Below are 115343 nucleotides of genomic sequence, written 5' to 3' on the forward strand. Positions count from 1 at the left end.
GGCGGGGGCGGGGGCGGGTCGGGCGGCGTTCCGTGCGGGTCGGCGTGTCCGGGCTCCTCGTGGCCGGACTAGCGAGCGGGCCGCACAGGTTTCCGCGGTGAAAGCGCAAGGGAACCACGACTGTGGAGGACGAGCAGGACCAGCCCGAGGGCCACCGGGAGCGCCACCACCGTGACGGACCCGCTCCCGACGTCGATCGCGCGGACCCCGTTCACGGCGAGGGTGCTGCACGACCGCGATGCGACGCGGCTCCCCCACTTCGCGGGTGATGCGCACCCTGCGGCTCAAAGACGCCTCACAGGTTGGCTACGATCCGAGAGCGCCGGCTTCCGGCGATCGCACTCGTCCGGCTGTTGTCGGACGGCACACCCGAGGGGACAACCCGTGCCACACAGCACTGCATCATTCCGACGCGCATGCGCGATCGGCGCGACGATCGCCGCCATCGGACTGAGCACCGGCTTCGGGGCACTGTCCGCCACCGCCGCCGAGCTGCCGGAAACGTCGGCGAGCACGTCGCCCAGCTCCGACGTCACCCCCGCCGAGGGCACCTTCACCGTTGCGGACGCCGCCGAGTCCGCGCCCACGGCGACGACTCCTGCCACGCCCGTTCCGGAAGCCGCTGACGACACGGAAGCGCCCGCGGACGAGACCACCGCGCCCAGCAGCACTCCGACCGCCCCAGCGACGTCGACTCCTGCCGCGGACCCCGCCGCCACGCCAGGGGCGACCATCACCGGGGACGCGACCGTGGGCAGCACGCTGACCGCGACGGGGACGGACTTCACCGGCACGTTGTCCTACGCATGGACGAGCGACGGCACCGCCCTGCCCGTCACGACCGGGTCGTACGTCGTCACCGCTGCCGACGCGGGCAAGGTCATCACCGTCACGATCACGGGTGACGACGGCCAGACCGCGACCGCGACGACCGCCCCAGTCACCCAGACACCGTCGTTCCCCGATGCGTCCACCGAGGACGAGCCGGTCATGCTGACGACGACGGCCGGTGAGCGCTTCGCCCACACGTTCGCCGCGGACGGGTTCCCGAAGCCGACGTACTCGGCCGAGTACTACTCGCTCGACGACCCGTACGGCGACGAGCCCGGCCAGGACGAATCGAGCTACCTCCCCTACGGGCTGTCGCTCGACCACGCCACCGGCGTGCTGTCCGGCACGACCAGGTACTCGGGCACGTACGCGTTCCGCATCGACGCGACCACCGGCTCGACGACGGCCTCGCAGTTCGTGAACATCACCGTGGACGCGACGACACCACTCGGCGTGCGGGTCACGGCAGAGGACAAGGACACGTTCCTCACCGCGCACTCCACGAGCTGGGTCATCGAACGCAACGGCGCCGTCTGGACCTTCCAGAACGAGACCACCCACGACCCCGACGGCGGGTACACCGTCTTCGGCGCTGGCTTCGAGGGCGGGCAGCCGACCATCGACCAGGGCGGCACCCTGCTGGTCAGCGGCAACCTCGTCGACCGTTTCGGCAACGAGGTCGACGACGCCGACGGCTACCCGGCACCGTTCACGGTGACGTCCGACCACGCCTCCGACGTCATCGTGCCGAACACCGACCCGTGGGCAGGTGCCGAAGTGACGTTCCCGCACGCGTCGACCCACGCCCTGACCGTCGCGTCGAGCAGCTTCGCGACGGCGTTCACGGTGGACGTCCGTCCGACCGCTTCGACCGTGGTGACCCCCGCCACTCCGACGGGCGACATCGCCGCCGCAGCCCCGACCGGTCGACTGGCCTACACCGGGAGCGACGCGATGCACCTGCTGCCGTGGGCGGCGGGACTCGCGCTGACCGGCGTCGGTGTGATCACCCTGCAGGCCCGTCGACGGAAGCAGCACTGACCCACCACTGACGAAGCACCGAGGGACTCAGGACACGTGCTGGGTCCCTCGGCCCTTCGCTGCGAGACCGCCTGAACCCTTCGGAGAAGGCCCACAGGTCGCGTCCACCGCCCTTGTCCGGCTCGACCGGCGTCCATAGGCTCCCGCTGTCAGACGATCGTCTGGTATCGAGAGCGGAACGAGGACGGGCATGAACGACGACACGCAGGTCAGCATGAACCGAGTGCACTGGACCGGCGGCGTGCCCCGGAGCGCAGTGGACGCGCTGCTCCACGACGGCGGACTGGCGGTGGTCCCCACCAAGGTCGGCTACATCCTGATGACCTCGGACCGTGCGGGCCTGGAGCGGAAGTTCGACGCCAAGGAGCGCAACCGGAACAAGCCCGGCGTCGTCCTCGTGAGCTCGCTCGAGATGCTGCGCAGCATCGCGCAGCTCACCCCCGAGATCGACGCCCTGTACCAGCGGTGCTGGGACGAGGACATCCTGCTCGGCTGCATCCTGCCCTGGAGCGACCAGGGCCGGGCAGCGCTGCCGACCGACGGCTCGGACGACCTGATGATGGACACCCGCGGCACGTCCTGCTTCGTCATCAAGTTCGGCGTCCCTGGCGAGCTCGCCGCCCGCGAGCTCTGGACGGAGCACGGCAAGTTCGCCTTCGCGAGCTCCGCCAACCCGTCGGGCACCGGCAACCGCGGTGTCGTCGACGGCATCGGGGAGCGCATCGCCGAACGTGCCGACGTGATCGTCGAGGCGGACGACTACGTCGCGTCCATCCAGCCGGAGAAGAGCACCGAGACCCGCTACGAGCAGGGCGTCATGGTGTCGATGGTCGACAGCTCGGGAACCCTGATCCCGGTGCAGGACGGACAGCGGTCGATCACTCCCGCACCCACGCTCATCCGCAAGGGGCTCGACGTCGACCGGATCATGGGGCTGCTCGCCGACACGTTCACCAGCTGGGACTACCGACAGGGTGAGTACTACTGAGCCCGCACGGACGCCTCGGCACCGCCGTCTCGGCAGGAGACCCGGACACGACGCCGGGCACCAGGCGTGCGGCGAGACCAACGGCACGGAAGCGTCTGTCGCGTGAGGACGCCTCGAGCCGCATCACGGCGTTCGTGTACGGGAACATCGTGATCCTGGGCACGATCGCACCGATGGTCCCGGACACCGCCGCGAGTGGTCGGGGGCTCTGGTACGTCCTCGCCACCGCGTTCTCGACCTTCCTGGCGCACACCTTCGCCGAGTTGGTCGGCCGCCGTGCGCGGAGTGACCAACGGCTCGCCGGGGAGACCATCGGAGCCGAGCTGCGCGACTCGCTGCCCGTCCTCACCTCCGGTCTCGTCCCGGCGGCCGTCCTCGCCTACGCCTGGCTGACCGGCGCGTCCGGGCTGGTGGCCGAGATCCTCGCGATCGCGTACCTCGTGGTCCGGCTCGCCCTCCTCGGCCCCGTCGTGGCCCGGCTCCGCGGGGAGAAGCCGTCCCCGCGCACGTTCGCCGCCGGCCTCGTCCTCGCACTCGTCGGAGTCGGCATCGCCCTGGTCAAAGCCGGTCCCGGCTTCTGAGGCCGGCCGGAGCACCAGGCCGGACACCGACAGACCGGATCGGGCGGTCCAGGTGGTCCCCGGAGCGCTCTGCACCGTCACACGGGCAGATCGTCGGGGACCGCCGCGACCGCCTCGATCTCGACCAGCTGGTCGTCGTAGCCGAGCGCCGTGACCCCGAGCAGGGTGCTCGGCACGTCGTGCGCGCCGAAGGCGTCGCGGACAACATCCCACGCGGTGACGAGGTCGGCCTGTCGCGAGGACGCCACGAGCACGCGCGTGCTCACGACGTCCTGGATGGACGCACCAGCGGCACGCAACGCCTCCTGCATCGTCTCGATGCACCTGGCGGCCTGGCCCGCGTAGTCCCCGACCGCGACGGTCGACCCATCAGGGGCGAGCGGGCAGGCCCCGGCGAGGAACACGAGCCGCGTCCCGCTCGGCACGGTCGACGCGTACGCGTACTGCGCCACATCGCTCAGGACGTCGGACCGGATGAGACGGACTGCGCTGGCCATGCACGTCATCCTGCCAGCCGCGATGCTCCGGGCCCCGGGTACCTCAGGCGCAGTACTCGTACGGCAACATCGCGGTCGACCCCACCCAGATCGCTCCCACGGTGGCGCCGTCCATCCCGAGCTGGAACGTCATGTAGCGTCCGTCGGCCTGCACGCTCCACATCGAGTACGGCCCCTGGTCCTCACCGTAGGTGCCGGTGTACTGCAGGTCCGGGTACGCGGAGCGCACCTCGGTCAGGGGCGTGCCGATGCCGATCCCGGCGTCGGTCTCGGGCGAGTTCGTCGTCACCGGATCCGGCCCCAGCCCACCGATGGTCACGCCCACGACCTTGCCGTCGCGGGGGATGACGATGAGGCCGGGAGCGTCATCTCGGTTCCAGAACGTCGTCTCCGGGCTGGCCGGACACGCATCCGTGCTCCGGGTGTAGGCGGCTGCCAGGTCGTCGATCTCCCCCTCCACCTCGCCGCCCAGCGCGATCGGCCCGACCTCCTTCGTGGAGATGGTCCAGGTTGCCGGGTCCGACAGGTCGAACGCCGTTCCCGTCGCAGTCGGGGACGGCGTGGGCATCGGGGTGCCGGGGTCGGCCGTCGGGGTCGGCGTCACCGTCGCGGTCACGGTCCGGGTCGGCGTCGGAGCGGACGGCCCGGAACACGCGGTCAGCGTCGCCGCCGCGAGGAGTCCGAGGGTCACGCCGGCGGTCCGGATGGTGCTGTTCACAGGGTCTGGTTGCCGATCATCGTCTGGTCCTTCCGTGGGTGGACGTCGAACGGGTCCCCGCCCGCAGGCGGGGACCCGACCGGCGTGGGCGCGACGAAGCGGCGCCGACCGGTGACCCCCGCGCCGTTGCGATGGCCGATCCACCGTACTTCGAGCCTCCACGGGGAACGGAACCCCTCGGTCGCCATCGCAACCAGAGCGTTACACAGCTTCCGGCGCGGTGATCAGTCGGCGTCCTCGACGTCGAACACGACGACCCGCGCACTCGCCGCCCCGATGAAGTCCGCCACCGGCCGGTGCTCCGGGTGCGGCAAGTACCCGGCGAGCGCGGCACGATCACGGAAGCGGACGACGAGCATCCAGTGGAACCCGCCCTCCAGTCCCTCGGTGCTCACGCTGGTGCCGGACTGCACCGACTCGACCCCCTCGACCCGTGGCAGGTGCGCACGCGACAGGGCCGAGGCCTCGGCGGAACGGTCCGCCCCGTCCCACTCGACCAGCACGGTGTGCGTCACTCCGGACACGTGGTCCCCTTCCTCGAACGCAAGAACGCCAGGTCAGAATGCCGGCGTCCCACCGGCGATCGTGATCGTCGACCCGGACTGGTAGCTCGACTCCGGGCTGACCAGGTGCACGTAGGCGGCACCGAGCTCGGCGGGCTGACCGGGACGGCCGAACGGCGAGCTCTCGCCGAAGTGCGACACCGTCTCGGCGTCGTCGGAACCCGGCTGCAGCGGCGTCCACACCGGGCCGGGCGCGACGGAGTTGACCCGGATGCCCTTCGGCGCGAGCTGCTGCGCGACGGCCTCGGTGAAGAGCTTGATCGCACCCTTCGACACCGCGTAGTCGATCTTGTCCGGGGACGGCGTGGACGCCTGGATCGAACCGGTCGTCACGATGGTCGACCCGGGCTCCAGGTGGGGAACCGCGGCCTTGGTCAGCCAGAACAGCGAGTAGATGTTGGTCTTGAAGGTGGAGTCGAACATCGAGGTGTCGAGCGTGAGGATGTCGTCGTTGCTCTCCATGCGGCCCGCGACCATCACCAGGGTGTCGAGGCCGCCGAACTCGTCGACGCCCTTCTGCACCAGGTCCGTGCAGTACTGCTCGTCGGAGATGTCCCCGGGGAACAGCACGGCCCGACGGCCCTCGGACTCGAGCAGGTCGCGGACCTGTTCCGCGTCCTCCTGCTCATCCGGCAGGTAGGAGAGCACCAGGTCCGCGCCTTCGCGTGACAGGGCGATGGCGGCGGCACGGCCGATACCGGAGTCGGCACCGGTGACGATGCCGCGGTACCCCTTCAGGCGGCCGAGCCCGACGTAGCTGTCCTCGCCGTGGTCGGGCTTCGGTTCCATCTTCCACGCGGCGCCCGGCAGCGACTGTTCCTGCTTCGGGTACGGCGGTGCCGGGTAGAGGGTGTTCGGATCGCGCTTCTCGTACTGGCTCATGGCCCCACTGTCGTCGTCGTGCCCCGGACGGGCGCTCAGCTGGCAGCTGGCGGGCGCTGGCGACCCCGCGCCCTGAAGACGGGTGTGGACGCCACTGGAGGCGCGGTGCCAGCTGGCACCGCGCCTCCAGTGGGTCAGCTGGTTCAGACGCCGGCCGTGGTCTTGATCCAGGACGAGGCCTGCGACAGCAGGGCGTAGTTGGAGCCGGCCTTGGTGTTGGCGCCGGGGTCGGCGCTGTCGCCGGTGGAGCAGACGGCGACGACCTTGCCGTTGACGAGCAGCGGGCCGCCCGAGTCGCCGTGGTTCGAGGCACCGGTCACGCCGGTGAGGTGCTGGGCCCGACCGCTGAAGGCGTCGGTGCTCGCGCCGGTGAGCGAGACGGTGGCCTGGTACAGGCCGTCGGACTGGGTGGCGTTGGCCCGCAGGCCGTAGCCCTGGATGGTGCCGGTGCCGCTCGACTTGGCGGTCGCGGTGAGGTCGAGGGGTGCGTAGGTGGACAGCGGGTAGGCGGTCCGCAGGTGCACGAGCGCGATGTCTCCGGCGGGCGAGGTGCTGATGCGGTCGACCGAGACGGCCGTGCCGCGGTTGACGGTGGAGTTGGAGTGGTAGACCCGCATCGCGCCGATCCCGTCGATGCAGTGCCGGGCGGTGAGGACCCACGAGGCGTTGAGCTGCTCGCCGGTGCAGTTGCTGACGTACCCCGAGGGGATGGAGCCGCCGGATGCTTCGAGCTGCACGGCCCACGAGGTGGTGGGGGCCTTCTCGCCGCCGACGACCTTCGTGCTGACGGGCAGCGCGGACGCGGGCGAAGCGGCGAACACGCCGGCGGTGATGACGGCGACCGCGGCGAACGCGGCTGCGATGGACTTCTTCATGACGACTCCTCTGTCGGTGAAGCACCTACCAGTTGCGTTGTGCAACTGATGCGCCATCCTTGCCCCTTGCTCAGGGTTCGCACCAGTCCGCACTTCGACGGACGCGGGCGTCGATCGTGTCCTCGCAGGCCGGTACCGGTCGTCCGGTACGCGAACTGGCTGGGCGGTGCGCCAACGGTCTCGTCGTAGCGTCGGGTGCATGACGACGAGTGACGAGACCGCCTTCCCGGACCGGGTCGCGCGGGTCTTGGAACCGGGTCTCGACGTGCTCGACGCCGTGGACCGCGTCATCGCCGCGTGCGTCGAGGCGACCTCGGCGATCGAGGCAGGCATCGTCATCGCGGACCGGACCGGCACTCTGCAGGTCCTGGCCTCGACGAGTGAGCGCAGCAGCGAGGCCGAAGAAGCCCAGCTCGGGACGGACGAGGGCTCGTGCCTCGACTGCTACCGGACCGGCACGACCGTCGACGTGGCCGACGTGTCGACGCACGAGTCGGAGTGGCCGGCATTCGTGACGACGATGCGTGACCGTGGGCTGCAGGGCACGTTCGCCGAGCCGATCCGGTTGCGGGACCGGACGATCGGCTCGCTGTGCGTCTTCGCCGACCACACCCGCGGGCACAGCGACGAGGACGTCGTGCTGATCCAACTGCTCGCCGACGCCGCTTCGGCTGCCCTCGTGCGCCAGCGGGACCGTGGTGGCCCCGTCACGATCGAGGACCGGGTCGAGGACGCCCTCGGGGCGCGGGTGCTCGTCGAGCAGGCGAAGGGTGCGCTCGCCTACCGGCGGGGCATCCGGATGGACGAGGCGTTCCAGCTGCTGCGACGTGCTGCGGCCGACGCCGGCCGCAGCCTCCGCGCGCTGGCCGAGGACGTCGTGCACCGGGGCGCCGACCTCGGCAGCACCGGCTAGGCCCGTCGGGTCCGCGGCCCGTCCGGCTCCGTCCGCAGCACCAGGCCGTGGTGGTCGGTGGTGAGCGTCGCCGCGACCACCTCGCCGAACGCATCGCCGTCGAGCTGCACGCGCTCGGGGGTGTCGACGGTCAGCCGGAGCGTCCGCGCCCGGGTGTACCGGAGCGCACGTGACGTCGGCAGGACCCGGGCCAGGAGCCGCCCGAACCGGGTGCGCGAGAAGAACCGGTTGAGCGTCAGGGCGTACCCGACCTTCGTCCACCCGAACCACCCGGCGGGCCGGAACGCCACGGCGTCGAGGACCCCGTCGTCCGGTCGCGCCGCGGGCAGCAGCAGGATGCCGGCGGTCAGCGTGCCGCAGTTCCCGACGATGATCGTGTGCGCGCTCATGCTGCGGAGCGGGGCGTCGTCGATCCCGTAGTGCACCGGGATCTGCCGGTTGCCGATGACGGACCGGGCGATGGGGTCCGAGTAGGCCACCCACCCCAGGCGCTTCTTGACCCAGGCGTTCGTGTCCGCCGCCATGCTCGCGTCGAGGCCGATGCCGGTCATCACCAGGAACGCGTGGGACGTGGTGACGCCGGCCGGGTCGGTCAGGTCGGCCAGTCCGACGTCGATCGGGCGGTCGACCCCGGTGAAACCCGCACGGACGGACCGCTGGAGGTCGCTGAGGGGCAGGCCGAGGTTGCGCGCGAAGAGGTTGCCGGTGCCGCTCGGGAGGAGCGCCACCGGGATCCCGGTGCCGCGGAGCTCCTCGGCGACGATCCGGAGCGTGCCGTCGCCGCCGGCGACCAGGACGACGCTCGGGTGTGCCGCGCACGCCGCCCTGGCGGCCGCGCGTCCGTCGTCGTCGGCGCTGGTGGTGAGCCAGAGCGACTCGTCCCATCCGTGCGCGCGCTCCTCGGTGCGGAGCACGGCCCGGAGCCGGGCCGCGTCGATCTTGGTCGGGTTCACGACCACGGCGGCGCGCAGCGGGCCGGGTTCGTTCGGGGGCGTCGGCATGCGGTCGGTGCGGGGGTTCCTGCTGGTGGTGCGCTTCGCCAGTGGCGGACTAGTTGGTCCGGCCGGCGTTGCGAGCCTTGTTGCCGCTGCGGCGGACGGCGCCGAAGACGATCGTGCCGAGCAGCAGGACGATGCCGATGATGCCGAGCCAGAGCAGGCCCTTCAGGGCGAAGCCGACGATGGACAGGACGGCCCAGATGACGACGAGGACGATGACGGTCTTCACGGTGGTGGTTCCTTCGGTGGGGTGTGGTGCGTGCGGGTCGGGGTCGGGCGGGGTGGGCGTCGGGCGGGGCGGGGTGGCCGTGTCAGTGGATCCGGAGCTCGGTCACCATGGGGCAGACGAAGGGGTCGCGGGCGGCGAGGCCGACGCGGTTGAGGTACCGGACGACGATGCCGTACGAACGCAGCAACGTGGTCTCCGTGTAGGGCACGTCGAGGGTGTCGCAGTGGTCCCGCACCAGCAGGCGGGCCTGCTTCAATGCCGGACGCGGCATCGACGGGAACAGGTGGTGCTCGACCTGGTAGTTCAGCCCACCCATCAGGAACGACACCCACCAGCCACCACGGATGTTGCGCGAGGTCCGCACCTGGCGGGAGAAGAAGTCGACCTTCGCGTCGTGGGCGATGGTCGGCATGCCCTTGTGGTTCGGGGCGAACGAAGCACCCATCATCACGCCGAACACGGCCAGCTGCACCCCGAGGAACGCGCACGCCATCCCGAACGGCAGGAACCAGAACACCACCGTCAGGTAGATCGCGAACCGCGCCACCAGCAGGATGCCCTCGAGGACGCGCCCCCGGACATCGCTGCGCCCGCCCGTCCCGCGGAGCACCGACATGACGGCGGCCCGGTGCAGGTTGATGCCCTCGAGCGTGAGCAGCGGGAAGAACAACCAGCCCTGGTTCTGCACGAACACCCGGAGCGGCCCGTTCTTGACGGCCGCTGCGTCCTCGGGCAGGAAGCGGATCGCGTCGGGGGCGATGTCCGGGTCCTTGCCGACGGTGTTCGGGTTGCCGTGGTGCCGGGTGTGCTTGTTCATCCACCACGAGTAGCTCAGCCCCACCAGGAACGTGCCGAGCCAGCGGCCCGCGCGGTCGTTCCACTTCTGGGACTCGAACACCTGACGGTGCGCAGCCTCGTGCGACAGGAACGCGAACTGCGTGAACAGCACCCCCAGCGCACCGGCCACGATCAGCTGGAACCACGAGTCACCCAGGAACGCGAAGACGACCCAGCACGCGGCCGTGGCGACGACGAGTGCGGTGAACAGCGCCCAGTAGAAGCCCCGACGGCGACGGAGCAGCCCGGCTTCCTTCACCTGTGCCAGCAGCGCGGAGTACGACGAGGTGCCACCGGTCCGTGGTCCGGCCGGGGAACCGGTCTTCCGGAAGCCGCTGGAGAGGGGTTTCGAGCTGGTCTCCCGCTGCGGGCTGGTACCGGCGTGCTGCGTGGTCATGGGTTCCCTGGTCGTCATCGGAATGGAAGAACGTTCCGGCGGCCGGGGTCTGGGGCTGCTGGTCCAACGCTAGAGCCGTCACGCTCCCGGGTGCAAGCCACAGGTCCGCGTGTCCGCCGCTCGACTACGGTTGTCCCGCCTGCTCGACGGAAGGACCGTTCCCCACATGACCGAGGTACGCGAAGCACGACTGGTCGAGACGTTCGTGACCCTCACCGACTCTCTGGTGGCGGACTACGACGTGGTCGACGTGCTGCAGACGCTGGTCGACCGGGCCGTCGAGCTGTTCGACGCCGCCGCGGGCGCCATCCACCTGCTCGACAAGCACGACGAGCTGCGGGTCGTCGCCTCGACGAGCGAGCGCAGCAGCTTCATCGGCCTGCTCCAGCTCAACGCCGGCGAGGGGCCCTGCATCACCGCCGTGACCACCGGCCGGTTGGTGACGTCGGAGAACGCCGACGACCTGCGGCAGCACTGGCCACGGTTCGCCGAGGCGTCGCGGGCGCGTGGCTACGCGGGCGTCCACGCCATCCCGCTCCGGCTGCGGGACACCACCGTCGGGTCGTTGAACCTGTTCCGCGAGACGGAAGGGGCGCTGAACGGAGCCGATGCCCGGGCCGCCCAGGCCCTCGCCGACGTCGCGACGATCAGCCTGTTGCAGCAACGGACCCTCGAGCACGCGACCCTCACCGCGGAGCAGCTCCAGCGTGCCCTCGACAGCCGGGTCGCCATCGAGCAGGCCAAGGGGTACCTCGCACGTGCGGCAGGGGTCGACGTCGAGCAGGCGTTCGGCATGATCCGTCGCTACGCACGTGCCACCCAGCGGTCCCTGAGCCAGGTCGCCGCCGACGTGGCACGCGACGACGTCCCGCTCGCCGACCTCGTGGCCGCCGGAGCGTCCTGAGCGCCCTGAGGGTTCACACGGGCCGCCTCCGGACCCACCGTTCCTCGTCGAGCCCCGTCCCGGGGTCGGTCAGTCGCGGACCCTCCGGCACGAAGCCGTGCTTGGCGTAGAACCGGCGCGCACGGGTGTTCGCCGCGAAGACGAGCAGGTGTGCGTCCTCGTCGCCGATGGCCGCGTCGAGGAGCAGGGCGGCGACACCGGTGCCGTGCGCACCCCGGTCGACGTACAGGGTGACGAGTTGGAGCTCGGGGAGCCCGCCGGCCGGGTCCGCTCGGCGCTCGGTGCTCGCGACGCCGAGCAGGGTCCCGTCGTCGGCCCGCGCGGTGAGCACCCCGCGGGTGCGTGTCCGGATCCGCTCCGCCCAGCGCGCGGCGCGGTCGGCACCAGCCGTTCCGTCGAGGAAGGCGTCCGGCACCACCCCGCGGTACGTCTGCTCCCAGCAGCGCGCCTGGAACGCACCGATCTCGCGCGCGTCAGCCGTGGTGGCGCGCGCGATGACCGGTGCCGGACCGTGCACGGCTACTTCGTCGTCGTGAAGGTGCCCCGAGCCCGCTGGTCCGAGCCGTAGCCACGGGCGTGCACCACGTGCGTGCCCGGTGCCAGCGCCGCCACGGTCTTCGTGACCTTCAGGCGGACCTTGCCGGCGGCGTTGGCCGTCGTGCGGGTGGCCCGGCCGCCGTCGATGCTGACGGTGACCGACTCGCCGGCGCGGAAGCCCGTCGCCGAGATCGCGACCTTGGCACCCTTCCGGCTGCTCGCCGGCGTCACCGCGATCGGGGTGCTCGTCGCCTGGGCCTCGGCACACGCGTCGCCCGGGGTACCGACCGCCGGAGCGGATGCGGTCACGCGTCCGTTCACGGCGCGCACGCCGTCGTCCTCGCGGATGCGCATGGTGCCGATCGAGTCGCCGATCACCGAGCCGCCCTGGGTGTTGCTGAGCGTCATCGGGTAGTCCGCCGTCCGCGAGAACGACGGGGTGCGGTCGCCGTTCACCGACACGGCGACCGCGCGGCAGACCTCGCCCGGCTGGAACGTGACGGCCTGCATCGCCGGACGGATGCGGTTGTCCGACGCCTGGTCGAGGTCGAAGGAGACCGTCGTCGCCTGTTCGGCCGGCCGCGAGAGCACGACCGCTGCCCGGACGACCGTGCGGGTGCGCCCCTCGTCGACGAAGCGGTCGGCGATGCGGGCGGTGGGACGGTTCGTGACCACCGGGGTACCGAGGGTCGCTGCGGGCAGGAGCGAGAGGTCGCTCAGCAGCATCCCGCTGTTCTTCTGCGGGACGTCGATCGTCACCTCGCGCACCGACGCCAGGTCGATGCCGGTGAAGGTGTTGAGCGGGATGCGTGCCTGCTGCAGGATCGTCTTGCGCGGCGCTGTCCGGGTGCCGGGGAGCAGCTGACCGGCACGGCTGGTGTCCGACACGCGTCGGGTCGCCACGGCACCGGTGGCGTCGCGGAGGCTGATCGAGACGTCGGCGTTCGTCGTCGCCGTGTCGTCCGGGGTGAGCCGGAGCGACAGCGCCTGGAACCCGGTGAAGTCACCGGCCGTCGGGGCCACCGGGACGTGCACCTGTCCGCCGGTCGCCGCCTTGGTGGGCGTGACGTGCAGGGCCGGGGTCGCCGGCACCGAGGAGGCCAGGAACGCGGGCGTGTAGTCCGGGGCGTTCGACGTGATCGAGACGCACGCCGGCAGGGTCTGCTTCGCGGGCAGGTTGTCGGTGCTCGCGCAGGTCTTCGCCGTCAGGGCACCGGTGGTGGTGATCGCCGGGTTCGTCGTGTCGAACAGGGCCAGGTCGCGTCGGCTCGCGCCGGGCTGCGAGGCCGTCACCCGGATGTCTGCCGCGCCCAGGGCGGCGGGCTGCCGGTCGGTGCCGTCGAACATCGGCAGGAACTGCTGCTCACCGTCGAGCGTCAGGCGGAAGAACCCGCTGATCAGGCTCGTGCCGACGGCGTACTGCTGGTCGGACGACAGTCGGGTGGTGTGCTTCGCCTTCGCGCCGCAGACCGCGTCGGACTCGTCGTACCAGTCGTCCGACGACGCCTTCGCGTACTTGCCCGGGGTCCACGTCGTGTTGAAGAAGTTGTGGTTCGCGCCCATCACCAGGACCGAGGAGCGCAGCACGTCGTCCCCGAAGGCCGTGCGGGAGTCGTCGTAGAAGTGCTGGCCCTGCAGGTCGGACACGTCACCGTCGCAGTACGGCAGCACCACCGCCGTGTTCGTGTCCGGCAGGGTCATGCGCCCGAAGTCGGTCGGCGCCAGGGGCAGGACGGCACGGATGCCGAAGGGGCTGGTGCGCTGCATGTTGAGCAGGGCCGCTCGGACCACGCCGTCACCGCCGCGCGAGTGCCCCATCAGCCCGACGTGCTGCAGGTCGAGCTTGCCGGTCAGCAGCGGTGACAGGCGGGGTTCCTGCCCGGCGTCGGCGCGCTGGAGCAGGCTGAGGTGGTCGAGGACGAGCTGGCCGCGGGCCACCGCTCCGCCGTCGTCCGAGTAGCTGCCGTCGAGGGCGTTGATCGCGTTCGCGGAGATCGACACGACGACGTTGCCGTGGCTGGCGAGCGCGGTCGCCGCGGCGTTGTAGCCGAGGTAGCTCGGGATGTCCGTCTGGCCCTTCCCGCACGGCCACGCCCTGGGGTTCTCGGTGCCGCCGACGCAGGCCTCGTGGCGGCCGTGCAGGAACACGACGACGGGGCGCTTGCCCGGGGCGTCCTCCGGGACGAAGACCGCGGCACGCATCTCGCCCTTGCGGCCGAAGCCCTTGATCGTCTCGGCCTCGTTGCCCAGGTCGTAGTCGGCCCGGGTGACCGCGTACTGGCCCGCTGCAGCGGGGTCGTCGGTCAGGGGTGCCGGGGCCTCGCGCGGCGCCACCGTCTGCGGTGCGGTCGCCGACTGGCGGTTGCCCTGCAGGTCGGTCGCACCCGACCATCCGAGTTCGACGCTGCGGGCGTCGGCGACCGTGGGGTCGGTCGTGGTGACCGTCAGCTGCCGCTGGTCGAGGCTCGTCTGCGCCACGCCGATGTCCGTGCCGTCGACCAGCAGGACCGGTGCCGCTGCGCGGATCGGCAGGGGCTCGGCGAGGGTCAGGACGACGGTGTACCCGCCGTCGGTGGGCGTCACGGTCCAGTCGTCGCCCTGCGCGACGGGCGTGCCCGGGGTCGTGATCGTGGTCGTCCCCGTCGCGGCGGTGGGCCCGTCGCCCGGTGCTGCGGTCGCGGGCAGTGCCGCGATCGTGCCGGAGACGGCGAGCGCCCCGGCGATGAGTGTCGAACACGCGATCTGCAGCGCGATGGTGGAACGGCGTCTCGGCGAACGGTTCACGTCGGATCTCCCCTGGTGCGACGGGCATGCGCCACCGCACGCTCCGTCGCCAACAGTAGGGAGACAGCTGTTGGCACCGGATCGTCCTGGAGGATGACGTGACGGCTCAGTACCTGAGGGTCCTCACGGGTGCGACGACCGGGTCGTCCTCGACGAGCCGGGAGGCCCGTGGCACGTCGTCGACGACGCCGTCGGTCGGCATGCCCCCGCGCGGTCGGGCACGTGGACCGTTCGCGAGTCCGGCGACGGCACGCAGACGGCCCCGCGACCAGGGTCGCGGGGCCGTCGGTGGTGCGGGTGGATCAGATGCGGCCGACGGTGCGGCGGCGGCGACGCAGCAGGACCATGAGCGTGGCTCCAGCGGCGAGCAGGGCTGCGGCGATGCTCAGCGGGATGGTCGGGTCCGATCCGGTGAAGGCGAGCTGACCGGTGGGCTGGTCGGTTCCGCCGCCACCGCCGGCGCCCGCGGGGCCGGTCGGGGTGTCGGTGGGCACCACGGCCGGAGCGGTCGGGCTGGGTGTCGCGGTGGGCACCGGTGCCGGGGCACGGACCGTGATGGTGACCGTCTGGGTGTCGTCCGGGCTGGTGCCGTTGGACGCGGTGATCGTCACGGTCGAGGTACCCGGGGTGGTCGGGGTACCCGAGATGACGCCCGTGGTGCTGTTGATCGTCAGGCCGTCGGGCAGGCCCGTGGCGGTGAAGGTCGGGTTCGGGGTGCCGGTCGCGGTGACGGTGGACGAGTAGGGCACGTCCACGGTGCCGTCGGACGGGGTGCCCGAGGTGATGGTCGGCGACTCGGACGGGGTGCCCGGGGCGGGGCAACCGTTCGAGGCGGTGATCGTGTTGGTGTCGAGGGTCACCGCGCCGGTGCGGGCCAGCAGTCGGCCCTGCACGGTCGCGCCGGTGGTGGCGGTCACGGACCGCTGTGCCAGGACGGTGCCCTGGAACTGCGCGCCGGTGCCGACGGTGGCCGAGCTGCCGACCTGCCAGAAGACGTTGCACGAGCTGGCGCCACCGGTGATCGTGATCCGGCTGGCGGACCCGATGGTCAGGGTCGACGCGGCCTGGAACACCCACACGGAGTCCGCGCTGCCGGCAAGGGTCAGTGCGCCGTTGTTCGCCAGGGCGAGCGCGCCACCGGAGTACACACCCGGCGAGAGCGAGAGACCGTTCAGCTCGGTCAGACCGGTCTGGGTCGGGGAGAGCGACGCGGCGACGTTGTACGCGGTGGTGGTGTCGCGCTGGGCCTGTGCGGCTGCGGCGTCGGTCTGGTGCGTGGTTCCGTTGACGACGCCGTTCGGTGCACCGCCGAAGCCCGTGATCGAGGTGCCCGGCGACAAGCCGAGGTCGCCGTTGACCACGGAGGGGCCGGTGTTCGTGACCGCACTGGCGCCGAGGACGCCGTAGGTCGATGCGGTGCCGAGGTTGACGGGACCGTCGATGACCGTGGCGGCTGATGCTCCGCCGGCGGTGCCGAGGGTGATCAACGCTGCGACGGCCGCGGCCGAGACGACGAGGAGGGAGCCCCGTCGGCGGTGGAGAGCGTGCATGGCCGTCTCTTCCTGCTGGGAGAGGCGGGGTGACGTCGGCGACGAGCGCGCATTCTCGGAGACTCGAAGTATGCGCTTCTCCACAGCCAGGACCTAGGAATGTCTGCACATCCGGTCGAAGCCTGACAATCGGCCCGGATCCCAGCCGGATCGGGGGACGCGAGCGCATGATCACCACAGGTTGACCGGTCGCTCGCACCAGCGGCGGCCGGGTAGGGAGTTCGGGTCTCCCGTCAGCCGGTGCGGCGCCTGTCCTCGGGTTGGGCAGGTCGCCCACCCCCCCCGTGCCACACGGCGAAGGGCCCCGCGATCGAGATCGCGGGGCCCTCGCTGGTACCGGGTGTTACTTGACGACGACCGTGATGGTCGGGCTGGTGCTCGTGGTGAGCTCCGAGGTCCCGGCGAAGACGGCGTGCAGGTTGTGAGCGCCCTTCTTCAGCGGGAGCTTCGACGTGACCACGCCGTCCTGCACCGTGACGGTGGCGAGGCGCTTCGAGCCCTGGTAGATCCGGGCGGTGCCGTCGACGCTGAAGCCGGTGGCCTTCACCTGGACGGTCGCCTTGCCACCGCTGTACTTGACGGCGGTGCGCGACGGGGCCTTCTCGACGGAGACCGTCATGGCCTTCGCGGTCTTCGAGTTCGTTCCCGAGTAGACCGGGTCCGCGTTGACGAACGAGGCCGTCACCGAGTGCTTCCCGATGGCGAGCGTGCTCGGCAGCGTCATGCTGGCCGCGCCGTCCTTGACCGGGGCGGTGCCGAGGACCTTGCTGCCGTCCTTGAACGTCACCGTGCCCTGCTGGGTGCCGATGCCACCGGCGATGGTCGCGGTGACCGTGGCCGGCTTGGCGGTGCCGTAGGTCTGCTCGGCGGCCGACGCGGTGAGCGTGGTGGTCGTCGTCGGCAGCGTGGCGTGCAGGTTGAACTTGTCGACCGTCGAACCGATCGCAGCCGGGTCGGCCGTGGCCGTCGGCTGGAGGGTCACACCGCAGCTGTCCACCTTGCCGTGCTGCACCGCCGAGTTGAGCGTCGTGCAGTCGCTGGCGCGGATGTTCTCGACGGCGAGCTTGTCGTCGGTGACCGAGACCTTCACGAAGGTGCGGACGTGCTCCTGGTTCTCGACCGAGTTGGCGAAGTGCCGCTCACCCTTGGGGTCGAGCGGGTCCGCGCCGTAGCCCTGGGTGGCGTCCGGGGTGGTGAGGTCGTAGTACTTCGAGCCCGAGGCCGAGTTCGCCGTCATGTAGATGACGCCGCCGGGGCCGGAGAAGACCTCGGGAGCAGCGGGCTGCTCGTTGACGTTGGCCTTCTTGCCGTTCTTGATCGCGTAGCTGCGCGAGTAGGAGTGGTCGTGGCCCTGCAGGACGAGGTCGACACCCATGTCCGAGAACGAACGCGTGAAGTCGAACCGGCGCTGCTGGTTGTCCTTGTCGTTCGCGTGGTCGGCCGGCGAGTAGATCGAGTGGTGGTAGACCAGCGTGGTCCACTTCGCGTCGTCGCCGTAGCGGTTGATGACGTCGCGCACGTAGTTCACGTGGGCAGCGTCCGAACCGGCCGCGTAGGCGTTCGAGTTGATGTCGATGAACAGGACGCCCTTGTACATGTACCAGTAGTCGCCACCCGAGTTCGCGGTCGTGTTGCCGCCCGGGTAGAAGTCCGGCACCTTGAGGGAGTTCGGCACCTGGTTGTGCTGCTCGTAGGCCTTGCCGCCGACGTCGTGGTTGCCGATGGTCGAGGCCCACGGGTAGCGCTTCAGCACGTCGCTGCTGTCCGCGAACGCGCCCCACTCGTACTCGTTGTTGGCGTGCTCGACCTGGTCGCCACCGGAGACCAGGAGCTCGGCGTCCGGCTCGGTCGACGTGGCGTAGTCGAGCGTGTCCGCCCAGCCGGCGCCGTCGTCGTCGGTGAAGCCGGACGAACCGATCTGCGGGTCACCGAAGAACAGGAAGTCGAAGTCGCCGGAGAAGCTCTTCGTGGTGAAGGTGTACGACGCGGACCAGGCCGAGCCGTCCGCCGCACCGACGTGGTACGTGTACGAGGTGTTCGGCTCGAGGTCCGAGATCGCCGCGTGGGCGTTGATGTAGCCCGACTGGGCGGCGATGCCCGCGATGCCCTTGGTGTTCGAGTCGGTCGCGCTCGTGTCGGCGGCGGTGTTCATGGCCTCCGAGGCGTCGATCGTCTTCTTGGCGTCGGTGAAGACCCCGTCCGTCATGGACGCGGTCTTCTGGATCTCGACGGACTGCGCGACGTTCGTGGGGAAGTACCACGAGGCGATGCGCTGGCTCTCGGTCGCGCCGACGCCGAGCAGGATGTGGATCGGGCCACCGGTGGAGATGTTGGTGGTGGGGGTGTTCGTCGCCGCGGTGGCGGCGTTCGTGCCGACCATCGAGGCACCGGCGATGAGCGCGGCCCCGAGGACGGCTCCGCAGACGCGGAGGGTGGTGGTTCTGCGCCGGGTAGTGGCGCCGGACAGGAGACTCATGTGGGTCCGTTTCTCAGACGTGGGATGGTGCAGCACGGAAGACTCTGCACGCCCTGCAAAACGTCTTGGTAAACGCTGAGTGACGGTTCATCGTTGTTCAGGAACGGACGTCGAACGCCCCCGGGACGACGGGCCCGGTCAGCCCGCGGCCAGCCGCTCGACGAACCAGATCATCCCCATCACGAAGACCCCGGCGGTCACCGCGCCCGTCACCCAGAGCGACACCCGGTGCGCCTTCCGCCGCAGCAGCGAGAGCGGCGGGAACACGATGACGATGATCGCGAGCTGCACGGCCTCGATGCCGACGTTGAAGACGAGGAGCGAGACGAGCAGCTGCCACGAGAACGCCTCGTGGATGCCCAGGGCACCGGCGAACCCGAGCCCGTGGATGAGTCCGAAGGCGAAGACGACGGCCAGCCGGGTCCAGCCGGCGCGGTCGAGCGAGAAGTGTCCGTGTTCGCCGACCACCAGTTCGTCGGCCCGCGACCGGCGTCGCCAGAGCCGCCACAGGTACCAGCCGGCGACCGCGGCGATCGACAGGGCGATGAGCGGCTCGACGACGATCGCGGGTGGGCTGACCACACCGAGCGCGGCGAGGATGAACGTGATCGAGTGCGCGATCGTGAACGCGGACGCCGTGTAGACGACCTCGCGCAGGCGACGCGACCCGGCGATGAGCGCGACGAGGAACAGGATGTGGTCGATGCCGGTCAGCAGGTGTTCGGCGCCCAGGCGGAAGAACTCCCAGAAGCGCTCCCCCGCCGACTGTTCGGTGGAGAACGTGCGCTGCGAGGCGTCGAGGGTGGCCGATCCCGCGCGGTCGTCGACGTCGTACGTGACGATCGTCTTGGTGTCGCGGACGAAGGACTCGTCGTCGGGGAACAGCGTCGACGACACCACGTGTCCCGACTGCGTCTCGGACGCCTCCGGGCAGGTGAAGTCGGCGGTGACGTGGGCGTACGGCACCTCGTCCCGCAGGTCGACCGTGACCGTGGGGTCGAGGGTGCCCGTGCAGGCCCGCCCACCGGCTCCGGTCACCGTGAACCGGTCGAACACGTACTCCCCGATCGCGTCGGTGTGCGCCTCGGCGGCCGTCACCATCCCCGGGAAGTCCCCGTCGTCCCAGGCGCGCTGCCCCTGCTCGTGCAGCGCGTCGTCGTGCTCGCTCGTGGCCACCGAGACGAGCATCAGGTCGTACTCGAGCCCGAGCTCCGCCCGCACGACCGTCGGCTTCGTGGACGTCACGTCGGCGTACACGACCGAGCTGAAGCCGTGCGCCGACGCCGGTGCGGCTCCTCCGAGCACGCTGATCACGACCACCCCGAGCAGCACGAGCGCGCCGGCGACCCGTGCGGCCAGCGCGGTCGGGGAAGACGAGTGGACGGGGCGGGCGCGCAGGAGCGCGGCGGTGGTTCCGGAGGGCACGCGCAGACGATCCGGCTCACAGACGACCGGAAGGTGAACAACCGGTGACCAGCAACGGGACGGGTGTTGGACAGGTCCCCCGACCGGCCCGGAGCGGCCGTCGGGCGTGCTTGCATGGTGCCGTGATCCGCCCCGCCACCCGGACGACCTCCCTGTTGACCGCCGTCGCCCTCGCCGCGGCCGGCGCCACCCTGCTGGCCGGCTGCTCCCGGGCGTCGGACGGCACCACTGGCGGCACCGGCACCGGCACCGGCCCGACGGCGAACGCCTCGGCGCACGCGTCCGCCGGCGTCCTGGGCACCGGGTTCTCCGATCCCGACCAGCCGCCGGCACCCGAGGCCACCATCCACCCCGAACCGGGTTCGTGGTCCGGCGTGCACGCTCCCGCGGGCTACGACGTCGTGCTGCTCTCCGACGCGGGGGACGCCGCGGACGCCCCGACCCGGACCCTGCTCGACGCCGTCGACTCGTGGGCGTCGGACGAGGACGTCACCGTCACCCCGGTCTCGGCGACGGACGCCGACGACCGGATCGCCGCGGTCCTGCGCGCCGTCGACGCCGAGCCCGACCTCGTCATCACCGTCGGCAACCACATGGTCGACCCGCTCGCGGCCGTCTCGCCGACCGCGCTCCACCAGCAGTTCCTGGTCGTCGGTGCCGAGATCGCGGAGCCGACGTCGAACGTCACGGCGGCGGACTGGACGGGCGGCGGGTTCCGTGGCGAGGGCCTCGGTCCGTCGAGCCACTACGACCCCGGCACCTTCACCGAGGACCGTGCCGCTCGCGGGCTGCGCGCCGGCCTCGCCGCGGTGCTGCACGACCTGCGCGGCATCGTCGTCTGGGTGCCCTGACCCGGCCTTCCCCCGCTACGCGGTCTCCGGCTCCAGCACCCGGGCCCGCACCTGCGCCGCTGCCCCGAGGGCCACGGCATCGGCCCCGAGCGTCGACTGTGCGAGCCGGATCGTCGCCCCGCTGACGGGCGGTTCCGCGTCGATCGCCGCCGAGATGGCGGGGTGGAGCAGGTCCCACGACCGTGCGATGCCGCCGCCGATCAGGACGGTGGTGACGTCGAGGATCCCCGCGGTCAGCAGCGCGGCACGGGCGAGACCCCATCCCGCGGTGGCGAAGACGGCGGCCGCGTCGGCGTCGCCGCCGCGCGCTGCGACGGCGACGTCCCGTGCCGAGAGCGTGCGCCCGGAGCGCTCGGCGTAGCGGTCGGCGATGCCGCGGGCGCCCGCGATGGTCTCCAGGTGCCCGGTCTGCCCGCAGGTGCAGCGGGCGTCGCCGAACCCGGGGACGTGGCCGATCTCGCCGGCGGCGCCGCGCGGGCCGGCGAAGAGCCGTCCGTCGAGCACGAGGGCGCCGCCGACCCCGGTGCCGAGGGTCATGCCGAGCACGTCGGACTCCCCCACCACCGCGCCGGTCGCGATCTCGCCGAGCAGGAACGCGTTCACGTCGTTGTCCAGGGTCGCGGGCACGCCGAGCGCGTCGGTGACGGCCCGCGTCACGCCGTACCCGGCCCAGCCGGTGAACGAGTTGCCGGTGACCAGCACGGTCCCCGTGGCCCGGTCGACGACACCGGCCGCGCCCACCCCGACACCCGCAAGGGAGGCCCGGTGCGTCTCGAGCAGACCCGTCACCGCCCCGAGGGCGGCCGTCACGATCGCCGCCCCGCCCGCGTGGGCGGGCGTCGGCAGGTCGACCCGGTCGATGACCTCGAGGTCGTGCGTGGTCAGGACGACCTTGGTGTTCGTCCCGCCGATGTCGACCCCGGCCAGGACCCGGCTCACGCGGTCACCGCCGCGAGCGAGGCGAGGCGCGCGGCCCGGCGCTGTCGTTGCAGCACGGGGTCGGGCACCGGCACCGCGGCGAGCAGGCGTCGGGTGTAGTCGGTGGTGGGGTGCAGGAGCGTGGTGCCGGTGGTGCCCTGCTCCTCGACGACGCCCTGGCGCATCACCACGACACGCTCGGCGAAGTGCTGCACGACGGCCAGGTCGTGCGAGACGAACAGGCACGCGAACCCGAGGTCGTCCTGCAGCTCGCCGAGCACCTCGAGCACGGTCTCCTGCACGCTGACGTCGAGCGCCGAGGTCGGTTCGTCGGCGACGAGCAGCCGCGGCTCGAGCACCAGCGCCCGGGCCAGGGAGACCCGCTGGCGCTGCCCACCGGAGAGCTCACGCGGGGCCCGGGAGGCCAGGGTCCGCGGCAGCCGGACGGCGTCGAGCACCTCGTCGATGCGGCGACGCCGGTCGGCCGAGGACATCCCGCGACGGTGCACGGCCAGGGGCTCCGCGATGCACTCGGCCACGGACATCCGGGCGTCGAGGGACGCCACCGGGTCCTGCAGCACCACGCCGATGCCGGACCGGAGGGCACGGCGGTCGCGCCCCTTGGCCGTCCGCAGGTCCTGCCCGAACAGCGACACCGTGCCGGACGTCGGCTTGATCAGACCGAGCGCCACCCGGGCCGCGGTCGACTTGCCCGAACCGGACTCGCCGACCAGACCGACGGTCTCACCGGCGTGCACCGTGATGTCGATGCCGGCGAGCGCGTGGACGGCGCGCGCCCCGCGCCCGAACGTCACCGAGACGTCCCGCAGGTCGACCACCGGGGCCGCACCGGGCCTCCCGTCCGCCGCACCCGACGCACCCAGCTCGGAAGACGCCGGCGTCTCCGCGTCACGCCCCCGGATCTGGAGGCGTCTCGCCGACTCGGCGGCGTCGGATGCCGACGCCGGCGTCTCGAGCCGCGGCACCGCGGCGAGGAGCCGCTTGGTGTACTCGTGCTCCGGGCGGAGCAGGACGTCCTCGACCCCGCCGGTCTCGACGATCTCGCCCTGGAGCATGACCGCGACCCGGTCGGCGAAGTCCGCCACGACGCCCATGTTGTGCGTGACCAGCAGCACACCGGTGCCGGTCTCGACGGCGAGCGCGCGCAGGAGCTCGAGGATCTCGGCCTGGACGGTCACGTCGAGCGCGGTGGTCGGCTCGTCCGCGATGAGCAGCTTCGGTGCGTTCGCGATCGCCATCGCGATGACCACGCGCTGGCGCTGCCCACCGGACAGCTGGAACGGGAACGACCGGGTGCGCGACTCGGGGTCGGGGATGCCGACGCGGCGGAGCAGGTCGACGGCCTCGGCCGCGGCGGCGGACGCGGAGACGTCACGGTGGTTCCGGATCACCTCGGCGATCTGGGCGCCGACGCGGGTGAGCGGGTCGAGGGCGGTCGCGGGCTCCTGGAAGACCATCGAGACGGTCGAGCCGCGCAGTGCCCGGAGTTCGGGCTCGGCTGCCCCGACGACCTCGTGCCCGGCGACGACGGCGCTGCCCGATGCCGTCGCGTTCCCGGAGAGCAAGCCCATCGCCGCGAGAGCGACCGTCGACTTGCCGGAGCCGGACTCGCCGACCAGGGCGAGGGTCTCGCCGGGGGCGACCGACAGGGACACCCCCCGCACGGCGTCGACGGTGCCGGACTCGGTGCTGAAGGAGACGCCGAGGTCGGTCGTCCGCAGGATCGGTTCGTTGGTCATCAGCGGCCCCGCACGTCGAAGGCGTCCCGCAGTCCGTCGCCCACCGCGTTGAACGCGCAGACGACCAGGATCACGGCCAGACCCGGCGGCACGATGAGCCACCAGTGTCCGGAGTACGCGGCGGTGAGTCCCGCCGAGAGCATGCCGCCCCAGTCCGTCGCGGGCGGCTGCACGCCGAGCCCGAGGTACGAGACGTAGGCGACCAGCAGGATCGCGTCGGCGACCTGGAACGTCGCCGCGACGACGATCGTCGACACCGAGTTCGGCAGCAGGTGCTTGCCGATCGCGCGGGCGTGCGAGCCGCCGATCGCGCGCAGGGTCAGGACGTAGTCGCGGTTCTTGAGCGTCAGGGTCTCGGCACGGATCAGGCGGGACGGCACGAGCCACGACACCAGACCGAGGATGACGATGAGGCCGCCGACGCCGGGGTTCGTGATCGCCGAGATGACGAGCAGGATGAACAGCGCCGGGATCGCGATGCCGGCGTCGACGACGCGCATCATCAGGGCGTCGACCCAGCCGCCGACGTACCCGGCGACGGAGCCCCACAGGGTGCCGACGACGGTGGCCAGGACCCCGGCGGCGATGCCGACCATCAGGGAGACCTTGCCGCCGTACATCAGGCGGCCGAGGACGTCGTGGCCGACGGCGTCGGTGCCGAGCCAGTGCGCGGCGCTCGGGCCCTGGTTGGCCTGCTCGAGCATCGTGTGCGTCTGGTCGGTCGGGTACAGGAACGGGCCGACGAAGCAGAACAGCACGATGACGACGATCAGGGCGAGGCCGATCACGGCGAGGGTGTTGCTCCGGAACCGGCGGGCGGCGAGCCGGAACCCGGTGGCCGCGACGGTGACGGGGGCGCCCGGGGCTTCGGGGGCCATCTGGACGGCGGTCATGCGCGGCTCGCCTTCACTCGGGGGTCGATGAGGGACTGTGCGACGTCGGCGAGCAGGGTGCCGATGACGGTCGCGATGGAGATGACGAGCACGCAGCCGAGCAGCGTCGGGTAGTCGGAGGACTGCGCGGCGTTCCAGAACAGCAGCCCCATGCCGGGGTAGTTGAACAGCTGCTCGGTCACCAGGGCGCCGCCGAACAGCACCGGCAGGTAGTACCCGAGCATCGCCACGACCGGGGTGAGCGAGTTGCGGAAGACGTGCCGCCGCAGGATCGTCGCGGTCGAGGCGCCGCCGGCACGGGCGGTGCGGACGTAGTCCTCCTGCAGGTTCTCGAGCGTCGAGGCGCGCATGTAGCGACTGAACACCGCGATCATCGCCAGCGCTCCGGTCACCACGGGCAACACGAGTCCGGCCGGGTCCTGGAACACCTCGGCCAGGGTGTTGCCGCTCGGTGCCTGGGACGGCAGCCACGGCAGCTGCTGGCTGAACACGATGATCAGGACGAGGCCGAGGAAGAACGCCGGCGTCGAGTAGAAGACGAACGCCAGGGCGGTGGCGGCGTAGTCGACCGCACCGTTGCGGCGGGCCGCCTGGAGCATGCCGACCGGGATCGCGACGACGAGTCCGAGCACCGCGGAGATGCCGGTGAGCACGAGGGTCTTCGGCAGGCGCTCGGCGATGAGCTGCGAGACCGGCTCGTTGAGCGTGTACGAGGTGCCGAGGTCGCCGGTGAGCAGACGACCGAGGAACCGCAGGTACTGGACGGGCAGCGGCTGGTCGAGCCCCTGCGCCTGGTTGAACTGGGCGATCTGCGTGGGCGTCGCGGAGACGCCGAGCACGCCGCGGGCGGGGCCGCCGGGCAGCGCGTGCAACAGGCAGAACACCACGACGGTGACGATGAGGATCACCGCGAGCGCCTGCAGGACGCGCCTGGTGAGGTAGAGAGCTGTGGTCATGCGGGTTCCGATGGTCGGTTCTTGCGTGAGCCGGGGCGGAGGCGCGGTGCGGGTCGTGCCCGCACCGCGCCTCCAGGCCGTGGTCGCGTCAGCGACCTACTTGGTCCACTTCCACTGGGCCGGGTGGAAGTTGGCGAGCGAGTCCTGGTCGAACCCGGACAGGCCCTTCTTGACGACCGAGATCTGGTAGTCGGGGCTCGGCAGCCAGATCACCGGCAGGTCCTTCGCGACCGCTGCGCTGTAGTCCTGCACGGCGGTGGCGTCGGTCGAGGTGGTGGTCGCGTCGATCAGGTCGTCGACCTGCTTGTTCGAGTAGCTGCCGAAGTTCGCCGAACCGCCGGTCTGGAAGAGCGACTCACCGGTCGGGTAGGCCGGGAAGTACCAGCTGCCCGCGGTGCCGAAGAACGACAGGTCCCAGTCGCAGCTGGCCTCGTCCGAGGTGCAGGTGGGGGTCTGCGACAGCACGCTCGACACCGGCGCGGTCTTGATGGTGAAGTCGATGCCGGTCTTCGCGAGCGAGGACTGGATCGCGCTCATCATGTTGTCGGTCACGGTCGAACCGGACTGCGACAGCACCTGCATCGAGAACTTCGTGCCCTGCTTGACACCCTCGCCGCACTGGCTGGCCGAGGTGCCCGGGTCGGTGCAGACCATCGTGCCGCCCTGCTCCTCCCAGCCGTGGCTGGTGAGCAGGTCCTTGGCCTTCGAGGTGCTGAACGGGTACGGGTTCGACTTCTGCACGTCGGAGACGTAGTCGGACTCCTGCGCCTGCGGGACGGGGCCGTAGGTCGAGGTCGCGGTGCCGTTGAAGACGACCTTCGACAGCGACTTCTGGTCGATCGACATCTGGACGGCCTGCCGGGCGTACAGCTGCTTGAAGACGGCGCCCATGGTCGGGTTGTTGAAGTTGTACGGCATGTACGTGATGGCCCAGCCGGTCCAGGGTTCCACGGAGTAGCCCTTCGCCGTGAAGGAGGACTCCTGGTCCATGTCGGTGGCGTTGATGTAGCCGTAGTCGACCTCGCCCGAGCGGACCGCGTTCACCTCGGCGTCGGCCGTGGTGAAGGGGAGCAGGTTGACCGTGGTGATGGCGGGCTTCTGACCGCCGTCGTACTTCTTGTTGGCGACGAGGGTGACGTTGCCGGCCGTGGTGAAGGTCTTGACGCCGTAGGGGCCCGAGATCGTCTTCCACAGGGGGTCGCTGGCGTAGTCGCTGATCTTGCCGGCGGCGGTGTTCAGGTACTTCCAGACCTGCTTCGCGCCGGCGGGGGTCTCGTCGGCGTCGGTGACCTTCGCGCTCGCGCTGGTCTTGTCCCAGGCGTGCTGCGGCAGCGGGATGATGTTGCTCAGCTGGTTGGCGAGCATCCAGTCCGAGTTGTACGCCTTGTCGAACGTGATGGTGAAGTGCGTGTCGTCGACGGCCTTGAACGAGGTCCAGTTGTCGGGCGCCTTGCCCTTGGAGTACCCGCCCCACTGCGCCTTGTTGGCCTTGATCAGGTTGAACCAGAACTCGACGTCGCGGCTCGTGATCGCCTCGCCGTCGGACCAGTGCCGGTCGCCGAGGGTCATCGTGACGCTCTTGCCGTCGTCGGCGAACTTCGCGTCGGTGGCGACGGAGCCGGCCTTGTTCCACGCGATCTTGCCGGTGGAGCCGTCGTACGCGACGAGCGGTTCGTACAGCGACTGGGCGATGGAGCCGTTGTTCGTGTTGAGGTGCGCGGCGGTGCCGATCGGCAGGATCCAGTTCGGCGTGAAGTTGGCGGGGAGCGCGTAGTCGATCTCGTCGGTCGATCCCGGCGAGGCGTTGCCGCCTCCGGAACAGCCGGCGAGCAGCGCGCTCACGGCGATCGCAGCTCCGGTGAGGAGCGCCCAGCGACGGGGCTTGGACATGCGGTGTCTCCTTGTGCGAGGGACTTCGGGGAGTGGAGCACGAGGTGCCGAGCGGCACGAGGACAGTTAAGGACCAAAGCCATTGGAAAAACAAACATCTCGATGTAAAAACTGCGTTACTGCGGAACGGTGGAAAGGGTGGACCACTCGATCCGCCCCGTAGGCTCGCCGCAGAACCGGGCATCCACCCGTGTCCTGTTCCCGTTCCGCCGGCAGCCGCCGGTGTTCCGTCCGGATTGGAGAAAGTCGTGGCCGATCTCAGCGCCCGCGTCCTCGAGCTCGTCGCCTCGGGGCAGGCCGCCAGCCGGACCGAGATCGCGAAGGTGCTCGGGGCCGCCCCGTCGACCGTCTCGCACGTCGTCGGCCAGCTCCTGGAACACGGGATCCTGGCCGAGGAGGGCACCGACGTCTCCACCGGCGGCCGCCCCCGCAAGGTGCTCCGCATCGGCGGCGTCGACGAGTACGCGGTCGCCGCCGACGTCGGCGGCGGACACGCGCGCATCGGCGTGGTGCTGCCGGGAGGCGCGCTCGAGTCGGTCGCGAACGTCCCGTTCGCGCTCTCCGACGGTCCGACCGCCGGGCTCCAGCGGCTGGCCGCGTTGCTCGAGCGGCTCGCCGACGACCGTGGTCGCGAAGGGCTGCGGGGCGTCGGGCTCAGCCTGCCCGGGCCCGTCGACGTCGTCGCCGGCGTCGTCGACCTGCCGAGCCGGATGCCGGGGTGGAACGGGTTCCCCGTGGCCGCCTGGCTGAGCGAGCGGTTCGGGCTGCCGGCGATCGTCGACAACGACGCGAACTGCATGGCGGCGGGTGAGCAGACCGTGCAGGACCCGGCTCGACGCCAGACCATCACGATCAAGGCGGGCTCGGCGATCGGCGCGGGCATCGTCATCGACGGCCGGCTCTACCGCGGGTCGACCGGCGCGGCCGGGGACATCACGCACGTGCGCATCGACGCCGCCGGGGACACCCCGTGCTCGTGCGGGAACACCGGGTGCCTCGAGACCGTGGCGTCCGGCGCCGCCCTGGTCCGCATCCTGTCGAACGCCGGGGTCGACGTCGCCTCGACCGCCGACGTCGTGCGGCTCGCCTCGGACGCGCACCCCGAGGCGACCCGCGCCGTGCGGATGGCGGGCAAGTACCTGGGCGAGGTGCTCGCCGCCAACGTGAACTTCTTCAACCCGGACGCCGTGTACCTCGGCGGCATCCTGTCGACCCTCGACCCCTTCATCGCCGCCGTGCGGAGCCAGCTCTACGAGAGCTGCCACCCGCTGATGACCCAGCACCTGGCGATCGAGCCGGTGTCGCTCGGCGCCGACGCCGGCCTCGTCGGCGCCGGGCAGTTCGCCCTGCAGCGGGGCCTCGCCGCCTCGCTCGAGGAGCTCTCCGCGCCCATCCCCCAGTCCACCACCAGGAACAGGAGCGTCCGTGTCTGAGACCGGTCCCGTCACCCCCGCCGTCCCCGCCTCCCCCGCCAGCGCCGCCAGCGCCGCCGGCGCCGGTCGCCCGGTCATCGCCATCGCCGGCCTGGCCATCGAGACCTCGACGTTCACCCCGACCCGGACCCACGCCCCCGCGTTCCACCCGGACCGCGGCGACGAGGCCATCACCCGCTACCCGTTCCTGGCGACCATGGCCGACCGTGCGGACTTCCGCGGTGCGCTCATCGGGCACGCACTGCCCGGCGGGATCGTCGACCGGGCGTCGTACGACGCGCTGGCCGACGAGATCGTCGAGCGGCTGGGTGCGATGGGGCCGGTCGACGGCCTCTGGTACGACATCCACGGCGCGATGGTGGTCGAGGGGCTCGACGACGCCGAGACGGACCTGCTCGGTCGCATCCGCCAGGTCGTCGGCCCCGACGTCATCGTGTCCGCGTCGATGGACCTGCACGGCAACGTCACGCGCGAGCTCGCCCACCAGGTCGACCTCGTCACCTGCTACCGGATGGCCCCGCACGAGGACACCCTCGAGACGAAGGAGCGCGCCGTCCGCAACCTCGTCGACGTGCTGACCGAACGGCCCGTCGGTGCGCAGCGCCCCGTGAAGGCCTGGATCCCGATCCCCGTCCTGCTGCCCGGCGAGCAGACCTCGACCCGGCTCGAGCCGGCGAAGTCCCTGTACGCGCAGGTCCCGCTCGTCGAGCAGACCGAGGGGGTGCTCGACGCCGCGATCTGGGTCGGGTACGCCTGGGCCGACCAGCCCCGCGACCAGGCCGTGACCGTCGTCACCGGGTGGGACGAGGCAGCCGTCGCCGCCGGCGCCGAGCGGCTCGCAGCGGCGTTCTGGGATGCCCGCGAGGACTTCGTCTTCGTCGCACCCACCGGCACGTTCGAGGAGTGCCTCGACGCCGCGCTCGCCCCTGGCGCCGCGAAGCCGTACTTCGTCTCGGACTCGGGCGACAACCCCACGGCGGGCGGCTCCGGGGACATGACGTGGGGGCTGACGCAGGTGCTCGCCCGTCCGGAGTTCCAGGACCCGTCGGGCCCCACCGTCATCTACGCGAGCGTGCCCGGCGCGGCCGCCGTCGCCGCCGCGGTGGAAGCCGGCGTCGGTGCGACGATCACCGTGACCGCCGGTGCGACGGTCGACCACGTGCACGCGGGTCCGATCACGATGACCGGTCGGGTGCACGCGATCAAGCAGGGCGACCGGGACGCCGAGACCGAGGTCGTGCTGCAGGTCGGCAGCGTGTTCGCGATCCTGACGAAGCTGCGGAAGCCGTACCACCACGAGCACGACTTCACCGACCTCGACCTGGCGCCGCGGCAGGCGGACGTCGTCATCGTGAAGATCGGGTACCTCGAGCCGGAGCTGTTCGACATGTCCGCCGACTGGATGCTCGCGCTCACCCCGGGCGGCGTCGACCAGGACCTGCTGCGCCTCGGGCACCACAGGATCGAGCGCCCGATGTTCCCCTACGATCGAGTGTTCCCGACGGCACCGGACCTCCGCGCCCGCATCGTCCCCGCCTCCAACGAACCGCTCGGAGCCCCTGCATGAGCACCACCGCCGCACTCGAGATCGCCGTCACCTCACCGGCCGGCGCGATCACCGCGCGGGACGGCGGCGCCGACCGCGTCGAACTCTGCGTCGGTCTCGAGCTCGGCGGGCTCACCCCGTCCCAGGCCCTGGTCGAGACGACCCACGAGACCGGGATCCCGGCGCACGCGCTGGTCCGCTGCCGCCCGGGCGGGTTCGTGCACTCCCCCGACGAGGTCGAGCTCATGGTGCGCGAGGTCCGCACGGTCCTGCGCTCCGGGGCCGCCGGCGTCGTGGTCGGAGCCCTGCGCCCCGACCGGACCCTGGACGAGGACGCCCTCCGCCGCTTCGTGGACGCCGCCCGCTCGGTCAGCACCACCGCCGAGATCACCCTGCACCGGGCGATCGACCACGCGATCGACCCCGTCGCCGCCGCCGGATCGCTCGCCGCGCTCGGGTTCACCCGCGTCCTGACCTCCGGCGCCGCCCCCACCGCGGTCGCCGGTGCCGAGACGATCGCGCGCATGGTCGGGGCAGCCGGGCCCGTCCAGGTGATGGCCGGCGCCGGCGTCACCCCCGCCGACGTCCGTGCGCTGCTCGCCACCGGAGCCGCCGCGGTTCACCTGTCGGCCAAGCGCCCAGCCGCCGGCAGCACGCACGCCGGGGTGCCGATGGGCGCCGGCGACGACGGTTCCGCGCACTTCGTCACCGACGCCGAGGTCGTCACCGCCGCACGGCGCGCGCTCGACGCCTGACCCGCTCGCCGTCACACGGGAATGGCGGCCGTCGGAACCCGCTTGACGCCCCCATGACATCGTCAGCAGCGCGCCGCGGGTGGCTCAGCGTCACGTCCGTCGCACTCGGGTCATTCGTGCTCGTCCTGTCCGAGTTCCTGCCCATCGGGCTGCTCCCCGCCATCGCCGACGACCTGGACGTCGACATCGGCACCGCCGGCCTGATGGTCGTCGCCACCGGACTCGTCGGCGCCGTCGCGGCACCGGTCGTCACCGTCCTGACCTCGCGACTCGACCGCCGGGTGGTGCTCGTGTCCCTGACCGTGCTGCTCGTGGTCGCCGACGGCCTGGCCGCGATCGCGCCGTCGTTCTGGGTGCTGCTCATCGCACGCATGCTGCTCGGTGTCGGCATCGGCGGCTTCTGGGCGATCGGTGCCGGGATCGCCGGGCGACTCGTCCGGCCGGAGCTGACGATCCGTGCGACATCGCTCATCACGGCAGGCGTCTCCGTCGCGACCGTCGTGAGCCTGCCGCTCGGCGCCCTCGTGTCGTCGCTCGCCAGCTGGCGCCTCGGCTTCGTGATCGGTGGGGCGCTCGGTCTCGTCGCGCTCGTCCTGCAGCTGGCGATGCTGCCGCGGATCCCCGCGCAGCAGCGGGTGCGGTTCGCCACGCTCGGGTCGCTGCTCCTCGTGCCCCGCGCCCGGGTCGGGCTCATCGCCGCGGCCTTCGTCTTCGCGGCCCAGTTCGCCGCGTACACCTACATCGCTCCGTACCTGCAGCAGCTCGTCGGTGTCGGCCCCGACACCGTGACGATCGCGCTGCTGGTGTTCGGCGTCGCGGGCATCGTCGGCAACTTCGCCGCGGGCTTCACCCTCGACCGCAGTGTCCTCGGCACCATCGGGGCGTCGAAGTTCGTGCTCGCGGCGGCCGTCGTCCTGCTGCCGCTGCTCGCCCACTCCGTCGTGGGGGTCTTCGTGCTGCTCGTCGTGTGGGGCCTGGTATGGGGTGCGCTGCCGCTCGGGATGCAGACGTGGATGTCGACGGCGTCTCCGGCCGGGTCCGAGACCGGGCTCGCGCTGTTCGTCACGACGATCCAGCTCGCGATCGCCGCCGGTTCGGTGCTCGGTGGGGCCGCAGTGTCATCGTTCGGTCTCGCTGCCGACTTCTGGCTGGCCGGTGGGGTCGCGGTCGTCGGTGCCGTCGTGCTCGTCGCGATGGGGCTGCGGAAGTCGAGCGCCGTGCCGGTGGTCGAGCCGGTCGCGGCCGAGCCGACGCCGACCGGCCCGGTGGCCGTCGCCTGCCCCTGACCGCCGTTCCGGGGCCCGCAAAACACCGGTGTTCGTGCTCTGAACACGCGAGAACCGCGGTTCGACAGGCGAACACCGGTGTTTTGCGAGCCGGACGGCGCGGAACCGGTCCCGACGGCTGAGCACGAGCGCTCCCTGATCTCAGAATCGACGCACCAGATTTTCTGAGATCAGGCCGTATCTCAGAAAATCTGGCGCCCGTATTCTGAGATCGACACCGTCACCTGCTCCGGCGTCCGCAAGACACCGGTGTTCGCGCGCTGAACACGCGCAGACAGCGGTTCAACGGGTGAACACCGGTGTTTTGCGGAATCGCCCCCACGGGCAGGGTCAGGTCAGCGCGACGATGCGGTCGGCTGCGGCGATCACCGCCGGGTCGTGGGCCGCGTGCACGACCACGACACCGGCTGCGGCCTCGTCGGCGAGCGCCGCCACCACGAGCGCCGCCGACTCAGCATCGACCCCGGCGGTCGGTTCGTCGACCAGCAGCACCCCCGCCCGCTGCGCCAGCCCGAGCGCGACGAGCGTCCGCTGCCGCTGCCCGCCGGAGAGCTCCTCGACCGGCCGGTCGGCAAGGTCCGTGATCGCCATCCGCTCGAGCTGCGCGTCGACGACCGCTCGGTCAGCGCGTCCGAGCGGCCGCCACCACGCGCGGTGCCGCCACCGCCCCATCGTGACGGCCGCGCGGACGGTGAGCGGGAGCGTGGTCGGCGGGACGGACTGGGTCACGTAGGCGACCCCGTCGGACGGGAGGCCCGTCACCCGCCCGGCGGTCGGCCGCACGACGTCCGCGACCACGTCGAGCAGCGTCGACTTGCCGGAGCCGTTCGGCCCGGTGAGCGCGGTGACGACCCCGGCGGGGAAGACCGCGTCCACACCGTCGAGGACGGTCCGGTCGCCGAGGACGGCCATCACCCGGTCCAGGTGGACGGCAGATCGGGGATCGGCGGGGGCGGTCGGCTCGGTCGCAGGCACCTGAGCACGCTATCAGTATCGATACTCGTTTTCATGTAGCGTCTCGGACCGTGACCTGGCTGACCGATCCGTTCTCCGTCGACTTCATGGTGCGCGCCCTGGTCGGCGGCTCCCTGGCGGCGGTCCTGTGCGCCGTCGTCGGTACGTGGGTGCTGGTGCGCGGCATGGCGTTCCTGGGCGAGGCGCTCTCGCACGGCATGCTGCCCGGCGTCGCGATCGCCACCCTGACCGGGGTCCCGCCGGTGCTCGGCGCCGCGGTGAGCGCGGGCGTCATGGTGCTCGGTGTCGGAGCGCTGCGTCGTCGCGCCCGACTGTCGTACGACACCTCGATCGGCCTGCTCTTCGTCGGGATGCTCGCGCTCGGGGTGATCATCGTGTCGTCGTCGCGGTCGTTCGCCACCGACGTCACCGCGATCCTGTTCGGGGACGTCCTCGCCGTCACCCGGGCGGACGTCGGCGGCCTCGCGATCGCCGCGGCCGTCGCCCTGGCCGTCGCCGTGGCGTTCCACCGGCCGTTCACCGCGCTGGCGTTCGACACCCGCAAGGCCACGACGCTCGGCCTGCACCCGCGCCTGGCCGAGGTCGTGCTCATCGCGCTCGTCACCCTGGCGGTCGTCGCCTCGTACCGGGCGGTCGGCACCCTGCTCGTCGTGGGCCTGCTGCTCGCGCCCGCCGCCGCTGCCCGCGCGTGGACCCGGCACGTGGCCTCGACGATGCTCCTCGGCGCCGGCATCGGTGCGGCCGCCGTGCTCGTCGGGCTCCTCGTCTCCTGGCACGCCGGCACCGCCGCCGGCGCGAGCATCGCCGCGGTCGCCGTCGGCGGCGTCGTGGTCTCGCGCGCCCTGGCCGCCGTCGTCCTGCGGCGCACCCCGATCCCGACACCGGCGCGCGCGGCCGCGCCGGCAGCACCACGATCCGCCGCACCGTCTCGAGAGGGAGCATGAAGCACTCGACCACCAACCGCGCCCCCGCGCGCATCCTGTCCACCATCGGCCTCGCCACCGGCCTGGCCCTCACCGTCACCGCCTGTTCCACGGGCGCCCCGTCGGCCGACAGCTCGACCGGCACCGCCCGTCCCCACGGCTACGTGGCGGGCGCGAGTGAGTCCCAGGAACCCCAGGTGCGCCTCCTGGCCGTGTCGGCGACCGGCGCGACCGCGCTGCACGACCTGCTCACCGAGGAGACCACCGAACTCGACGACGTGGACGCACCGGAGCACTCGGCGACCGACGGCCGGTTCCTCGTGACCAGCGACGCCGACCGCACGACGATCGTCGACGGCGGGTCGTGGACCGTCGACCACGGCGACCACACGCACTACTACGCCGCCGAGCCGCGGGTGGTGGGCACGATCGACGGCGGCGGCCGGGTCGCGGTGCACTCGTCCGAGACCATGACGACAATCACCTGGCCCGACCGAGCCGAGGCGGTCGTGCTCGACCGCGAGGCACTGGGACAGGGCGAGGTCGACGAGACCGCACGGATCGACGCGCGCGTCCTGCTGCCGATGGGCGAGCATCTCGTGGCGGCCGACGGCGACCGGGTCCGCGTGCTCGACGCCGACGGCGAGGCGACGAACGCCACCGACACCGACACCCAGGCCTGCACCGACCCCGCCGGCGGGATCGTCACCCGCGCCGGCGCAGTCGTGGGCTGTGCCGACGGGGCGGTCGTGGTGGACGACGCCGGCGAGACGTCGTTCGTCGACCTGCCCGACGGTGCCGAGCGGCCGACGGCCTTCGCCGCACGTGCCGGCCGACCCACCGTCGCCGGGCTGGCGGGCACCACCGGGTTCTGGCTGCTCGACGCGCGACAGGGTTCCTGGCGCCTCGTGCCGACCGAGCGGCCCCTGCGCGCCGTGGTCGCGGTGGACGACGAGGACGAGCACGTGGTCGGCGTCGACGACTCCGGCCGGGTGGTGGTCGTGACCGCCTCGACGGGGAAGGTCGCCACGACGAAGGCACTGGTCGACGCCAGCCCCGACGACGACGCCCCGCTGCTGCAGCTCGATGCCCAGCGCGCCTACCTGGCCGACCCCGCGGACGGCACCGTGCACGAGATCGACTTCGCAGACGGGGCCCGGGTCGCCCGCACGATCGAGCTCCCCGTCGCCCCGGTCGCCTTCGCCGAGGCCGGACTGTGACGCGCACCAGGGCCATGACCGCGGGCCTCGTCACCGCAGCGCTCGCCCTCGTCGCCACGGGGTGCGCCACCGCCGGCTCCGACCGGCCCCTCGTCGCGGTGACGACGAACATCCTCGGCGACGTCGTCAGCGAAGTGGTCGGGGACCGGGCCGACGTCATGGTCCTCATGCCGCCGGGCGCCGACCCGCACTCGTTCGAGGTCTCCGCGCAGCAGGCCGCACGGCTCCGGAGCGCCGACCTGGTGGTCGAGAACGGGCTCGGGCTCGAAGAGGGGGTCGCCCGGCACGTCGCGGCGGCGGCCGAGGACGGTGTGCCGGTCTCCACCGCCGGGGACGCGTTCGACCCGCTCGAGTGGACCACCGAGGACGACAGCGGCCCCGACCCGCACTTCTGGACCGACCCGGCCCGGATGGTCGACGTCGTCGAGGCCCTCGACCAGGACCTGCGCGACGCCGGGATCGAACCGGCCGGCACGGACGCCTACCTGGACGAGCTCCGCGACCTGGACGACACGATGACGACCGCGTTCAGCACCGTGCCCGAGGAACGCCGGGCGCTCGTCACGAACCACCACGTGTTCGGGTACCTGGCCGACCACTACGGCTTCCGGGTCGTCGGGGCGGTGATCCCGAGCGGGACGACCCTGGCCTCCCCGAGCGCCGCCGACCTGCGCGACCTGGCCGACGCCATCGACGAAGCGGGCGTCCGGACGATCTTCGCCGACGCCTCGCAACCCGCACGGCTGGCCGAGGTGCTCGCGGACGAGGTCGACCTGCACGTCGAGATCCGCCCGCTCGCGACGGAGTCCCTCACCGAGGACGGCGACGCCTCCACCTACCTCGGCATGATGCGCTCGAACACCGAGGCCATCGTCGACGGCCTGTCGACTGGTAAATGAGAATGAGAATCAATACAGTGAACGGCATGACGAACACGAAGACGCTTCGGGCCGTGTGGCCCGCCGCCCTGCTCGGTGCGGCCGCCCTGGCCCTGACCGGGTGCGCCACGGACACCGACGCCGGGTCCGACACCACGGACACCCCGAAGGCCGACGGGACCCGCATCACCCTGACCTACGACGGAGGACTGCTCGTCCTCGACCAGGACCTGCAGGTGGTGGCCGACGACCCGATCGACGGCTTCACCCGGGTCAACCCGGCCGGTGACGGACGCCACGTGCTCGTCACCGTGCCCGAGGGCTTCCGGGTCCTCGACACGCAGGCCGAGCCGGCCCTGACCGACGCGGTGTTCCCCGCCGACACCGGCGGCCACGCGGTCGTCCACGGCGACCGCACCGCCCTGTTCGCCGACGGCACCGGGGACGTGACGACGTTCGACCACACCGAGCTCGACGGCGCCGACCTGCCCGAGGTCGAGACGACGAAGTCCGAGGCCGCGCACCACGGCGTCGCGATCGAGCTCAAGGACGGCACGCTCCTGACCACCATCGGCACCGAGGAGAGCCGCTCCGGCGTGCGCGCCCTGGACGCCGACGGCGAGGAGATCGCCCGGTCCGAGCAGTGCCCCGACGTGCACGGTGAGGGTGCCGTCAAGGGTGAGGTCGCGGTGTTCGGCTGCACCGACGGCGCCCTGGTCTACGACGACGGCACGTTCGAGAAGATCGACGCCCCGACCGAGTACGGCCGCACCGGCAACCTGTTCACCACCGAGGACTCGTCCGTCGCCGTCGGCGACTACAACGACGACCCCGACAGCGAGGGCTACCTGCTCGACCAGATCGCCCTGATCGACGCGGCCTCGGGGAAGTACACCGTCGCGGACATGCCCGACGGCGTCGGCTTCACCTTCCGCGACCTGGCCCGCGGCCCCGGCGACGAGGCCGTCGTGCTCGGCGACGACGGTGCCCTGCACACCTTCGACGAGACGACCGGCGAGCCGCTCGAGTCGTACCCGGTGATCGACGCGTGGGACGGCCCGGCCGAGTGGCAGGACGCCCACCCCGCCCTGAAGGTCGCCGGTGACGTCGCCTACGTCACCGAACCCGCCGAGCAGAGGATCCACGCGGTCGACCTGACCACCGGCAAGGTGATCGCCTCGAGCGACGAGCTGCCGGGCGTGCCCAACGAGATCGCGGTCGCGTAGCGACGAGCGAACAAGCGGACGAGCGAACAAGCGACGGGGTCCGGAACACGACCCCGAGACGCAACAGGAGGCCCGTGGCGATCCCGCCACGGGCCTCCTGTCCGCTGTCAGCGCGTGGACCGCGCGACGTCAGCCGCCGTGCGTCAGCCCTTGACCGGGATCGACTGCGCCTTGAGTGCCGCGATGGTCTTGGACTGCCCGGACTCGAGCGCCTCGCTCAGCGTGCCCGAGCCGGACGCGGCCTGCCCGAAGCCGTCGGAGACGTCCGAGTAGGTCTGCGTCATCGTCGGACCCCAGGTGAAGGGCTGGATGTCCTTCGCAGCGGTGGCGAACTCCTCGTAGATCTTCTGGCCACCGTAGAAGTCGAGCCCCTGGGTCAGGGCCGGCAGCTCGGCGCCGGTGGTCGAGGCCGGGTACAGGTTGGCCTCCTTGTTCAGTGCGGAGAGCGCCTCGGTCGAGGTGTTCAGCCAGACCAGGAACTTCGACGCCTCGGCCGGGTGCTTGCTGCCCGCGAAGACGACGTTCGACGAACCGCCCCAGGCGGCCGACTTGGTCTCGCCGGACTTCCACTGCGGCATCGGGGCGACGGCCCACTTGCCCGAGGTCGACGGGGCACCGCTCGAGATGGTGTTCGCACCCCAGACCGCGGAGACCCAGGTCCAGTCCTTGCCGCTGTCGTAGGCGTTGTTCCACTGGTCGGTGAAGCTCGGCAGGGTGTTCACGAGCTTCTTGTCGATCAGGTCCTGCCAGTAGTCGGCGACCTTCTTCGACGCGGCGTCGTCCAGGTTGACCTTCCAGTCCTGGCCCGAGTTCTCGAACCACTGGCCACCGGCCTGCGAGACGAGCCCGGCGAACTGGTTGACGTCGCCCTTGGCGAAGTTGGTGATGTTGCCGCCGAGCTTCTTGATCTTCACGGCGTCCTCGGCGTACTCCTCCCACGTCTTCGGGGCGTCGAGGCCGGCCTTCTCGAACAGGTCCTTGCGGTAGTACAGCGCCATCGGACCGGAGTCCTGCGGCACGGCGTAGACCGACTTCCCCTCGCCGAAGGTGACCTGGTTCCACAGGCCGTCGGAGAAGTCCTTCTTCGCGTCGCTGATGCCGGAGCACGCGCCGATGTCCTCCAGGCCGCCCTGCACGCGGAACGCCGGCAGGGTGTCGTACTCGACCTGCCCGATGTCCGGCGCCTGCTTGGCCTTCAGCTGGTTGAAGAAGTTCTGGTAGGTGCCGCTGTTGCCGTTCGCGACGATCGAGACCTTGACCTGGATGTCCGGGTTGGCCTTGTTCCAGATCGCGACGACCTTGTCCATGTTCGGCACCCAGGTCGTGAAGTCGAGGGTGACCTTGCCGCCCGAGGGCTTGCAGCTGGCGGCCGCGGTGCCGGATCCGCCGCCGTTGCTGCTGCCGCCGGTGCTGCAGCCGGCGAGGGCCACGGTGGCGGCCACGGCGATCGCGGCGACGCTGAGGAACTTCGTTGTCTTCATGCTGTTTCCGTTCGGATGTGGTGTGGGGAGAGCTGGTTCGGGAAGGGGTGCGGGTCGGGGGCTACTTCAGGCCGCCGGAGCCCAGGCCGGAGCGCCAGAAGCGCTGCAGGCTCAGGAAGGCGACGAGCAGCGGGATGATCGAGACGAACGACCCGATGAGCACGAGGGTGCGCAGGTCCGGGTACTGGTTCACGCTCGAGTTCCACGTGTAGAGACCGAGGGTGACGGGGAACAGCGACGAGTCGCGGAGCATCACGAGCGGCAGGAAGAAGTTGTTCCAGACGGCGACGAACTGGAACAGGAAGATCGTCACGAGCGCGGGCGACATGAGCCGCACGGCCACGGTGAAGAACGTGCGGACCTCGCCGGAACCGTCGATGCGGGCGGCCTCGATGATCTCGTCGGGCACGCTCGACGCCGCGAACAACCGTGACAGGTAGACGCCGAACGGGCTGACGATGCTCGGCAGGAACACCGACCAGAACGTGTCGGTCAGGTCGACCTGGCTGAAGATGAGGAACAGCGGCAGGGCCAGCGCGGTCGCCGGCACGAGCACGCCGCCGAGGAACACGTTGAACAGGACCTCGCGGCCACGGAACCGGTACTTCGCCAGGGCGTACCCGCACATCGCGGAGAGCACGGTGCCGAGCAGCCCGGCGACCCCGGCGTAGGCGATGCTGTTCAGCAGCCAGCGCAGGTAGATGCCGTCCTGCCGCGTGAACAGCTCGACGAGGTTGCCGAAGAAGTCCTGCACCGAGGTGGCGCTGAACCACAGCGAGAACGTCGAGTTGAAGTTCGCGGCGGTCTTGGTGGACGAGACCAGCAGCCAGAAGATCGGCAGCAGGAAGTAGAGGGTGAAGACCCCCATCACGATCATCGCGGCGCTGCGTGAGATGACGCTCTCACGGGGACCGCGCGCTCCGCGCTGGCGCAGACGGGAGGCCCGGTTCGGCTCGAGCGGTCGGCCGACGTCGCGGACGAGGTCACCTGGGGACGGGGCGTTGACGGTCACTGGGCGGCCTTCCGCTGGGTCAGTCGGAGGAACCCGATCGACAGGACGAACGTGGCGACGGCGAGGACGACCGAGAACGCCGCGGCGAGGTTGAAGTTCGGCACCGAGGACGTCGAGTAGACGAGCATGTTCGGTGTGAACGTCGACGAGATGGTCGAGGTGAACTGCCGGAAGACGGTCGGCTCGGTCAGCAGCTGCAGGGTGCCGATGACGGAGAACACCGCGGTGAGCACGATGGCCGGCACGACGAGCGGGATCTTGATCGACAGGGCGATCCGGAGCTGGGACGCACCGTCGAGCTTCGCCGCCTCGTACACCTCGGCGGGGATCGCGAGGAGCGACGAGTAGATGATGAGCATGTTGTAGCCGACGTAGACCCAGGTCACGACGTTGGCGACCGCCCACAGCACGGTGCTGCCGCCGAGCAGGTCGACCCGCGAGGTCACCGCGGAGAACGGCGACAGGTCGGGGGCGTAGAGGTAGCCCCACATGATCGCGGCGATGACGCCGGGCACCGCGTACGGCGCGAAGAACGCCAGGCGGAAGAACCGCTTGCCGCGCAGCAGCGGGGAGTCGAGCAGCAGGGCGAACAGGAGCGCGAGCCCGAGCATCACCGGGACCTGCACGACACCGAACAGCAGCACGCGGAGCACCGAGCTCCAGAACTCGCCGTCCTGGAACACCAGGGCGTACTGGCTCAGGCCGCCGAAGACCTGCGTCGGGGCGCCGAACGTGCCCTGCCGCTCGATCTTCTGCAGCGACTCCCACACGGCGTAGAGGATGGGGACCAGGTAGAACGCCGTGAACAGGACGGCGAACGGCAGGACGAAGATCGCGATCGCGCGGCGGTAGCGGAACCCGCCGCCCCGGCGTCGTCGGGTCGCGCTGGGCGACTGTGCGGTGGTGGTCATGAGCGGTTCCTGTCGGTGCGGATGATCTGGGTCCCGCCTGGGGCGATGGCGGTGGTGCCGGTGACGGGGCGGTCGGCGACGAGTTCGTGGCCGGCCTCGTGGTGCTCGACGGTGCGGTCGGAGTGGTTCAGCAGGAAGACCCACTCGTGGGTGTCGTCGCGGCGACGGACGACCTCGAGCCCTGGGCGGACGGCGGGGTCGGCGTGCACCCCGGCCTCGTCGAGCACGCGGTGGACGAACCCGCCCAGCGCTGCGGTGTCGAGGACCGTGGACGTGTACCAGGCGGTGCCGGCGCCGTGCTCGTTGCGGGTCACGGCGGGGCGTCCGGCGAGGGAGCCCTCGGCGTAGTCGACGACGCTCGTCGCGCCGCGCAGCTCGACCGGCTCGGACCAGACGCTGCCGGTCGTGCCGTCGGACAGCGCGATCGTGGCGTCGGCGGCGAGCGGGAGGAACTCGTCCACCCGCACGCCGAGCAGGTCGCGGAAGGCGCCCGGGTAGCCGCCGGTGCGGACCCGGTCGCGCTCGTCGACGATGCCGCTGAAGCAGCTGACGACGGCGTGCCCGCCAGCGGCGACGTGGTCGGCGATGACGGCCGCGTGCTCGTCGCGCACCAGGTAGAGCTCGGGGACGACGACGAGCGCGTACCCGTCGAGGGGTGCTCCGGGGGCGACGACGTCGACGGTCACGCCGAGGTCCCACAGCGCGGCGTGGAACGCGTGGACCTGCTCCAGGTAGCGGAGCGCGGTGCTGGGGTGGGCCTCCAGGTCGGCGGCCCACTGGTTCTCCCAGCTGAAGACGAGCGCCACGTCGGCGACCACGCGCGACCCCCGCAGTTCGCCGAGCCGCTCGACCAGGGCGCCGAGCGCGACCACGTCGTGCCACGTCGTCGACTCGGTGCCGGCGTGCGGCAGCAGCGCGGAGTGGAACTTCTCGCTGCCCTGCACGGACGCGCGCCACTGGAAGAAGCAGACCCCGTCGGCACCGCGGGCGATGTGCGCCGCGGTGTTCCGGAGCATCTCCCCCGGGGCCTTCGCGACGTTGTGCGGCTGCCAGTTCACGGCACCGGTCGAGTGCTCCATGAGCAGCCACGGGGCGCCGCCGGCCAGGCCGCGGGTGGTGTCGGCGGCGAAGGCGAGCTCGACGTGCGGCCGGGGCAGGCGGTGGTCCAGGTAGTGGTCGTTCGCGATGACGTCCATGTCGCCGGCCCACGACCAGTAGTCGAGCGCCGTGATGTGCGCGGCGACCATGAAGTTCGTCGTGACGGGCTTGTCGCTCAGCTCGCGCAGGACGGCGGCCTCGGCGCGGTGGTGGCCGAGGAGCTCGTCGGACGAGAACCGGTCGAAGTCGATGGTCTGTGCCGGGTTCGTGAACGACAGCGTCGCGCGGGGCGGCAGCACCTGCTCCCACGCCGAGTAGCGCTGGCTCCAGAACGAGGTGCCCCAGGCGGCGTTCAGCGCGTCGACCGTGCCGTACCGGGCCTGCAGCCAGCCGCGGAACGCCTGGGCGGAGACGTCGCAGTAGCAGTGCGCGTTGTGGCAGCCGAGCTCGTTCGACACGTGCCAGAGCCGCACGGCGGGGTGGTCGCCGTAGCGCTCGGCGGTGGCGCGGACCAGGGCGAGGGCGTGCTCGCGGTAGACCGGGGAGCTCGGGCAGAACGCCTGGCGGCCACCGGGCCAGCGGGTCGTGCCGTCGGCGACGACGGGCAGGACCTCGGGGTGGCGGGTGGTGAGCCACGGCGGCGTCGAGGCGGTGCCGGTGCCCAGGTCGACCCCGATGCCCGCGCCGTGCAGCAGTTCGATGACGGTGTCGAGCGCGGCGAAGTCGTACTCACCCTGCCGGGGTTCGACGTGCGACCAGCCGAAGACGTTGATCGCGACGAGGTTCACGCCGGCCTCGCGCATGAGCCGGACGTCCTCGACCCACACCTCGGGGTCCCACTGCTCGGGGTTGTAGTCGCACCCGAACGCGAGGCCCGTCGAGCCGAGGCCGAGCGCGCCGGTGGCGGTCGTCGGCAGGGTGGTGGTCGTCACGGGGATCCTCGCTGATCGGGGCGACCCGCCGCCTCGGCCGCGTGCGACCCCTTCGACGGCGAAGGCCACCCAGTGTTCTGGGAGCGCTCCCAGGCCGCACCGGGGATCAGGGCCGGAGGTTTCTGGGAGCGCTCCCAGATCAAACACCAGCGGCTGCACCCTGTCAACTGCGAGGCGTTCCGAGGGCTCCTCAGCGGCGGATATGGTTGCCCCATGTCCGAGGTCCGATCCGCTCGTCAGCGCGCCACGATCCAGGACGTCGCGGACGAAGCGGGGATGTCCCGCGGCACCGTCTCACGGGTGCTCAACGACGAGCCGTACGTGTCACCGAAGGCGCGCGAGGCCGTGCAGGACGCCGTCCGACGTGTCGGCTACGTGCGCAGTGCCGCCGCCCGCAGCTTGGTCACCCGGCGTTCCGGGGCGATCGCGCTCATCGTGCACGAACCCTCGGTCGTGGTGCTCGACGACCCCAACATCGGCAACATCCTGATCGGCACGAACGCCGTGCTGTCCGACGCCGACCAGCAGCTCGTCACGATCATGGTCGACTCCGCCCGCGACAGCGAGCGGGTGGTCGAGTACCTGCGCGGCGGCTTCGTCGACGGCGCCATCGTGCTGTCCGCCCGCGACGGCGACCCGATCACCGGGGCGATCGAGGAGATCGGCATGCCCGCGTGCTTCGTCGGACACCCGTCCGACGCCGCGAACATCTCGTACATCGGCATCGACAACCGCGACGCCGCCGAGCAGATCACCCGACGGCTGGTCGACACCGGCCGACGACGGATCGGGATGCTCGCCTCCGGGCTCGACCGCGACTCCGGCCAGGACCGCCTGGCGGGGTTCACCGCGGCCCTCGGCGAGCGCTTCGACCCCGACCTCGTCGCCCGGAACCCCCTGTTCAGCTACACCGCCGGCGCCGAGGGCATGCGCGAGCTGCTCGAGCGGGCCCCGGACATCGACGGGGTGTTCGCCGCGTCGGACGCCGTCGCCGCAGGCGCCATGGACGTCCTGCAGCGCAGCGGCCGGAGCGTGCCGTCGGACGTCGGTGTGGTCGGGTTCGACGACAGCGCCTGGGCGCTGCGGTGCGACCCGCAGCTGTCGACGGTGCGGCAGCCGGCGCGCCTGCTCGGCGAGCAGGCGGCACACCAGGTCCTCGAGCAGATCGGCGGCACCGACGACGGCCCACGCGGTCTGCTGTTGCCGACGGAGGTCGTCTGGCGCGGGTCCGCGTAGTCGGCCGCGGACGGACGGGAGGCCCGTGGCGGCGTCGCCACGGGCCTCCCGTCCGTCCGTGGGTGCGTTCCGCACCCGGCTGGGTCAGCCCTGCGGCGGCGAGTAGAGCTGCAGGTCGTTGCCCTCGCTGTCCTTGAAGGGGATGATCTTGCCCCACGGGTGCTCGCTGATCTCGCCCTGGATGTCCGCGCCGCGCTCCTTGAGCGAGGCGACCTCGTCCTCGATGCTGCCGTCCGGCTGGAACGACACGACGGCGCCGCCGTCGCTCGCCTGGCTGGCGGACTCGCGTCCGTTCAGGCCGATCATCAGACCACCGGCGTCGATCTCGCTCCAGTCGTCGGACTGGTCCTTGACGGTGAGACCGAGCGTGTCGCGGTAGAACGCGACGGCGCGCTCCATGTCGCTGACCGGGACCCAGACTGCTGCGACTCCACTTGCCATGGTGTCTCCTCTCGTCGTGGTGTGCCGTGGACGGTAGGCAGCGCGCGTGCACGCCGGTACAGGGTCGGTGTCCCCCGGCGCCGGGTCAGCCCGCCGCCGGACGCCACATGCTGATCGGGGTCGCCGCGCGGAACCCCGCGATCGGCGCGCCGTCCGCGAACCCGTGCCGTCGGTACAGCCGGCGGTTCACCGGGGTGGACGACTCCAGGTAGGCGCCCCGGGACGACCGGTCGGCGCGTTCGAGTGCGTGCCCGAGCAGCAGGCCACCGACGCCACGACCCCGCGCGGCGGCCGACACCCCGATCTCGGTGAGGTACCAGTGCGGGGTCATCGGGCGGGCGCGCTCCATGCGGCGCAGGTGCGTCACGGCGCGGAGCGCACCGCGGATCCCGAGCGTCCGGAGGAACTCGGGCACCTGTCGAACGAAGGCGCCGAAGCCGCCGGTGTGCCGACCGGGCGCCTGCCAGAACGCGGCGCCGACCACGCGGTCACCGATCGTGGCGACGTCCACCCGACGACCGGTCGTCGGCACCGAGCGGATGAGGGCCGCGAAGAGGCGGGCCAGCACGGCGGGACGGTCCTCGCCGGATCGGGGCGGTCGGAACTCGGCGAGCACCGGGTCGTCGGCGAAGGCCTCGGCCAGGACGGCTGCGGCCGCCTCGAGTTCGGCGGGTCCTGCTGCTCGGACGACGGTCTCCATGGTGACTCCTCGGGTCGAACGACTTGGCCACTTGGCCGACTTCATCTTGGCGCGCCTTCCTGCACGCGCACCGGGCACTTTCCGAGAGGATGGAGGGCAGATCGCGGGCGCTGCCGGTGCGTGAATCGGCCATCGCAGCCTTTCGCACCCCTGACCTGCAAACCGACCGTAGAAGCGCTCCGAATGTCATGTGTGCCGCACACTGCGGCGCGTACAGAAAAGAGGGCTGATCATGACCAGCAGCGCAGCAACCGCACGCACCGGCTCCGGCTCGACGTGGACCCAGCGGGGCGCGTTCGTCTTCGGTGTCGTCTTCCTGATCGTCGGCATCGCCGGGTTCATCCCCGGACTCACCATGGACATGGGCTCGATGTCCGTGGCCGGCCACGGCTCCATGGCCCTGCTCCTGGGCCTGTTCCAGGTGTCCGTCCTGCACAACATCGTGCACCTGCTCTTCGGCATCGTCGGGCTGCTCGCCGCCCGCCGTGCAGCCTCAGCGCGCCTGTACCTCGTCGCCGGCGGCATCGTCTACGCGGTGCTCTTCGTCTACGGGCTCTTCACCGCGGGCATGGCCGGTGGCGCGAACTTCGTGCCGCTGAACAGCGCAGACAACGTGCTGCACGCCTTCCTCGCCGTCGCGATGATCGTGCTCGGTTTCGTCCTGCCGCGGATCGGCACGCGCACCGCGCGCTGAACCGCAGCACACACCGGACGGGAGGCCCGTGGCGACACCGCCACGGGCCTCCCGTCCGTCGCTGCCCCCGGTCGCGCCCCCTGGCAGGCATCGCGCCCCTGTGCGTCGGGGCGCGATGCCCGAACAGGGGCGCGACGCGCGAAGGCACCGCGCTCCGCACCGTGACCGTGGCCGAACCCGACCGGCGTACTGTCCGCTGCATGCCCGCACTCATCGACACGTTCACCCTGTCCAACGGTCTGCACATCCCGAAGATCGGCTTCGGCACGTGGCAGATCCCGTCCGGCACCGACGCGTACGACGCCACGAAGACGGCCCTCGAGCTCGGCTACCGCCACATCGACACCGCCCTGGCGTACGGCAACGAGGCGAGCGTCGGCGAGGCCGTCCGCGACAGCGGCATCCCCCGCGACGAACTCTTCATCACCACGAAGCTGCCGGCCGAGATCAAGACGGCCTCGGACGCCCGCGACGCCTTCGAGGAGTCGAGCAACAACCTCGACCTCGGACACGTCGACCTGTACCTGATCCACGCGCCGTGGCCCTGGAGCGACATGGGCTCCGACCACCGCGACGGCAACGTCGAGGTCTGGAAGGTCTTCGAGGAGCTCTACGACGCCGGCCGCACCAAGAGCATCGGTGTCTCGAACTTCGCCGTCGCCGACCTCGAGGACCTGCTCGGCCGCACGGACGTCGTCCCGCACGCCAACCAGATCCGCTGGTTCATCGGCAACACCCAGGACGAGACGACCGCCTTCGACCGCGAGCACGACATCCTGACCGAGGGCTACTCGCCGCTCGCCACCGGCGGCCTGCTCGAGAACGAGCAGATCGCCGAGATCGCGGCGAAGTACGACAAGACCGTCGCCCAGGTCGCCATCCGCTACCTGCTCGAGAAGGACGTCCTGCCCCTGCCGAAGTCCACGACCCCGTCGCGCATCGCCGAGAACGCCGACGTCGACTTCGTGCTCGCCGCCGAGGACGCGGCCGCGCTCGACGCGCTCGAGGACACCGCGAGCTGACGCGGCCCCACCCCGGACGGGAGGCGCGGTGCNNNCTGGCACCGCGCCTCCCGTCGGTACACGGCCGAGTCACGGGCGAGGCGCAGCCACCGTGCGGACGCACCGTGATCTCGGCTACGAAGTTCCGGTCCTCGTACTCGAGGTCGTCGTCGGGGGCGTTCATGACCGTCACGGCGATGCCGGTGTCGAGAAGGATGTCGGTGCGGGTTCCCTGCCCTTCGTCGTCCGGGGTGGCTTGGAGCGTTTGGCGCCCCTTCACGAGGCACCTTTGCGGGACAGGTGTACGGGAACACCCCCGGTCAGGCGGCAGTAGGCAACGGAAGGCGTCGAAGGTGACAAGTGGGGTGTAGCGGCGATCCACCGGCTATCGGGCAGTCGGGAGCAATCGTCTGTGACTGCTGCGTCGACTGGTGACTTTCGCGACGGAGCTTCGAGCGAAGTCCCTCACGAGCTCGCCTACCGAGCCTGGGGATCCGCCCGACAAGCGTCCTCTCGTGTTTTTGGGTGCTAACGTTTTGCTGTTAGCACCCAACGGGTGCCCGATGACTCAGTAGGAGCAACCATGTCCGTCCAGAAGCCCACCTCGGTCCAGATCGCCGACCTCGCAGCGGAGATCGGTTACACCGACATTGCTGCTTCCCCAGAGGAGTACACCGCGATGATCTCCGGCATGGTCGGCGTCCTCGACGTCCTCAACGCCATCCCGGAGCCCGAGGTCCTCGTCAGCCGCGACACCGTCGACTGCACAGTCCCGACCGCCGACGAGGACCCGCACCACGCATGGGAGGTGCGCACCTCGATCCCGGGCGCCGAATCGGGCCTGCTGGCCGGAGTACGTCTCGGTGTGAAGGACAGCATCCTGGTCGCCGGCGTCCCCATGCGTAACGGTTCCAAGGAGCTCGAGTCCTTCGTGCCCAACGAGGACGCGACAATCGTGACCCGTGCCCTCGCGGCTGGCGCCGAGGTCATCGGCAAGACCACCAACGAGTACTTCTGCATGTCCGGCGGAAGCCACACCGCCGCGTCCGGCGTCGTGCACAACCCCCACCGCATGGGCTACTCCTCCGGCGGATCCTCCAGCGGCAGTGCTGTTGCACTCGTCACCGGCGACGCAGACATGACCTTCGGCGCCGACCAGGCCGGCTCGATCCGCATGCCCGCCTCCTGGTCCGGCGTCGTGGGCCTCAAGCCCACCTACGGCCTGGTGCCCTACACCGGCATCGGTACCCTCGACGGCTACTTCGACCACGTCGGCCCGATGACCCGCACCGTCGCTGACAACGCCCGCCTCCTCACCGTCATCGCCGGCTCCGACGGCATCGACTTCCGCCAGAAGGACATCGTCGGCGGCGACTACCTCAGCCGGATCAACGACGGCGTCAAGGGGCTCAAGATCGGCGTCCTCACCGAAGGATTCGGCACCGAGAACGCCGAGGCGATGGTCGATAAGACGGTCCGCGACACCGTCGAGGCCCTCCGCCAGCAGGGCGCGATCGTCGAAGAGGTCTCCATCCCGCTGCACTCGCTCGGGGGCGCCGTGTGGACCGCGATCGCGATCGAGGGCATGGCCGAGACGGTCCTGCGCAACCAGGGCCTCGGCTTCGGGCGCCCCGACTACTACCCGGTCGACATGATGCAGCACCTGTTCGACCACAAGAGCGACGCCGACGCGCACCCCGCGAACGTCCGTCTGTTCACTCTCGTCGGTAAGTACGTCGACCAGCAGGCCGGCCGCCTGCACTACGCCAAGGCCGTCAACCGTGCCCGCACCCTCCGCGCTGCCTACGACGCCGAGCTTGCGCGCTTCGACGTGCTGGTCACCCCGACCACCCCGCAGACCGCACGCCCGCTCCCCGACCCGAACCACGGCGCTGGCGCAGCGATCGGCGCTTCGATCGAGATGTCGACGAACACGACCCCGTTCAACATCACGCACCACCCCGCAATCAGCGTCCCGTGCGGCACCGTCGACGGGCTCCCGGTGGGCATCCAGCTGATCGGCAAGCACTTCGACGAGGCGACCCTGTTCCAGGTCGGACAGGCGATCGAGAACCTCTAACACCCCGGCGCCGGTGGGATCATGGTGTGCAGCCACGATCCCACCGGCTCTGCTGTACCCCCGACACGAAAGGCACGCGTTGACTCGTTCTGAGGAGATGCGCATCCGCATCCTCGACACCGCGCACGACCTTCTCAACGCTGAGGGCCGCGACGCCGTCACCACGCGCGCGCTCACGTCGGCCCTGCACATCCAGGCACCCACGATCTACCGGATCTTCGGCGACAAGCAAGGACTCCTCGACCAGGTCGCCCTCCACGGCTTCTCCGCACACCTCGCGACCTGGACCGGCTGGACACCCGGCGCTGACCCGATCGACTCGCTCCGTCAAGGGTGGGACATGCACATCGATTGGGGACTGCTCCACCCACAGGTGTACTCGATCGCCTACGGCGAGCCCCGTACGGGCACCTCGTCCCCAGCTGCCGATGCCATCGACGCGATCCTCCGGACGCAGATCGAGGTCGCCGCGAAGGACGGTCTCTTGGCTGTTCCCGTCTCCGACGCCGTCAACATGATCCGCGCGACCGGGGTCGGAGTGGTGTTCACCCTCCTTGCGATGCCTGACGGCTCCCGCGACATGACCTTGTCCACGCGAGCCCGCGAAGCGACACTGGCCGCGATCCTCGCCGAGCCGGCGAACCGTGACGAGCGAGATGGCGCCGCGATGCAGCTCAGACACCAGCTCGAGGACACGACCGCTCTGACAGAGAACGAGCGCGCCCTCTTCGGCGACTGGCTCGACCGCCTCGCAAAATAGGCACCAAGCGCACATGCGCTTGCTGCCTATTCGACGTGGCCGGAGCGTCATCACATGGAGTTAGCCCCGCTGTCCACCCACTTTCGGATCCACCGGATCAGTGGTTCCGTCTCGTCCCACGTTGCCCCGATCACGTCTCGAGATGCACTCAGCGGCAGTTGCCTCAGAGCGGCGAAGGACTGCAGCCGAAGCAGCTCGATCCGCGGGTGGTCCCGAGGGAACCCTCTTGGCGCTGTTCGCAGCGACGGGCCCGCGATGGTGTACCCCTTGCCCTCGAGATCGTCGAGGATCTTCTCGAGGGCAGTCGCAGCGTGTGGTTGCTCATCGATGACGGTGCGCGCGGCGCCCAGTTGTTCTCGGGTCGGGCTGTAGAGCCCCCCGCCAAGCTCGAGCCCCTCATCGGATGCCCGGAGGTACATCAAGCCAGCAACCATGGCGGCGGATGTCCGGTAGGGGCTCTTGTCCCGGGCGAAGCGGACGTCGCGATTCTGTCGCAGCACCTTGCCCGGTCCGTACTGCTGCTCCGCGTCTCCGAGGAGGAGTTCGATCGGTACGCGGACAACGCGTTCCCACTCATCCCGGTGGGCGTCAAACCACTCCCTGTTGTTGTTCTGTCGGAGTCCGGCGAAGAAGCCAGCGAGGTCGTCGTCGAAGTACGCTCCGCTCACATCTGGACCTTGGAGCCGCGACGCCAGACCGCGGCGACGTTGAGCGTGTCCGAGATGGTGGACGTCGGGTCGCCGTCGACCAGCAGCAGGTCTGCGCGGAAGCCGCCAGCGATCCGGCCGCGGTCGGTGAGGCCGAAGTGCCGAGCGGGCACGGACGTAGCGGCGGCCAATGCCTCGACCGGAGTGAGGCCAGCGCGCACGAGCATCTGCAGCTCGTGGTGAACGCTGGCCCCGTGCGCGAGGCCGCCGAGCGAGGGGTCAGGTGCCGAGGCATCGGTGCCGACGAGGATCGGGACACCGGCATCGTGCAGCGCTCGAACGGTGGCCAGGACGTCGTCGACGCTACCGGCGGGGTAGTGGTTGAACGAGCTCTGCAGGGTCACGAGCCAGTGGGGGGCGAGCTTGGAGCTGACGCGGGTATCGGTGGCGAACTCGGCGCCGGTGACCCCGATGATCGAGGAGTTCAAGACGATGCACGGGACGACGAATACCCCGGCGGAGGCGATGAGATCGATGATCTCGGGCGTGGGGGCCTGGTCGACGAACAGGTGCGCGAGACCGTCGATCCCCGCCTCGAGTGCCATGCGGGTTGCGCCGACCGTGAGCGTGTGGGCCAACGTCATCATGCCGAGGCGCTGTGCTTCGGCGACGCCAGCGTTCAACGTGGCCTGGTCGAGCATCGGCAGCCCGGGAGCGTTCGCGGCGGACCCGTCCTCGATCAGGAACTTGATGTAGTCGGACCCGGCCGCGATCAGCTCCGGGATGAACGAGACCGCTTCTTCGGGGGTGGTCGAGAGGGGCATCACGATCTCGCCGAAGCCGGGTTCACCCTCGCCGGGGAAGGCGCCCTCCGGGATGATCTCGAACGGGTGTCCGCCGGGAGGGGTGAGCCCGAAGCCGGAGGACCGAACGTCCGCGACGTCGTCGTTGGTCTCGATGTCGACTCGCTTGGGGGCCGTGAGGACCCCGCCCATCTCAAGCTCGGTGGTGACACCGAACTGCAGTGCGAGGCGAAGCGCGTCGAGGGAGGAATGCGTGTGAGAGTCGATGAGGCCCGGCAGCAGGGTCTTACCGTTCCCGTCGATCGCATCGCCGGTCGCCGTGCGCGCCTCGTCGGTCGAGGAGGCGCGAACCGAGACGATGACCGTCCCCTCGATCGTAACCGTCTGGTTCTCAAGGGTGCGTTTGCCGTCGAAGACGCGAACGTTCGAGATGGTCGTGGGGGTCATGGCAGTCCTTTTGTAGCGAGTCGCGACCACCGTTTGATCGCTAACAACTTTATGTTAGCAGCACAGGGAGGAGGTGTACGGTTCGCCATCAGCCGACGACCGATCGGCAACCGGACACGTGCGGCCGTTTCTGGAGCCCGCCAGGATCCAGGGATCTCGGTGTCTCAATAGACCCGCCCGGCGATGTGCCCGGTGATGGTTCCCTTAGTGAGACACGGGGGCTGCTGGTGGCACGCACCCCTGGTCAGGACTCGAGGGTGTTGGTCTCCGTCGCCAGTGCGGCTGCGAGGTCGGCTTCCGAGGGCAGGGCAGCGCGGACCGCGGGCGGGAGGAGGTCGTAGCTGGCGACACCGATCGGGGCCTGCTGTCCCGCGAGGGAGTATCGGACGACGGCGTCGTTCTTGTCGGCGACCAGCAGCAGGCCGACCGTGTCGGCGTGCTGGGGTCTGCGGAGCTTGTCGTCGACGAGTGCGACGTAGAAGCCGAGCTGGCCGAGGTACTCGGGCTTGAACTTCCCGGTCTTGAGCTCGATCACCACGTACCGGAGCTGCTCGACGTGGAAGAACAGCAGGTCGACGTAGAAGTCGTCCCCGTCAACGTCGAAGTGCACCTGCCGGCCGACGAATGCGAACCCTTCGCCGAGCTCGCGGAGGGTATCGATGATCCTGTCGACGAGTGCCTGCTCGAGGTGGCGTTCCTTCGCGTCACCGTCGAGGGCGAGGAAGTCCAGCACGTACGGGTCCTTCGTGATCTGCTGCGCCAGATCCGAGTCCCCCGGCGGGAGGATCTCGGCGAAGTTCGTCGGCGCCGCCTGGAGCCGGGTGTGTGCCTCGGACCGGATCTGGTGCTCGAGGACGTTCCGCGACCACCCGTGGGCGGCCGCTTGGCCGGCGTGCCATTCGCGGAGCTCGTGGTCATCGAGCCGGTCGAGGAGGACAGTGATGTGGCCCCAGGGCAGTTGTGCAACAGCCTGTTGCAGAATCTGCTCGTCCGGCCAGGCCGCTGCGAACGCGCGCATGTACGCGAGATTCCGCGGGGAGAAGCCCTTCATCTCCGGGAATTCAGCACGCAGATCCGTCGCGAGCCGGCCGATGACGTTGCTCCCCCACCCTTCATCGCCCTGGCGTTGCAGGATCGTTGCGCCGATCCCCCAGTACAGACGGATGAGTTCTGTGTTCACGCGGCGCTGCGCCGTGAATCGGGCGGCGCGCACTTGCTGCTTCAGCTCGGCAAGAGCAGCGGCATACCCGGATACGGCTGGCGACGAATCAGACATCACCGCTCGGTCTGCCCGACCAGCCGATCGGAAGAAGAACGAACGCAGCGTTCTACGGGATCAGCTATGCAAGCGTGGAGAGGATCCCCGAGCGAAAGGCGACCTCCCATGGCGCAGAAAGTCACCACGCACCTCGTCGACGACCTCACCGGCGACACCATCGAAGACGGCAAGGGCCGCACCGTGTCCTTCTCTTTCGATGGCGGCCACTACGAAATCGATCTGACCGACGACAACACCGACGCGCTCCGCGAAACGTTCTCCGACTACATCGCCGCAGCACGCAAGGTCACCAGCCGCGCTGGCCGCACCAGCGCCGGCAGCGCGCCGAAGCGTGGCAACTCGGAAGAGCTCGCGAAGATCCGCGAATGGGCGAACGCGAACGGCCACGAGGTCTCCTCCCGCGGCCGCATCAGCCAGGCCGTCCGCGACGCCTACAACGCCGCGCACTGACGCCACTCTGCCAGCGGTACAGTCGGCCACCTCGAGGGGTGGCCGGCTGTTCGCGTTCGCCCCGACATGACGTTCACAGGTCGGCACGCCGCACGAATAGTTCACTTTCGTAAAGTGTCCTGTTCATACGCGTCCTTCCTGTCGCGCTTACCCTCCGCGCTCAGACCGAGAGATGGTCTCTTGAAGGAAGGTGGTCCGGCGACCCTGCAGGCTCAACGGCTACTCCTGAACGTGATCTAAGATTCAGGTTCACCAACTGCCAAATCCCTCCCACTGCCCAGGCGTTGCGGTTCCGCGCCTTGGCTTGTCAAAACCTCCCACCCATGCTTGTGCGAGGAGCGCTGCGGACGTCAGCCTCCCGGGGAGAAGACTATGAACATCACCAAGAGGTCGCGCCGGTTGACTTCGCTCGGGGTAGCACTCGGGCTCGCCGTCGCAATCGCGGTTCCCACAATGGCTTCTGCGTCGACTGGACTCGAAGCCACACCAACGGTGAGCAACGCACCAAACACCGCCCAGTATGACGCCCAGCTCCAGGCGTTGGCCGGCACGCAGACGGAAGCGGAGATCCACCAGGTCGAGTGGTCTGGCGGCCAGGTATACCTGCTGGTCGACGGCGCAACGGGCAAGGTCACAGCGGCGTACAAGCCCAATTCACGAGTACACACCGATGCTTTGTCGTTCTCGTCACCCGGCTGCACTTCAACCAGCCTCTGCATGACAACAACCTCATCGGTGCCTTATGGCTACACCGGCACCGGGTCGCTGTCCGGCCGCTGGGGCCCATTGAAGCGCTTCGCGGCGGGCGACCGCGAGGCATACATCAACTACGGGGGACATCAGTACAGCTTTCCGCCGGACGGCTTCATCGTCTTCGGAAGCCACCCGGTGACCATCACGCGAATTCAACGCCTCTAAGTTCTCTTAGGATGGGCGCGACACCGGCTGCCCGGTCACGCGCCCATCTGTTCTGCTTGGTGAGACCATGACACGCAATGCACCGCCTCAGCTGGGCGAATCACGATGGAGTAGCGGCCAATGATTCGACGCCTACGCAACCTGTCGCTGCGCGCGCGCCTGACGCTCGGGAGCGTAGGGGTCGCCGCGCTGGTCATCGCCGCGCTGGTCATGGTGATGCGCGTTCAGGTGGACAACGTTGTCGCGAACGCAACCCGCACATTGCTTCGCGCGGACGCGAGCCCGTACGTGACGGAAGTGGAACGCTCAGCGGACCCGAGTTTCCGTGCGCCAGGAAACGGGCAGCTTGTCGCCGTCCTCGATCCGAGCGGCAAGCGTGTTCTTTCATCAATCGAACAGCATTCGCTGCTGCGGAAGCTACCCGAGATCGCGCGATTTGACGACGGCTCCTCAACGGCGATCCAGGCTGGCTCGTCGTACCGGGTCGTCGTCGATCATCCGCAAAGCGCCTCGGGGCGTTGGACCGTAATCGCCGCAAGTGACGCTCAGGGAGAGGCGCTCGTCATCGACTCGCTGACCGGCGGCGTCGTCGTCGCCGGCGTGCTGGTTCTGGCCTGTTTCGGCGGCGCGACATGGCTGTTGTCCTGCGCCGCGCTCAGGCCCGTCTCGAGGATGCGTCGCGAAGCAGAACGACTCAGCGCCGGAGAAGCCGACGCCGACCTTCCCGTTGGAGACGCTCGGGACGAACTCCAAGCTCTTGCACGCACCTTGAACGAGTTCTTGAGCAGGACGCGCGACGCTGCCGCACGCGAGCGCCAGATGGTATCCGACGCGAGCCACGAACTCCGCACCCCCCTCGCCATACTCACCACGCAACTGGAACTCGCTTCACTCGACAGGGGCGACGCCGCCGCACTCCAAGTTCACGTCAAGCAAGCGCAGCACAACGTCGCGCGACTCGCGCGACTCGCGAACGACCTCCTTACCCTCTCCCGAGCGGACGAAGCCGAACGCGTGGACTCGACGTCGCGAACGCTCACCAGTTGGGAAGAGCTCAGCGATGAAGTACTGGTAGCAGTAGACCGCCTACGAATGATCGCAGCCGCAAAAAACATCACGATCGAATTCGACATCGATCCGCAAGACGGATCCGACTCGGAAGAAAATGCAACGCAGGAACCCCACGTGTTCCGACTGGATCGCCGCGGAATGAGTCAACTCATCACCAACACTGCCAGCAACGCGATCGACGCACTCCCGGAATCTGGGACGATCACAGTCGCCTGGTCGCTGGAAGACAGCTCCGCCCGGCTGACGGTCACTGATGACGGCCCCGGTGTGCCTCCGGACTTCATCGCCGTGGCGTTCGACCGATTTACCAGGCCGGACAAGGCGCGTACAGCGCGACCGACTGACGGCCAGCCGAAACTCGGAGGATCCGGACTCGGCCTCGCGATCGTCCAAGCCACAGCCCAGCTCGCCGGAGGCACTGCTTCAATGCGTAATCTCGACCCGCGCGGACTGGAAGTCACCGTCGTGATTCCACGGATAAGCCCCGAAAAGCCCAAGATAACCAAACGAGAGCGGCGTTTTGGGCACGCAAACACCGGGAAAGCCGGCTGAAACCGTCGGCCGCACGCCACGCACCGGCGTCCTCCGCATGCCCCCCCCCCCCGGGGGGGCATGCCGGCGCCTCGCCCGTGCTGTGGTTGGAGCGCGAGGGCAGATGGCGCCTATTACGAGATCGACCTCACCGACGACAACGTCGACGCGCTCCGCGAAACGTTCTCCGACTACATCGCCGCCGCACGCAAGGCCAACGGCCGCTCCGTCCGCACTACTGCTGGCAGTGCGCCGAAGCGTGGGAACTCGGAAGAGCTCGCCAAGATCCGCGACTGGGCCAACGCGAACGGCCACGAGGTCTCCTCCCGCGGCCGCATCAGCCAAGCCGTCCGCGACGCGTACGACGCCGCACACTGACACCCCCGCGACACGGCACACGGGCACGTGCCGGCTAGGTAGGCACCTCAGCCGTGCGGTTTCCGCATCGTTCTGCGGGCGGGACGCGCTGACGACAACGCCTCCACGTGCGCTGGCTGACGAGCAGGGGTCGCGCGACCGGTGACGGCGCCCGACCCCTGCTGTGGTTGTTGCCTGTCGTTCAGTCGCAGATCCGGTGGTAAATGTACGCCGTGCAGATCTGCCGCTTCTTGTCGCAGTTCTTCGCGTGGACCGTCTCGGTCCACGTGTGACAGACGACTGGTCCAGCATGTGCCGGAGCTGCAGCAGCGGGCAGAACGACACCCACTCCCGCCAGCGCCACGACCATCCCCATGCCGGCCAGTGCCTGCTTGATCTTGCTCATCGCATGTCCCCCTGTTTGTTCGGAGCCGTTCGGCACCTCATCGTAAACGGGCGGCCATGCCCTCGCACGCGCCATTGATGGCGGGTTGTATAGGGGGGGGTGACTCGTCCGTCAGGACGCTGGTTCGACGCCGTAGGCTGAAGGGTTCCGGTTAATGGCGTGCAGCAGCCCACGAATCTTCCCGGCCCCGGCTCCGACCTCGATCGCGTACTCCCCGGGCGCATCGATGCGGCGGGCGATCGCCTGGTGATTTGTCATCGTTACACCCTTCGAGACGGTAGCCGATCGGCTATCGGGCACCGAGACCAGCGCTCCTGAGTCCGTCGACGACGCCATCCACCCCGCAGTCGGCCCGGTCTCGAAACCGACCTGGAGTGAACGGCATCAGGTCCTCGGGAGCGTGTGGCAGCGAGTTCGCTTGACGACGGTCACCTGATCGACAGATCGATCGCGACGACGCCGAGCACGAAGGTCAGGACGATGACCACGAGGCCGATCGCTGGCGTCACTACCCGTCGCCGCACCGTGGGAACACCGGACGCTCCGATGACCCAGGTCGTGATCGTGACGATGAGTGCGACCAGCGGTACGAGGAACTGCGCGGTCTCCCCGACGGCGTACGAACACTGCAACGTCGCGTCGGAAGCGCAGGGCGTGTACTGCTCCAGTTGCGCGGCGACCATCCCCGGCAGCGAGCCGATCGTCGCGAACACCTCGAGGAACACGAGGGAACAGAGCGCGAGCCCCAGTCCCCACGAACCACGCGGACGGCGCTGCCCCTCGTCGTGCACGGATGACCGCTTCATGTGGCCTGACCGTAGTGCAGGGGTGACACGGAGCACGGACTCGTAGGGTCGAGTCGTACCGACCGCACACCCGGGTGGGTCCGTGCCCCACAGCGGACCTGACGACGGGAACAGATCGTCCCTGTTGCCGGTTGCACCACACGGTGTCGCAGCCAGTGACACGAGAGGCCAGGAGGCCACCATGACCACCACCGAGACCGCCATCCTCGCCGGCGGATGCTTCTGGGGAGCGCAGCAGCTCCTCCGTCGTCGTCCCGGCATCGTCAGCACCCGCGTCGGCTACTCCGGCGGCGACGTGCCGAACGCGACGTACCGCAACCACGGCGACCACGCCGAGTCGGTCGAGATCGTCTTCGACCCGTCCCAGATCTCGTACCGGGACCTGCTGGAGTTCTTCTTCCAGATCCACGACCCGTCGACGAAGGACCGCCAGGGCAACGACATCGGTCGCAGCTACCGTTCGGCCGTCTTCTACACGACCGACGAGCAAAAGCAGGTCGCGCTCGACACCATCGCGGACGTCGATGCGTCAGGCATCTGGCCCGGCAAGGTCGTCACCGAGGTCACCGCGGCCGGCCCGTTCTGGGAGGCCGAGGACGAGCACCAGGACTACCTCGAGAAGAACCCGCACGGCTACACCTGCCACTTCGTGCGTCCGGGCTGGAAGCTCCCGCACCGCGACGAGGCGACCGCGGCCGTCTGACCTGACGAACGCGGCGGATCAGCGTGATCCGCCGAGCAGTTCCAACCAGTCCCCGGGACGGCGATCCGCCGACCCGGGGACTGTCTGCATCACGGGGTGACCGGCCGGCCATGGCTCCGCCATGCCTGTGAAGGACCACATGCGGACGGGAGGCACGGGGCGGGCCCGCACCGCGCCTCCAGGCCGTCGTCGGGTCGCGTCCAGGGCGAGGCGTGGGGCGGTCGTGCGGGTGGCCGGGCCAGGATGGTTCTGGGGCCGACAGCCGATCGGCTCGCAGAGGGAGGACACCGTGGACACAGCGCCGTACTCGCAGCCGTTGCGGGAGTACATCGAACAGCTGCGGACCGAGGGGTACAGCGTCGCGGGCGGCCAGACGGCCGACCCGGACCTGATCGACCCGCACGGCAACCCGGTGCTGACCTGGCAGGACGACTACCCGTACTCGGAACGCCTGCCGCGGGACGAGTACGAGTACCAGAAGTACCTGCTGCAGATCGAGCTGCTGAAGTGCCAGTACTGGCTCGAGGACACCGGGCAGAAGGTCGTCGTGCTGTTCGAGGGGCGTGACGCCGCGGGCAAGGGCGGCACGATCAAGCGGTTCACGGAGCACCTCAACCCCCGGACCTCGCGGGTGGTCGCGCTGAGCAAGCCGACCGAGCGCGAGCGCGGTGAGTGGTACTTCCAGCGGTACGTGCAGCACCTGCCGGCCGCCGGTGAGATGGTCCTGTTCGACCGCTCCTGGTACAACCGTGCCGGCGTCGAACGGGTGATGGGGTTCTGCGACGACGACGAGTACGAGTCCTTCATGACCCAGGTGCCGCAGTTCGAGCGGATGCTCGTCGACTCCGGCATCCACCTGACGAAGTTCTGGTTCTCGGTGACCCGGCGCGAGCAGCGGACCCGGTTCGCGATGCGGCAGCTCGACCCGGTGCGGCGGTGGAAGCTGTCCGACATCGACCTGCTGTCGCTCGACCGGTGGGAGGACTACACCGAGGCGAAGATGGCGATGTTCACCCGGACGAGCAAGCGGTACGCGCCGTGGACGATCGTGCGGTCGAACGACAAGAAGCGCGCACGGCTCAACGCGATGCGGTACTTCCTGACGCAGTTCGACTACCCGGACAAGGACGCCGACGTGATCGGCAAGCCGGACCCGCTCATCGTCCGCCGGGGCAAGCGGGACGTCGACATCGAGTGATCCCCCGCGGCGGCTGAACCGCCCGCCGACTCGGAACGTTTACACGCCGCCGCTTCCCGTCACGCACTCGAAACAGACGGGCAACGGCGCCGACACAGGGCCGCAAGACACTTGTCGCACTACCTGTCACCCGACAGGTACTCCGCGAAAGGTCTGCAGTCATGCGTTCTCCGCAAGCACCGCTCCACGCACCGCGCGCCACGTCCGACGTCGACACGCAGGGGCTCGCCCGCCTCGGCTACGAGCAGGAGCTCCACCGCGGGGTCGGCTCGTTCTCCTCCTTCGCGGCGGGCTTCTCCTTCGTCTCGATCCTCACCACGGTCTTCCAGCTGTTCGGACTCGGCTTCGGGCTGGGCGGTGCTGCGTTCTTCTGGGCGTGGCCGCTCGTCTTCGGCGGCCAGCTGCTGGTGGCGCTGAACTTCGCGCAGCTCGCGGCCCGCTGGCCGATCTCGGGCGCGATCTTCCAGTGGTCGAGCCGTCTGGCCGGAGCCCGGTTCGGGTGGTTCACCGGCTGGACGATGATCATCGGCCAGATCCTCACCGTCGCGGTGGCGGCCATCGCCGTGCAGGCCGTGCTCCCCGCGATCTGGGACGGGTTCCAGATCGTCGGCGGTCCGGGCGCCGACCCGTCCGTCGCGTCGCCGACCGGTGCTGCGAACGCGGTGGTCCTCGGGCTGGTGATGCTCGCCGTGACCACGATCGTGAACATCACGAGCGTCCGGCTGATGGCCCGCGTGACGAGCTTCGGCGTGCTCATCGAGATCGTCGGCGTGGTCGTGCTCATCGGCGCCCTGTTCCTGCTGCCGCACCGCAGTGCCTCCGTGGTGTTCACGACCGCCGGCTCGACGAGCACCGAGCCGTACGTGTGGGCGTTCCTGGCGTCCTCGCTGATGGCCGCGTACGTGATGGTCGGCTTCGACTCCGCCGGTGAGCTCGCGGAGGAGACCCACAACCCGCGCCGGACCACCCCGAAGACGATCGTCCGGGCGCTGACGGTCTCCGGCCTCGGCGGCGGGCTGCTCATCATCGGCGCCCTGGTCGCCGCGCCGAGCCTGACCGACGGCAAGCTCGCCTCGCAGGGCCTCGCCTGGGTGATCACCTCGACCCTCGGCGACGTCTTCGGGCGGCTCCTGCTCTGCACCGTCGCAGTCGCCGTCTTCGCCTGCACCCTGGCCGTGCAGACCGCCGGCGCCCGGATGGTCTACTCGATGGCCCGCGAGAAGGCGCTGCCCTTCCACCGCACCCTCGCCCGGGTCTCGCCCCGCACCGGCACCCCGATCGCCGCGTCGATCGTCGTCGGGGTCGGCGCCGGGCTGGCCCTCGCCGTCAACATCGGGCAGTCCGCGATCTTCACCGCCCTGTCGAGCCTGTGCATCGCGATGCTCTACCTGGCCTACCTCGGGGTCACCGGGCCGCTGCTGGTCCAGCGCATCACGCTCCGCCGCACGGGCCTGCCGACCGGGGTGGACGAGGACGGCAAGCCGCTGTTCACGCTCGGCCGCTGGGGCATCCCGCTCAACGCCCTGGCCGTGGCGTTCCAGATCGGCATGGCGATCAACCTCATCTGGCCCCGGCCGGAGATCTACGACCTGACCGGCACGTCGTGGTGGCTGCAGTACAGCGCCCTGCTGTTCATCGGCGGCGTGCTGCTCGTCGGCTGGGCGTGGTCGAGCTGGCGGCACCGGGTGCACGGCCCGATCACCCTTGCCGAGGTCCCCACCACCGCGGCGGTGCCCGTCCCCGCAGCCGCGGCTGCCGCGAACCCGGTGGCCGAGGCCCCGGCGTCCGCCTCCGCCTCCGTCGAAGCCTGACCCGGAAGGAACCCCATGCGCGACCTCCACCAGACCGACAGCGTGCTCGCCTCCCGGTCCGACGCACGTGCCCAGGCCGGCTCGCAGTCCGAGTACATGCCGTACCTGCCGGCGTCGTCGTCGCCGTTCGCCCCCGCGGGCGTCGACCCCGCGCAGCTCGTGTGGGCGGAGACGGTGGCACCCGGCGGGTACACGCACAAGGTGCTGGCCCGCGGGTCACGGCTGCGGTTCGACGACCCGACGGGTGACGCCTGCGCCAACGTCCTGGTGTGCAACGCGCTCGAACCGTGGGAGCGGCTCAACGTCGCCGACACCCAGAAGATCCCGTGGCAGGCGTACCTGGGCCAGGGGTCGCCGCTGCTGAGCGGGGACGGCCGGGCACTCGCGACCGTGCTCGAGGACACCTCGGAGCACCACGACGCCTTCTGCGGCACCTCGACCGACGCGTGGAACGAACGGAAGTACGGCGACGCCGCACCCGAGGGACGCTCCCCGAGCGGTCGGTCGCTCTTCGCGAAGGCCGCCGCCAAGCACGGGCTCACCAAGCGTGACCTGCCACCGAGCGTCTCGTTCTTCCAGGGCGTGCGGATCGACGACGAGGGGGCGATGACCTTCACCGGCTCGGCCGGAGCGGGCACCCACGTCACGCTCGTCGCCGAGCTGCCGCTGCTCGTGCTGGTCGCCAACGTCGCGCACCCGATCGACCCGCGACCGGACTACGTCGTCGGACCGCTCCGGGTGCACGCCTGGCGCGGGACCCCGACGACCGCGGCCGACGAACGGTTCACCGCGACGCCGGAGCTCACCCGCGCCTACCTGAACTCGATCGACTACGCGGAAGCCCGAGGCCTGTGATGACCGGTACGACGACCCACACCCGCACCTCCACCGTCCCCGTCGGGGCCGTCCACGACCCGGACGTCGCCCTCGACTGGAGCGAGTCCCTGGTGCCCGGCGCGGTGGTCCGCGACGACCGGGTCGCCCCGCTCGCACCGTGGTCCGCCGTGGTCCGTGCCGGCCAGGTGCTCACCATCGTCGACGTCGGCGGCAACCAGAGCGCCGACTGCCTGCTCTACGACGCCCACGACCCCGACGAGCGGTACAGCGTGCCGGACACCCTCGCCGCACAGGGCAACGCGTACGTCCGGACCGGCACGGTGCTGATGTCGAACGAGGGCCGTCCGCTGATGACCGTCGTCGCGAACGAGATCGACCGGCAGGACACCATCGGCGGCGCGTGCTCGAAGGAGTCGAACACCCTGCGGTACGGGCACCACACCCAGTACCAGCACGGCTGCCGCGAGAACTTCCTGGCCGAGGCCGGCCGCCACGGACTCGGTGCCCGCGACATCGTGTCGAACCTCAACTGGTTCATGAACGTGCCGGTCGAGGCCGACGGTGCCCTGGGCATCGTCGACGGCATGAGTGCCCCCGGCAAGCGGGTCGCGATCCGTGCCGAGCGGGACGTGCTCGTCGTCGTCTCGAACTGCCCGCAGATGAACAACCCCTGCAACGACTTCTCCTGCACACCACTGCGCATGATCGTGGTCCAGCCGTGACCGCCGCGCCCGACCCCACCGGAACCGCCACCGTGAACCAGACCCCCGCGCTCAGCACCGACACCGTCCTCGTCGCGAACCGCGGTGAGATCGCCCGCCGCATCATCCGCTCCGCCAAGGCACTCGGCATGCGCACCGTCGCCGTCTACTCCGACGCCGACCGCGCGGCACCCCACGTCCGCGAGGCCGACACCGCCGTCCGGCTCGGTCCCGCACCCGCCCGCGACTCGTACCTGCGCATCGACGCCGTGGTGCAGGCGGCGAAGGACACCGGCGCCGGACTCGTGCACCCCGGCTACGGGTTCCTGTCCGAGAACACCGAGTTCGCCCGCGCCTGCGAGGACGCCGGCATCCGGTTCGTCGGACCGACCGCCGACCAGATCGTCCGGTTCGGCGCGAAGCACACCGCCCGCGAGCTCGCCGCAGCCGCCGGGGTCCCGATGCTCGCCGGCACCGGGCTGCTCGCCAGCGTCGACGACGCCGTGACCGAGGCCGAGCGCATCGGGCTGCCCGTCATGCTCAAGGCCACCGGGGGTGGCGGCGGGATCGGCATGCAGGCCTGCTCGACGCTCGACGAGGTCCGCGAGGCCTACACGAGCGTCGTCCGGCTGGCGACCGCGAACTTCGGGTCGGCCGGCATCTTCCTCGAACGGCTCGTGCGGCCGGCCCGGCACGTCGAGGTCCAGCTCTTCGGCGACGGCGAGGGCCGCGTCGCGGTGATCGGCGACCGCGACTGCTCCCTGCAGCGCCGCAACCAGAAGGTCATCGAGGAGGCCCCGGCACCGGCGCTGCCCGAGCACGTCCGCGCCGAGCTGCACGCGTCCGCCCGCCGCCTGGCCGAGAGCGTCGGGTACCGCAGCGCCGGCACCGTCGAGTTCGTCTACGACCCGGTGCGCGAAGAGGCGTCGTTCCTCGAGGTGAACACCCGCCTGCAGGTCGAGCACCCGGTCACCGAGGAGGTGTTCGGCGTCGACCTCGTCGAGCTCATGCTCCGCCTGGCCCGCGACGGTGCCGCCGGCATCGACCCCGACGTGTTCGACCGCACCTGGACCCCGAACGGCCACGCCGTCGAGGCCCGCGTCTACGCCGAGGACCCCGCGAAGGGCTCGCTGCCCTCCAGCGGCCTCGTCACCCAGGCGGTGTTCCCGAGCGCGACCACCGCATCCGGCGAGCGCACCGGCATCCGGGTCGACGGCTGGGTCGAGACCGGCTCCGAGGTGTCCGCGTTCTACGACCCGATGCTCGCCAAGGTGATCGCCACCGGGGAGACCCGCGACGACGCCCTCGACCTGCTGCGCGACGGGCTCGCGACCACCCGCATCGACGGCATCGTCACGAACGCCGGGCTCCTCCGTGCGCTGACCGACGACCTCGAGCTCCGCACCGCCACGCACTCCACCTCGACGCTCGACGCGACCGAGGACCCGGACCCGCGCATCGACGTCGTCGCGCCGGGCACCATGACGATGATCCAGGACCTGCCCGGCCGGGTGGGGTACTGGCAGGTGGGCGTGCCGCCGAGCGGCCCGTTCGACGCGGCGTCCTTCGCCGAGGCGAACCGCGCGGTGGGCAACCCCGACGGCGCCCCCGCGCTCGAGGTCACCGCCACCGGCCCGACGCTCCGGTTCTCGGCCGCCTCGGTGGTCGCACTCACGGGTGCCCCGGCCCCGGTCACCCTCGACGGCGAACCCGTGGCGCTGTGGGAGCCGGTCGAGGTCGGCGCCGGCCAGACCCTGGCGATCGGCACGGCCCCCGGTCCGGGCCTCCGCACCTACCTGGCGGTCCGCGGCGGCTTCGACGTGCCGACGTACCTCGGGTCGACCGCGACCTTCACGCTCGGTGGCTTCGGTGGCCACGCCGGTCGGGCACTGCTCGCCGGCGACGTCCTGCGCCCGGGCTCCCCGGACTCGGACGCCCCGCACCCGGCGTTCCCGTCCGGTACCCGTCTGGGTCTGGTGGGCGGGCCGACCCCGGCCGACCGTCGCACCGCCCTGACCGACGCGTGGGAGATCGGCGTCACCGAAGGCCCGCACGCGGCCCCGGACTTCTTCACCCGCGCCGACCTCGACGTCTTCTACGCCACCGACTACGCCGTCCACCACAACTCGGCGCGCACCGGCATCCGGCTCATCGGCCCCCGACCCGAGTGGGCGCGGACCGACGGCGGCGAGGCCGGTCTGCACCCGTCGAACATCCACGACACCCCGTACGCGGTCGGTGCGATCGACTTCACCGGGGACACCCCGATCATCCTGGGGCCGGACGGGCCGTCGCTCGGCGGCTTCGTCTGCCCCGCCGTGGTGGCCAGCGGCGACCTGTGGAAGCTGGGCCAGCTCCGACCCGGTGACACGGTCCGGTTCGTCCCCGTCCGCGAAGCCGACGCCGCCGCGCTCGACGCACACCGGGCCTCCAGGACGGTGCCGCGCACCGGGAGCGACGGCAGCACCGGAGGCGACGGCGACGACGGCGTGATCGCCCGCCTGGACGCGACCGACGTGCGGCCGAGCGTCGCGTACCGACGCGACGGCGACGACAACGTGCTCGTCGAGTACGGCGACATGACCCTCGACATCGCGCTGCGGATGCGCGTGCACGCGCTCATGACGAAGCTGCAGGAGCACACGCCGAAGGGGATCCTCGACATCACGCCGGGCATCCGCTCGCTGCAGGTGCACACCGACGCGTCCGTGCTCAAGGCGCGCGACGTGGCGGGGCTGCTCCGCGAGCTCGAGGGCGAGATCCCGCCGACCGACCAGCTCGTCGTGCCGTCGCGCACCGTCAAGCTACCGCTGTCGTGGGACGACCCGGCCACCCGCCTGGCGATCGAGCGGTACATGAACGGCGTCCGGAACGACGCCCCGTGGACCCCGTGGAACATCGAGTTCATCCGTCGGATCAACGGGCTCGAGAGCGTCGACGACGTCTTCCGCACCGTGTTCGACGCGAGCTACCTGGTGCTCGGGCTCGGTGACGTGTACCTCGGCGCCCCGGTCGCGACGCCGCTCGACCCCCGGCACCGCCTGGTCACGACGAAGTACAACCCGGCCCGCACCTGGACCGCCGAGAACTCCGTCGGCATCGGCGGCGCGTACCTGTGCATCTACGGCATGGAGGGTCCTGGCGGCTACCAGTTCGTCGGCCGCACCGTGCAGATCTGGAACCGGTTCCGCCGGGGCGGGCTGTTCCAGGAGAACCCGTGGGCGCTGCGGTTCTTCGACCGGATCGAGTGGTACCCGGTCGGTGCCGACGAGCTGCTCGAGCTGCGGGCCGAGACGGACGCCGGGCGGGGCTCGTTCGAGACCGTCGAGGGCGAGTTCTCGATCGCGTCGTACAACCGGTTCCTCGCAGACAACGCCGGGTCCATCGCGGACTTCCGAGCGCAGCAGGCGCAGGCGTTCGGCGAGGAGAAGGAGCGGTGGCGGGCATCGGGCGAGTTCGACGTCCGTGACGAGCCGGCCGCCGTGGTGGCCGACGCCGTGACCGTGCCCGAGGGGTCGACCGCCGTGTACGCCCCGTTCACCTCGACCGTGTGGCAGGTGGACGTCCGCCCGGGTGACCGCGTGGACGAGGGGCAGAAGCTGCTGGCCGTGGAGGCGATGAAGATGGAGTCGATGGTGCACGCACCCGTTCCGGGCCACGTGCTCGAGGTCTACATCAAGCCGGGCGACCAGGTCGCACCGGGCCAGGTCCTCGCCGCGATCGGAGCGGCAGCGTGAGCGGGACCGCCGCCGCGGCCGCCACGACGTCCGCCGCGGCCCGCGTCCGCGACGCCTTCGCCCGCATCGACGCCGTCGACCGCCCCGAGGTCTGGATCACCCTGCGCGACCGCACCGACGTACTGGCCGAGGCCCTCGCCGTCGACCCGTCCCTGCCCCTGGCGGGCCTGCTGTTCGCCGTGAAGGACAACATCGACGTCGCCGGCCTGCCCACGACCGCCGCCGCCCGCTCCTACGCCCACGACCCCGCCGCCGACGCGACCGCTGTCGCCCGGCTCCGCGCCGCCGGCGCCGTGGTCGTCGGCAAGACGAACCTCGACCAGTTCGCCACCGGCCTGGTCGGCACCCGCTCGCCCTTCGGCGCGGTCCGGAACGCCTGGGACCCGACGCGGATCTCCGGCGGCTCGTCGAGCGGTTCCGCCACAGCGGTCGCCCTGGGCATCGTCGACTTCGCGCTCGGCACCGACACCGCCGGGTCCGGCCGGGTGCCCGCCGCGCTCGGCAACCTGGTCGGGGTGAAGCCGACGAAGGGGCTCGTGCCGAACACCGGGGTCGTCCCCGCCTGCCGCTCGCAGGACTGCGTCACGGTGTTCGCCCGGTCGCTCGACCTGGCGCGGACGGCGGCCGAGCTGATGGCCGGTCCGGACGGCGTCGACCCGCTCGCACGGCGCGACCTGGCCCTCGCCGACCTGCCCGCCGTCCCGCGCATCGCGGTACCGCTGCCGTCGCAGCTCGAGGGGCTCGCACCCGGCTGGGCCGAGGCGTTCGCCGCCGCCGTCGAACGGTTCCGCACGCTCGGACACCAGGTGGTCGAGGTCGACATCGCACCCCTGCTCGACGCCGCGTCGCTGCTCTACGACGGCGCGTTCGTCGCCGAGCGGTACGCGGCCGTCGGCGCCCACATCGAGGCCCACCGCGACGAGGTCGGTGCCGACCTCGACCCGTCCGTCGCCGCGATCGTGCTCGGCGGTGCACGACCGACCGCCGCGGAGCTCTTCGCCGACCAGGAACGACTCGACGCGTTCGGGGCAGCGGGTCGCGCCGCCCTCGAGGGCACGACCGCCCTGCTCACCCCGACGACGACATGGCACCCGACGCTCGAGCAGGTCGCGGCCGACCCGATCGGCGCGAACAGCCGGATGGGTCGGTACACGAACTTCGCGAACCTGCTCGACATGGCCTCGCTCGCCGTGCCCGCCGGCTTCGTCGACGGGCTGCCGTTCGGCGTGATGCTCACCGGTCCGGCGTTCAGCGACCGCCGCCTGGCGGCGTTGGCGGCCGCGTTCGCCGCCCCGACCCTCGACCTGCTGGTCGTCGGGGCGCACCTGCGCGATCAGCCGCTGAACGGACAGCTGGTCGCGTCCGGCGGATCGTTCGTCCGGGAGGCCCGCACCGCGTCCGACTACCGGCTGTACGCCCTCGACACGGTGCCGCCCAAGCCCGGGCTGGTCCGCGTGGGTCCGGTCGCGTCCGGCGCTGCTGCGCCGGGCTCCGGCATCGTCGGGGAGGTCTGGCGCCTGCCCGCCGCCGGCTTCGGCACCTTCGTCGCGGGCCTGCCGGCACCGATGGCGATCGGCACCGTGGCGCTCGACGACGGCACCGAGGTCACCGGGTTCCTGGTCGAGCCGTTCGCGGTCGAGGGCGCCGAGGACATCACCCACCACGGTGGCTGGCGCGCGTACCGGGAGCAGTCGTGACGGACGCCGGCTGCCAGGATGGGAGCATGACCCCCGACGACCGGCCTGTGCGCCCCGGCCGGCCTCGGGCCGTGCCGAACGCCGACTCCGCGATGAGCCCCCGCGACCAGATCCTCGACGCCGCCGCCGCGCTGTTCGTCGAGAACGGCATCAGCGCGACCTCGACCCGGGCGATCGCCGAACGGGTCGGGATCCGGCAGGCCTCGCTGTACTACCACTTCGCCGGCAAGGACGACATGCTCGTCGAGCTGCTCACGACCTCGGTGCGTCCGAGCCTCGAGCTGGTCCGCGGCCTCGAGCAGCTCGTGCCGGAGTCGGCCTCGGCCGCCGGTGCCCTGGCCGCGCTGGTCGTCGCCGACGTGGACACCCTCGCCCGCACGCCGCACAACATCGGCACGCTGTACCTGCTGCCCGAGGTGCAGGGCGAGCGCTACGACGGCTTCCGGGCCGAGCGCGTGGAGCTGCAGGAGGCCTACGGGCGCCTCGGCTCGCGCGCCGCCACCGCAGAGGTCGCATCCGGCGTCTCCCCGTCGCGCCTCGGTGCCGTGCTCATCCAGATCGCCGAGACCGTCATCCAGCTCCGCCGGTCCGGGCCCGTGCAGGACGCCGACCGCGACGCCCTCGTCGCGACCTGCCTGCGCGCCTGCGGCCTCGACGCCGCCGCGGTGGCCGAGGCCCGACGCGACGCCGAGTCCCTGCTGGCCGCCGTCGCGGTCTGACCCCTTCTCCCCCGACCTCCTTCTTCCCCCAGCGAGGAACACCATGACCACGATCACCCCCGCCGCACACCGTCCGCTCGCCGACGCACTGCTCCCCCGCACCGCGGTCGTCAGCACCGCCCTGGTCCTCGGTGGCGCACTGCTGACCGCCGGAGCCGCGCAGGTGTCCGTCCCGATCTGGCCCGTCCCGATCACCGGGCAGACCCTGGCCGTGCTGCTCGTCGGCAGTGCCCTCGGTGCTCGCCGCGGTGCCATGTCGATGCTCGTCTACGCGCTGCTCGGCGTCGTCGGGCTGCCGGTCTTCGCGGACGGTTCGGCCGGGGTCGGCGTGCTCGTCGGTCCCTCGGGCGGGTACATCGTCGGCTTCGTCGTCGCCGCGGCCCTGGTCGGCTGGGTCGCCGAGCGCTTCGGCGACCGCCCGCTGCGGAATGCGCTGCTGTCCTTCGCCCTGGGCACCGTCGTCACCTTCGCCGCCGGGATGGCGTGGCTCGCGGTGGCACTCGGCCTCGACCTGCAGCAGACCCTGCAGTACGGGCTGTACCCGTTCGTCCTCGGTGGCGTGGTGAAGACCCTGATCGGTGCCGGCGTGATCTCCCTCGGGTGGACCGCAGCGCTGCGCTCGGCCACCCGCCGGTGAGCACTCCGTCAGGACTCCGCCGCCGGCCGTAGGGGTTCCGTCAGGAGCCCTTCCGCGCCGTTCGAGCGCGCGAGAGCGTGTGGTCGTGACACTGACTGCGATCATGCCGACGCTCCGCGCGTCGCTCCCCGATCCGATGGACCCGTCCCTCTGGCCGGCCCACACCGTCGCGACCACCGACGACCTGCTCGTCTCGGCCATCTCGATGGTCCGGCTCGCCGACCTCACCGGCACCCCGACGGTGCACACCGCCGAGCAGTCCCCGCCCCGGTACCGGCCGCGCGGCTGGGTGGCCCGCGACGTGAGCGTCGCCGTCGCGTCGGTCACCCGCGTGCGGCGACCGCGCCCCGGCGTGGTGCTCCTGGAACTGGACGCGGTCCTGCCGACCTGCGCCGTGCTCGACCAGGTGCGCCTGATCGGACGCCGGAGCACCGCTCCCCTCTCCCCGATGTACGTCGTCACCCGCTGTGACGGTCAGGCCGACGGTCCGTTCCACCGCCTCCCGGCTCCGTTGCCCGCCGACGTCCGCGAAGGTGACCTGGTCTGCTTCCCGTGCCTGGCGACCGTCCGGCACCGCGACGTCGTCGAACCGGTCCGGGCGGAACTCGTGCCGGTGCGCGCGGAACTCGCGCCCGCCCGGACCGAACTCGCGCCGGTCGACCGATGACGACCGCGCTGCCGGTCCGCACCCGGCTGTTCGACGGCACCCACCTGTGGGGCCGGTACACGATCCGGCCCGTCGGCCGGACGCTGTGGAGCTCGCGGACCCTGGTCGTGTTCCCGCCCGGCACGAACACCGGCGAGCGCCTGCTGCTGCGCGCCTGGCACGTCTGGCCAGCCGTCGGGGCGTTCGTCGCCCTCGCCGCCCTGGTGCTCGCCGTCTCTGTCCCCGCCGTCGGCACGACCACCGCGCTGCTCGTCTACGGCGGAGGCTTCGCGGTCCTCGCCCGTGCCACCCGCGCGCTCCGCCCACGGGTGCGGTCCGTCACCGTGACGACGTTCCTGGGCGACGGCCGCCGCGAGGTCCACGGCGACGAACGCCTGCTCACCGGCTCCCTCGACGCCCTGTCGATCCTGGAGCAGGCGCTCCGGTCGGACCGCATCAGCGCCGTCGACTTCGAGCTCGTCTGGGCGGACGTGTGGAACGCCCTGGAGTCCCCGGACCCGGACCACCGCGCGCAGCGGTCATCCTGAAGCCGGTTCCCGCGCCCCGCGTTTGTATGGGTCCGGGAAGGAGTACGCGATGAAGCACATCCACTACGACGCCACCACGATCCTGGTCGGTGACGACGTCGCCGACGCCGTGATCGAGTACGCCGCGGCCCTCGCCGGAGGCGACCGGGCCGACACCGTCGACGTGCCGGCCGTGGCCGACGACGGCACCATGACCACCACGAAGATCCTGATCGGGCCCGCGAGCGAGATCGTCGTCGCGGACGCGGAAGAGGACGAACTCGAGATGGACAACCGGGAGTTCGTCGGGCGGCTGCGCGCCGCCGCGAAGACCTTCGGGCACAGCGAGCCGATCCACGCGAACACGCGGACGGACCTGGCGGACGCGGCGGAGGCTGCCGAGGAGCACTGACGCCTGGGCGTCGCGCTGCAGCTTCGAAACGGAGAGGGTCTCCTGTACGGTGGTGATTCCGGAGAGCCTCTCCGGTACTCGATGGCACAGCCTGGAGGCCCGCCATGCCCGAGCAGACCGCTCCCGCCGGGCGCGCGCCGCGTTCACTGCACTCCCCGCGTCCCGCGCGCGCTGACGCGCTGCGGAACCGGGACCACATCCTGCGGGTCGCCGAGCGCGCGTTCACCGAGCACGGCGTGACCGGCTCGCTCGACGCGATCGCCAAGCAGGCCGGCGTCGGCGCCGGCACCCTGTACCGGCACTTCCCCACGCGCGAGGCCCTGCTCGCCGAGCTCCTCGCCGCGCGCGACGAACACCTGGTGGCCCGTCGCGAAGCCCTGCGAGACGGCTCCGTCGACGCCGCCGACGCCCTGCACGGCTGGCTCGATGCGGTCACCGAGTGGGCCGGCACGTTCGACGGGCTGCCCGAACCGCTCCGTGCCGCAGCCTCGTCGGACTCGTCGCCGCTCGCCATGACCTGCCAGGGGTTCATCACCACGACCGACGAGTTCCTCCGCGCCGCGCAGCGTTCCGGTCGCGCGCGTGCCGACGTCCGCGCAAGGGACCTGTTCCTCGCCGCGTTGGCGACCAGCTGGGTCCGGGGTGCCGCGATGGCCGACGACTCGTCGTCCGCTGCCCTCTCCGCCCTGTCGCGGCGCGGGTGGGAAGCCCCCGCTCTCCCCTGACCTCCCCACTGTTGAAAGGGCACCACATGAACCGCATCGGCATCATCGGCAGCGGAGCCATCGGCACCGCGATCGCACGCCTGGCCGTCGCCGCCGACCTCGACGTCCTCATCGCGAACTCGCGCGGCCCCGAGTCGCTGCAGGACCTCGTCGCCGAGCTCGGCCCGCGCGCCCAGGCCGGCACCGTGCGACAGGCCGTCGAGTTCGGCGACGTGCCCGTCCTCGCCATCCCGCTCACCGCCTACCCGGCACTCGCACCCGACCTCGATGCCTTCGCCGGGCGGACCGTGCTGTCGACGGGCAACTACTACCCCGGTCGCGACGGGCGGATCGAGCAGCTCGACAGCCTCGCGACGACCACGGCGGAGTGCGAGCAGACGCTCCTGCCCGGCACCCGGATCGTCAAGGCGTTCAACAACATCGTCGCGCACCACATCCCGAACCTCGCCGACTCCGCGCCCCGCACCGCACTGCCGATCGCGGGCGACGACGAGCAGGCCAAGGCCGTGGTCGCCGAGCTCGTGCAGCTGCTCGGATTCGACACCGTGGACGCCGGGACCCTGGCCGAGTCGTGGCGCTTCGAGCCGGAGTCCGGGGCGTACACGGGGATCTACGCGGGGAGTGCCGAGGGGTTCGCGGCGGACTACCTGGCGGATCAGGGAGCACCGTTGCCGGCGGAGCGGCTGCGGGACGTCCTGGCGGTGTCGCACCGGGCGGATGTGGCGAACCGGCAGTTCTGAGTCGTCGCCCCTGCGCATGACCGCGTGCAGCGGCCTCGCGCACAGGGGGTGCACGCGAGGCCGTCCGCCTGCCTGATCCGATCAGGCGGTCTTGACACGCCCCCGGAGGAAGAGCGCGACGGCGACGGCGGCGGCGATGCAGATCCCGCCGTTCACCCAGATCGCGGTCGTGACGCCGGTCAGCACGGCCTCGGCCTGCGGCGCGGTGCTCGCGAGGGCCACTGCCGTGAAGACGGCACTCATGATCGGGGTGCCCATCGTGATGCCGACTTGCTGACTCATGGTCGTGAGCCCCGTCGCCATGCCCTGCTCGCTCTCCGGGAGCCCGGACGTCGCGGTGACCATGAACCCGACGATGACGACGAGGTTCGCGACTCCTCCGACGAACGTGGCCGCGAGGACCAGCCAGATCGACGATGCGTCGTCGGAGATCAGCACGAGCGTGAGCGTCGCGATCCCCTGGACGACGAAGCCCCCGACGATGGCCGCCTTGTTCCCGAACCGGCCGATGACCCGCGGACCGACGAGACCACCGAGGACCGTCCCGATGCCGAGCACGGCGAAGGACAGCCCCGCTGCCAGTGGCGTGTACCCGAGCACCTTCTGCAGGTACAGCGTCAGCAGGAAGACCAACGAGGTCTCGGTGACGAACGCGAGCATCCCGGCGATGTTGCCCCAGGACACGCTGGAGCGCCGGAGGACACCGAGCGGCACCAAGGGGAACGACGCACGCCGTTCGATGAACGCGAAGGCGATGAGCAGCACCACTGCGGCAGCGAACGACACGATGACGACCGGGTCGATCCAGGACGTCTCAGCAGCGGTGGTCAGCCCGAACACCAGGGCGAGCAGGCCGAGCGTGACCGTGATGGCGCCCGGGACGTCGAGGCGCGTCCGCTGGGCGGCTCGACTGTCCTGCAGCACCATCGGTGCCACGACGAGCACCGCGACCGCGACCGGGACGTTGATCAGGAACGCCCACCGCCAGGACAGCAGGTCGGTGAGCAGCCCGCCGAGGATCGCGCCGGTGGTGAACCCGGCGGCCATCAGCGAGCCGTTCAACCCGAGCGCCTTGTCCCGGGCGGCGCCTTCGGGGAAGGCGCTGAGCAGGAGTGCGAGGGCAGCGGGAACGACGATCGCGGTGGCGAAGCCCTGTGCGACTCGGGCGACGAGCAGGAGTTCCGGAGTCGTCGCGAGCCCGCCCGCCAACGAGCCCGAGCCGAGGAGCACCATCCCGATCAGGAACATGCGGCGACGACCTGCGATGTCGGCCACTCGACCCATCAGGAGGGTGAATCCGGCGGCGCACAGTGCGAACGCCGTCGCGATCCACTGCAGGTTCTCGATCGCGAACCCGACGTCGGCCCCGATGGTCGGCAGTGCGACGTTGAGGATCGAGAAGTCGACGGCGAGTGTGAAGCTCGCGGTGAGGAGCACGGTCAGTGCGACCCGCTGCTTCGTCGTCATCGCCCTGCCGTCGCCCGTCGTCGACGTGGTCGACGTGACGTCCGTTGCGTGTTCAGTGGTCACGGTGGCCTCTCTTCGTGCCCGGTGGATCAGGTTCGCCAGGGTTCTGACGTGTTCCAACCATCGCCACCACCCGATCCACCAGCCACACCCCGCCGTGCCTGTCACTGACAGTGACAGGACAGATCGGTCTATCCGGCAGCAGAATGAGCAGATGAACGGTCCGAACGAACTGGGGAACTTCCTTCGCGTCCGTCGCGCCGCCCTGCAGCCCGAAGACGTCGGGCTGCAGGGCTACGGTGTGCGCCGGGTTCCGGGACTCCGCCGCGAAGAGCTCGCCATGCTCGCCGGTGTCAGCCCGACCTACTACTCGAGGCTCGAGCAGGGTCTGAGCACGAACGCGTCAGAGGCGGTGATCGCTTCGATCGCCCGTGCACTCAACCTGAATGACGACGAGCGTGCACACCTCTTCAACCTCGCGCGTCCCGAGCACTCGACGCCGAAACGGCGATCTGCCGCGAAGCCGGACCACGCCCGGCCGGGCACCGTCCGGCTGATCACCTCGCTGGCATCGACGCCGGCGGTCATCATCGGCAAACGCAGTGAAGTACTCGGCTGGAACGCCCTCGGGCACCGCCTGGTCGCCGGGCACCTCGACTTCGAGAGCCCCGAGCGGATGGGTGAGCGGCCGAACATGACGCGCATGCTCTTCCTCGATGCCCACACCCGCGAGCTGTACACGCGGTGGCAGGAAGAAGCTGTCCGGGCGGTGTCGTCCCTCCGGGTCCTCGGCGGGAAGAGCCCCGAAGACACGCAGCTGACCGCGCTCGTCGGCGAATTGACCGTGAAGAGCCCGGAGTTCGGCACGCTGTGGGCGAAGCACCCCGTGGAGAACTGCGTGTCCGGCCTGAAGTCGTTCCGCCATCCGGAGGTCGGCGACTTCGACCTCAACTTCGAGGTGCTCACACCGCCGGACGACTCCGGCCACCGCGTCCTGATGTACACGCCGGACGCCGGATCAGCTGCAGCCGGTGCGCTCGAGCTGCTCGGACGCGGAGTGGAGGAACGGGTCACGAACGCTGCTCCGGCTGTGCGCTGAGCGCGCAGCGAGAAGGCCCGACCCCGCTGGGGTCGGGCCTTCTCGCTGCTCACACCGTCGGCGTCGCCACTGCCGGCTCGGGCGCCGGGAGTAACTTCCGACGAGGCCGTGCGAACCGATCCATCATGGGTTTCTCGACGAGCGCGTAGAGCGCCCAGCCGCCGAGGATCGTCAGACCGAAGAACGCCGCGATGAGCAACAGCGCCACCGGCGTCGAGAAGGTCGCGTTCTGCATCATCTGGCGGACCCAGAAGATGACGACGCCCTGACACAGGTAGAACCCGAACGACGTGTCACCGAGCCACTGCATCGGCCGAGACCGCAGGAAGGTCGGCCTACCGGCCGCGTCACCGCTGGCCGCCGTCGCGATGAGCATCGCGATGGGGACGATCGTCGCCACGTTGAACGTCCACACGAAGGGCACCACGTTGGCGAGCGCGTAGCCAGCGGCGCACGCGAGCAGTGCCTGCCACATGCGCACGGCGGGCCAGCGGTGCTCCATGACGATACGGGCGAGGAGCGATCCGAGGATGAACTCGAACAGGCGTGCCGGCGGGAAGATGTAACCGAACCAGAACTGGAACGAGGACACGGGGGTGAGCGCGGATCTCGGGCTGTCCGGCACGACCGTGAGGTTGATGATCTGCACCAGGATCATCCCGACGACCATCATCGCCGCCCAGAACCACAACCGGTTCCCCGGGATCTTCCGCAGCCCGATGATGATGAGCGGGAAGAGCATGTAGAACAACAACTCGCTGCAGAGTGTCCAGGATGGTGGGTTCACGGCGACGTTCACGGCGCCGTCAGGAGAGTACGAGTTGAGCAGGAAGAAGTTCAGGACGACTGCGTGGGCGGGCGTGATCGAAGCGGCGAACAACACCATGGCGAGCACCCACATCACCAGGTGGTTCGGGAAGATCTTCACGAGCCGGCGCCGCCAGAAGGACGTCATCCGTTCGCCGGGCTTCGCGGCCCACGCGAGCAGGAACCCGCTGAGGACGAAGAAGAACGAGACGCCGATGTAGCCCGTGGTGACGAAGATCCTCTCGGCGGTGTCCGCGACCCGCTCGTCCGCGAAGAGGTTGATCGGATCGTTCGGCGGTATCGGAGACGCGGACAGCGTGATGTGGAACCCGAAGACCAGCAGCGCGGCGAAGAACCGCAGACCGGTGAGCGACGGCAGCTTCGGTGGCCGCTTCGTGGTGGGGGCTTCGATGGTCATCGGTTCCCGTCCTTCCTCGGCGGGAGCTCGACACCGAGCTTGTGCGTGAAGTGATTGGCGGGGTCCCATCGTCGCTTCGCGCGCTGCAGCCGCGGGTAGTTGCCCTTGTAGTACAAGGTCGACCACGGCACACCCGACCGGTTGCGCTTCGGATCCGCCATGTCGTTGTCTGGGTAGTTGATGTAGCAACCGTCCATCTGATCGCCGGGAACCGGCGCACCACCGGTCTCCGGGAAGAGCCCCTCGAAGGTCTCCCGTTCCCAGCCGAGGTAGAAGGCGTCGTCCTTCTCGTCCTGCCAGAAGGTCTGCAGGCAGATCTTGAAGATCGTGTCGCGTTGCGCGTTCGCGGTGGCGTCCTCGGCGACGGCGTTCACTTGGCCCCCGAAGGAGAACACGACCATCATCGTGTCCGGGTTGGTGAAGTCGGTCCGCGTCATCTGTTTCCACATGACGCCGAGCTGTCGGTCCGTGAACCCCTTCTTGAAGTAGGCGCTCTTGTGCGCGCCGCGACTGGTCGGGTTCGTGATGGTGGGATTGTTCGTGCCGACCGTCCGAGTTGCCTGCATCCATGAGATCTGCTTGGTCTCGTAGAAGTCCGGGAGCGCAGGCAGCTCACCGCTGGGAGCGGTCATCGGCTCCGAGCTGACATCGACGCCGGCGGTGATGGCAGCGATGAACCGATGCAGCACACCAGCGGCGTCCGGCGCATCCGCGTCGATCTGGGTGAACATCCCCAGGCTGCCGTGTGCCCGGTGGTTCAGGTTGAACAGGCTCGACAGGTTCGATTCCGGCGTGCCGGGGTCCTTGTACCGTTCGTGCCAGGTGTTCCAGTTGGTCATGAGCCGTCGGAAGGCGGTCTCGTCCACCTGGTCCCAAGGGAACGACAGCGCACTCACGAGCACGCGGGACGGTGCCTTCACGAGCAGGTCCGACGGGTTCGTCCCCGTCGCGCCGGGGGATCGGAACCAGTACTTCGTGACGATACCGAAGTTCCCCCCACCACCGCCGGTGTGCGCCCACCAGAGGTCGCCGAGCGCCCCCTTGGACTCACGAGTGGCCACGTGCGTCGAGACCGTGCCGTGCTCGTCGACGGTCACGACCTCGACCGCGTGGAGGTGATCGACCACCAGGCCGTGTGCACGGGTGAGCAGGCCGTACCCACCACCGGCGATGTGGCCGCCAGCGCCGACGCTGTAACAGATGCCTCCCGGGATCGTGACACCCCATCCCTTGAAGAGCTTCTCGTACACGTTCAGCAGCCGTGCACCGGGCTCGACGGCGAACGCGCGCATCGCGGGGTCGTAGTACACGTCCGTCATCGTGGAGAGGTCGAGGATGACCTCGACCTCCGGGTTGCACACGAAGTCGGCGAAGCAGTGGCCGCCGCTGCGGACGGAGAGCTTCTTGCCGGCGCGGACTGCCGATCGGACCGCACTCTCCGCGTCCTTCGCCGAACCGATGAGCCGGATGTAGTCGGGCCGAGCGACGAATCGCACGTTGTTGCCCGTCATCATGTCCAGGTACCGGGAATCACTCGCCGTGATCGTGGCCCCTGCCACCGTGCGCGCATCGTGGTTCGTCTCGGACGCCATCGCTGCGAGCGGGTTGCCGTTCTCGAGCGCCATCATCGCCCCGGCCGCGGCTGTGCCGGCAGAGCCGAACAGGAACCCCCGTCGGCCGACCCTGTTCTTCGGGGGAGGTACTTCGGTGCTGGTCTTCGCCTGCATGGTTCAGCCTTCCTGGGGCGTGCGGTTGCGGTGGAGGGTGATCTCGGCCTTCGGCGCGACGAAGTAGTGCGGCACCGAGTACGAGATGGTGGCGAAGTCGTCGATCCCGCGGCCTTCGAAGTCACCGGCGACGATGCGGGCGATGGATTCGCTGGACACCTTCCACTTCACGAACAGCCCCTTCTCCAAGTCGACTGCCTTGTAGTAGTAGGCGCCCTGCCAGGGATCCGGCCCGCGGAGGCCGATCAGGAACTCGTCGTCGCCGTCACCGTCGAAGTCACGACACATCACCGTGTGGCCGGGGCCCTCACCGTTCTCGTTCGGGTCGCCGTAGATGTCGAGGAGGTGCCGCTGCCACGTCGACGCCGTGGCGTCGGCGGTGGTCCGCGTGTACACCGCGACCGTGTTGCCGTGGAACGGTTCGATCGCGGCGACGTACGCCAGGGGGTCGTCCCCGATCCGGCCCCCGTCGACGTCGCCGGAGCCCTTGAACGTCGTCTGCTCGAACTGGCTCGACTCACCGTCGCCGATGTGTTCCCAGGCGAACCGTCCGGTCACATCGTCGTAGTAGAGCCAAGTGACGCCTTCGTCGGACGCCATCAGGATCGTGTCCAGAGCGGAACCGGGGATGAGACCGGGTTTGCTGGCGACGCCGTGGATCATCCGGAAATCGGTGCGGCTGATCACTTCGGCGTCCCATTCCGCAGTGGGGTCGTCGGGTTGGGTGAACAGCATCACCGGGAGGACCGCGTGCACGTCCTCGACCGCGACGATCGGGAACCCGATGATCTGGACGCGGTCCGTCCGGGAGAAGTGCCCGACACGGAGGCGATGCATGCCGGTCGCCCGGCCGACGTAGTGTCGCTTCCAGTTCTCGGTGGCCGTGGCCGGGTCACCGGGGTTCTCCAGCCAGTCGATCTTGCCGCCGCCGCCGTCGGCGTGGTGGATGGTTCCGCCCGGACCGTACAGCTGGTAGCAGACGACCAGGTCGGGCAGCCCGTTGCCGGTGATGTCGCCCGTGTCGGCACCGACCGGTTCCTTGATCCGGTCGACGATGAGGTGCTTCTCCCACGTCGGGGACTTGTACCAGTAGATCTCCCCGACGGTCAGGCCGTAGCCGATGAGGTCGAGGTTGCCGTCGCCGTCGACGTCGGCTGCTTCGAGCCAGTAGCCGTCCCGGAGGAAGTCGGTGACGGTCTCCGAGTCGAACGACGGCGGGGTGAGCGCCAGGGCCGGCGACGCGGGGCGGAGTGCTTCGAGTGTCATGAGTGTGCCTTCCGGTTCAGGAGGGGATGGTGACGGGGCGTGGAGCCGCTGTGGGAGACGATGCGGAGCGGCGCCGATGCGCGCTCGCTGCCGCGATCATGAGGATGAGCGCCGTGGTGGCGAGCGCAGCGCCGACGATGATCGGCGACCGGTAGCCCAGACCAGCGGTGATCGTGAGACCGCCCAACCAGGCGCCGATGGCGTTCCCCGCGTTGAAGGCGGAGATGTTGACGCCCGATGCCAGGGTCGGGGCCGCAGAGGCGAACTCGAGGACGCGCATCTGCATCCCCGGTACGGACGCGAAGCCGACGGCACCGAGCAGGAAGAGTGCGAGGCCTGCTGCCCACGGTGTGCCCGCGACGATCGCGAAGCCGACGAGGACGACGATCAGTGCGCCGAGCAGCACGAGGAGCGTCCGGTCGAGCTGCACGTCCGCGGCGCGTCCACCGACGATGTTGCCGACGAACAGTCCGCCACCGAACAGCACGAGCATCCACGGAACCGCTGCGTCAGGGAAACCAGCGACGTCGGTGAGGATCGGTGCGACGTAGGTGAACGTGCCGAACATCGCACCGAAGCCGAAGACCGTCACGAGGATCGACAGCCACACTTGCCCGTTGCGGAACGCCGAGAGCTCTCGGCGGAACTGTCCTGCCGGTCGCTGTTCCGCGGCCCGCGTCGGGATGAACGCCAGCAGGCCGAGGAGCGCGATGATGCCGATCGCCGTGATGGTCCAGAACGTCGACCGCCAGCCGTACGACTGTCCCAGGAACGTGCCGAGCGGAACCCCGAGCACGTTGGCGATCGTGAGTCCGAGGAACATGATCGAGATCGCTCGCGCCCGTCGGTCCGCCGGGACGAGCGAGGCGGCGAGCACCGAACCGATCCCGAAGAACGCGCCGTGGCACAGGGCCGCGATGATCCGGCCCACGAGCATCACTCCGAACCCGCTCGCCACGGCGGAGACGAGGTTGCCGACGATGAAGAGCACCATCAGGGTGCACAGCACCGTCTTCGGTCGCATCGACGCCGTGACCGCCGTGACGAAGACACCGCCGAATGCGACGCTGACGGCGTAGCCGGACACGAGGTACCCCGCCTGGGGGATGGAGACGGCGAAGTCCGTCGCGACCTCGGGGAGCAATCCGAGGATGACGAACTCGGTCAGGCCGATGCCGAACCCACCGATCGCGAGCGCGACGAGACCGGCGGGCACCCTCGCCGTCGAAGGCGTGGTCATGCGAGCGAGGGCACCACGTCGGCGCCGGGGACGAAGGGCATGACGGCCGGCCCCATGCCGAAGTAGTTTGCGATGGCCGCGATGGTCCGGTCGGTCGCGCGTCCGTCACCGTACGGGTTGATCGCGTTCGACATCTCCGCGTAGGCCTCCGGGTCGTTCAGGAGGCGCTGCACCTCAGCGACGATCTGGCCACGATGCCGGCTGACGAGGCGGGACGAGCCGGTGAGGATCGACTCGCTGCGTTCCGTGACCTCACGGAGCACGAGCGTCGGCTTCCCCAGGGCGGGGCCTTCTTCCTCAGCCCCCGAGCTGTCCGACAGGATGACGTCACTCCGACGGAGCAGTCGGCAGAACGACAGGTACGGCAGCGGGTCGACGAGGTCCACGTTGTCGATGCCCGACAAGACCGGGACCAGCACCGAGCGGACCTTCGGGTTCAGGTGCAACGGCACGACGATGCGGACGTCGTCGCGGGTCGCGATGTCCGCGAGGGCCTCAGCGATCTCGAGCATCGGCTGTCCGTGGCTCTCTCGGCGGTGCGTGGTCGCGAGGATGACGCGTCGGGGATCCGTGTCGAGGTCCTCGAGACGGGGGTCGCCGTAGGAGCGGAGGTTCTGCATCCCCCAGGCGAGAGCGTCGACGATGGTGTTGCCCGTGACCGTGATCGCGCTCTCTCGGATTCCTTCTCGGATGAGGTTCGCGTGGTTCCCCGGTGTCGGCGCGAGATGGAGCGCGGCGATCTGACCGACGAGCTTGCGGTTCGCCTCCTCTGGGAACGGTGACGAGTTGTTGCCGGAGCGGAGACCCGCTTCGACGTGGATGACGGGGACCTGCGCGTGCAGTCCGGCGAGCGCGCCGGCGAGGGTCGTCGCGGTGTCTCCGTGCACGAGCACTGCGTCAAGGCCGTCGAGGTGGTTCCCCGAGCACAGACCTTCGAGGATCCGGTGCGTGACCTCGGACAGGCTCTGCCCGTCCTTCATGACCGCGAGGTCGACGTCCGGCGTGATGCCGAACTCGTCGAGCGTGCTGGTGAGCATCTCCCGGTGCTGACCGGTGGAGATGAGCACGGTGCGGAAACGCTCGTCGCCTCGGAGTGCGTGGATGAGCGGTGCGTACTTGACGGCTTCGGGGCGAGTGCCGAAGACGATGCCGATGGTCTTCATGGTGGAGCTCCTGCCTGGTTTCGGGGACGCCGGACGAACCGGTGACGAACCGGTCGGCGTCGGTGGTGGTGGGCGGTGCTGGATCAGGCCGCGTGGAACTCGAGTGCGAGCCAGAGACAGTCCGAGTCGGCTCGGTACTGGTGCCACGGGTAGGTGAAGGTGCCCTCGACGTCGACACAGAACGGGATCGGGTTCGTGGTGCCCGGACTCAGCATCTGGTCCTCGTACAGGGATCGATGGGTCTTCTCGTCGAACTTCTGCATTCGCCCGAGTCCGCTGATCTGTGTGTGCACTTCGATGAACGGATGGACGTTGTGGATGCCGCAGTCCGTGCCGGCCGGGCTGAACCACAGGTTCGCCTTGACCGTGAACCGTTCGGGCCGCGACGGAAGCGCCGGCTGGTGGAGCACCGTGCGCCGGTCGATGAGCACCGTTCCGATCACTGCTTGCGGCGACTTCAGCAGAACCGGCCCGCCCTCACCGTAGAAGTCGTGCCAGCCGATGGCGCGCGCACGCCGCTCCTGTTCATCCTCGGATGCCGCCGCGACGGCGAGGATGAGCTCGCCGGTGACGACCCCTTTGACGAGGATCGTCGAACTCAGCGGAGGAAGAGGAGCGAGCTGCGTCGTACCGGTGAATGCATCGGTCTGCGCCAGGTTCACGATCACTGTGCGTTCGGTGATCGGAAAATCGACGGCATCCCGGATGAGCGCGACCGTCGCGAGTTCGCTGTCGAAGTTCAGTTTCTCGGCGATGGTGTTTTCCATGCTGACCCCCCTGAGTCATTTGATGCCAGGCAAGGGCGCTCCTGCCGAACCCCCACTCTGAACAGGAAAAACTGCGGGATGAAGAAGCCGGTTGACTGACCGTGTGGCACTTCCTCGTCCCGCAGTGAGGCAATGACAGCAGTTGCTCAGCCAAAGCATCCACTCCCTGACAGTGACAGGCTGCTTCCGCGTTTCTCTTGACCTAGGTGAGATCTGCGCGCTAGGGACGCGCGCGTTGCACCGCCGTTCTCGCTGCACGACGAGCGCGACGTAACAAATCGATTTCCAGATGATGAAGATTGCCGGAATCTTGTTCCGCAGGATCAACACCGTGCGGCGCATCCTCATGGAGTCGCCTAACGTGAGCGAACCGATCGCAATTCTTTGGGGGAACCTTGCGGGGACGAAACCATCAGCTCCTCACCGCAGCGGCGGGCGTGGTCTGCATCGCAGTGGTCACCGGATTGTCCGCATGTGCCACGCCTGGGGCTGCCTCTGGGCCGGAGCCCGATGCGCTGAGCGCGGCGCGAGCGGAGAACATCCTCGACGCGAACGCCGATCAGGCATGGCAGCTGGTCGCGTCACGCCATCCGGGGCTCGAGCGGCCGGTGGTCGGCCGCGTTCGGACCGTCTCGCACGCCGACTGGGCCCCGACGCAGGAACGGTGCATGACCGCCGCGGGATTCCCGCAGGCGAAGGCGATGCCCGACGCGAGCCTCGCCTCCGGACAAGTCCCGGCGGAACAGTCCGAGCCGTTCGCGGTCGCCGAGTACACGTGCGGGGTCGAGTACCCCATGGCCGCGAAGTACCAGACTGCCTTCAACGAGTTACAGCTGGAGTGGCTCTACCGCTACTCCACGGGCGAGCTCACGAAGTGCCTGCAGGACCACGGCATCGCGGTGAAGCGCGGCCCGAGCGAGCAGGAGTTCGTCGACAGCGACGGGGCGTGGTCGCCGTACCGGTCGGTCGATCTGCCGCAGTCCCAGTACTACGAGCTCGTCACCGCCTGCCCGGAGATCCCGGACTCGATCTACGGCTGAGCGGCTCGGAAGAAGGGCCCCGAGACCCCGCTTGTCCGAGCTGCCCACCCAGGGAGCCGAGGAGTGCGACGACGAAGCCGACGATCTGCAGCGGCGACAGCGCCTGGCCGAGGACGACCCACCCGAGCACCGCAGCGGTCAACGGACTGAGGACGCCCAACAACGCGATCCGGGCCGACGGCAGCGCCCGTGCGCCTCGGAACCAGACGCTGTAGGCCAGGGCCCCACCGACCAGCGTGAGCCAGGCGTACCCCGCGTACCCGGCGGCGGTCGGCTGCCACGGCCCGCTGTCGACGATCGGGATGAGCGGGGCGATCACCACGCCCCCGACGATGAGTTGCCATGCGGTCGAGGTCAGGGGGCGTGTGCCCTCCGGGGTGCCCCACCGACGAGTGAGCAGGAGCCCCAACGCCATGGACACCGTTCCGAGCGCCGCCGCCGCGAGCCCGAGCACGTCGAACACGGCACCTCCGCTGAGGGAGACGAGCGCGACGCCCACCAGGGCCACGACTCCCCACGCCACGTGGGTGATCGCGGGCCGCCCCCACCGCAGCGCCAGGGTCAGGGCCACGACGACGAGCGGCTGGAGCGCACCGACGATGGCCGCCAGGCCTCCCGGCAGTCGGTCGGCCGCGACGAAGAGCAGCGGGAAGAAGCACCCGATGTTGAGCATGCCGAGCACGAACGTCCGGAGGCGCCAGCCCCGCGGTGGGACTCCCGGCCGGAGCGCGAGCAGCAGCAGACCGGCGGGGAGTGCACGCAGGACGCTCGCCGTCATCGGGTGATCAGCGGGCAGGAGCTCCGTGGTGACCACGTAGGTGGATCCCCAGACGATCGGCGCCACGGCCGCGGTGAGCGTGATGCCGGCCGACGCGGACGTGGATCGGGAGCGGTCGGTCATCTGCACACCGTGTTTCCTTCAGGCTGAACTTCTCAACGTTGAGACATTATGGCCCCGATAGGCTCGCGTCAAACAGTTCAGCGTGAAGGAGTGCTCCGATGGAGGATGCCGTCGATCGAGTCCTGGCCCAGTGGAGCCGGGAGCGACCAGACCTCGACGTCCGCGCGATGGCCGTCATCGGGCGGATCGGGCGCGCCGAAGCGATCCTCGACCGCAGGGTCGGTGCCGTCCTCGCCGAGCACGACCTGCTGCCGGGCGAGTTCGACCTCCTCGCGACCCTCCGACGTGCGGGATCACCGCACCGACTGGCCGTCGGACAGATGCTCGCCTCGACGATGGTGACCTCCGGGGCCGTCACGAACCGCTTGAACCGGCTCGTCGCGAAGGGCTTCGTCACGCGGCAGACCGACCCCGCGAACCGACGCAGCGTGCTGGTCACGTTGACCGATCACGGGCTGACGGTGGTGGACGCAGCGTTGGCCCGGCACGTCGAGAACGAACGGGAGCTCCTCGGCACGCTGAGCAGCGACGAGGAGCAGCAGCTGGCCGGGCTCCTCCGGAAGCTGCTGCTCGGCCTCGGCGACGGGGCGGACTGAGCACAGCCCGCCGTGGCCACCGGCCCCGGAGAGTCGCCTGACGCGCTCCGTCTCAGGCGGCGCCGTGGCCCCGGCCGTGGCCGTGCTTCGTCGCGTTGGCGTTGACGAGGTGCAGTTCGTTGCCGTGGCGCTCCAACACGGGCTTGTACCCGGCGGGCAGGCCGGCGACGCGGACCCTGCTGAAGCTCGAGCCCTTCGCGATCCGGTCCGCCGTGATCAGGACCACGTCGTTGGACACGGCCGTGCCCTTGGCGACGTGCACCCGCAGCGTCCCGCCGAACGACGCCGTGCCGTCGACGCGCATGGCTGGACGGGGCCCGGAGACGCTCAGCGACAGTGCAGCGTGCGAGCGCTGCGTCAGGTTGCCGCCGATTCGGATCACCCTGGTGCTGGCATCGGCGAGCGTGCCGGAGACAGTGGCCACCGACCCCTTGCCCAGGGCAGCAGCGGAGTCCGCCGTCAGCGTCCCACCGCGGACGATGGTGCCCCCGGTGTAGCGGTTCGAGCCGGCGAGGGCGAGGCTGCCGGTACCCCGCTTGGTCAGTGACCCGTTCCCGCCGATGTTGTTGCGCCAGGTGTCGGCGGCGTCCAGGCCCTTCTCGGCGGCGTTCATCGACACCGACACCGCGCTGTCGAACGCTCCGTAGCCGGACGCTGCCGAGAACAGATCGAGTCGCCCCCACCCTTCCGCATCGTCCAGCAGGGGGTAGCCCGACGGCAGCGCGGTCGTCCGGAGCACCTCTCGGATCTGGGCGTCGCTGAGGTACGGCAGGCGGGTCCGCAGGAGCGCTTCAGCACCCTTCGGCACCGTGGCCGGGGTGGTCTTTGCGCCGGTGCGCGCGAACCCGTACGTCAGACGTTTGCGGTAGTTCTTCTTGTCCGCTGCGTAGTCCGCGTACCGATCGACCGCGCTCGGGCCGGCTGCGGCGAGGACCTTCTCCGCCTGCTGGTGCGCCTGCTGCTCGAGCTGCGTGTTGGCCGGGTCGTTCAGGACGGCCGCTGCCAGCGCAGTCGCCAGGACCCGTCCGCCCATGACGTCGAGCGGCGAGTGCATCCCCGCGACGATCCGACTGTTGCCGATCTCCGAGCCGTTGGTGAGGAGCTCGGTGTACTTCTCCGGGTACGCGTACGCGAAGGCCAGAGATGCCAGGTAGCCGGCGTTGGTGTGTCCGCTGGGGAAGCCGCCGTCCGTGGCGGGCGTCGGGGACTTCTCGGGGACGAGCTGCGGCAGCACCTTGACGTCCTGGCTCTGCCGGTACGGCCGCGGGTACTGGTAGTACTTCTTCGCGTTGCTGGCAGAGGAGTAGTCGCCCCGCAGCGTGTTCACCAGCTGGACGACGTCGCCGAGCTCCGAATCGGTGTCCGCCCACGCGCCCTTCGCGTTGCCCTGGTCGGCGTACTGCTTCGTCGTGGCGTCCGCCGGGATCTCGTCGGGGATCGTCGTGCCCGCGTTCGTCGCGGTCCGCACCGCGTCGGACAGGTCACCGAAACCCGCGATGGCCGAGTAACTCTGGTTCCGTCGGTCGATCAGGTACGCCTCGTGCCCCTGCGCATCCGTCCGGGTCTGCGTGGTCCGCGCTGCCTGCGCGATGTTCGAGTCCAGGATCCGCTGCGCTGCAGCGCTGGTGGCGACCCCGTTGTCCCACGACGATCCCGGGCGCCACAGGGTGCCGAACTGCGACAGCACCCCGGTCGCGGCGTTCGTCTCCGGCGTCGTGGCGGCAGGGGTGTTCGTCTTGTAGGTGTCCACGAAGTACCCGTAGGCGCCTGGACGCGGCGCGGTCCGGGATGTCGCCGCAGATGCGCCCGCCGGAGCGATCAAGGACACGGCGCACGCCACCGCCAGGACCCCCATCACCGTGCGGGCCCGACGTCTCGGAACAGCGATCAGGAACCGGCGCATGGCGTTCTCTCCACTCGAAGCGTGGTCACACGATTCGGTGACACAGAGCAGAAGCGTGGCGCAGGCGCGTGAACCGGAAGTGGCACCTGCGTGAACCGCTGCCGTACTCGCTGCTGTTGCTCACCACGGACCCCGCCGGGTGCAACAGCGACGCCACGAGAGTGCGGCCTTCGCCTCCCCCGAGGGGCCGGTCACGTGCCTGAGACGGCTGACGAGACGGACTGGAGGCGCGGTGCGGGCTGGCACCGCGCCTCCAGTCCGTCGGTCGACCGTCACGGGCGGGAGGGGCGGGGTACCCGATCCCGCCCCTCCCGCCCGTCGATCCACCCGCGCCGTGCGGCGCAGGGCGCTCCACCAGACCCGAAACTGGTGAAGTCCTCAGCGGCGCAGGGTGTCGCGCGCCAGGACGGCGAAGTCGCGCAGGAGAGAACGGCGCTGGCGCGTCCGATGGGACCGCCATCACCCAAAGCGTTCGGTCACCGCGTCGCATCCGATGCGGTCCCGTGGGGTCGAGCTTGATGGTTTCGTGCGTGCGCCGGGCATCGAGAGTGTGAGTGGCCATGACCTCGTCAGAGGCGGCGAATCAGAGCTATTGCGCGAAGTTGTACCAGAGAATTGCGTTGCCGACAGCAGCGGCGGCAAGCATCAACGCGAGAGCATCGTGCAGCGTAAAGAACTCCCGGTGCGCCTTGATACTGCAGCGCTCCGCAATACCGGAACGCCAGTTCCCGCACAACCGCCCCGTTCTCGTGTGCTTGGACCGGCACTTCGCCACATACCCGCCGGCAGTCACCAGCGGCAACCCAACACCCGCAGCCAGCGCGACGAGGAGACCGATGCCTTCTGGCTGGCCAAGCCACTGGACAAGAGCCACGACGCCGGAGACCACAACGACGATGAACGCGAAGACCGTCGCACGAGCACGTTGGACCTGCATTCGCGGAGGAAGTTGGCCGGGGAAAGACTGATAAGACACTCGACAGAGTCTCACATAGAGTGCGAGCGCCCCTGTCCTCTCGACATACCCCCGAACAGGGTGCGACGGGATGCCGACCACGCCCGAGCACCTACGCTCACGGTGTCCGCTGGCGACGTCGCCACGTCGATCGTCTTCCCGTGGCCGGCGGCGGCGCCGTGTATCCGGTCGTGAAGGTCCTCGAGGTTGCATTGTTCCCCGTCCCCGCGGAGGCCGCGGCGTCCAGACAGGCGCACCTTCGCGGGACCCGTCAGACCATTTCAGTCTCATCCCACCCGGTGAGAAGGCCACCTCCGGTTTGGAACCTCAACGAACCAAGTGTGGACATTCGAGCGGTGAGACCTGTGAGGTCCCCGAAACGGAGCAGATGCGTTGGTCCGCTTCCGCGCGAGTAGTCCGAACCCTGATAGCGCTTCGGTGCGACGAGTTGCGCTCGCACATCAGGGTGAAGTTCGCAGAACAACGCCGCGGCCAGAGTTTGCATCTTCGACCCGAACGGAATCACAGTCAGGCGTTGCTTCCCGAACCCCTCGTTGTAAGCCTTCTCGAGCCGGTCCAGCGTCTCCATGTAGTGCAGAGTGGACGCGTCGTGGAAGTCGAACGCCGCCGGCTCCTCCGGATACGCATTAATCTGTTTCATCACCGTCAGCCGCCAGGCCAGATCCTTCGCTGGCGGTTCACCAGCAATGTAGGTCACACCGCGGTGCGGGACATCGGCATTGAAGGCGGGGTCTACCGCGTCCAGAGCAACGCGGACCCGGTTCGCGTTGAAGCCGCAGATCACCACCGCGTGCTCCGGTAACCCTTCGGCTGACTGTCCGATGTACTCAACATCTGCGCCACTGGAATCTGCGTCGTAGTCCGGACCAACCGCAATAGGCGCGGATGGCGAGACGCCCTTCAGCAGCTCGGCTCGTGCTCGAAGCTGATTGAGGATGTTCTCTGCGTCAGCCTGCGTGGGCGCGTACTCGGTCGCTTCGGTGTAGGCGACCGTCAAGTTAATCGAAATACCCTCACGGGCCAACTCGAAGAGACACCGCATCACGCGCAGAATGATCCGACCGCTTGCACCGCTTACGTCGAAGGTTAGTCTCAGGCGCCCGCCATCGTTCTCGGACCGCTCGGCGGCAGCGCGCACAGAGGGCGCAAGCTTCGACGAAAGGTCCGCGACGTCGATCGTCGTCATCCGCGTACTCAATTGCTGTAATGACACCGTCAGGTCCGTCATCTGCGCTTCGTTGTCATCACGGTTTGTTGCGAATTTCAGGACGACTGCCTCAACGACGTTCGCGCTCCCGCCTGCCAGAAGTGATGCGTACCTGGTGCTGCGTTCCTCGAATCCGTTCACCACGATCAGGAGATCGGTTACCGGAGCGACGGTGAGCGGTTCCAATTTGGGGAACGCATCGTGCATGTCAACGAGCTCGACCCTTCGGAACCTCACGAGTTGAGCCCCTCACCGTCGAACAGCGTCAGCTGCACATCCGAAGGTTGCTCCTGCGCTGGGTCAACCACCGCCCGTCGTCGCTTCTCCAACTCCGGCTCGAGAATCAGCTTCGGCTGCTCGAGCATGAGTTGGAATTGTTGGGGGCTGATCTTCACTGCATCGTTCTTGTACAGTCCGGCCCGGAATACTGGGAGGTAGATGCGTCGGAAGTGCCAGCGTAGCGTGGACAACCGTGAATGACGGCTGCGCCCCAGAGTGAGTTCAATGAACACTGAACGTCGGAGCAGTTCCTTGATCAATTCAAACTCCCCGCCGGGAAGTTCCTGCTCCATGCCGAGATTGCTTTCCACCTCGATGCGGGGAATCTCGACCGGAACAATCTGACTGTGCTCCCGGATACCCTTCCCGTCCTGCAATGCAGCTCCGACGAACGTTCCGAATTCGCGCGCGAACATGAGCAGTCGATCCCCGAGAGGACGATGATGCACTACGGCATTCAGGAGGAGGCGGCTCACTTCCTCCACCGCATTGTGCTGCGCCCGTGCCGCTATTACTTTTCGTGACGTTTTGTTGCTCTTCGAGAGGATGCGCCGATAGAGCATGAGTAGGGCGGCGATGTCCCCGCTGCACAACATTGCCAGCACGTCAAGGCCATAGTACGTTGCCTTCAGCTTCCCGCTTGCACGCAGGTTCGCATTCATCGCCTTGTGATCGAGTGAGTCCCCGATCAATTCCTGCGCAGTGCCGACCCAGCCTGCCGCCTTCAGGCGCCGGTCGAGGAGATTCTGAATGAACCTCTTATTCGGTGCACCATACCCGGCCTTGGTGTCGTCGAGGAATTCCGCACCGCAATCGATCTCGATTCGTTCGCGGTCCGGGTCGGAGGTGAGCCCTGACCAAGAGTTCACTGTTCCGTATTTCTCACTCGACACCTTGAAGTGATGGCTTGGCTGACGTCCCCAGACAATGTTGAAGACGAGTTCCTGGACAGCCTCGCTGACACGATGCGTGCTGAAGTCGTCGAGGAGAAAAGCGATCGGGTGGGCCTGAAAGAACGGCATGATCTGCACGAGGTCCGCTGTTACGTCGCCGATCAACGTGACAGGTGCCGATGGCGCGCTCTTGCGCTCGTGAAGTCGCCGCTGGCTTCGGAAGAGTTCCCGTTCAACCAGGTGCGTTGCCGACGCGAGCGGGTTCGGGTTGAATCGGACGGTCGGCGCCGCCGGAGTCAGGTGCTTCTCAATCAGCTCATAGATGCGCGCCGCTTCGTCCTTACCGAGCCCGAACACTTCCTGCGCATCGCCCCGCTGCGCAACGACGCCGAGCGTGCGAACCAATTCAAGGATATGCAGCAGATTGAAGAAGAAGACGATTTCCTCCTCCATGCCGTCGACGTCGTCGCGTGTTTGGAAGGCACTGAGCCGGGTCTGCACGTCGCTTGCGCAGCTGACGTAGATGCCACTCACGTGAAGATCTTCCATCGGTACGCGGCGGTCAACGCTCGCATGCGTCCGCAGCGCCAGCCACCGCAGCACCATGCTCTTTCCGCAGCCGCGAGGCCCAGTCAGGAGGACGGCGTCACCCGAGGTGAGCTGACTCAGCCAAGTCGTCTCCGCGAAGAGGTCCAGGAGGAGTTCGTCGTTGCGAATCTGCTCCGCGTTGATCAGTTCGAATGGCTCCTTCAACTCCTGACGTCCGCCGAGGGACAACGTTGCGTCCCGCGCGACGACACGGAGCGCTTCACGGATCTCTGCGCCGGTGCGGATGCTGCGGCCGGCATCATCGTCGGTCATCTGATTGAGCAACGGCTCCAGCAGGTGCAACAATCGCCGATCGTCGAGGCTCAGGTCTCGTCGCCGTCGAACGACGTTGTGCATGACCGCGATGTGATGCGCGATGTGGTCGACGTCCGAAAGCTTCTTCTTCGTCGCCGATGTGGGCTTCAAGCTTCCCGTATCGACCACGACAAGCTGGAAACCGGCCCCGGCGGGGTCGTGCGCTGCGACCTCTCCCGGTCGAGACGGGCGCAGCATGATGTTACGGGCGTGCAGATCATCGTGCTCGAGCTGTTCTCGCTCGAGCGCGTCCAGCACATCAGTCATCTGCAGCGCGAAGCTCATGATGGTTGCTGTGGTGATTTCGTCGGAGCGCTTCTCCACCAGGTCCTGCAACGTGAACCCGTCATCCACCCACTGCTCGACGATGACAACGAACGCTTCGGGCATGCCCTCAGCGGTGAAGGCACCGACGTCCTCGCATGTCGTAAACAGCGGCGGTTGCAGGCCGAGACGCAGCCGGAACTCGTCCTCAATCCCACGATCCGGTGATGCATAGTCCTCGGCCAGCGCGATCTTCGCCGCGTACCGGCGTCCGCGCCGGTCGACGACCTGCCACACCACCGCTTTTCGGCCGTTCGCGACACAGCTGACCGGGATAAAGGTCCGATCGGTCGTCTGCAGCACGCCACCGGAAAAAATCGACGAGTCACGCAGCAGCGCGAGCTGCTCCTCTGAGAGGTCGCCGGAACCCGGTTGAGGACTATTCACCCTCTATGTATAGCCGGTCGAGGCCCACTCCGGGGACGCTGAAGCCGGACGCGGAGACGTGAATAGGCCAGCGACGTCCTAAGCGACAGATAGCTCCAGACGGTCGATCGGCAGCTCCACCTGCCCACCATGGGTACGAATGCCAACATACGAATGCACTGTCTCCAAGAGCGTTGCAAGTTCTGCCTCAGCGCCCAGGAGCCGTCGTTCGTCCGTGGACGAGTGGCTACGCCGTGCACCTTGTAACGCCGCTGTGACAGCGCGCTTCCGTTCGATCAGCACGTTCACCAGAGTCTCAAGCGTGGAAGCGTCGAACGCGTCGGCCCGTCGAGCGAACCCCATCCGTTCCAGCACCTGAGCTTGATGCTCCGCCAGCAACGTCGCCGGCGTCGCGACGTTCGCCGACCGAGGATCCACATCGAACGACTCTCCACACGAGCAGGTGTAGGTACTCGTGCCGTGCTCCTGCCGCCAACCAGTGGCGCTCACCAACCGGTGCGAGTGCAGCGCCGACGTGATCTCTGCCTGAATCAAAGCTGCCATGACAAGTTTTCGTCTCAATCTCTCCCGGAACGAACGCTGTCGTTCTCAGATGCGGCGAACCGCCCGGCGCGTCGCTCCCCCGAGCCACGCACCAGCGTGATAGTAGAGGACCATCCTACGGCGCGACGCGTCCCGCGTCGACGAACGCCCGGTGGGTGATCGGCATGAGTTGCGCAAACTGCGTCTCCAGCTGCGTGGCGACCATGTGAATCTCGCGCTGCGGCGCGCTCGGGAACAGCGCATCTGGCGCCTGGACCCGGAGCGACAGGAACGCCATCAACGAACGAGCGTTACAGGTGGCATACATCGAGGAGTACGTCGCGACGGGAAGGACACCACGAGCGACCTCCCGGGCAACTCCAGCGTCGAGCATGCGGGCGTACGCGTCGTAGGCGACAGTCACCGACCGCCGGGTCTCGTCCACAACGACCGCGTGCTGCTCCGGACTCCCGGGAGTGAACTCGTAGTGGCCGGCTTTCCCGGTCTGCAACAATGGCCGGTCATCGTCCGGGAGGTAGAACACGGGAGCCAACCGCCGATACCGCCCAGACTCCTCGTTGTACGACCAGCCAATCCGATGCCGGTGGAACTCGCGGAAGACGAAGATCGGTGCCTGGATGTAGAACGTCAGCGAGTTGTGTTCGAAGGGAGTGCCGTGCCGGTTCCGCATGAGGTACCGGATCAGGCCTTCAGAGCGAGCCGGGTCCTCATCGAAAGCGGCTCGGGACTGCTCTCCGACGGTGGACACGCGAGCAGCCCAAACCACATCGGCATCAGACGCCTGGCTGCGGACCAGTTCCGCCGTCACATCACTGCGAAATGTTGGGGCAAGAGCCGCTTCGGACTCGTCACCGTCTGACGGGTGCACCGTTGACGGACGGTTCGGATCTCTCATCAGTGCGCGTCTTCCCGTGCTCGCTGCTGCGACTCGCTGGTTCGGTTCAGCGTACTGAGCAACCGTTCGGCGGAGCAAGACCGCCCGTCATCGTCGTTCATTCGGCTCCGTAGAGCTGCCAGCTCTCGGCGCGGAAGTCGCGCCAGCTGGTCTCCCGTCCAGCACGCGGGACCGCCCAGCGGTGCTTCCACCATTCAGCGAGTTCGTCAACCGTATTACCTGCTCTCCCACCCAAGGTGCCTGCCTCCCCGCGAAGGAATTCCTCGGAGTTCTCGGCAGTCGCTCCGAGGAACAGCTGTCGTTGCACCCCGTGCGCGCGCAAGCGCCGGCCGTCTAACCCCAATTCCAGCAGCGCGCGTTGAACAACCTCACGTCTGTTACGGAAACTCGTTCCACCCCACTGCTGGTGACGTTGCGTCGCCTTGCCATCCAGTGCCGCTGCCGCCACTTCGACCAACCGCTCATAGATGCCGCCGGTGAAATGAAAGTCGCCGGTACCAGAGGAGTACCCGACCGGACGCATCGAAAGCGAGCCGTCCTGCCGCCGAAGACGGTTGTAAACAGACGAGCGCCCCAGAGCAGACGACGTCGTCACCGCAGCGAGCTGGGCATGGCGTGAAACGCCGGAGATACGACTCGTCGCCGTCCGATACTTCTGCTCGAACACGGAACGAACATCGTTGCTGGTGGCGAGCAGCGCCATCAATTTCCCGGCAAGGATCCCCCGATACGGGGGCACCGCGCCGAGCACGAATGCGTCCATCAGGTGGATCAGGCCGTCCCGGCGCTGCTGCGCGTCCCAGCCGATGGCGCCGTCCCTGGCCCGCATTGCAAAAACCGGATCGGTCAGGCCGACCAGTCCCATCAGCCGCCCGTCGTGACCGTCGTCGACGACAAGGAAACGAAGACGGCGACCGTATCCGCTCGATACGGGAATGGACCAGTGCAGCGTAGCCCAGCGCCACAGCAGCCCGTCCTCGCTTCGGGGCGAAGTCACCTCAACCAGGCGAGGCCTGATGCGCTCTGGGACGACGCTGGCACCGTCAGCAAGACGGGCGACGAACCGATTCTCATAGCGGGCGAGCGACGGCAACGCGTGGGCGACCTTCGCTCGCACTGCTTCACGATGCAACGACCGCAATGCGGACTTGTCGTCGACGTGCGGCGCAGCGAGGCCACCGTCTACAAACTGGAACCCCTGCCGGTGAAGGTGCTCCAACACATCTCTGCGTACTTCGCGTGCGAACGCGGTCAACGGTTCCCCGCGAGAGTTCACGTCCGGGAGGCCAGACACCATCACTTGGTTCGAGGTGTCGCTGGATGCTCCGTTCGTCGCCTCGACGACGAGATGCGTCACCGGGGCGGAGGTCATCCAACGAGTATCGCAGGGGGCCACCGCGCCCGGAGCGCCGTGCGCCGTCGACGGCCAATCAGTCAACGGGAAGCGGGCCCCATCCAGAATCACGCTCCGGGATCGCACCACTTCACCCAGGGGCAACGCTGGACGCAGCGCCATCGCAGATGCCATGTAACCCCAAATGATGGGAGCTCCACCGCGGCATCCAGCGCGCCGACGGGTGGCCTCGAGCCGAGGCGCGCCCCTTGTCACACTTGCGGGCCGGGTGGGTGCTACGCCTGCAAGCCGGGCGGGCGCGGCCATCGATATCTGTTTCATCGTGTGGCCTATGCGCGGAGCACCCTCAGCCGAGGTTCCCGCTGCGCAGGGCCGCCGAAGTCATCACCGCGTGCCGTCTCGCGCCGTGGGAGGGCGCGGCTCTGCCGTAGGCTCCGATCAAAGATGAGGGGATGTCCAATGCCGAAGTGGCTGCTCGTGCCGATTCTCGCCGTCGCGAGTACCAGCGTCGCCATCGCCATGGTGGTCTCCGCGATTTGGCCGAAGTGGTCCCTGCCGGATGTGCCAACGTCAACGCTGATAGCCGTCGGTGCCGTCGCACTCCTCGCCATTTACGCCGTCGGCCAGCTCCTCAGCCGCACCCGACCGATCAGCCTGGGCTCGCGGCCTTCCCCACTAGCAGACGTCTCCTCCGCCGATGTCGACGCGCTGGCGAGGAACATGGCGGGGACCGGCGCGCAGTATCAGTTCTTCCTCAAGGCCCTCCTTCTGCCCAACGACGTGTTCTCTCGCATCAGTGAACGAGTCGAGCACGCATCACGCAGCGTGAAGACAACAGGGTCGTACTCAGTTGTCATCCCACCCCCACCGAAACCCACGCGACGGCAGCGCAAGGAGGCAGCCGCAGCACCAAGTGACTACCTGCTTCCGCTGTTCGTGCCTTCCAGGCACGAGATAACGAGCGGCCTGCGCATTGCTGATGGCGGCGGCAAGCGACTCTCAACGGTCGACTCCCGGCGGGTCGCTCTGTACATCGCGCTCTGCCTCCGCCACCTGCTTCGACCGCTCGGAAGGCGAACGCTCGAGCAGTACACGGACCCGTCCCATGGGTTGGAAAATGACCTACTCCGCACGCTCACCCGCACCGGCACCATCGAAGAGTCTGAAATCGACCGGCTCCGGACGGCTCTCGCGGCGCTCTGCGGTCGAGACGACACACTCGCGGACGTCGCGGCGAACGTTGTCGAGCTTGTGCTGCGACAGCAGGTGATCGCCGTTCCAGTTCCCCATGAAGACGTCGATGAGCGAGCGTGGCCGTGGACGCATCGGTTCACGGTGGAGTCCAGCGTCGTTGCAGTCAACGAGCTCCCCTCCCCTGGCACGCCGCGCCTTCAGCAGCGTCTCGTGCGACTACTCGACATGCTGCGACTCGGGCTCGGTGTCCCTCCCCTGAGGCTCTATCTCCTGCCGACGAACGCAGTCCGCACCCCGAGCTACCACGCGGAGCTCGCCGGTCCGGAAGGCACGTACTTCACAGACTTCAGCATCTACTCAGCGGACGCAACGAACGCCACCGGAGCCGACATCACCTACCAGGACCGTCGAGGCCAGCGACGGACGCATATCTACATCAGAAGTGTCGCGTGGGACCGAACACCCACGCTGGTCACCAGCTTCACCGAACGCGCTCCCGGAAGCTTCGCCAGCACCAGCATCACAAGCATTGTCGCCGCGATCATCCTTGGGCTGCTCAGCCACCACGAGCTTGAGCTCGCCGGCAAGGCGCTGCAACAAGCGTGGTTGCTCCCGTCCCTCCTTGCCGTGCCGGTCGCCGCCGTCGGCCTCGCCGGACTCGACGGTGGACGTGCTTCACGCCACCCGTCGCTGCTCTCGCGAGCGCTGAACCTCGGCACGGTCATGCTCTGCCTGACCGGTTTCGTCGCAGCGACACTGAACACTGGCTCGTTCACCACCCCTGATGTAGTGTGGGTCCTCCTTCGGGAAGCTATCGCCGCATTGGCGGTCGTGAGTACGCTGACGTTTGTCATGCGCCTCATCGTTGAGTTTTACTTCACGCGCAAGAGCGGCGAGAAGCGTTGAACAACCTGCAGGACATCGGAAGGAGCGACACCATGACGACGTTCTCCGTACGACGAGGTGAACCGATCAAGCAGAGCCGAGTCTGGGGACTGGGTGTGATCGTCGGCGACCGGCAAAAGACGGTCGTGCGCAACGAGGACCGCCCGCGAGTTCGCGCTGCCCTCGAGCAGGCTGCCGCATACAGCCGCCAACACGGTGAGGCCAGCAAGAAGCGATAGACGACACGCCGCTACCCCGCCTGACGGCAGTCGCATGCAACGCGGAGCATGACCTGCTGGATTGTGAGCTCACTAGGCGCCGGCCCGCTCGCAGTGCCGAAAAGATCGCGGGGCGCTGGCCCCGAGGCGCTGGCCGATTCCGGTCTTCGTCGCCTTCCGGTGCTCGGGACGCGGCCGTCGACACCGGCATCGGATCGAGGACGCTTCGGCGATGACGCGGCTCAGACGTGGCATGAGTCGTTGAGAATGCCGCACGACGTCTCGTTCGTGCAACACCGTGCGGCGAAGGCTCATTGGGCCTCGCAGCAAGGCATGCGCGGTAGAGCAGGGTCGCGTTCGCCAACCCGGTTCGGCTTCGCGCTGACCTCGACACGGACCAGCTCCGACCGCGAGTGGCTTGTCCCGGACAGGAACACGTCATGTCAGCCGATGCGGCCGCTCGTCCGTCGGAACCAGCCGACCGCAAAGTTCACGCAGGTCGCGGCACCGACCACGACAGCGACGACAGACCCGATGAATTTCCAGTCCGCTGTCGCGAGAAGACCCACTGACACTGGGGAGCTGAGGACCCCAATAGTGGCAGTGGCGACGGTCAGTCCCCACAGCCCGAGAAGCGGAATACGGAGAAGCGGGTCCGGCACCGCCGAGGAGTCCGCTCCCACGGCATCTTCGGCTGGTAGTGATGCTGTCGTGAGTACTAGCGCGGATGCTGTTTCGACCCAATCGGTGAACCAGGCTGTAGGCGGCGTTCCGTCGGAGGCAAGAAGTCGCTGGGCCCGCGCCTTCAGTAATGGCAGCAGGCGCACATCCCATGTACGCGCGGCGATCCGCTCTGATGCGCCGACCGGCTGCACCTCGAACCGGTTGCGGAGCAGTCGCTCGAGCCTGCGGGACGCCGTCATAACACGCTTTTCGAGGACCTCCGCTTCGACAGCGTCCCGCCGGCTGCGGCGGATGAGGTTCATATGAGCTCCGACTTGCAGGGTGAACTGCCACTCGAACGGCGCCCGCCGCCTCCATGCGCGCTGCTGCAACGCGACCGTGGATGCGAACCGGCTCGGCACTGGCGAGAAGCTCGGCACGGCACGGTGTACGGGCGCCGCGATGCGCCTCTGTGGAGCCGCGACGTGCGGCGAGTTACTCCGTTGTCAGAGGTGAATCATAGAGTTAGAATCTGATTCACAAGGAGGAACTGATGACCGTCAACGTCGCCAAAAGGATCGAACAACATCGCGCCGCACTCGGATGGAACCAGCGCGCAGCTGCCGGCCGTGCCGACATCTCACAGGCGACGTGGTCTCGCATCGAGAGCGGTGAGAAAGAACCAACGCTCGGACAGCTGTCCGCAATCGCCATCGCACTTGGCGTCACACTCGAGTCCCTGACCGATGCGAACCCGGTGCGGGAGCGGCTCCACCACGCTGCGCGCCTGAACAAGCGGAACCTCAGCGAAGAAGACCGCACCCAGCTCGAAGCGGCACAGGAGCGACTTCGATTCGTCATGGAGGTGAACGCGCACCTCCGTTACATCGGGGTGGGCATCCACCATGCTTGAGTGGGAAAGGCCAACCTCCCTCCGACGGGAGGACGCCACCGAGGCGGCCGGCCGCACCGCCGCTGAAGCCTTCCGCACGGAACATCAGCTCGGAGTCGCGCCCATCAAGGATGTGTCCGACCTCGTGGAGACGACGGTGAACGCTGATGTGACCATCGTCGAACTCCCCGCGTTCGTTGACGGCCTGATGCTCGTCGACGACGTCGCGAAGGCAACACTCATCGCCGTTGCCACGTCACACAACCCCGAGCGTCAACGGTTCTCCATCGCCCACGAACTTGGTCACAAAGTGTTCGGGGAGTTCACCGATCACACAGCCTCGAGCGACGACAGGGACCCTGAGGCCCGAGCACACGCGTTCGCCCGAAACCTGCTCCTCCCCGAAGCCGGGATTCCGGAGTTCTTCCAAACGACGACCGTGCGCGCGGGATCGGTCACCGAACGGGACTTGTCGAACCTTGTTGCCTTCTTCGAAGTGTCGGTCCAGGTCGCTGTTCTCCAGCTGCTTCTCACCTCATGGATCGACGAGGACACCGCGGACAGTTGGTGGCCCACCGAAGCGAGCTATCTCGCTCGACGGTACGGCTGGTCTGCGGAGCGTTCTGCCCGCGTCGTCGAATCATCCACTCAGCGTCCAGCGCGGCGAATGCTCGACAACGCCACGGAGGCATACGTAGACGATCTCCTCAGCATCGAAACGCTGGCGCACGTGGACGGCACAACCACTCCGGAACTCCTCCGAGCCGACCTCCAAGCCGCCGGCGTGCTCCGCCGTGACGTCACGCCCAGCCCGTTCGACCTCGACAGTCTTGACTGACGCAGCAACCCCGAAACCGTTCAACGCCTCCATCCTGGACACAGGCGCCAGCTTGAACTTCTTCGCAACAGGTCAAGCGGACCTGCTCATCAACGTGCTCGGGTCCCTGAGCGTGCAACTCCAGATGCCGGAAGACGTCATCCAGGAGATCCTGGACAAGGAGAGCGAAGACGCGCGGTTCCGTCGAGTGGACCGTCCGTTGAACTGGGCGCTACGTTCCGGCCACATTGAACGGCTCGACTCCCGATCAGGCATCGATCCGGACCTCGACCGGAACGTCGCCCGACTCACCGGCGTGCCCTGGGAACAACGTCAGGCTCGAGCGAAAGACCAGGGCGAACGGATGGTCATCGCACACGCCCGGACACGAGCAGGACGCGGCGAACAGATCATTGCGTTCATCGACGACAAGCCTGCGCAAGCGCTCGCTCATCGAAATGGTGTCAACTACACCGACACCCCTTCGATCCTCCGTCAGGGAGCTCGCCTCGGATTCATCGAGAACTGGGGCATCATGCGCGCCATGTACCTTCGAATGCGTCCCGAGGACGGAAGCAGGCAGCCGACGATCGACCACGGCCTACCGCGCCTGGACAACCCAGACCTTCAACGCAAACTGCGCGACCCAGCCATCTACGAAGAAGGCGCCGCCCGTCGCGCTGCACGACCCGGACCGCACACCGAAACCACCGGGTGACGTGCCGTTGCAACGGGTGCAACACGTCGGCTGACCCGTCGATGTGATCACTGCAGGCGCGACAGTCCGAAGTTCTTCTCGGAGACGCTCGCCCCAGCTACTCCTTCGGTGCGTTGTTCACCGGCCGAGCAACCGGTGCCGGCGAGATACCCGACGGCGCGGTCGGACCAGTCGGAAGCACGACACGCGCCTGCGGCGCGGCCGCACCCCGCGCCCCCTCAGACACCCGCCCCGTTCGCGCACCGAAGTGCCCTGTCGCACCAGCGCCATGGGTAAGCGAATTCGAGCCGTCGTTTTCAGCCATCTTGCTTCTCCTGCAGTTCAGTTGCTGTGTAAGAAGGTTCCAGAAACTCAACGATGTGCTCGTCGCTGATCCTCAACCACAATCCTGCCGTACCAGGCAGCGGACCAGCGAACGAACCGTCATCCTTCATCTCGTACTGGTGACTCAGGTAGAGGTCTCGGGGCTCCGGATAGGTGCTTACGTACGACCCCGGACCGAAGAACCCGCCGACGAAGCGCCCGTCCGTGAGCCGCACACGGACGAGCCGCTGCGACGGATTCGTCGCTGCCCAGTCCCACGCCGTTGGAACGGAGTCGTAGTACACCATTCGGTGGAGCCGTACAGGCATCCGCCGTCTGATCTGTTGCAGACGTCGGGTCACGCGCCCTACTTGCGCGCCCGCACCCTCGCGGAACGCTTCGTTTCGTTGAAGCCGCAACGGGCTGTAGCGAAGCGCGGCTAGGAAAGCGGGCACACAGATCGCCCCAACGAGAACAGCAAGTCCAACCGGAATTGGCGCTCCGATGACAACCTCGGAACCCGAGATCGTCACCACTGAGGTGAGCCAGGTACCGACGGCAACAAGGTAGACGGCGTCGAGTGAAACGCTAATGACAAGGGCTTGCGCGATACGCGCATCAAGAGTCAGGTCGTCGTACTGAAAGCCTCGCAGGCCGCGACGAACCAGGCCGTACACCAGCCCCGGTATGAGCATCACGACGATGACTGCAACACCGAACGCGGAAGTCGGCAAAGGCATTACGGACCCCCTCCCCCGACGACATGACGCCGAACCACCAGACTACTGGGAAGCCCAACGGCGCCGAACCCGTCCGCAGTTCAGCTGCGACGGTTACGGAGTTGCTGCAGTCCCAACATCCGTGACCTCCCGGCGTCGCCGCATCGACATGAGCATGACCGGCGGGGCAACACTCACGAAAGCCCTCTGGGAATCCCGAGGGCCTTCAGCGACAGGTTCAAGGGCCTGCCCCCTGTCAGTAGGTGGCCGAGATGGCAAACTCCGGACCACCCAGTCACGGTCATCTGATCGCGTTGCGTTCGTGGCACGGCGACGACAGGTTGGAACGTTGGGCGCGCACAGGCGCCGTCGAATGCTGACACTGCCAACGAAGGCCCCCGGGGAATCCCCGGGGGCCTTCGTTGCGGGCTTCACGAGTTCCGTGAATCTCTTCATCTAGTTCCGTGAATCGCCCTGTGGCGGTACCGGTGGGATTTGAACCCACGGTGGAGTTGCCCCCACACATGTTTTCGAGACATGATCCTTCGGCCGCTCGGACACGGTACCGGGAAAGACTTTACACGATCCGGGAGGCCCGTGATGACACCCCGGGTCGGATCGCCCTCCACAGGCGGTCACCTGCAGGGCTCTCCCCCCACCCACAGGTCCCCCTCGTCTCCGGCAAGACCGGCGGGCGTACCGTCCACGGCATGAGAACCCGCACGCTCATCGCACTCCTCACCTCCGTCGTCGGCAGCCTCGGCGTCGTCGGCGCCGCAGCCGTCGGTGCCCGCGCCGGCGTGAAGGGCCAACGGGCGGCGGCGCAACGGGTCGTCGACATGCTCCCGATCCACGCCGACTGGTGGCGGGAACGACAGCAGCACGAGGGGCAGCTGCTCTACGTTGCGATCGGTGACTCGGCAGCGCAGGGCGTCGGCGCAACCGCCCCCGGCCGCGGCTACGTGGGGCTCCTGACCCGGCGCATCCGGCACCGCTCGCACATGTCCGTGCGGGTGGTGAACCTCAGCGTCTCCGGTTCGACCACGTGGGGCGCAAAGCGTGATCAGCTGCCGAAGCTGCGGCACTACGCGCCCGACGTCTGCACGGTGTCGATCGGGGCGAACGACATCGCCGACTTCGACCCGGACAAGTTCGAGCGGAACATCCGGGCGATCTACGGCGCGGTGCCCTCGCATGCCGTGGTGGCCGAGTTGCCGTGCATGTTCGTGCCGGACCGGGAGCGCAAGGTGGCGGTGGCGAACGAGATCGTGCACCGGGTGGCCGACGAGTTCGGGCTGACGGTGGCGCCGCTGCACACCATCACGAAGCGCGTCGGTGTCCGCCGCACCTTCTTCAACAGCTACGGCGACCTGTTCCACCCGAACGACCGCGGGTACGAGGTCTGGGCGAGCGCGTTCGAGCCGGCGGTCGACGCCAGGGTCGACACCGTGGCGGCGATCCGGCACTACCTGTCCGTGCGCGAGGCCGAGAACCTCGGTCGCGAAGCCGGCGCGGTCGCGAACGCCCGCGCCGAGCAGGACACCGACGGCGCCGAAGCGCTCGACCACGCCTCACGGCAGGCTCCGGGACCGGTCGAGCGCCTGCGCCACCGGATGACGGGGTCCATCGCGGTCCCCGACGACGGCGACGAGTCGGGCGGACACGGCGGACCGGACGAGCCGGGCGACCGCGCCGGTGATGTCGGCCGTACGGCCTAGCCTCGACGACATGGCGCGCCCGCAGTCCCTCTACCGTTGCACCGAGTGCGGCTGGACCAGCATCAAGTGGGTCGGCCGGTGCGGTGAGTGCCAGACCTGGGGCACCGTCGAAGACAGCTCTGCGGCGTCGGCGAGCACCCGGGGCACGTCCGCGGTCGCCGTCACCGGCGCCCGGGCCGCACGACCGATCACCGAAGCCCGCGGCACCTCGGTGCAGCGTTGGCAGACCGGCATCGGCGAGTTCGACCGCGTCCTCGGCGGCGGCGTGGTGCCGGGTGCGGCCGTCCTGCTGAGCGGCGAGCCGGGTGTCGGGAAGTCGACCCTGCTGCTCGAGGTGGCCTCGCGAGCCGCGGCCTCGGGCAAGCGCGTCCTCTACGTCAGCGCCGAAGAGTCCGTCGACCAGGTCCGGCTCCGTGCCGAACGCACCGGGGCGATGCACGACGACCTGTACCTGGCGAGCGAAGTGGACCTCGGCGTCATCATCGGCCAGATCGACCAGGTGCAGCCCGACCTGCTCATCGCCGACTCCGTGCAGACCATCTCGTCGAGCTCGATCGACGGCATCGCGGGTGGCACGTCCCAGGTGCGCGAGGTCGCCTCGACCCTGATCCGCATCGCGAAGGACCGCGCCCTGCCCGTCCTCATCGTCGGCCACGTCACGAAGGACGGCACGATCGCCGGCCCGCGGCTGCTCGAGCACCTGGTCGACGTCGTCTGCCACTTCGAGGGCGACCGGCAGACCGCCCTGCGCTTCGTCCGGGCGCTCAAGAACCGCTTCGGCCCCACCGACGAGGTCGGGTGCTTCGACATGGGCGGCGACGGCATCCACGAGGTCCCCGACCCCAGCGGCCTGTTCATGTCGAAGAACACCACCCCGGTGTCCGGCACCTGCGTCACCGTCGCACTCGAAGGGCGTCGAGCACTGCCGGTCGAGGTGCAGGCCCTCATCGTCCCGAGTTCCGCGCCGCAGCCACGCCGGGTCGTGAACGGTGTCGATGCCTCGCGCGTGGCGATGCTGCTCGCGGTCCTCGAACGACGCGCCGGCCTGAAGCTGTCCGACGCCGATGTCTACGTGTCCACGGTGGGCGGCATGAAGCTCACCGAGCCCGGCGCCGACCTGGCGATCGCGCTGGCCCTCGCGAGCGCCGCACGAGACCGTCCGTACCCGCACACGCTCGCAGCCGTGGGCGAGATCAGCCTCGCCGGCGAGATCCGTCCGGCCACGGGCACGAAGCAGCGCGTGAACGAGGCCACCCGCCTCGGGTTCACCACGGTGCTCGGCTCGGACTCCGGGCACCTGCGCGAGGCCCTGCGGGTGGCCTTCTCGATGACGCAGTCCCCGCGGGAACGCGAGCTCGACCGCGCGTTCTGAGGCGCTACGCGCGCAAAGCGGCCAGCAGGTCCGCCGGTGCGGCCTGCATGGTGTGCGGGCCGGCGATGTCGAAGAACACGCCCTCGAGCATGTCGAGGTGGGCGGCCAGGAACTCCTCCAGCCGCGGCCCGTCGTAGACCATCACCTGCCGGATCTTCTCGTCCGGCACCATCGCCGTGTAGGCGTCCGCCGACGAGAACAGCAGCAGGATGCGCTTGTCCGACCCCTCACGGCCGAACACCCGCACCTGCATGTCCTTCTTGCCGGTGACGAGCCGGGGGACGATCACGATGTCGTGGCGGAGCGCGAACGCCACCGCGGCGACGTCCTGCTTCGCGAGGGCTTCCTCGAGCTGTTCGCTGCGGAAGCGCTGTTCCTTGTCTGCCATCAGCTCAATTCCACCAGATTTTCGACGTTCCGGGACGCACGGGTAGCCAGTCGGCCCAGAGCACGCTAGCCTGATGGAACCGCTTCGGCGGCGCTCAACGTCCGGGCGAGGTGGTTTGCCCCTCAACCCGGGCCCCAGGGTCACTGGCCGACAGGCCTGACCCCGAACCCGTCCCGCCGGCACCTGCCCGCGTGGCGCATTACCCCCGTCGACGTACGTCGGGGTCTCCGTCGGTGCATCTGCACCTTGGCGGAAGCAAGAAAGCTAAGGAAACGCCATCATGGCATCTACCGGTACCGTCAAGTGGTTCAATAACGAAAAGGGCTTCGGCTTCATCGCCCCGGACGACGGCAGCGCTGACGTCTTCGCGCACTTCTCTGCGATTGCTGGCAACGGCTACAAGTCGCTCGAGGAGAACCAGAAGGTGGAGTTCGACATCACCGAGGGCCGCAAGGGCCCGCAGGCGGAGAACATCACCGTCCTCGGCTGATCACATCAGCTTGAACAGGCCCCGTCGTCTTCGGACGACGGGGCCTGTTGCTGTTCCCGGCGCCCCTGATCGGCACGGCGCAGCCGGAAGGGAACGGACCGCGAACCGCGAACCGCGAACCGCGAACCCGCCGCCTACTGCAGGATGAACTGCACCGAGCTCTTCGACTCGAGGTTCCCGACGGCGACCTGCAGGTGGTAGCTCGCTCCCCCGGCGGTGACGGCCGGCCGTGACGAGTCGCACGTCGACGTGGACGAGCGGGTGCGGTCCCACGCGATCGCGGGGGTCGTGAGCGTCTGCCCGGACTTGATCGTGACGTCCTGGTTCGTGCCGCCGGTCTGGCAGTCCTTCGACGACCAGTACTGCTCCTGGCCCGAGCTGATCGTCAGCACCTGCTGCGCCGAACCGAGGTCCAGGTGGCAGGAGTTCGTGCCGGAGTTCTTGATCGACATCGCGATCTTCGGGTCCTCGGTGGGGCCGTACGCCGACTTGTCGAGCACCGGGGTCAGGACGATCTGGTCCTTCGTGCAGGTCGAGCCGTCGGCAGCAGCGGGCTTCGTCGCAGCAGCCGAGGCGGACGGCTTCGGCGCCGCAGACCGCGAGGACCCAGAACCGGAACCGGAACCGGCAGACCCGGCAGACGACGCACCGGCACCAGACCCGGCGCCGGCAGAGGCCGACGCGCTCGGCGCCGCCGGCGTGGCCCCGTTCCCCCGCCCGACGACGATGAGCACCACGACCAGGACGACGACCAGCAGCGCCCCGAGCACGAGCGCCCGGCGACGCCAGTAGACGACCGGCTTCTCGGGTCCGACGGGGTGACGCAACGACGACATGCGCACAGGGTAGACAACGGCGCGGGCCACGCACGGCCACCCCGCCGGGCGGCACGAGAAAGCGTCAGAGGTTCTTCAGCATGCGGGTGTTGCCGAGGGTGTTCGGCTTGACCCGGGCGAGGTCGAGGAACTCCGCAACCCCTTCGTCCGACGAGCGGACCAGTTCGGCGTAGACCTCCGGCGGGACGACGCTCTCGCCGATCTCCAGGTACCCGTGCTTCGTGAAGAAGTCGACCTCGAAGGTCAGGCAGAAGATCCGGGCGACGCCGAGTTCGCGGGCGTCGTGTTCGAGCGCCTCGAGCATCCGGTGCCCGACGCGCTTGTGGATCCACTGCTCGTCGAGGGCCAGGGTGCGGACCTCGGCGATGTCCTCCCAGAAGACGGCGAGCGCGCCGCACCCGATGGGGGTGCCGTCGGGACCCTCGGCGATCCGGAACTGCTGGATCGAGCCGTACAGGGCGACGTTCTCCTTGCCGAGCAGGATGCGCCGGTCGACGTAGGGGGCGATGAGTCGCTGGATGTGCGGGACGTCCGAGGCGAGCGCCGGACGCACGAGGATCCCGTGGTCGTCGCGCTCGTGGAACGCGTGCTTCCCGTGCTCTGTCATCCGCCCCACACTACTGGTGTCGCAGGGGGACAGCGCTGCTGAGTGCCGCCCAGGTCGATCAGCCTACCGTCCGGTACATGCCTCAGATCATCGAAACCGTCGACGTCAACGTCCCCGTCCGCCCGGCCTACGACCAGTGGACCCGCTTCGAGGAGTTCCCGCACTTCCTCGACGAGGTCGAGAAGATCGTCCAGGTGGACGACAAGACCACCGACTGGACCGTGAAGGTCGCCGGCCAGGAGCGCGAGTTCCGTGCCGTGATCACCGAGCAGCACCCCGACGAGCGTGTCGCGTGGACCGTGAAGGACGGCGACACCGACCACGCCGGTGTCGTCACCTTCCACAAGCTCTCGGACGACGAGACGCGCGTCACCGTGCAGATCGACTGGGAGCCGTCCGGCTTCCTCGAGAAGCTCGGCTCCGCCGTGGGCGTCGGCGGCCACGCCGTCAAGAAGGACCTGCAGAACTACAAGGAGCGCGTCGAGAACGCGCCGACCCAGCCGGGCTGGCGCGGCGACGTGCAGGCGTAGTCCGCACCACACGACGGACGGGAGGCGCGGNNNNAGCTGGCACCGCGCCTCCCGTTCGTCGTCCCCCGTTCGGCATCCCCCCATCGAAATGCCGACCTGACGAGCGAGCGCGAGCCTGGCAGAGTGGTGACACCGGCTGACGCGCTGGATCAGTTTTATCATGTCTGAGACAGATGTGAGAGTGGGGACACGTGATCGAGTACAACGACGACGACGCACACCGTCGGGAACTGTCGCGCAAACTGCAGCTCCTGATGGACGTCGTCGAGGCCAACTCGGGTCAGCGACCCCCGTACAAGGAGATCGCCGCCGAGATCGAGGCGCAGGGTGCGTCGATGAGCCGACCGCGCTGGGGCTACATGCTCGGCGGCAACGGTCCGGCCGTCCGTGACCAGCGACTCCTGGCGGCCCTGGCGGCCTACTTCGGCGTCCCGGCGGAGTACCTGACCGACGCCGCCGGCAACACGGACGTGCCCGAGCGGGTGCAGGCGCAGCTCGAACTCGTGCTCGAACTGCGCAAGCGCGAGGTCGTGGCGTTCGCCACCCGGCGTCTGGGTGAGTTCGCCTCGGCGGACGAGATCCGCGACTTCACCGACCACCTGCGTCGGCTCGACGAGTCGGGCGGCACCCCGTGAGCGGGTACCGCGACCGGTTCGGCGCCCTGCGCCGGCAGACCGAAGCCCGTCGTCGCGTGCAGCGTCTCGGGCTCCCCCGCCGGCTGACCCTGCCGGAACTGACCGCGCGGGCCGAGGCGGCGCTCGGCAAGCCCATCCACGTGCGCACCACCGCGCTGCCGGGCGACCTGTCCGCGCGGCTCATCCAGCGCACCGACCACGCCCTGCTCGAGACCCGCCCCGGGCTGTCCGAGCGCTCCCGGGTCGCCTGCGTGCTGCACGAGCTCGCCCACGTGTTCATGGACGACACCGGCTGCGACCACCAGGCGTACACGGGGCTGCTCACCGGCCGAACGGCGTTCACCCGTTCGCTGGACACCCCGCACGAGCAGGCCGTCGAACTCGTCGCCGACCAGCTCGCGCTGCGGATCGGGCTGCTCGACCCCGAGGGTCACCCCGGGATCTTCCGGTGATGCGATGACACTGCACGTCTGGGGATCGATCCCGGTCTGGCTCATCCTGGCGGTCCTGGTCGTCCGGCTGTTCCTCGTGCGCACCCAGTCGGCCAGCGTCACCTGGCTGATGGTCTGCTGCAGCTGTGTCGCGGTGGGGCTCACGATCAATCAGCCCGACGTCACCACGTTCCTCGCCGGCGTGACGAACGTGCCGAACATCGCCGACCTGATCGGCCGCTGCCTGATGGTGTGCGGCATGTTCGCCCTCGCGCAGTCGGTCGAGGCAGCGGCGCGCTCCGCCAAGCTCCTGTGCGCCAGCCGCATCATCGGCTGCGTGCTCGTGCTCGTCGCCCTCGTCGTGCTGTTCAGTCGCATCGACGCACCGACCCCGACGGCACAGTTCATGGTGGTCTACGGCGACCAGCTGCCGACCGCGCTGTACTCCGCCGTCGAGATGACCTACATCGCCATCGTCATCGCCCGGTCCGCCGTCGCCGTGCTGCGCGGGTTCCGGAGCGGGGACGGACTCGGCCGCCTGTACTGGCTCTTCGTCGTCGGCGCCGCCGGGCTGGTGCTGCTCGCCGGCATCGCGATCGCCCTGGACGCCGTGCACGTCGCCGGCGCCGACGGCGCGGTGGGGGTGCTGTCGAAGCTCTACACGCCGGTGTTCCTCGGCTCGATGGTCCTGCTCGCCATCGGTGCGGCCGGCGGTGTGCTGCCCGACGCCGCTCGGGAGTTCCGCGACTGGCGGGCCGCCCGACTCCGGTTCCGCGCCCTCGAGCCGGAACTCCGTCGGCTCGAGACGGCTTCGGGCAACACCGGGCTCTACTTCACGATCGTGTGGCAGCGTCGCCAGTGGCGGAGCCGGCAGCACCGGCTCTCCGTCGAGATCGAAGACCGCGCGCGCGAGGCCGGGCAGGCAGTGCCGGCCGCTGCGACGCTCACCACGGCACGACTCAGGGAGATCACATGACCGGCGCACGCATCACGGCACTCGGCACCGCAGCGGGGGCGGTCGGCACGCTCGGCCTCAGCGCCTTCGTCGCACGGCGGCTGCTGTTCCCCACGCCCTACACGGCGACCGCCACGGTCCGCAGTGCCACGGACACCGAGGTCGAGCTCACCGCCACCCGCGACACCCGCCTGCCGGGCACCTACGACCTGCAGCGGGACGGTACCCGGGTGCAGGTCGGCGCGATCACCACCGCGAGCGCCGAGGACGGGGCCAGCGGCGACGGCGACACCGTCCGACGCAGTGCGACCGGCCCCGTGCCGACCGGCGAGTGGGCCTGGGACGCCATGCGGTACGACGGACCGGACGACGTGCCCGGCACCGAGCCCGAGGCCCCCACGACCCACGTGGTCCACGTGCACGGACAGTCCCTCGGCCCGCGCCAGGTGCTGCGGGGCGTCGGGGTCTGGCGTTCGCTCGGCGCCTCGTCCGAGGTCATCGACACCACCGACCTGCCGCTCCGCTCCCTCGATGCCGGGGCCGCCGAGCGCATCGTCGCCGCCGTCCGCGCCGCCCGTGCCCGCGGTGCCCGGCGCGTCGTCCTGCAGGGCTGGTCCGCCGGAGCCCTCGCCTGCTCCGTCGCCGCCGGCCGGGTGGACGTCGACGGGATCGTCGCCGTCTCCCCGCTGCTCGACGTCGCCTCGGCACTCCGCGGCGCCGTCCGTGGTGCACGCCTGCCCGCCTTCGTCGGGACCGTCGCCGGCCGCATCGCGACCACGAACGTGCTGTCCCGTCTCGCCGGGGCCTCGACGCCCGTCACGACGACGACCTGGCAGGACTCCGCGACGCCGACGCTGCTCATCCACTCCGAGGCGGACGCCCTGGTCGCCGCCGACGACGTCGTCACGGTGGCTGCACGGTCGGGCGTCACCACCCTCGCCTTCCGCACGGCTCCGCACACGCTGGAGTGGAACGAGGACCCGGAGCGCTGGGAGCGCGCCGTCCGCGACTTCGCCGCACAGCTGCCCGACGCCGCCTGACGCGGCGGACGCCCGCCCGGTCGACCGGCACCGCCCCTGAAACGTGCAACGGCCCCGGTCTGCGAACAGACCGGGGCCGGCTGCGTCTCGACCCGTTGGGGGGAACCGGTCGAGCGCGACGCGCGAGGAGTTGGGGGGAACGTCTCGCGCGTTGCCACAACAGTACCCCCGGACGGGGGCCGATGGGCGCACGACGCGCAGATCGGCGGGTGGAGATCTGGACGCGACCCGAGAACGGACAGGAGGCCCGGTGCCAGCTGGCACCGAGCCTCCTGTTCGTGGAGTGTCAGGTCCTAGGACTCGATCTCGCCCTGGGGCGCGTCGGTCGCGGCCTCGACCGCGGCTGCACCGGCGAGGACCTCTTCGCGGCCCGGCTGACGCCCGGTCTCGAAGTGGAACGCACCGTCGACGAAGTCGACCTTCACGTGGTCACCGGCGTTGAGCTCACCCTGCAGGATGTGCTCGGACAGCTGGTCCTCGACCTCGTGCTGCATCGCGCGACGCAGGGGCCGAGCACCGAGGGACGGGTCAAACCCGACCTTGATGAGCTGCTCCTTGGCCGGCAGCGTGAGCTCGACGGTCATGTCGCGGTCGAGCAGGCGGTCGGCCAGACGCTTCACGAACAGGTCCACGATCTGCAGCAGCTCGGGCTGCGACAGCTGCGGGAACACGATCGTGTCGTCGACACGGTTCAGGAACTCGGGCTTGAAGTGCTTCTTGAGCTCCTCGTTGACCTTGCCGCGCATGCGGTCGTAGCCGACGGCCGAGTCACCCTCGACCTGGAAGCCCACCGGGCCACCGGCGATGCCCTGCGAACCGAGGTTCGTGGTCATGATGATGACGGTGTTCTTGAAGTCGACCACGCGGCCCTGACCGTCGGTGAGACGGCCTTCCTCGAGCACCTGCAGCAGCGAGTTGAAGATGTCCGGGTGGGCCTTCTCGATCTCGTCGAACAGGACCACGGAGAACGGCTTGCGGCGCACCTTCTCGGTGAGCTGGCCGCCCTCTTCGAACCCGACGAACCCGGGAGGGGCACCGAACAGGCGGGACACGGTGTGCTTCTCACCGAACTCCGACATGTCGAGGGAGATCAGCGCACCCTCGTCGTCGAACAGGAACTCGGCGAGTGCCTTGGCCAGCTCGGTCTTCCCGACGCCCGTGGGGCCGGCGAAGATGAACGAGCCGGAGGGACGGTTCGGGTCCTTCAGGCCGGCACGGGTGCGGCGGATGGTCTTGGACAGGGCCGAGATGGCCTCTTCCTGACCGATGACGCGCTCGTGCAGTGCCTTCTCCATGAAGACGAGACGCGAGGTCTCCTCTTCGGTGAGCTTGAACACCGGGATGCCCGTGGCCTGCGCCAGGACCTCGGCGATGATGCCCTCGTCGACGGTGCCGGACGCGGCCACGTCACCGGCACGCCACTGCTTCTCGAGGCGGAGACGCTCGCCGAGGAGCTTCTTCTCCTCGTCGCGCAGGCTCGCGGCCTTCTCGAAGTCCTGCTCCTCGATGGCGGCTTCCTTCGACCCGCGGACCGTCGAGATCTTCTCGTCGAACTCGCGGAGCTCCGGCGGCGCCGACAGGATCGACAGACGCAGGCGGGCGCCGGCCTCGTCGATCAGGTCGATGGCCTTGTCGGGCAGGAAGCGGTCCTGCACGTAGCGGTCCGCCAGGTTCGCCGCGGCGACGATCGCACCGTCGGTGATGGACACCTTGTGGAACGCCTCGTACTTGTCGCGCAGACCCTTGAGGATGTTGATCGCGTGGGGCAGCGACGGCTCGTTGACCTGCACCGGCTGGAAGCGACGCTCGAGTGCGGCGTCCTTCTCGAAGTGCTTGCGGTACTCGTCGAGCGTGGTGGCGCCGATGGTCTGGAGCTCACCGCGGGCCAGCAGCGGCTTGAGGATCGACGCGGCGTCGATCGCGCCCTCGGCTGCACCGGCACCGACGAGCGTGTGGATCTCGTCGATGAAGACGATGATGTCGCCGCGGGTGCGGATCTCCTTCGTGACCTTCTTCAGACGCTCCTCGAAGTCACCGCGGTAGCGGGACCCGGCGATGAGCGACCCGAGGTCGAGCGAGTAGAGCTGCTTGTCCTTCAGCGTCTCGGGCACGTCGCCCTTGACGATCGCCTGGGCGAGGCCCTCGACGACAGCGGTCTTGCCGACGCCGGGCTCACCGATCAGGACGGGGTTGTTCTTGGAGCGGCGGGAGAGGATCTGCATGACCCGCTCCATCTCCTTCTCGCGCCCGATGACGGGGTCGAGCTTGCCGTCACGCGCGGCCTGGGTGAGGTTCCGACCGAACTGGTCGAGGACCTGCGAACCCTGCTGCGCGTTCTGCTGCTGCTCGCCGCCGACGGCGACCGCTTCCTTGCCCTGGTAGCCGGACAGGAGCTGGATGACCTGCTGGCGCACCCGGTTCAGGTCGGCGCCGAGCTTCACGAGGACCTGGGCTGCGACACCCTCGCCCTCGCGGATCAGGCCGAGCAGGATGTGCTCCGTGCCGATGTAGTTGTGGCCGAGCTGCAGCGCCTCGCGCAGGGACAGCTCGAGCACCTTCTTGGCGCGCGGCGTGAACGGGATGTGCCCGGTCGGCTGCTGCTGGCCCTGCCCGATGATGTCCTGGACCTGCTCGCGCACGGCGTCGAGCGAGATGCCCAGCGACTCCAGCGCCTTGGCAGCGACGCCCTCGCCCTCGTGGATGAGGCCGAGGAGGATGTGCTCGGTGCCGATGTAGTTGTGGTTGAGCATCTTCGCTTCTTCTTGAGCGAGGACGACAACACGACGGGCCCGGTCGGTGAATCTCTCGAACATGTGCTCTCCCTTGGCCCCTGATGAGCGGAGCCGACGCTGTGCCGGTCTCGTGTGAGTCCGGCCAAGTACTTCGAGAGTAACCAGCGCTCCCCCCGCGGGCTGCCCCTGTTCGCCGTGGGCGTGACCGACGTGCGTCTTGTGCGCAGTGAGCGAACGAGGAGACGGACCGGGCCCCGCCGCCGGTACCGAACCGACGCGCCAGCGGCGGGTCCGCCGTACAGACGGGAGGCCCGTGGCGATCCCGCCACGGGCCTCCCGTGTGCGCTGTGGCCGCGCTGGGTCAGGCGCGCCGCACCGCGCGACGCAGGTCGCGTCGGAAGCGACGCGGGTCGACGCCGAGGGCGTCGAGGGCGTCGAGGGCGTCGAGGACGTCGTGCGCCGATCCGGCGAGCGGGTCGTCGACGGCGGCGAGCACGACGTGCGGCGGCCGGATGCGTTCCGATCGACCGGCGATCGTCGCGGCTCGGGCGAGCACGCGCATCGCGGCGGGCGTGCAGGCGACCCGGTCGTGCTCGCCGGGGCAGGTGGTGTGCGCCCCGACGAACGCGCGGATGCTCGCCCGGACGGCGTCGGGCGAGACCCGGTGGGCGTCGAGGACCGGCCGGAAGCGGGGCATGCCGGCACACAGGGTGACGGCCGCGAGGAGCAGGTGCTCGGCGTCGACGAACCCGAAGCCGGACTCGTGGGATTCGAGGTCGGCGAGCAGCACGATCTCGCGGCCGTGCCGGACGGAAGGGAGGGCGACGGAGAGCTGAGCGGTCTGCATGTATTCAGAATATCGCATACCTGTTCGATCGACCAGCCCGCATCGGAGGTCCGCTCGGTACGATCCGCTCATGGAGCAGCCCGTCGTCGGCCTCGTCGTCCACCCGACCAAGAACGTGCAGGAGTCCGTCACGACCCTGCAGCGCTGGAACGCGTCCGGCCAGGGCGAACTGCTCGCCCGCCGCGCGGACGCCCAGCGCATCGGTGGCGGGGTCGAGGTGGTCGACGACGACGACTTCACCGACCGCGTCGACCTGGTCGTGGCGCTCGGCGGCGACGGCACCATGCTCGGCGCGATGCGGCTCGTGGCGAGCCGCCCCGTGCCCGTCCTCGGCGTGAACTACGGCAACGTCGGGTTCCTGGTCGAGATCGAACCGCCCGAACTCGAGAGCGCGCTCGACCGGTTGTCCGCCGGCGAGTACCAGCTCGAGCCGCACCACGCGCTCGAGGCCCGGCTGTCCTGGGGCGGCGCTCGCACCGACTACCTGGCGTTCAACGACCTGACCATCGTGCGGCGGCCCGGCTCCGGGCAGGTCTCGGCCGACCTGAGCGTCGGCGGCCTCGGGTACGGGTACTACCGCGCCGACGCCATCGTGGCCGCCACTCCGGCGGGCTCCACCGCGTACAACTACGCCGCCGGCGGCCCGGTGCTCTCCCCCGCACTCTCCGGCTCCGTGGTGACCCCGGTCGCGCCGATGGCGGGGATCGACCGCTCCGTGGTGCTCTCCGCGCGCGAGCGCTACCGCTTCGACATCGCCGAGGGCACCAGGAGCGCAGCGCTCGAGGTCGACGGGCTCGTGGTCGGCGAGGTCGCGACCGGGGCGCAGATCGACATGCGACTCCGCAAGGACGCCGGCAGCGTGGTGCGCCTCGATGCCGAGCGGCACGGGCGCACCGGCCGCGTGAAACTCAGCCTGCTCGACCTGCCGGTGCGGCCCGACCAGCTGGTCGAGCTCATCCCGAGCGACCTGCGGCAGAAGCTCCGGCGCGAGATCGACGACTGACACCGCGGGCGGGTGCCCCGGGCACGTGAATGGCCCGCTCGAGCAGTGCTCGAGCGGGCCGTCCCATCACCCCACCGGATCGTCTTCCCACAGAACGACCCGGTTTCCCCGCGCCGACACGGGTGAGCGTGCCGGCCGAAGTCCACTGACCTAGTCGGTCAGGTACAGCTGCATGTCCTGCGAGACCGCCTTGGCGAACAGGCGCAGCTTGGCGCGCGACTCCACCCGGCTGACGGCCTGGCGGGTCGTGTGCACGATCTTCGAGATCTCGTCGAGCGTCATCGGCTTGTCGTCGTCCAGGCCGTAGCGCATGCGGATGACGTTGGCCTCGTCGCTCGGCAGCTCGGAGACGATGGAGCGGATGTCGCGGTGCAGCAGCGTCGTCTCGGTGAGCTCGTTCGGGCTGGCGGCGTCCTCGTCCTCGATGAAGTCACCGAGTTCGCTGTCGTCCGAGTCGCCGACGACCGTGTGGATCGAGACCGGCTCGTGCGAGCGGCCCTTGAGGTCG

The 115343-nt window shown here is 69.4% G+C and carries 107 protein-coding genes and 1 tRNA gene (1 of these 108 only partly in view); 54 read left to right on the top strand and 54 right to left on the bottom strand.

Features of this window, described 5'->3' with window-relative positions; genetic code table 11:
- Window positions 1–384 precede the first annotated feature (384 nt).
- From H489_RS30340 to H489_RS30350, 3 genes are all read left to right on the top strand, one after another.
- Window positions 385–1872 carry a putative Ig domain-containing protein gene (locus H489_RS30340; RefSeq protein ID WP_017887569.1) on the top strand — a complete coding sequence of 496 codons (1488 nt, stop codon included), beginning with the start codon at window positions 385–387 and terminating at the stop codon, window positions 1870–1872.
- Window positions 1873–2062: 190 nt separating this feature from the next.
- Window positions 2063–2860 carry an L-threonylcarbamoyladenylate synthase gene (locus H489_RS30345; RefSeq protein ID WP_017887570.1) on the top strand — a complete coding sequence of 266 codons (798 nt, stop codon included), beginning with the start codon at window positions 2063–2065 and terminating at the stop codon, window positions 2858–2860.
- Window positions 2861–3033: 173 nt separating this feature from the next.
- Entirely contained in the window at window positions 3034–3441 is a 408-nt protein-coding gene (locus H489_RS30350; protein WP_235045682.1) for a hypothetical protein, read from the top strand.
- Window positions 3442–3518: 77 nt separating this feature from the next.
- Here the strand turns inward: H489_RS30350 and H489_RS30355 are convergent, their stop codons facing one another.
- The 5 genes from H489_RS30355 to H489_RS30375 form a co-directional block, all read right to left on the bottom strand.
- The gene (locus H489_RS30355) at window positions 3519–3938 is read right to left on the bottom strand and encodes a RidA family protein (protein WP_017887572.1); all 420 of its coding nucleotides are present in this window, start codon (window positions 3936–3938) and stop codon (window positions 3519–3521) included.
- Window positions 3939–3981: 43 nt separating this feature from the next.
- The gene (locus H489_RS30360) at window positions 3982–4656 is read right to left on the bottom strand and encodes a hypothetical protein (protein WP_017887573.1); all 675 of its coding nucleotides are present in this window, start codon (window positions 4654–4656) and stop codon (window positions 3982–3984) included.
- A 224-nt stretch (window positions 4657–4880) separates the two neighbouring features.
- Window positions 4881–5180 carry a Dabb family protein gene (locus H489_RS0119405; RefSeq protein WP_081612308.1) on the bottom strand — a complete coding sequence of 100 codons (300 nt, stop codon included), beginning with the start codon at window positions 5178–5180 and terminating at the stop codon, window positions 4881–4883.
- Window positions 5181–5213: 33 nt separating this feature from the next.
- Entirely contained in the window at window positions 5214–6101 is an 888-nt protein-coding gene (locus H489_RS30370) for an SDR family oxidoreductase (RefSeq protein ID WP_017887576.1), read from the bottom strand.
- A 143-nt stretch (window positions 6102–6244) separates the two neighbouring features.
- Window positions 6245–6976 carry a S1 family peptidase gene (locus tag H489_RS30375; RefSeq protein WP_017887577.1) on the bottom strand — a complete coding sequence of 244 codons (732 nt, stop codon included), beginning with the start codon at window positions 6974–6976 and terminating at the stop codon, window positions 6245–6247.
- Window positions 6977–7175: 199 nt separating this feature from the next.
- Between H489_RS30375 and H489_RS0119410 the strand changes: the two genes are divergently transcribed.
- Window positions 7176–7889: a GAF and ANTAR domain-containing protein gene (locus H489_RS0119410; RefSeq protein WP_017887578.1), complete on the top strand. Its 714-nt coding sequence runs from the start codon at window positions 7176–7178 to the stop codon at window positions 7887–7889.
- Here H489_RS0119410 and H489_RS30380 read toward each other — a convergent pair.
- The 3 genes from H489_RS30380 to H489_RS30390 all read right to left on the bottom strand — a co-directional run bounded on the left by H489_RS30380 (window position 7886) and on the right by H489_RS30390 (window position 10350).
- The gene (locus H489_RS30380) at window positions 7886–8890 is read right to left on the bottom strand and encodes a diacylglycerol/lipid kinase family protein (RefSeq protein WP_017887579.1); all 1005 of its coding nucleotides are present in this window, start codon (window positions 8888–8890) and stop codon (window positions 7886–7888) included. The genes H489_RS0119410 and H489_RS30380 overlap by 4 nt on opposite strands.
- A 49-nt stretch (window positions 8891–8939) precedes the next feature.
- Entirely contained in the window at window positions 8940–9116 is a 177-nt protein-coding gene (locus tag H489_RS38300; protein ID WP_017887580.1) for a hypothetical protein, read from the bottom strand.
- Window positions 9117–9198: 82 nt separating this feature from the next.
- Complete coding sequence (locus H489_RS30390; RefSeq protein WP_017887581.1) at window positions 9199–10350, bottom strand: fatty acid desaturase family protein; 1152 nt, start codon at window positions 10348–10350, stop codon at window positions 9199–9201.
- Window positions 10351–10516: 166 nt separating this feature from the next.
- Here H489_RS30390 and H489_RS30395 point away from each other — a divergent pair, with 166 nt between their 5' ends.
- Complete coding sequence (locus tag H489_RS30395) at window positions 10517–11254, top strand: GAF and ANTAR domain-containing protein (RefSeq protein WP_017887582.1); 738 nt, start codon at window positions 10517–10519, stop codon at window positions 11252–11254.
- 13 nt (window positions 11255–11267) lie between these two features.
- Here H489_RS30395 and H489_RS37765 read toward each other — a convergent pair whose 3' ends face one another.
- The 5 genes from H489_RS37765 to H489_RS30410 form a co-directional block, all read right to left on the bottom strand.
- The gene (locus H489_RS37765; RefSeq protein WP_017887583.1) at window positions 11268–11771 is read right to left on the bottom strand and encodes a GNAT family N-acetyltransferase; all 504 of its coding nucleotides are present in this window, start codon (window positions 11769–11771) and stop codon (window positions 11268–11270) included.
- Window positions 11772–11773: 2 nt separating this feature from the next.
- Complete coding sequence (locus H489_RS37770; protein WP_017887584.1) at window positions 11774–14575, bottom strand: hypothetical protein; 2802 nt, start codon at window positions 14573–14575, stop codon at window positions 11774–11776.
- Between the two features lie 302 nt (window positions 14576–14877).
- On the bottom strand, window positions 14878–16125 hold the full coding sequence (locus tag H489_RS30400) for an ice-binding family protein (protein WP_031259992.1): 1248 nt from the start codon (window positions 16123–16125) through the stop codon (window positions 14878–14880).
- A 343-nt stretch (window positions 16126–16468) separates the two neighbouring features.
- Window positions 16469–18601: an Ig-like domain repeat protein gene (locus H489_RS30405; protein WP_017887586.1), complete on the bottom strand. Its 2133-nt coding sequence runs from the start codon at window positions 18599–18601 to the stop codon at window positions 16469–16471.
- A 138-nt stretch (window positions 18602–18739) separates the two neighbouring features.
- Window positions 18740–20026 carry a HupE/UreJ family protein gene (locus H489_RS30410; RefSeq protein WP_017887587.1) on the bottom strand — a complete coding sequence of 429 codons (1287 nt, stop codon included), beginning with the start codon at window positions 20024–20026 and terminating at the stop codon, window positions 18740–18742.
- A 122-nt stretch (window positions 20027–20148) separates the two neighbouring features.
- On the opposite strand from H489_RS30410, the gene H489_RS30415 reads away from it, so the two are divergent.
- A complete protein-coding gene (locus tag H489_RS30415) occupies window positions 20149–20877 on the top strand; it encodes a hypothetical protein (RefSeq protein ID WP_017887588.1) in 729 nt (242 codons plus the stop codon).
- A 15-nt stretch (window positions 20878–20892) separates the two neighbouring features.
- Here the strand turns inward: H489_RS30415 and H489_RS30420 are convergent, their stop codons facing one another.
- The 5 genes from H489_RS30420 to H489_RS30440 all read right to left on the bottom strand — a co-directional run bounded on the left by H489_RS30420 (window position 20893) and on the right by H489_RS30440 (window position 27294).
- Window positions 20893–21816: an ROK family protein gene (locus tag H489_RS30420; RefSeq protein WP_017887589.1), complete on the bottom strand. Its 924-nt coding sequence runs from the start codon at window positions 21814–21816 to the stop codon at window positions 20893–20895.
- Window positions 21813–23555 carry a dipeptide ABC transporter ATP-binding protein gene (locus H489_RS30425; protein WP_017887590.1) on the bottom strand — a complete coding sequence of 581 codons (1743 nt, stop codon included), beginning with the start codon at window positions 23553–23555 and terminating at the stop codon, window positions 21813–21815. Before H489_RS30425 ends, H489_RS30420 begins: the two co-directional genes overlap by 4 nt.
- Window positions 23555–24448, bottom strand: coding sequence for an ABC transporter permease (locus H489_RS30430; protein ID WP_017887591.1), 894 nt, complete (start codon window positions 24446–24448; stop codon window positions 23555–23557). Before H489_RS30430 ends, H489_RS30425 begins: the two co-directional genes overlap by 1 nt.
- The gene (locus H489_RS30435; RefSeq protein WP_017887592.1) at window positions 24445–25404 is read right to left on the bottom strand and encodes an ABC transporter permease; all 960 of its coding nucleotides are present in this window, start codon (window positions 25402–25404) and stop codon (window positions 24445–24447) included. Before H489_RS30435 ends, H489_RS30430 begins: the two co-directional genes overlap by 4 nt.
- A 96-nt stretch (window positions 25405–25500) precedes the next feature.
- The gene (locus H489_RS30440; RefSeq protein ID WP_017887593.1) at window positions 25501–27294 is read right to left on the bottom strand and encodes a peptide ABC transporter substrate-binding protein; all 1794 of its coding nucleotides are present in this window, start codon (window positions 27292–27294) and stop codon (window positions 25501–25503) included.
- A gap of 248 nt (window positions 27295–27542) precedes the next feature.
- Between H489_RS30440 and H489_RS30445 the strand changes: the two genes are divergently transcribed.
- The 4 genes from H489_RS30445 to H489_RS30460 are packed head-to-tail and all read left to right on the top strand — an operon-like array spanning window position 27543 to window position 32314.
- Window positions 27543–28727, top strand: a complete 1185-nt coding sequence (locus tag H489_RS30445; RefSeq protein ID WP_017887594.1) for an ROK family protein — start codon at window positions 27543–27545, stop codon at window positions 28725–28727.
- Entirely contained in the window at window positions 28720–30294 is a 1575-nt protein-coding gene (locus tag H489_RS30450; protein WP_017887595.1) for a M81 family metallopeptidase, read from the top strand. The genes H489_RS30445 and H489_RS30450 overlap by 8 nt, the downstream gene beginning before the upstream one ends.
- On the top strand, window positions 30291–31028 hold the full coding sequence (locus tag H489_RS30455; RefSeq protein WP_017887596.1) for a copper homeostasis protein CutC: 738 nt from the start codon (window positions 30291–30293) through the stop codon (window positions 31026–31028). The genes H489_RS30450 and H489_RS30455 overlap by 4 nt, the downstream gene beginning before the upstream one ends.
- A gap of 53 nt (window positions 31029–31081) precedes the next feature.
- On the top strand, window positions 31082–32314 hold the full coding sequence (locus tag H489_RS30460) for an MFS transporter (RefSeq protein ID WP_017887597.1): 1233 nt from the start codon (window positions 31082–31084) through the stop codon (window positions 32312–32314).
- A 330-nt stretch (window positions 32315–32644) separates the two neighbouring features.
- Here the strand turns inward: H489_RS30460 and H489_RS30465 are convergent, their stop codons facing one another.
- Window positions 32645–33289 (bottom strand): ATP-binding cassette domain-containing protein, encoded by a 645-nt coding sequence (locus H489_RS30465; RefSeq protein ID WP_235045683.1) that lies wholly within the window; start codon window positions 33287–33289, stop codon window positions 32645–32647.
- Window positions 33290–33339: 50 nt separating this feature from the next.
- Between H489_RS30465 and aztB the strand changes: the two genes are divergently transcribed.
- The 4 genes from aztB to H489_RS30485 are packed head-to-tail and all read left to right on the top strand — an operon-like array spanning window position 33340 to window position 37536.
- Window positions 33340–34233, top strand: a complete 894-nt coding sequence (aztB, locus tag H489_RS30470) for a zinc ABC transporter permease AztB (protein ID WP_017887599.1) — start codon at window positions 33340–33342, stop codon at window positions 34231–34233.
- Window positions 34230–35432 (top strand): hypothetical protein, encoded by a 1203-nt coding sequence (locus tag H489_RS30475; protein WP_017887600.1) that lies wholly within the window; start codon window positions 34230–34232, stop codon window positions 35430–35432. Before aztB ends, H489_RS30475 begins: the two co-directional genes overlap by 4 nt.
- A gap of 14 nt (window positions 35433–35446) precedes the next feature.
- A complete protein-coding gene (locus H489_RS30480; protein WP_020381113.1) occupies window positions 35447–36331 on the top strand; it encodes a metal ABC transporter substrate-binding protein in 885 nt (294 codons plus the stop codon).
- A 26-nt stretch (window positions 36332–36357) separates the two neighbouring features.
- Window positions 36358–37536 (top strand): hypothetical protein, encoded by a 1179-nt coding sequence (locus H489_RS30485; RefSeq protein ID WP_031260003.1) that lies wholly within the window; start codon window positions 36358–36360, stop codon window positions 37534–37536.
- A gap of 143 nt (window positions 37537–37679) precedes the next feature.
- On the opposite strand, the gene H489_RS30490 is transcribed toward H489_RS30485, so the two are convergent.
- The 4 genes from H489_RS30490 to H489_RS30505 all read right to left on the bottom strand — a co-directional run bounded on the left by H489_RS30490 (window position 37680) and on the right by H489_RS30505 (window position 42970).
- The gene (locus tag H489_RS30490; RefSeq protein ID WP_017887604.1) at window positions 37680–39017 is read right to left on the bottom strand and encodes an ABC transporter substrate-binding protein; all 1338 of its coding nucleotides are present in this window, start codon (window positions 39015–39017) and stop codon (window positions 37680–37682) included.
- A gap of 61 nt (window positions 39018–39078) precedes the next feature.
- Entirely contained in the window at window positions 39079–40029 is a 951-nt protein-coding gene (locus tag H489_RS30495; RefSeq protein WP_017887605.1) for a carbohydrate ABC transporter permease, read from the bottom strand.
- Window positions 40026–40940 carry a carbohydrate ABC transporter permease gene (locus H489_RS30500; protein ID WP_017887606.1) on the bottom strand — a complete coding sequence of 305 codons (915 nt, stop codon included), beginning with the start codon at window positions 40938–40940 and terminating at the stop codon, window positions 40026–40028. The genes H489_RS30495 and H489_RS30500 overlap by 4 nt, the downstream gene beginning before the upstream one ends.
- Window positions 40937–42970, bottom strand: coding sequence for a beta-galactosidase (locus tag H489_RS30505; protein WP_017887607.1), 2034 nt, complete (start codon window positions 42968–42970; stop codon window positions 40937–40939). Before H489_RS30505 ends, H489_RS30500 begins: the two co-directional genes overlap by 4 nt.
- Window positions 42971–43183: 213 nt before the next feature.
- Here H489_RS30505 and H489_RS30510 point away from each other — a divergent pair, with 213 nt between their 5' ends.
- The gene (locus H489_RS30510) at window positions 43184–44206 is read left to right on the top strand and encodes a LacI family DNA-binding transcriptional regulator (protein WP_017887608.1); all 1023 of its coding nucleotides are present in this window, start codon (window positions 43184–43186) and stop codon (window positions 44204–44206) included.
- A gap of 84 nt (window positions 44207–44290) precedes the next feature.
- Here H489_RS30510 and H489_RS30515 read toward each other — a convergent pair whose 3' ends face one another.
- Window positions 44291–44647, bottom strand: coding sequence for a VOC family protein (locus tag H489_RS30515; protein ID WP_031260007.1), 357 nt, complete (start codon window positions 44645–44647; stop codon window positions 44291–44293).
- 85 nt (window positions 44648–44732) lie between these two features.
- On the bottom strand, window positions 44733–45347 hold the full coding sequence (locus tag H489_RS30520) for a GNAT family N-acetyltransferase (RefSeq protein WP_017887610.1): 615 nt from the start codon (window positions 45345–45347) through the stop codon (window positions 44733–44735).
- Window positions 45348–45579: 232 nt separating this feature from the next.
- On the opposite strand from H489_RS30520, the gene H489_RS30525 reads away from it, so the two are divergent.
- The 4 genes from H489_RS30525 to H489_RS30540 all read left to right on the top strand — a co-directional run bounded on the left by H489_RS30525 (window position 45580) and on the right by H489_RS30540 (window position 49882).
- Window positions 45580–46041, top strand: coding sequence for a DUF4383 domain-containing protein (locus tag H489_RS30525; RefSeq protein WP_017887611.1), 462 nt, complete (start codon window positions 45580–45582; stop codon window positions 46039–46041).
- Between the two features lie 200 nt (window positions 46042–46241).
- Complete coding sequence (locus H489_RS30530) at window positions 46242–47063, top strand: aldo/keto reductase (RefSeq protein ID WP_017887612.1); 822 nt, start codon at window positions 46242–46244, stop codon at window positions 47061–47063.
- A gap of 562 nt (window positions 47064–47625) precedes the next feature.
- On the top strand, window positions 47626–49122 hold the full coding sequence (locus H489_RS30535) for an amidase (protein WP_017887613.1): 1497 nt from the start codon (window positions 47626–47628) through the stop codon (window positions 49120–49122).
- Between the two features lie 79 nt (window positions 49123–49201).
- Entirely contained in the window at window positions 49202–49882 is a 681-nt protein-coding gene (locus tag H489_RS30540) for a TetR/AcrR family transcriptional regulator (RefSeq protein ID WP_152427289.1), read from the top strand.
- Between the two features lie 50 nt (window positions 49883–49932).
- On the opposite strand, the gene H489_RS30545 is transcribed toward H489_RS30540, so the two are convergent.
- The 3 genes from H489_RS30545 to H489_RS30555 form a co-directional block, all read right to left on the bottom strand.
- Complete coding sequence (locus H489_RS30545) at window positions 49933–50550, bottom strand: DUF2461 domain-containing protein (protein WP_017887615.1); 618 nt, start codon at window positions 50548–50550, stop codon at window positions 49933–49935.
- On the bottom strand, window positions 50547–51779 hold the full coding sequence (locus H489_RS30550; protein WP_017887616.1) for an amidohydrolase family protein: 1233 nt from the start codon (window positions 51777–51779) through the stop codon (window positions 50547–50549). The genes H489_RS30545 and H489_RS30550 overlap by 4 nt, the downstream gene beginning before the upstream one ends.
- A gap of 244 nt (window positions 51780–52023) precedes the next feature.
- Window positions 52024–53055 carry a PDDEXK nuclease domain-containing protein gene (locus tag H489_RS30555; RefSeq protein ID WP_031260010.1) on the bottom strand — a complete coding sequence of 344 codons (1032 nt, stop codon included), beginning with the start codon at window positions 53053–53055 and terminating at the stop codon, window positions 52024–52026.
- Between the two features lie 108 nt (window positions 53056–53163).
- Between H489_RS30555 and H489_RS30560 the strand changes: the two genes are divergently transcribed.
- From H489_RS30560 to H489_RS30575, 4 genes are all read left to right on the top strand, one after another.
- Window positions 53164–53508, top strand: coding sequence for a histone-like nucleoid-structuring protein Lsr2 (locus H489_RS30560; RefSeq protein ID WP_017887618.1), 345 nt, complete (start codon window positions 53164–53166; stop codon window positions 53506–53508).
- A gap of 372 nt (window positions 53509–53880) precedes the next feature.
- The gene (locus H489_RS30565) at window positions 53881–54426 is read left to right on the top strand and encodes a hypothetical protein (RefSeq protein WP_140449153.1); all 546 of its coding nucleotides are present in this window, start codon (window positions 53881–53883) and stop codon (window positions 54424–54426) included.
- 120 nt (window positions 54427–54546) lie between these two features.
- Window positions 54547–56049, top strand: coding sequence for a sensor histidine kinase (locus tag H489_RS30570; protein ID WP_017887620.1), 1503 nt, complete (start codon window positions 54547–54549; stop codon window positions 56047–56049).
- 60 nt (window positions 56050–56109) lie between these two features.
- Entirely contained in the window at window positions 56110–56406 is a 297-nt protein-coding gene (locus H489_RS30575; RefSeq protein ID WP_017887621.1) for a histone-like nucleoid-structuring protein Lsr2, read from the top strand.
- Window positions 56407–56587: 181 nt separating this feature from the next.
- Here H489_RS30575 and H489_RS37775 read toward each other — a convergent pair whose 3' ends face one another.
- Together H489_RS37775 and H489_RS30580 are read right to left on the bottom strand one after the other, a co-directional pair.
- Window positions 56588–56791 carry a hypothetical protein gene (locus H489_RS37775; protein WP_140449152.1) on the bottom strand — a complete coding sequence of 68 codons (204 nt, stop codon included), beginning with the start codon at window positions 56789–56791 and terminating at the stop codon, window positions 56588–56590.
- A gap of 428 nt (window positions 56792–57219) precedes the next feature.
- Complete coding sequence (locus H489_RS30580; RefSeq protein ID WP_017887622.1) at window positions 57220–57597, bottom strand: hypothetical protein; 378 nt, start codon at window positions 57595–57597, stop codon at window positions 57220–57222.
- A gap of 181 nt (window positions 57598–57778) precedes the next feature.
- Here H489_RS30580 and msrA point away from each other — a divergent pair, with 181 nt between their 5' ends.
- The 14 genes from msrA (at window position 57779) to H489_RS30640 (ending at window position 72687) form a co-directional block, all read left to right on the top strand.
- Entirely contained in the window at window positions 57779–58300 is a 522-nt protein-coding gene (gene msrA, locus H489_RS30585) for a peptide-methionine (S)-S-oxide reductase MsrA (protein ID WP_017887623.1), read from the top strand.
- Between the two features lie 289 nt (window positions 58301–58589).
- Complete coding sequence (ppk2, locus tag H489_RS30590) at window positions 58590–59498, top strand: polyphosphate kinase 2 (protein WP_017887624.1); 909 nt, start codon at window positions 58590–58592, stop codon at window positions 59496–59498.
- Window positions 59499–59659: 161 nt separating this feature from the next.
- On the top strand, window positions 59660–61309 hold the full coding sequence (locus tag H489_RS30595; RefSeq protein ID WP_017887625.1) for an APC family permease: 1650 nt from the start codon (window positions 59660–59662) through the stop codon (window positions 61307–61309).
- A 15-nt stretch (window positions 61310–61324) separates the two neighbouring features.
- Window positions 61325–62164, top strand: coding sequence for an urea amidolyase associated protein UAAP1 (locus tag H489_RS30600; RefSeq protein ID WP_017887626.1), 840 nt, complete (start codon window positions 61325–61327; stop codon window positions 62162–62164).
- Window positions 62164–62868 (top strand): urea amidolyase associated protein UAAP2, encoded by a 705-nt coding sequence (locus H489_RS30605; RefSeq protein WP_017887627.1) that lies wholly within the window; start codon window positions 62164–62166, stop codon window positions 62866–62868. Before H489_RS30600 ends, H489_RS30605 begins: the two co-directional genes overlap by 1 nt.
- Window positions 62865–66584, top strand: coding sequence for an urea carboxylase (gene uca, locus H489_RS30610; protein ID WP_017887628.1), 3720 nt, complete (start codon window positions 62865–62867; stop codon window positions 66582–66584). Before H489_RS30605 ends, uca begins: the two co-directional genes overlap by 4 nt.
- Window positions 66581–68281: an allophanate hydrolase gene (gene atzF, locus H489_RS30615; RefSeq protein ID WP_017887629.1), complete on the top strand. Its 1701-nt coding sequence runs from the start codon at window positions 66581–66583 to the stop codon at window positions 68279–68281. The genes uca and atzF overlap by 4 nt, the downstream gene beginning before the upstream one ends.
- 26 nt (window positions 68282–68307) lie before the next feature.
- A complete protein-coding gene (locus H489_RS30620; protein WP_031260015.1) occupies window positions 68308–69000 on the top strand; it encodes a TetR/AcrR family transcriptional regulator in 693 nt (230 codons plus the stop codon).
- 43 nt (window positions 69001–69043) lie between these two features.
- Window positions 69044–69637 carry a biotin transporter BioY gene (locus tag H489_RS30625; protein ID WP_017887631.1) on the top strand — a complete coding sequence of 198 codons (594 nt, stop codon included), beginning with the start codon at window positions 69044–69046 and terminating at the stop codon, window positions 69635–69637.
- An 85-nt stretch (window positions 69638–69722) separates the two neighbouring features.
- The gene (locus tag H489_RS38305) at window positions 69723–70304 is read left to right on the top strand and encodes a hypothetical protein (RefSeq protein ID WP_167578315.1); all 582 of its coding nucleotides are present in this window, start codon (window positions 69723–69725) and stop codon (window positions 70302–70304) included.
- Window positions 70301–70831, top strand: a complete 531-nt coding sequence (locus H489_RS36945; protein ID WP_017887633.1) for a DUF6611 family protein — start codon at window positions 70301–70303, stop codon at window positions 70829–70831. Before H489_RS38305 ends, H489_RS36945 begins: the two co-directional genes overlap by 4 nt.
- Before the next feature lie 49 nt (window positions 70832–70880).
- Window positions 70881–71222 (top strand): hypothetical protein, encoded by a 342-nt coding sequence (locus H489_RS0119445; RefSeq protein WP_017887634.1) that lies wholly within the window; start codon window positions 70881–70883, stop codon window positions 71220–71222.
- Window positions 71223–71326: 104 nt separating this feature from the next.
- On the top strand, window positions 71327–71947 hold the full coding sequence (locus H489_RS30635; RefSeq protein WP_017887635.1) for a TetR/AcrR family transcriptional regulator: 621 nt from the start codon (window positions 71327–71329) through the stop codon (window positions 71945–71947).
- A gap of 26 nt (window positions 71948–71973) precedes the next feature.
- The gene (locus H489_RS30640) at window positions 71974–72687 is read left to right on the top strand and encodes an NADPH-dependent F420 reductase (RefSeq protein ID WP_017887636.1); all 714 of its coding nucleotides are present in this window, start codon (window positions 71974–71976) and stop codon (window positions 72685–72687) included.
- Window positions 72688–72768: 81 nt separating this feature from the next.
- Here H489_RS30640 and H489_RS30645 read toward each other — a convergent pair whose 3' ends face one another.
- Window positions 72769–74154: an MFS transporter gene (locus H489_RS30645; RefSeq protein WP_040419874.1), complete on the bottom strand. Its 1386-nt coding sequence runs from the start codon at window positions 74152–74154 to the stop codon at window positions 72769–72771.
- A gap of 214 nt (window positions 74155–74368) precedes the next feature.
- On the opposite strand from H489_RS30645, the gene H489_RS30650 reads away from it, so the two are divergent.
- Window positions 74369–75253 carry a helix-turn-helix transcriptional regulator gene (locus H489_RS30650; RefSeq protein WP_017887638.1) on the top strand — a complete coding sequence of 295 codons (885 nt, stop codon included), beginning with the start codon at window positions 74369–74371 and terminating at the stop codon, window positions 75251–75253.
- A gap of 49 nt (window positions 75254–75302) precedes the next feature.
- Here H489_RS30650 and H489_RS30655 read toward each other — a convergent pair whose 3' ends face one another.
- From H489_RS30655 to H489_RS30680, 6 genes are all read right to left on the bottom strand, one after another.
- The gene (locus H489_RS30655) at window positions 75303–76478 is read right to left on the bottom strand and encodes an acyltransferase family protein (protein WP_017887639.1); all 1176 of its coding nucleotides are present in this window, start codon (window positions 76476–76478) and stop codon (window positions 75303–75305) included.
- Window positions 76475–78205, bottom strand: coding sequence for an FAD-dependent oxidoreductase (locus tag H489_RS30660; RefSeq protein ID WP_017887640.1), 1731 nt, complete (start codon window positions 78203–78205; stop codon window positions 76475–76477). Before H489_RS30660 ends, H489_RS30655 begins: the two co-directional genes overlap by 4 nt.
- 3 nt (window positions 78206–78208) lie before the next feature.
- Window positions 78209–79471 carry an FG-GAP repeat domain-containing protein gene (locus H489_RS30665; RefSeq protein WP_017887641.1) on the bottom strand — a complete coding sequence of 421 codons (1263 nt, stop codon included), beginning with the start codon at window positions 79469–79471 and terminating at the stop codon, window positions 78209–78211.
- Between the two features lie 16 nt (window positions 79472–79487).
- Complete coding sequence (locus tag H489_RS30670) at window positions 79488–80687, bottom strand: MFS transporter (protein WP_017887642.1); 1200 nt, start codon at window positions 80685–80687, stop codon at window positions 79488–79490.
- A 20-nt stretch (window positions 80688–80707) separates the two neighbouring features.
- The gene (gene wecB / locus H489_RS30675) at window positions 80708–81874 is read right to left on the bottom strand and encodes a non-hydrolyzing UDP-N-acetylglucosamine 2-epimerase (protein ID WP_017887643.1); all 1167 of its coding nucleotides are present in this window, start codon (window positions 81872–81874) and stop codon (window positions 80708–80710) included.
- Between the two features lie 83 nt (window positions 81875–81957).
- Window positions 81958–82641, bottom strand: coding sequence for a hypothetical protein (locus tag H489_RS30680; RefSeq protein ID WP_017887644.1), 684 nt, complete (start codon window positions 82639–82641; stop codon window positions 81958–81960).
- Window positions 82642–83309: 668 nt separating this feature from the next.
- On the opposite strand from H489_RS30680, the gene H489_RS30685 reads away from it, so the two are divergent.
- Window positions 83310–83681, top strand: coding sequence for a hypothetical protein (locus H489_RS30685; protein ID WP_139179561.1), 372 nt, complete (start codon window positions 83310–83312; stop codon window positions 83679–83681).
- Here the strand turns inward: H489_RS30685 and H489_RS30690 are convergent.
- Window positions 83641–84582: an EamA family transporter gene (locus tag H489_RS30690; RefSeq protein WP_031260024.1), complete on the bottom strand. Its 942-nt coding sequence runs from the start codon at window positions 84580–84582 to the stop codon at window positions 83641–83643. The genes H489_RS30685 and H489_RS30690 overlap by 41 nt on opposite strands.
- Before the next feature lie 98 nt (window positions 84583–84680).
- On the opposite strand from H489_RS30690, the gene H489_RS30695 reads away from it, so the two are divergent.
- Window positions 84681–85178 (top strand): MarR family winged helix-turn-helix transcriptional regulator, encoded by a 498-nt coding sequence (locus H489_RS30695; RefSeq protein WP_017887647.1) that lies wholly within the window; start codon window positions 84681–84683, stop codon window positions 85176–85178.
- Between the two features lie 52 nt (window positions 85179–85230).
- Here H489_RS30695 and H489_RS30700 read toward each other — a convergent pair whose 3' ends face one another.
- The 7 genes from H489_RS30700 to H489_RS30730 form a co-directional block, all read right to left on the bottom strand.
- Window positions 85231–86928, bottom strand: a complete 1698-nt coding sequence (locus tag H489_RS30700) for an acid phosphatase (protein WP_017887648.1) — start codon at window positions 86926–86928, stop codon at window positions 85231–85233.
- Between the two features lie 742 nt (window positions 86929–87670).
- On the bottom strand, window positions 87671–88018 hold the full coding sequence (locus H489_RS30705) for a hypothetical protein (protein WP_017887649.1): 348 nt from the start codon (window positions 88016–88018) through the stop codon (window positions 87671–87673).
- A 289-nt stretch (window positions 88019–88307) separates the two neighbouring features.
- Window positions 88308–89471: a hypothetical protein gene (locus H489_RS30710; protein ID WP_139179563.1), complete on the bottom strand. Its 1164-nt coding sequence runs from the start codon at window positions 89469–89471 to the stop codon at window positions 88308–88310.
- Between the two features lie 26 nt (window positions 89472–89497).
- Window positions 89498–92050, bottom strand: coding sequence for a protein kinase (locus H489_RS30715; protein ID WP_139179564.1), 2553 nt, complete (start codon window positions 92048–92050; stop codon window positions 89498–89500).
- A 78-nt stretch (window positions 92051–92128) separates the two neighbouring features.
- The gene (locus tag H489_RS30720) at window positions 92129–92593 is read right to left on the bottom strand and encodes a hypothetical protein (RefSeq protein ID WP_017887652.1); all 465 of its coding nucleotides are present in this window, start codon (window positions 92591–92593) and stop codon (window positions 92129–92131) included.
- 115 nt (window positions 92594–92708) lie between these two features.
- Complete coding sequence (gene thyX / locus H489_RS30725; protein ID WP_017887653.1) at window positions 92709–93401, bottom strand: FAD-dependent thymidylate synthase; 693 nt, start codon at window positions 93399–93401, stop codon at window positions 92709–92711.
- 184 nt (window positions 93402–93585) lie between these two features.
- Window positions 93586–94860 carry a Druantia anti-phage system protein DruA gene (locus H489_RS30730; protein ID WP_017887654.1) on the bottom strand — a complete coding sequence of 425 codons (1275 nt, stop codon included), beginning with the start codon at window positions 94858–94860 and terminating at the stop codon, window positions 93586–93588.
- 441 nt (window positions 94861–95301) lie between these two features.
- On the opposite strand from H489_RS30730, the gene H489_RS30735 reads away from it, so the two are divergent.
- Together H489_RS30735 and H489_RS37785 are read left to right on the top strand one after the other, a co-directional pair.
- On the top strand, window positions 95302–96942 hold the full coding sequence (locus H489_RS30735) for a hypothetical protein (RefSeq protein ID WP_017887655.1): 1641 nt from the start codon (window positions 95302–95304) through the stop codon (window positions 96940–96942).
- A 32-nt stretch (window positions 96943–96974) separates the two neighbouring features.
- On the top strand, window positions 96975–97160 hold the full coding sequence (locus H489_RS37785) for a hypothetical protein (RefSeq protein WP_139179565.1): 186 nt from the start codon (window positions 96975–96977) through the stop codon (window positions 97158–97160).
- 422 nt (window positions 97161–97582) lie between these two features.
- Here H489_RS37785 and H489_RS37790 read toward each other — a convergent pair whose 3' ends face one another.
- Window positions 97583–98125, bottom strand: coding sequence for a hypothetical protein (locus H489_RS37790; protein WP_139179566.1), 543 nt, complete (start codon window positions 98123–98125; stop codon window positions 97583–97585).
- A gap of 230 nt (window positions 98126–98355) precedes the next feature.
- Between H489_RS37790 and H489_RS36950 the strand changes: the two genes are divergently transcribed.
- From H489_RS36950 to H489_RS37795, 3 genes are read left to right on the top strand one after another with little or no spacing between them, the layout of a single operon-like run.
- A complete protein-coding gene (locus H489_RS36950) occupies window positions 98356–98715 on the top strand; it encodes a helix-turn-helix transcriptional regulator (protein WP_031260028.1) in 360 nt (119 codons plus the stop codon).
- A complete protein-coding gene (locus tag H489_RS30745) occupies window positions 98708–99532 on the top strand; it encodes an ImmA/IrrE family metallo-endopeptidase (RefSeq protein WP_017887656.1) in 825 nt (274 codons plus the stop codon). Before H489_RS36950 ends, H489_RS30745 begins: the two co-directional genes overlap by 8 nt.
- Before the next feature lie 52 nt (window positions 99533–99584).
- A complete protein-coding gene (locus H489_RS37795; RefSeq protein WP_139179567.1) occupies window positions 99585–100229 on the top strand; it encodes a hypothetical protein in 645 nt (214 codons plus the stop codon).
- 296 nt (window positions 100230–100525) lie between these two features.
- Here H489_RS37795 and H489_RS37800 read toward each other — a convergent pair whose 3' ends face one another.
- Both H489_RS37800 and H489_RS30760 read right to left on the bottom strand, forming a co-directional pair.
- A complete protein-coding gene (locus H489_RS37800; protein WP_139179568.1) occupies window positions 100526–101272 on the bottom strand; it encodes a DUF6338 family protein in 747 nt (248 codons plus the stop codon).
- A 456-nt stretch (window positions 101273–101728) separates the two neighbouring features.
- A tRNA-Ser gene (locus H489_RS30760) sits at window positions 101729–101818 on the bottom strand.
- Between the two features lie 143 nt (window positions 101819–101961).
- On the opposite strand from H489_RS30760, the gene H489_RS0119455 reads away from it, so the two are divergent.
- A complete protein-coding gene (locus tag H489_RS0119455; protein ID WP_017887659.1) occupies window positions 101962–102969 on the top strand; it encodes an SGNH/GDSL hydrolase family protein in 1008 nt (335 codons plus the stop codon).
- A gap of 10 nt (window positions 102970–102979) precedes the next feature.
- Window positions 102980–104341: a DNA repair protein RadA gene (gene radA / locus H489_RS30765; RefSeq protein WP_017887660.1), complete on the top strand. Its 1362-nt coding sequence runs from the start codon at window positions 102980–102982 to the stop codon at window positions 104339–104341.
- Between the two features lie 4 nt (window positions 104342–104345).
- On the opposite strand, the gene H489_RS30770 is transcribed toward radA, so the two are convergent.
- Window positions 104346–104729 carry an SseB family protein gene (locus H489_RS30770; protein WP_017887661.1) on the bottom strand — a complete coding sequence of 128 codons (384 nt, stop codon included), beginning with the start codon at window positions 104727–104729 and terminating at the stop codon, window positions 104346–104348.
- Window positions 104730–105009: 280 nt separating this feature from the next.
- Here H489_RS30770 and H489_RS30775 point away from each other — a divergent pair, with 280 nt between their 5' ends.
- Entirely contained in the window at window positions 105010–105219 is a 210-nt protein-coding gene (locus H489_RS30775) for a cold-shock protein (RefSeq protein WP_017887662.1), read from the top strand.
- A 134-nt stretch (window positions 105220–105353) separates the two neighbouring features.
- On the opposite strand, the gene H489_RS38310 is transcribed toward H489_RS30775, so the two are convergent.
- Both H489_RS38310 and H489_RS30785 read right to left on the bottom strand, forming a co-directional pair.
- Complete coding sequence (locus H489_RS38310; RefSeq protein ID WP_017887663.1) at window positions 105354–106055, bottom strand: hypothetical protein; 702 nt, start codon at window positions 106053–106055, stop codon at window positions 105354–105356.
- A 64-nt stretch (window positions 106056–106119) separates the two neighbouring features.
- Window positions 106120–106662 carry an amino-acid N-acetyltransferase gene (locus tag H489_RS30785; RefSeq protein WP_017887664.1) on the bottom strand — a complete coding sequence of 181 codons (543 nt, stop codon included), beginning with the start codon at window positions 106660–106662 and terminating at the stop codon, window positions 106120–106122.
- Window positions 106663–106739: 77 nt separating this feature from the next.
- On the opposite strand from H489_RS30785, the gene H489_RS30790 reads away from it, so the two are divergent.
- The 5 genes from H489_RS30790 (at window position 106740) to H489_RS30810 (ending at window position 110253) form a co-directional block, all read left to right on the top strand.
- The gene (locus tag H489_RS30790) at window positions 106740–107192 is read left to right on the top strand and encodes an SRPBCC family protein (RefSeq protein WP_017887665.1); all 453 of its coding nucleotides are present in this window, start codon (window positions 106740–106742) and stop codon (window positions 107190–107192) included.
- Window positions 107193–107383: 191 nt separating this feature from the next.
- On the top strand, window positions 107384–107827 hold the full coding sequence (locus H489_RS30795; protein ID WP_017887666.1) for a hypothetical protein: 444 nt from the start codon (window positions 107384–107386) through the stop codon (window positions 107825–107827).
- A complete protein-coding gene (locus tag H489_RS30800; protein ID WP_017887667.1) occupies window positions 107824–108279 on the top strand; it encodes a hypothetical protein in 456 nt (151 codons plus the stop codon). The genes H489_RS30795 and H489_RS30800 overlap by 4 nt, the downstream gene beginning before the upstream one ends.
- A 4-nt stretch (window positions 108280–108283) precedes the next feature.
- Window positions 108284–109234, top strand: coding sequence for a hypothetical protein (locus H489_RS30805; RefSeq protein WP_017887668.1), 951 nt, complete (start codon window positions 108284–108286; stop codon window positions 109232–109234).
- Window positions 109231–110253: a hypothetical protein gene (locus tag H489_RS30810; RefSeq protein ID WP_017887669.1), complete on the top strand. Its 1023-nt coding sequence runs from the start codon at window positions 109231–109233 to the stop codon at window positions 110251–110253. Before H489_RS30805 ends, H489_RS30810 begins: the two co-directional genes overlap by 4 nt.
- Window positions 110254–110546: 293 nt before the next feature.
- Here the strand turns inward: H489_RS30810 and H489_RS30815 are convergent, their stop codons facing one another.
- Both H489_RS30815 and H489_RS30820 read right to left on the bottom strand, forming a co-directional pair.
- Entirely contained in the window at window positions 110547–113066 is a 2520-nt protein-coding gene (locus H489_RS30815; protein ID WP_040419836.1) for an ATP-dependent Clp protease ATP-binding subunit, read from the bottom strand.
- 280 nt (window positions 113067–113346) lie between these two features.
- Window positions 113347–113832 (bottom strand): Clp protease N-terminal domain-containing protein, encoded by a 486-nt coding sequence (locus H489_RS30820; protein WP_017887671.1) that lies wholly within the window; start codon window positions 113830–113832, stop codon window positions 113347–113349.
- Between the two features lie 70 nt (window positions 113833–113902).
- Between H489_RS30820 and H489_RS30825 the strand changes: the two genes are divergently transcribed.
- Window positions 113903–114835: an NAD(+)/NADH kinase gene (locus H489_RS30825; RefSeq protein WP_017887672.1), complete on the top strand. Its 933-nt coding sequence runs from the start codon at window positions 113903–113905 to the stop codon at window positions 114833–114835.
- Window positions 114836–114985: 150 nt separating this feature from the next.
- Here H489_RS30825 and H489_RS30830 read toward each other — a convergent pair whose 3' ends face one another.
- Window positions 114986–115343, bottom strand: the 3' end of a protein-coding gene (locus H489_RS30830; protein ID WP_017887673.1) for a sigma-70 family RNA polymerase sigma factor. It continues 701 nt past the right edge of the window; the window shows 358 of its 1059 coding nt (coding positions 702–1059); the start codon falls outside the window, past its right edge; its stop codon occupies window positions 114986–114988.

The sequence above is a fragment of the Curtobacterium flaccumfaciens UCD-AKU genome (assembly GCF_000349565.1).
Lineage (GTDB): Bacteria > Actinomycetota > Actinomycetes > Actinomycetales > Microbacteriaceae > Curtobacterium > Curtobacterium poinsettiae.

Coding starts and splice junctions, on each gene's coding strand:
- H489_RS30345 (WP_017887570.1), top strand. CDS start 2,063: ATGAACGACGACACGCAGGTCAGCATGAACCGAGTGCACTGGACCGGC.
- H489_RS30350 (WP_235045682.1), top strand. CDS start 3,034: ATGGTCCCGGACACCGCCGCGAGTGGTCGGGGGCTCTGGTACGTCCTC.
- H489_RS30355 (WP_017887572.1), bottom strand. CDS start 3,938: ATGGCCAGCGCAGTCCGTCTCATCCGGTCCGACGTCCTGAGCGATGTG.
- H489_RS30370 (WP_017887576.1), bottom strand. CDS start 6,101: ATGAGCCAGTACGAGAAGCGCGATCCGAACACCCTCTACCCGGCACCG.
- H489_RS30375 (WP_017887577.1), bottom strand. CDS start 6,976: ATGAAGAAGTCCATCGCAGCCGCGTTCGCCGCGGTCGCCGTCATCACC.
- H489_RS0119410 (WP_017887578.1), top strand. CDS start 7,176: ATGACGACGAGTGACGAGACCGCCTTCCCGGACCGGGTCGCGCGGGTC.
- H489_RS30380 (WP_017887579.1), bottom strand. CDS start 8,890: ATGCCGACGCCCCCGAACGAACCCGGCCCGCTGCGCGCCGCCGTGGTC.
- H489_RS30390 (WP_017887581.1), bottom strand. CDS start 10,350: ATGACCACGCAGCACGCCGGTACCAGCCCGCAGCGGGAGACCAGCTCG.
- H489_RS30395 (WP_017887582.1), top strand. CDS start 10,517: ATGACCGAGGTACGCGAAGCACGACTGGTCGAGACGTTCGTGACCCTC.
- H489_RS30400 (WP_031259992.1), bottom strand. CDS start 16,125: ATGCACGCTCTCCACCGCCGACGGGGCTCCCTCCTCGTCGTCTCGGCC.
- H489_RS30405 (WP_017887586.1), bottom strand. CDS start 18,601: ATGAGTCTCCTGTCCGGCGCCACTACCCGGCGCAGAACCACCACCCTC.
- H489_RS30425 (WP_017887590.1), bottom strand. CDS start 23,555: ATGACCAACGAACCGATCCTGCGGACGACCGACCTCGGCGTCTCCTTC.
- H489_RS30430 (WP_017887591.1), bottom strand. CDS start 24,448: ATGACCGCCGTCCAGATGGCCCCCGAAGCCCCGGGCGCCCCCGTCACC.
- H489_RS30435 (WP_017887592.1), bottom strand. CDS start 25,404: ATGACCACAGCTCTCTACCTCACCAGGCGCGTCCTGCAGGCGCTCGCG.
- H489_RS30440 (WP_017887593.1), bottom strand. CDS start 27,294: ATGTCCAAGCCCCGTCGCTGGGCGCTCCTCACCGGAGCTGCGATCGCC.
- H489_RS30455 (WP_017887596.1), top strand. CDS start 30,291: ATGAGCACCACCGCCGCACTCGAGATCGCCGTCACCTCACCGGCCGGC.
- H489_RS30460 (WP_017887597.1), top strand. CDS start 31,082: ATGACATCGTCAGCAGCGCGCCGCGGGTGGCTCAGCGTCACGTCCGTC.
- H489_RS30475 (WP_017887600.1), top strand. CDS start 34,230: ATGAAGCACTCGACCACCAACCGCGCCCCCGCGCGCATCCTGTCCACC.
- H489_RS30480 (WP_020381113.1), top strand. CDS start 35,447: ATGACCGCGGGCCTCGTCACCGCAGCGCTCGCCCTCGTCGCCACGGGG.
- H489_RS30485 (WP_031260003.1), top strand. CDS start 36,358: ATGACGAACACGAAGACGCTTCGGGCCGTGTGGCCCGCCGCCCTGCTC.
- H489_RS30490 (WP_017887604.1), bottom strand. CDS start 39,017: ATGAAGACAACGAAGTTCCTCAGCGTCGCCGCGATCGCCGTGGCCGCC.
- H489_RS30500 (WP_017887606.1), bottom strand. CDS start 40,940: ATGACCACCACCGCACAGTCGCCCAGCGCGACCCGACGACGCCGGGGC.
- H489_RS30510 (WP_017887608.1), top strand. CDS start 43,184: ATGTCCGAGGTCCGATCCGCTCGTCAGCGCGCCACGATCCAGGACGTC.
- H489_RS30515 (WP_031260007.1), bottom strand. CDS start 44,647: ATGGCAAGTGGAGTCGCAGCAGTCTGGGTCCCGGTCAGCGACATGGAG.
- H489_RS30520 (WP_017887610.1), bottom strand. CDS start 45,347: ATGGAGACCGTCGTCCGAGCAGCAGGACCCGCCGAACTCGAGGCGGCC.
- H489_RS30525 (WP_017887611.1), top strand. CDS start 45,580: ATGACCAGCAGCGCAGCAACCGCACGCACCGGCTCCGGCTCGACGTGG.
- H489_RS30530 (WP_017887612.1), top strand. CDS start 46,242: ATGCCCGCACTCATCGACACGTTCACCCTGTCCAACGGTCTGCACATC.
- H489_RS30535 (WP_017887613.1), top strand. CDS start 47,626: ATGTCCGTCCAGAAGCCCACCTCGGTCCAGATCGCCGACCTCGCAGCG.
- H489_RS30550 (WP_017887616.1), bottom strand. CDS start 51,779: ATGACCCCCACGACCATCTCGAACGTTCGCGTCTTCGACGGCAAACGC.
- H489_RS30555 (WP_031260010.1), bottom strand. CDS start 53,055: ATGTCTGATTCGTCGCCAGCCGTATCCGGGTATGCCGCTGCTCTTGCC.
- H489_RS30560 (WP_017887618.1), top strand. CDS start 53,164: ATGGCGCAGAAAGTCACCACGCACCTCGTCGACGACCTCACCGGCGAC.
- H489_RS30565 (WP_140449153.1), top strand. CDS start 53,881: ATGAACATCACCAAGAGGTCGCGCCGGTTGACTTCGCTCGGGGTAGCA.
- H489_RS30570 (WP_017887620.1), top strand. CDS start 54,547: ATGATTCGACGCCTACGCAACCTGTCGCTGCGCGCGCGCCTGACGCTC.
- H489_RS30575 (WP_017887621.1), top strand. CDS start 56,110: ATGCCGGCGCCTCGCCCGTGCTGTGGTTGGAGCGCGAGGGCAGATGGC.
- H489_RS37775 (WP_140449152.1), bottom strand. CDS start 56,791: ATGAGCAAGATCAAGCAGGCACTGGCCGGCATGGGGATGGTCGTGGCG.
- H489_RS30580 (WP_017887622.1), bottom strand. CDS start 57,597: ATGAAGCGGTCATCCGTGCACGACGAGGGGCAGCGCCGTCCGCGTGGT.
- msrA (WP_017887623.1), top strand. CDS start 57,779: ATGACCACCACCGAGACCGCCATCCTCGCCGGCGGATGCTTCTGGGGA.
- H489_RS30595 (WP_017887625.1), top strand. CDS start 59,660: ATGCGTTCTCCGCAAGCACCGCTCCACGCACCGCGCGCCACGTCCGAC.
- H489_RS30600 (WP_017887626.1), top strand. CDS start 61,325: ATGCGCGACCTCCACCAGACCGACAGCGTGCTCGCCTCCCGGTCCGAC.
- H489_RS30605 (WP_017887627.1), top strand. CDS start 62,164: ATGACCGGTACGACGACCCACACCCGCACCTCCACCGTCCCCGTCGGG.
- H489_RS30620 (WP_031260015.1), top strand. CDS start 68,308: ATGACCCCCGACGACCGGCCTGTGCGCCCCGGCCGGCCTCGGGCCGTG.
- H489_RS30625 (WP_017887631.1), top strand. CDS start 69,044: ATGACCACGATCACCCCCGCCGCACACCGTCCGCTCGCCGACGCACTG.
- H489_RS36945 (WP_017887633.1), top strand. CDS start 70,301: ATGACGACCGCGCTGCCGGTCCGCACCCGGCTGTTCGACGGCACCCAC.
- H489_RS0119445 (WP_017887634.1), top strand. CDS start 70,881: ATGAAGCACATCCACTACGACGCCACCACGATCCTGGTCGGTGACGAC.
- H489_RS30635 (WP_017887635.1), top strand. CDS start 71,327: ATGCCCGAGCAGACCGCTCCCGCCGGGCGCGCGCCGCGTTCACTGCAC.
- H489_RS30640 (WP_017887636.1), top strand. CDS start 71,974: ATGAACCGCATCGGCATCATCGGCAGCGGAGCCATCGGCACCGCGATC.
- H489_RS30645 (WP_040419874.1), bottom strand. CDS start 74,154: ATGACGACGAAGCAGCGGGTCGCACTGACCGTGCTCCTCACCGCGAGC.
- H489_RS30650 (WP_017887638.1), top strand. CDS start 74,369: ATGAACGGTCCGAACGAACTGGGGAACTTCCTTCGCGTCCGTCGCGCC.
- H489_RS30655 (WP_017887639.1), bottom strand. CDS start 76,478: ATGACCATCGAAGCCCCCACCACGAAGCGGCCACCGAAGCTGCCGTCG.
- H489_RS30660 (WP_017887640.1), bottom strand. CDS start 78,205: ATGCAGGCGAAGACCAGCACCGAAGTACCTCCCCCGAAGAACAGGGTC.
- H489_RS30665 (WP_017887641.1), bottom strand. CDS start 79,471: ATGACACTCGAAGCACTCCGCCCCGCGTCGCCGGCCCTGGCGCTCACC.
- wecB (WP_017887643.1), bottom strand. CDS start 81,874: ATGAAGACCATCGGCATCGTCTTCGGCACTCGCCCCGAAGCCGTCAAG.
- H489_RS30680 (WP_017887644.1), bottom strand. CDS start 82,641: ATGGAAAACACCATCGCCGAGAAACTGAACTTCGACAGCGAACTCGCG.
- H489_RS30685 (WP_139179561.1), top strand. CDS start 83,310: ATGACCGCCGCGGGATTCCCGCAGGCGAAGGCGATGCCCGACGCGAGC.
- H489_RS30690 (WP_031260024.1), bottom strand. CDS start 84,582: ATGACCGACCGCTCCCGATCCACGTCCGCGTCGGCCGGCATCACGCTC.
- H489_RS30695 (WP_017887647.1), top strand. CDS start 84,681: ATGGAGGATGCCGTCGATCGAGTCCTGGCCCAGTGGAGCCGGGAGCGA.
- H489_RS30705 (WP_017887649.1), bottom strand. CDS start 88,018: ATGCAGGTCCAACGTGCTCGTGCGACGGTCTTCGCGTTCATCGTCGTT.
- H489_RS30710 (WP_139179563.1), bottom strand. CDS start 89,471: ATGCACGATGCGTTCCCCAAATTGGAACCGCTCACCGTCGCTCCGGTA.
- H489_RS30720 (WP_017887652.1), bottom strand. CDS start 92,593: ATGGCAGCTTTGATTCAGGCAGAGATCACGTCGGCGCTGCACTCGCAC.
- H489_RS30730 (WP_017887654.1), bottom strand. CDS start 94,860: ATGACCTCCGCCCCGGTGACGCATCTCGTCGTCGAGGCGACGAACGGA.
- H489_RS30735 (WP_017887655.1), top strand. CDS start 95,302: ATGCCGAAGTGGCTGCTCGTGCCGATTCTCGCCGTCGCGAGTACCAGC.
- H489_RS37785 (WP_139179565.1), top strand. CDS start 96,975: ATGACGACGTTCTCCGTACGACGAGGTGAACCGATCAAGCAGAGCCGA.
- H489_RS37790 (WP_139179566.1), bottom strand. CDS start 98,125: ATGAACCTCATCCGCCGCAGCCGGCGGGACGCTGTCGAAGCGGAGGTC.
- H489_RS36950 (WP_031260028.1), top strand. CDS start 98,356: ATGACCGTCAACGTCGCCAAAAGGATCGAACAACATCGCGCCGCACTC.
- H489_RS30745 (WP_017887656.1), top strand. CDS start 98,708: ATGCTTGAGTGGGAAAGGCCAACCTCCCTCCGACGGGAGGACGCCACC.
- H489_RS37800 (WP_139179568.1), bottom strand. CDS start 101,272: ATGCCTTTGCCGACTTCCGCGTTCGGTGTTGCAGTCATCGTCGTGATG.
- H489_RS0119455 (WP_017887659.1), top strand. CDS start 101,962: ATGAGAACCCGCACGCTCATCGCACTCCTCACCTCCGTCGTCGGCAGC.
- radA (WP_017887660.1), top strand. CDS start 102,980: ATGGCGCGCCCGCAGTCCCTCTACCGTTGCACCGAGTGCGGCTGGACC.
- H489_RS30770 (WP_017887661.1), bottom strand. CDS start 104,729: ATGGCAGACAAGGAACAGCGCTTCCGCAGCGAACAGCTCGAGGAAGCC.
- H489_RS30775 (WP_017887662.1), top strand. CDS start 105,010: ATGGCATCTACCGGTACCGTCAAGTGGTTCAATAACGAAAAGGGCTTC.
- H489_RS38310 (WP_017887663.1), bottom strand. CDS start 106,055: ATGTCGTCGTTGCGTCACCCCGTCGGACCCGAGAAGCCGGTCGTCTAC.
- H489_RS30785 (WP_017887664.1), bottom strand. CDS start 106,662: ATGACAGAGCACGGGAAGCACGCGTTCCACGAGCGCGACGACCACGGG.
- H489_RS30790 (WP_017887665.1), top strand. CDS start 106,740: ATGCCTCAGATCATCGAAACCGTCGACGTCAACGTCCCCGTCCGCCCG.
- H489_RS30805 (WP_017887668.1), top strand. CDS start 108,284: ATGACACTGCACGTCTGGGGATCGATCCCGGTCTGGCTCATCCTGGCG.
- H489_RS30810 (WP_017887669.1), top strand. CDS start 109,231: ATGACCGGCGCACGCATCACGGCACTCGGCACCGCAGCGGGGGCGGTC.
- H489_RS30815 (WP_040419836.1), bottom strand. CDS start 113,066: ATGTTCGAGAGATTCACCGACCGGGCCCGTCGTGTTGTCGTCCTCGCT.
- H489_RS30820 (WP_017887671.1), bottom strand. CDS start 113,832: ATGCAGACCGCTCAGCTCTCCGTCGCCCTCCCTTCCGTCCGGCACGGC.
- H489_RS30825 (WP_017887672.1), top strand. CDS start 113,903: ATGGAGCAGCCCGTCGTCGGCCTCGTCGTCCACCCGACCAAGAACGTG.